The 115,343-nt window shown below is 30.1% G+C and carries 102 protein-coding genes, 4 pseudogenes and 1 CRISPR repeat array (1 of these 107 running past the window's edge); of the genes and pseudogenes, 30 read left to right on the top strand and 76 right to left on the bottom strand.

All coding sequences use genetic code 11. The annotated features are described in order from the left end of the window. Positions 1 to 23: 23 nt before the first annotated feature. Together DMR38_RS09940 and rd are read left to right on the top strand one after the other, a co-directional pair. A complete protein-coding gene (locus DMR38_RS09940) occupies positions 24 to 542 on the top strand; it encodes a ferritin (protein WP_127721145.1) in 519 nt (172 codons plus the stop codon). Between the two features lie 65 nt (positions 543 to 607). Continuing rightward, positions 608 to 1,297: a rubredoxin gene (rd, locus tag DMR38_RS09935; RefSeq protein WP_127721143.1), complete on the top strand. Its 690-nt coding sequence runs from the start codon at positions 608 to 610 to the stop codon at positions 1,295 to 1,297. 316 nt (positions 1,298 to 1,613) lie between these two features. Here rd and DMR38_RS09930 read toward each other — a convergent pair whose 3' ends face one another. From DMR38_RS09930 to DMR38_RS09895, 7 genes are all read right to left on the bottom strand, one after another. After that, on the bottom strand, positions 1,614 to 2,969 hold the full coding sequence (locus DMR38_RS09930) for a hypothetical protein (protein WP_127721141.1): 1,356 nt from the start codon (positions 2,967 to 2,969) through the stop codon (positions 1,614 to 1,616). 264 nt (positions 2,970 to 3,233) lie between these two features. After that, a complete protein-coding gene (locus tag DMR38_RS09920; RefSeq protein WP_243124539.1) occupies positions 3,234 to 4,721 on the bottom strand; it encodes a HAMP domain-containing sensor histidine kinase in 1,488 nt (495 codons plus the stop codon). After that, complete coding sequence (locus tag DMR38_RS09915; RefSeq protein ID WP_127721137.1) at positions 4,672 to 5,373, bottom strand: response regulator transcription factor; 702 nt, start codon at positions 5,371 to 5,373, stop codon at positions 4,672 to 4,674. Before DMR38_RS09915 ends, DMR38_RS09920 begins: the two co-directional genes overlap by 50 nt. A 155-nt stretch (positions 5,374 to 5,528) precedes the next feature. Next, a complete protein-coding gene (locus DMR38_RS09910) occupies positions 5,529 to 6,461 on the bottom strand; it encodes a DUF1848 domain-containing protein (protein ID WP_127721135.1) in 933 nt (310 codons plus the stop codon). Positions 6,462 to 6,483: 22 nt separating this feature from the next. After that, complete coding sequence (locus DMR38_RS09905) at positions 6,484 to 7,266, bottom strand: PhzF family phenazine biosynthesis protein (RefSeq protein WP_127721133.1); 783 nt, start codon at positions 7,264 to 7,266, stop codon at positions 6,484 to 6,486. A 65-nt stretch (positions 7,267 to 7,331) separates the two neighbouring features. After that, positions 7,332 to 7,790 (bottom strand): transcriptional repressor, encoded by a 459-nt coding sequence (locus DMR38_RS09900; protein ID WP_127721131.1) that lies wholly within the window; start codon positions 7,788 to 7,790, stop codon positions 7,332 to 7,334. A 14-nt stretch (positions 7,791 to 7,804) separates the two neighbouring features. Continuing rightward, entirely contained in the window at positions 7,805 to 8,245 is a 441-nt protein-coding gene (locus DMR38_RS09895) for a MarR family transcriptional regulator (protein ID WP_175412976.1), read from the bottom strand. Between the two features lie 711 nt (positions 8,246 to 8,956). Here DMR38_RS09895 and DMR38_RS09890 point away from each other — a divergent pair. Together DMR38_RS09890 and DMR38_RS09885 are read left to right on the top strand one after the other, a co-directional pair. Then, the gene (locus DMR38_RS09890; RefSeq protein ID WP_127721127.1) at positions 8,957 to 9,349 is read left to right on the top strand and encodes a hypothetical protein; all 393 of its coding nucleotides are present in this window, start codon (positions 8,957 to 8,959) and stop codon (positions 9,347 to 9,349) included. Position 9,350: 1 nt separating this feature from the next. Further along, the gene (locus DMR38_RS09885; RefSeq protein ID WP_013238592.1) at positions 9,351 to 9,554 is read left to right on the top strand and encodes a helix-turn-helix transcriptional regulator; all 204 of its coding nucleotides are present in this window, start codon (positions 9,351 to 9,353) and stop codon (positions 9,552 to 9,554) included. Between the two features lie 51 nt (positions 9,555 to 9,605). On the opposite strand, the gene DMR38_RS09880 is transcribed toward DMR38_RS09885, so the two are convergent. From DMR38_RS09880 to DMR38_RS09865, 4 genes are all read right to left on the bottom strand, one after another. Next, complete coding sequence (locus tag DMR38_RS09880; protein ID WP_127721125.1) at positions 9,606 to 10,553, bottom strand: AEC family transporter; 948 nt, start codon at positions 10,551 to 10,553, stop codon at positions 9,606 to 9,608. 150 nt (positions 10,554 to 10,703) lie between these two features. Then, complete coding sequence (locus DMR38_RS09875; RefSeq protein WP_127721123.1) at positions 10,704 to 11,375, bottom strand: hypothetical protein; 672 nt, start codon at positions 11,373 to 11,375, stop codon at positions 10,704 to 10,706. A gap of 1 nt (position 11,376) precedes the next feature. Beyond that, positions 11,377 to 11,949 carry an NAD(P)H-dependent oxidoreductase gene (locus DMR38_RS09870; protein ID WP_127721121.1) on the bottom strand — a complete coding sequence of 191 codons (573 nt, stop codon included), beginning with the start codon at positions 11,947 to 11,949 and terminating at the stop codon, positions 11,377 to 11,379. 128 nt (positions 11,950 to 12,077) lie between these two features. Further along, the gene (locus tag DMR38_RS09865) at positions 12,078 to 13,280 is read right to left on the bottom strand and encodes an HDOD domain-containing protein (protein ID WP_127721119.1); all 1,203 of its coding nucleotides are present in this window, start codon (positions 13,278 to 13,280) and stop codon (positions 12,078 to 12,080) included. A gap of 91 nt (positions 13,281 to 13,371) precedes the next feature. Between DMR38_RS09865 and DMR38_RS09860 the strand changes: the two genes are divergently transcribed. Further along, positions 13,372 to 14,052, top strand: a complete 681-nt coding sequence (locus DMR38_RS09860; protein WP_127721117.1) for a DUF3298 and DUF4163 domain-containing protein — start codon at positions 13,372 to 13,374, stop codon at positions 14,050 to 14,052. Positions 14,053 to 14,166: 114 nt separating this feature from the next. Here the strand turns inward: DMR38_RS09860 and yjeM are convergent, their stop codons facing one another. The 5 genes from yjeM to DMR38_RS09835 all read right to left on the bottom strand — a co-directional run bounded on the left by yjeM (position 14,167) and on the right by DMR38_RS09835 (position 22,058). Then, entirely contained in the window at positions 14,167 to 15,672 is a 1,506-nt protein-coding gene (gene yjeM, locus DMR38_RS09855; protein WP_127721115.1) for a glutamate/gamma-aminobutyrate family transporter YjeM, read from the bottom strand. A 27-nt stretch (positions 15,673 to 15,699) separates the two neighbouring features. After that, positions 15,700 to 16,926, bottom strand: a complete 1,227-nt coding sequence (gene pepT / locus DMR38_RS09850; RefSeq protein ID WP_127721113.1) for a peptidase T — start codon at positions 16,924 to 16,926, stop codon at positions 15,700 to 15,702. Positions 16,927 to 17,131: 205 nt separating this feature from the next. Further along, positions 17,132 to 19,789 carry a LuxR C-terminal-related transcriptional regulator gene (locus DMR38_RS09845; RefSeq protein WP_127721111.1) on the bottom strand — a complete coding sequence of 886 codons (2,658 nt, stop codon included), beginning with the start codon at positions 19,787 to 19,789 and terminating at the stop codon, positions 17,132 to 17,134. A 23-nt stretch (positions 19,790 to 19,812) separates the two neighbouring features. Then, the gene (gene pepT / locus DMR38_RS09840) at positions 19,813 to 21,039 is read right to left on the bottom strand and encodes a peptidase T (protein ID WP_127724006.1); all 1,227 of its coding nucleotides are present in this window, start codon (positions 21,037 to 21,039) and stop codon (positions 19,813 to 19,815) included. A gap of 44 nt (positions 21,040 to 21,083) precedes the next feature. Beyond that, entirely contained in the window at positions 21,084 to 22,058 is a 975-nt protein-coding gene (locus DMR38_RS09835) for a D-2-hydroxyacid dehydrogenase (protein WP_127721109.1), read from the bottom strand. Positions 22,059 to 22,173: 115 nt separating this feature from the next. Between DMR38_RS09835 and DMR38_RS09830 the strand changes: the two genes are divergently transcribed. Further along, on the top strand, positions 22,174 to 22,641 hold the full coding sequence (locus tag DMR38_RS09830; protein WP_127721107.1) for an OsmC family protein: 468 nt from the start codon (positions 22,174 to 22,176) through the stop codon (positions 22,639 to 22,641). A 376-nt stretch (positions 22,642 to 23,017) separates the two neighbouring features. Then, a complete protein-coding gene (locus tag DMR38_RS09825; RefSeq protein WP_127721106.1) occupies positions 23,018 to 23,890 on the top strand; it encodes a LysR family transcriptional regulator in 873 nt (290 codons plus the stop codon). Positions 23,891 to 24,030: 140 nt separating this feature from the next. Here DMR38_RS09825 and DMR38_RS09820 read toward each other — a convergent pair whose 3' ends face one another. From DMR38_RS09820 to DMR38_RS09805, 4 genes are all read right to left on the bottom strand, one after another. Beyond that, on the bottom strand, positions 24,031 to 24,447 hold the full coding sequence (locus tag DMR38_RS09820; protein ID WP_127721104.1) for a TOBE domain-containing protein: 417 nt from the start codon (positions 24,445 to 24,447) through the stop codon (positions 24,031 to 24,033). A gap of 229 nt (positions 24,448 to 24,676) precedes the next feature. Continuing rightward, positions 24,677 to 24,838 carry a DUF1540 domain-containing protein gene (locus DMR38_RS09815; protein WP_127721102.1) on the bottom strand — a complete coding sequence of 54 codons (162 nt, stop codon included), beginning with the start codon at positions 24,836 to 24,838 and terminating at the stop codon, positions 24,677 to 24,679. Between the two features lie 190 nt (positions 24,839 to 25,028). Then, positions 25,029 to 26,297: a cytosine deaminase gene (gene codA, locus DMR38_RS09810; RefSeq protein ID WP_127721101.1), complete on the bottom strand. Its 1,269-nt coding sequence runs from the start codon at positions 26,295 to 26,297 to the stop codon at positions 25,029 to 25,031. A gap of 19 nt (positions 26,298 to 26,316) precedes the next feature. Continuing rightward, a complete protein-coding gene (locus DMR38_RS09805; protein WP_127721099.1) occupies positions 26,317 to 27,702 on the bottom strand; it encodes a cytosine permease in 1,386 nt (461 codons plus the stop codon). A gap of 204 nt (positions 27,703 to 27,906) precedes the next feature. Between DMR38_RS09805 and DMR38_RS09800 the strand changes: the two genes are divergently transcribed. The 4 genes from DMR38_RS09800 to DMR38_RS09790 all read left to right on the top strand — a co-directional run bounded on the left by DMR38_RS09800 (position 27,907) and on the right by DMR38_RS09790 (position 30,842). Next, positions 27,907 to 28,614: a 4Fe-4S double cluster binding domain-containing protein gene (locus DMR38_RS09800; RefSeq protein WP_127721097.1), complete on the top strand. Its 708-nt coding sequence runs from the start codon at positions 27,907 to 27,909 to the stop codon at positions 28,612 to 28,614. Positions 28,615 to 28,789: 175 nt separating this feature from the next. Next, positions 28,790 to 28,960: a hypothetical protein gene (locus DMR38_RS09795; RefSeq protein ID WP_127721095.1), complete on the top strand. Its 171-nt coding sequence runs from the start codon at positions 28,790 to 28,792 to the stop codon at positions 28,958 to 28,960. A 98-nt stretch (positions 28,961 to 29,058) separates the two neighbouring features. Further along, the gene (locus DMR38_RS21825) at positions 29,059 to 29,205 is read left to right on the top strand and encodes a hypothetical protein (protein WP_175412975.1); all 147 of its coding nucleotides are present in this window, start codon (positions 29,059 to 29,061) and stop codon (positions 29,203 to 29,205) included. A gap of 350 nt (positions 29,206 to 29,555) precedes the next feature. Then, positions 29,556 to 30,842 carry an O-acetylhomoserine aminocarboxypropyltransferase/cysteine synthase family protein gene (locus DMR38_RS09790; protein ID WP_127721093.1) on the top strand — a complete coding sequence of 429 codons (1,287 nt, stop codon included), beginning with the start codon at positions 29,556 to 29,558 and terminating at the stop codon, positions 30,840 to 30,842. 60 nt (positions 30,843 to 30,902) lie between these two features. Here DMR38_RS09790 and DMR38_RS09785 read toward each other — a convergent pair whose 3' ends face one another. Then, positions 30,903 to 31,748: a YitT family protein gene (locus DMR38_RS09785; protein WP_127721092.1), complete on the bottom strand. Its 846-nt coding sequence runs from the start codon at positions 31,746 to 31,748 to the stop codon at positions 30,903 to 30,905. Between the two features lie 129 nt (positions 31,749 to 31,877). Here DMR38_RS09785 and DMR38_RS09780 point away from each other — a divergent pair, with 129 nt between their 5' ends. Further along, entirely contained in the window at positions 31,878 to 32,486 is a 609-nt protein-coding gene (locus DMR38_RS09780; protein WP_127721090.1) for a 3'-5' exonuclease, read from the top strand. Positions 32,487 to 32,725: 239 nt separating this feature from the next. Here DMR38_RS09780 and DMR38_RS09775 read toward each other — a convergent pair. The 3 genes and pseudogenes from DMR38_RS09775 to DMR38_RS09765 form a co-directional block, all read right to left on the bottom strand. Further along, positions 32,726 to 34,483: pseudogene (locus DMR38_RS09775) on the bottom strand (helicase-related protein). A 110-nt stretch (positions 34,484 to 34,593) separates the two neighbouring features. Then, positions 34,594 to 36,306 carry a FeoB small GTPase domain-containing protein gene (locus tag DMR38_RS09770; protein WP_127721089.1) on the bottom strand — a complete coding sequence of 571 codons (1,713 nt, stop codon included), beginning with the start codon at positions 36,304 to 36,306 and terminating at the stop codon, positions 34,594 to 34,596. 48 nt (positions 36,307 to 36,354) lie between these two features. Then, positions 36,355 to 36,666, bottom strand: a complete 312-nt coding sequence (locus tag DMR38_RS09765; protein WP_175412974.1) for a FeoA family protein — start codon at positions 36,664 to 36,666, stop codon at positions 36,355 to 36,357. Between the two features lie 342 nt (positions 36,667 to 37,008). Here DMR38_RS09765 and DMR38_RS09760 point away from each other — a divergent pair, with 342 nt between their 5' ends. Both DMR38_RS09760 and DMR38_RS09755 read left to right on the top strand, forming a co-directional pair. Next, a complete protein-coding gene (locus DMR38_RS09760) occupies positions 37,009 to 37,989 on the top strand; it encodes an ISL3 family transposase (RefSeq protein ID WP_243124538.1) in 981 nt (326 codons plus the stop codon). After that, positions 37,986 to 38,798: a transposase gene (locus DMR38_RS09755; protein ID WP_243124537.1), complete on the top strand. Its 813-nt coding sequence runs from the start codon at positions 37,986 to 37,988 to the stop codon at positions 38,796 to 38,798. The genes DMR38_RS09760 and DMR38_RS09755 overlap by 4 nt, the downstream gene beginning before the upstream one ends. Positions 38,799 to 38,906: 108 nt before the next feature. Here the strand turns inward: DMR38_RS09755 and pepF are convergent, their stop codons facing one another. Further along, entirely contained in the window at positions 38,907 to 40,706 is a 1,800-nt protein-coding gene (gene pepF, locus DMR38_RS09750; protein ID WP_127721086.1) for an oligoendopeptidase F, read from the bottom strand. 377 nt (positions 40,707 to 41,083) lie between these two features. On the opposite strand from pepF, the gene DMR38_RS22290 reads away from it, so the two are divergent. Then, on the top strand, positions 41,084 to 41,803 hold the full coding sequence (locus DMR38_RS22290; protein ID WP_243124535.1) for a DUF4153 domain-containing protein: 720 nt from the start codon (positions 41,084 to 41,086) through the stop codon (positions 41,801 to 41,803). A gap of 56 nt (positions 41,804 to 41,859) precedes the next feature. After that, complete coding sequence (locus DMR38_RS22285) at positions 41,860 to 42,390, top strand: DUF4153 domain-containing protein (protein WP_347562543.1); 531 nt, start codon at positions 41,860 to 41,862, stop codon at positions 42,388 to 42,390. A gap of 201 nt (positions 42,391 to 42,591) precedes the next feature. Here the strand turns inward: DMR38_RS22285 and ggt are convergent, their stop codons facing one another. The 13 genes from ggt to DMR38_RS09675 all read right to left on the bottom strand — a co-directional run bounded on the left by ggt (position 42,592) and on the right by DMR38_RS09675 (position 63,759). Further along, positions 42,592 to 44,199 (bottom strand): gamma-glutamyltransferase, encoded by a 1,608-nt coding sequence (ggt, locus tag DMR38_RS09735; RefSeq protein WP_127721082.1) that lies wholly within the window; start codon positions 44,197 to 44,199, stop codon positions 42,592 to 42,594. Between the two features lie 148 nt (positions 44,200 to 44,347). After that, entirely contained in the window at positions 44,348 to 45,967 is a 1,620-nt protein-coding gene (gene abc-f, locus DMR38_RS09730) for a ribosomal protection-like ABC-F family protein (protein ID WP_127721080.1), read from the bottom strand. Between the two features lie 261 nt (positions 45,968 to 46,228). Beyond that, positions 46,229 to 47,536 carry a VanW family protein gene (locus DMR38_RS09725; RefSeq protein ID WP_127721079.1) on the bottom strand — a complete coding sequence of 436 codons (1,308 nt, stop codon included), beginning with the start codon at positions 47,534 to 47,536 and terminating at the stop codon, positions 46,229 to 46,231. A 111-nt stretch (positions 47,537 to 47,647) separates the two neighbouring features. Then, on the bottom strand, positions 47,648 to 49,519 hold the full coding sequence (locus DMR38_RS09720) for a M56 family metallopeptidase (RefSeq protein WP_127721077.1): 1,872 nt from the start codon (positions 49,517 to 49,519) through the stop codon (positions 47,648 to 47,650). 167 nt (positions 49,520 to 49,686) lie between these two features. Further along, entirely contained in the window at positions 49,687 to 50,070 is a 384-nt protein-coding gene (locus DMR38_RS09715) for a BlaI/MecI/CopY family transcriptional regulator (protein ID WP_127721076.1), read from the bottom strand. Positions 50,071 to 50,149: 79 nt separating this feature from the next. Further along, entirely contained in the window at positions 50,150 to 51,931 is a 1,782-nt protein-coding gene (locus tag DMR38_RS09710) for a glycosyltransferase family 2 protein (RefSeq protein WP_127721075.1), read from the bottom strand. A 315-nt stretch (positions 51,932 to 52,246) separates the two neighbouring features. After that, positions 52,247 to 53,035 (bottom strand): DNRLRE domain-containing protein, encoded by a 789-nt coding sequence (locus DMR38_RS09705; RefSeq protein WP_127721074.1) that lies wholly within the window; start codon positions 53,033 to 53,035, stop codon positions 52,247 to 52,249. Positions 53,036 to 53,167: 132 nt separating this feature from the next. Next, positions 53,168 to 53,476, bottom strand: a complete 309-nt coding sequence (locus DMR38_RS09700; RefSeq protein ID WP_175412973.1) for a hypothetical protein — start codon at positions 53,474 to 53,476, stop codon at positions 53,168 to 53,170. A 202-nt stretch (positions 53,477 to 53,678) separates the two neighbouring features. Beyond that, positions 53,679 to 56,687, bottom strand: a complete 3,009-nt coding sequence (locus tag DMR38_RS09695; RefSeq protein WP_127721072.1) for a methyltransferase domain-containing protein — start codon at positions 56,685 to 56,687, stop codon at positions 53,679 to 53,681. A 268-nt stretch (positions 56,688 to 56,955) separates the two neighbouring features. After that, a complete protein-coding gene (locus DMR38_RS09690) occupies positions 56,956 to 58,815 on the bottom strand; it encodes an ABC transporter ATP-binding protein (RefSeq protein WP_127721071.1) in 1,860 nt (619 codons plus the stop codon). Next, on the bottom strand, positions 58,812 to 61,037 hold the full coding sequence (locus DMR38_RS09685) for an ABC transporter ATP-binding protein (protein ID WP_127721070.1): 2,226 nt from the start codon (positions 61,035 to 61,037) through the stop codon (positions 58,812 to 58,814). Before DMR38_RS09685 ends, DMR38_RS09690 begins: the two co-directional genes overlap by 4 nt. A gap of 46 nt (positions 61,038 to 61,083) precedes the next feature. Then, complete coding sequence (locus DMR38_RS09680; RefSeq protein WP_127721069.1) at positions 61,084 to 61,518, bottom strand: MarR family transcriptional regulator; 435 nt, start codon at positions 61,516 to 61,518, stop codon at positions 61,084 to 61,086. A 261-nt stretch (positions 61,519 to 61,779) separates the two neighbouring features. After that, positions 61,780 to 63,759 carry a methyl-accepting chemotaxis protein gene (locus DMR38_RS09675; protein WP_127721068.1) on the bottom strand — a complete coding sequence of 660 codons (1,980 nt, stop codon included), beginning with the start codon at positions 63,757 to 63,759 and terminating at the stop codon, positions 61,780 to 61,782. A gap of 405 nt (positions 63,760 to 64,164) precedes the next feature. On the opposite strand from DMR38_RS09675, the gene DMR38_RS09670 reads away from it, so the two are divergent. After that, positions 64,165 to 64,893, top strand: coding sequence for a LysE family transporter (locus DMR38_RS09670; RefSeq protein ID WP_127721067.1), 729 nt, complete (start codon positions 64,165 to 64,167; stop codon positions 64,891 to 64,893). A gap of 56 nt (positions 64,894 to 64,949) precedes the next feature. On the opposite strand, the gene DMR38_RS09665 is transcribed toward DMR38_RS09670, so the two are convergent. Both DMR38_RS09665 and DMR38_RS09660 read right to left on the bottom strand, forming a co-directional pair. Further along, positions 64,950 to 65,414 (bottom strand): chemotaxis protein CheX, encoded by a 465-nt coding sequence (locus tag DMR38_RS09665; RefSeq protein WP_013238540.1) that lies wholly within the window; start codon positions 65,412 to 65,414, stop codon positions 64,950 to 64,952. Next, positions 65,396 to 66,271, bottom strand: a complete 876-nt coding sequence (locus DMR38_RS09660; protein WP_127721066.1) for a response regulator — start codon at positions 66,269 to 66,271, stop codon at positions 65,396 to 65,398. The genes DMR38_RS09665 and DMR38_RS09660 overlap by 19 nt, the downstream gene beginning before the upstream one ends. Before the next feature lie 421 nt (positions 66,272 to 66,692). Here DMR38_RS09660 and DMR38_RS22535 point away from each other — a divergent pair, with 421 nt between their 5' ends. Further along, the gene (locus DMR38_RS22535; RefSeq protein ID WP_279230811.1) at positions 66,693 to 66,824 is read left to right on the top strand and encodes a hypothetical protein; all 132 of its coding nucleotides are present in this window, start codon (positions 66,693 to 66,695) and stop codon (positions 66,822 to 66,824) included. A gap of 231 nt (positions 66,825 to 67,055) precedes the next feature. On the opposite strand, the gene DMR38_RS09655 is transcribed toward DMR38_RS22535, so the two are convergent. Both DMR38_RS09655 and DMR38_RS09650 read right to left on the bottom strand, forming a co-directional pair. Continuing rightward, on the bottom strand, positions 67,056 to 67,901 hold the full coding sequence (locus DMR38_RS09655; protein ID WP_127721065.1) for a hypothetical protein: 846 nt from the start codon (positions 67,899 to 67,901) through the stop codon (positions 67,056 to 67,058). Positions 67,902 to 68,003: 102 nt separating this feature from the next. Continuing rightward, positions 68,004 to 68,795 carry a CsxC family protein gene (locus DMR38_RS09650; protein ID WP_127721064.1) on the bottom strand — a complete coding sequence of 264 codons (792 nt, stop codon included), beginning with the start codon at positions 68,793 to 68,795 and terminating at the stop codon, positions 68,004 to 68,006. 234 nt (positions 68,796 to 69,029) lie between these two features. On the opposite strand from DMR38_RS09650, the gene DMR38_RS09645 reads away from it, so the two are divergent. Then, positions 69,030 to 69,854 carry a hypothetical protein gene (locus DMR38_RS09645; RefSeq protein ID WP_127721063.1) on the top strand — a complete coding sequence of 275 codons (825 nt, stop codon included), beginning with the start codon at positions 69,030 to 69,032 and terminating at the stop codon, positions 69,852 to 69,854. A gap of 322 nt (positions 69,855 to 70,176) precedes the next feature. On the opposite strand, the gene DMR38_RS09640 is transcribed toward DMR38_RS09645, so the two are convergent. Continuing rightward, positions 70,177 to 71,640, bottom strand: a complete 1,464-nt coding sequence (locus tag DMR38_RS09640) for a hypothetical protein (protein ID WP_127721062.1) — start codon at positions 71,638 to 71,640, stop codon at positions 70,177 to 70,179. A 125-nt stretch (positions 71,641 to 71,765) separates the two neighbouring features. Between DMR38_RS09640 and DMR38_RS09635 the strand changes: the two genes are divergently transcribed. The 3 genes from DMR38_RS09635 to DMR38_RS09625 all read left to right on the top strand — a co-directional run bounded on the left by DMR38_RS09635 (position 71,766) and on the right by DMR38_RS09625 (position 74,618). Then, positions 71,766 to 72,548, top strand: a complete 783-nt coding sequence (locus DMR38_RS09635; protein WP_127721061.1) for a hypothetical protein — start codon at positions 71,766 to 71,768, stop codon at positions 72,546 to 72,548. 175 nt (positions 72,549 to 72,723) lie between these two features. After that, a complete protein-coding gene (locus DMR38_RS09630) occupies positions 72,724 to 73,260 on the top strand; it encodes a DUF4489 domain-containing protein (RefSeq protein ID WP_127721060.1) in 537 nt (178 codons plus the stop codon). A 134-nt stretch (positions 73,261 to 73,394) separates the two neighbouring features. Further along, positions 73,395 to 74,618 (top strand): DNRLRE domain-containing protein, encoded by a 1,224-nt coding sequence (locus DMR38_RS09625; RefSeq protein WP_127721059.1) that lies wholly within the window; start codon positions 73,395 to 73,397, stop codon positions 74,616 to 74,618. Positions 74,619 to 74,846: 228 nt separating this feature from the next. Here DMR38_RS09625 and DMR38_RS09620 read toward each other — a convergent pair whose 3' ends face one another. The 11 genes from DMR38_RS09620 to DMR38_RS22130 all read right to left on the bottom strand — a co-directional run bounded on the left by DMR38_RS09620 (position 74,847) and on the right by DMR38_RS22130 (position 87,348). Then, positions 74,847 to 76,751 (bottom strand): cell wall-binding repeat-containing protein, encoded by a 1,905-nt coding sequence (locus DMR38_RS09620; protein WP_175412972.1) that lies wholly within the window; start codon positions 76,749 to 76,751, stop codon positions 74,847 to 74,849. A 160-nt stretch (positions 76,752 to 76,911) separates the two neighbouring features. Next, complete coding sequence (locus tag DMR38_RS09615) at positions 76,912 to 77,646, bottom strand: MEDS domain-containing protein (protein WP_127721058.1); 735 nt, start codon at positions 77,644 to 77,646, stop codon at positions 76,912 to 76,914. A 370-nt stretch (positions 77,647 to 78,016) separates the two neighbouring features. Then, the gene (locus DMR38_RS09610; RefSeq protein ID WP_127721057.1) at positions 78,017 to 78,661 is read right to left on the bottom strand and encodes a DUF4397 domain-containing protein; all 645 of its coding nucleotides are present in this window, start codon (positions 78,659 to 78,661) and stop codon (positions 78,017 to 78,019) included. A 146-nt stretch (positions 78,662 to 78,807) separates the two neighbouring features. After that, on the bottom strand, positions 78,808 to 80,517 hold the full coding sequence (locus tag DMR38_RS09605; RefSeq protein ID WP_127721056.1) for a methyl-accepting chemotaxis protein: 1,710 nt from the start codon (positions 80,515 to 80,517) through the stop codon (positions 78,808 to 78,810). Positions 80,518 to 80,985: 468 nt separating this feature from the next. After that, complete coding sequence (locus tag DMR38_RS09600; protein WP_127721055.1) at positions 80,986 to 82,110, bottom strand: radical SAM protein; 1,125 nt, start codon at positions 82,108 to 82,110, stop codon at positions 80,986 to 80,988. Positions 82,111 to 82,238: 128 nt separating this feature from the next. Beyond that, on the bottom strand, positions 82,239 to 83,648 hold the full coding sequence (gene ltrA / locus DMR38_RS09595) for a group II intron reverse transcriptase/maturase (protein WP_127720535.1): 1,410 nt from the start codon (positions 83,646 to 83,648) through the stop codon (positions 82,239 to 82,241). Between the two features lie 810 nt (positions 83,649 to 84,458). Further along, positions 84,459 to 85,094 carry a methyl-accepting chemotaxis protein gene (locus tag DMR38_RS09590; protein WP_127721054.1) on the bottom strand — a complete coding sequence of 212 codons (636 nt, stop codon included), beginning with the start codon at positions 85,092 to 85,094 and terminating at the stop codon, positions 84,459 to 84,461. A gap of 30 nt (positions 85,095 to 85,124) precedes the next feature. Then, positions 85,125 to 85,256: an SH3 domain-containing protein gene (locus DMR38_RS22280; protein WP_243124534.1), complete on the bottom strand. Its 132-nt coding sequence runs from the start codon at positions 85,254 to 85,256 to the stop codon at positions 85,125 to 85,127. After that, entirely contained in the window at positions 85,225 to 86,697 is a 1,473-nt protein-coding gene (locus tag DMR38_RS09580) for a cell wall-binding repeat-containing protein (RefSeq protein WP_127721053.1), read from the bottom strand. The genes DMR38_RS22280 and DMR38_RS09580 overlap by 32 nt, the downstream gene beginning before the upstream one ends. A 191-nt stretch (positions 86,698 to 86,888) precedes the next feature. Then, the gene (locus tag DMR38_RS22530) at positions 86,889 to 87,020 is read right to left on the bottom strand and encodes a hypothetical protein (RefSeq protein WP_279230810.1); all 132 of its coding nucleotides are present in this window, start codon (positions 87,018 to 87,020) and stop codon (positions 86,889 to 86,891) included. Between the two features lie 169 nt (positions 87,021 to 87,189). Then, a complete protein-coding gene (locus DMR38_RS22130) occupies positions 87,190 to 87,348 on the bottom strand; it encodes a hypothetical protein (RefSeq protein WP_207670783.1) in 159 nt (52 codons plus the stop codon). 87 nt (positions 87,349 to 87,435) lie between these two features. On the opposite strand from DMR38_RS22130, the pseudogene DMR38_RS09575 reads away from it, so the two are divergent. Both DMR38_RS09575 and DMR38_RS09570 read left to right on the top strand, forming a co-directional pair. Further along, positions 87,436 to 89,478 (top strand): annotated as a pseudogene (locus DMR38_RS09575) (thioredoxin domain-containing protein). 31 nt (positions 89,479 to 89,509) lie between these two features. Next, positions 89,510 to 90,205, top strand: coding sequence for a manganese catalase family protein (locus tag DMR38_RS09570; RefSeq protein WP_127721052.1), 696 nt, complete (start codon positions 89,510 to 89,512; stop codon positions 90,203 to 90,205). A gap of 162 nt (positions 90,206 to 90,367) precedes the next feature. Here DMR38_RS09570 and DMR38_RS09565 read toward each other — a convergent pair whose 3' ends face one another. From DMR38_RS09565 to DMR38_RS09550, 4 genes are all read right to left on the bottom strand, one after another. After that, positions 90,368 to 92,236, bottom strand: a complete 1,869-nt coding sequence (locus DMR38_RS09565; RefSeq protein ID WP_127721051.1) for an EAL domain-containing protein — start codon at positions 92,234 to 92,236, stop codon at positions 90,368 to 90,370. 275 nt (positions 92,237 to 92,511) lie between these two features. Next, on the bottom strand, positions 92,512 to 93,966 hold the full coding sequence (locus DMR38_RS09560) for a cell wall-binding repeat-containing protein (RefSeq protein ID WP_127721050.1): 1,455 nt from the start codon (positions 93,964 to 93,966) through the stop codon (positions 92,512 to 92,514). A gap of 314 nt (positions 93,967 to 94,280) precedes the next feature. Continuing rightward, entirely contained in the window at positions 94,281 to 95,654 is a 1,374-nt protein-coding gene (locus DMR38_RS09555; protein WP_127721049.1) for an ISNCY family transposase, read from the bottom strand. A 454-nt stretch (positions 95,655 to 96,108) separates the two neighbouring features. Beyond that, a complete protein-coding gene (locus DMR38_RS09550; protein WP_243124532.1) occupies positions 96,109 to 96,972 on the bottom strand; it encodes a DMT family transporter in 864 nt (287 codons plus the stop codon). Positions 96,973 to 97,118: 146 nt separating this feature from the next. Here DMR38_RS09550 and DMR38_RS09545 point away from each other — a divergent pair, with 146 nt between their 5' ends. Continuing rightward, complete coding sequence (locus DMR38_RS09545) at positions 97,119 to 98,105, top strand: sulfide/dihydroorotate dehydrogenase-like FAD/NAD-binding protein (RefSeq protein WP_127721048.1); 987 nt, start codon at positions 97,119 to 97,121, stop codon at positions 98,103 to 98,105. A gap of 12 nt (positions 98,106 to 98,117) precedes the next feature. Continuing rightward, positions 98,118 to 98,375: pseudogene (locus DMR38_RS09540) on the top strand (FAD-dependent oxidoreductase); the annotation flags it as partial. 119 nt (positions 98,376 to 98,494) lie between these two features. On the opposite strand, the gene DMR38_RS09535 reads toward DMR38_RS09540, so the two are convergent. From DMR38_RS09535 to DMR38_RS21810, 3 genes are all read right to left on the bottom strand, one after another. Then, complete coding sequence (locus DMR38_RS09535) at positions 98,495 to 99,217, bottom strand: hypothetical protein (protein WP_127721046.1); 723 nt, start codon at positions 99,215 to 99,217, stop codon at positions 98,495 to 98,497. A gap of 16 nt (positions 99,218 to 99,233) precedes the next feature. Further along, positions 99,234 to 99,359, bottom strand: coding sequence for a hypothetical protein (locus DMR38_RS22525; RefSeq protein ID WP_013238508.1), 126 nt, complete (start codon positions 99,357 to 99,359; stop codon positions 99,234 to 99,236). An 81-nt stretch (positions 99,360 to 99,440) separates the two neighbouring features. After that, positions 99,441 to 99,614: a hypothetical protein gene (locus DMR38_RS21810; protein ID WP_175412970.1), complete on the bottom strand. Its 174-nt coding sequence runs from the start codon at positions 99,612 to 99,614 to the stop codon at positions 99,441 to 99,443. A 168-nt stretch (positions 99,615 to 99,782) separates the two neighbouring features. Between DMR38_RS21810 and DMR38_RS09530 the strand changes: the two genes are divergently transcribed. The 3 genes and pseudogenes from DMR38_RS09530 to DMR38_RS09520 all read left to right on the top strand — a co-directional run bounded on the left by DMR38_RS09530 (position 99,783) and on the right by DMR38_RS09520 (position 102,646). Beyond that, positions 99,783 to 101,417 (top strand): recombinase family protein, encoded by a 1,635-nt coding sequence (locus tag DMR38_RS09530; protein WP_127721045.1) that lies wholly within the window; start codon positions 99,783 to 99,785, stop codon positions 101,415 to 101,417. 21 nt (positions 101,418 to 101,438) lie between these two features. Next, positions 101,439 to 102,191, top strand: a pseudogene (locus DMR38_RS09525) (FAD-dependent oxidoreductase); the annotation flags it as partial. 110 nt (positions 102,192 to 102,301) lie between these two features. Further along, positions 102,302 to 102,646 carry a helix-turn-helix transcriptional regulator gene (locus DMR38_RS09520; RefSeq protein WP_175412969.1) on the top strand — a complete coding sequence of 115 codons (345 nt, stop codon included), beginning with the start codon at positions 102,302 to 102,304 and terminating at the stop codon, positions 102,644 to 102,646. Positions 102,647 to 102,664: 18 nt separating this feature from the next. Here DMR38_RS09520 and DMR38_RS21805 read toward each other — a convergent pair whose 3' ends face one another. From DMR38_RS21805 to DMR38_RS21795, 7 genes are all read right to left on the bottom strand, one after another. Then, the gene (locus DMR38_RS21805) at positions 102,665 to 102,811 is read right to left on the bottom strand and encodes a hypothetical protein (protein ID WP_175412968.1); all 147 of its coding nucleotides are present in this window, start codon (positions 102,809 to 102,811) and stop codon (positions 102,665 to 102,667) included. Positions 102,812 to 103,219: 408 nt separating this feature from the next. Then, complete coding sequence (locus DMR38_RS09515) at positions 103,220 to 103,819, bottom strand: hypothetical protein (protein ID WP_127721043.1); 600 nt, start codon at positions 103,817 to 103,819, stop codon at positions 103,220 to 103,222. A gap of 344 nt (positions 103,820 to 104,163) precedes the next feature. Beyond that, positions 104,164 to 105,449: a CRISPR direct-repeat array (repeat unit 30 nt; unit sequence GTTGAACCTCAACATGAGATGTATTTAAAT). A 106-nt stretch (positions 105,450 to 105,555) separates the two neighbouring features. Beyond that, the gene (locus DMR38_RS21800) at positions 105,556 to 105,726 is read right to left on the bottom strand and encodes a hypothetical protein (RefSeq protein ID WP_175412967.1); all 171 of its coding nucleotides are present in this window, start codon (positions 105,724 to 105,726) and stop codon (positions 105,556 to 105,558) included. A gap of 15 nt (positions 105,727 to 105,741) precedes the next feature. After that, complete coding sequence (locus DMR38_RS09510) at positions 105,742 to 106,362, bottom strand: DUF4352 domain-containing protein (protein WP_243124531.1); 621 nt, start codon at positions 106,360 to 106,362, stop codon at positions 105,742 to 105,744. Positions 106,363 to 106,544: 182 nt separating this feature from the next. Continuing rightward, positions 106,545 to 106,907 (bottom strand): hypothetical protein, encoded by a 363-nt coding sequence (locus DMR38_RS09505; protein ID WP_127721042.1) that lies wholly within the window; start codon positions 106,905 to 106,907, stop codon positions 106,545 to 106,547. A gap of 18 nt (positions 106,908 to 106,925) precedes the next feature. Continuing rightward, positions 106,926 to 107,252 carry a hypothetical protein gene (locus tag DMR38_RS09500; protein WP_127721041.1) on the bottom strand — a complete coding sequence of 109 codons (327 nt, stop codon included), beginning with the start codon at positions 107,250 to 107,252 and terminating at the stop codon, positions 106,926 to 106,928. A gap of 178 nt (positions 107,253 to 107,430) precedes the next feature. Beyond that, positions 107,431 to 107,604 carry a hypothetical protein gene (locus tag DMR38_RS21795; protein ID WP_175412966.1) on the bottom strand — a complete coding sequence of 58 codons (174 nt, stop codon included), beginning with the start codon at positions 107,602 to 107,604 and terminating at the stop codon, positions 107,431 to 107,433. A gap of 889 nt (positions 107,605 to 108,493) precedes the next feature. Here DMR38_RS21795 and DMR38_RS09495 point away from each other — a divergent pair. Beyond that, positions 108,494 to 109,183: a hypothetical protein gene (locus DMR38_RS09495; RefSeq protein ID WP_127721040.1), complete on the top strand. Its 690-nt coding sequence runs from the start codon at positions 108,494 to 108,496 to the stop codon at positions 109,181 to 109,183. A 188-nt stretch (positions 109,184 to 109,371) separates the two neighbouring features. On the opposite strand, the gene DMR38_RS09490 is transcribed toward DMR38_RS09495, so the two are convergent. The 8 genes from DMR38_RS09490 to DMR38_RS09455 all read right to left on the bottom strand — a co-directional run. Next, on the bottom strand, positions 109,372 to 110,604 hold the full coding sequence (locus DMR38_RS09490) for an IS256 family transposase (protein ID WP_127721009.1): 1,233 nt from the start codon (positions 110,602 to 110,604) through the stop codon (positions 109,372 to 109,374). 210 nt (positions 110,605 to 110,814) lie between these two features. Continuing rightward, complete coding sequence (locus DMR38_RS09485; RefSeq protein ID WP_175412965.1) at positions 110,815 to 111,381, bottom strand: hypothetical protein; 567 nt, start codon at positions 111,379 to 111,381, stop codon at positions 110,815 to 110,817. 22 nt (positions 111,382 to 111,403) lie between these two features. Next, complete coding sequence (locus tag DMR38_RS09480; protein WP_127721039.1) at positions 111,404 to 112,321, bottom strand: GH25 family lysozyme; 918 nt, start codon at positions 112,319 to 112,321, stop codon at positions 111,404 to 111,406. Between the two features lie 16 nt (positions 112,322 to 112,337). Beyond that, on the bottom strand, positions 112,338 to 112,601 hold the full coding sequence (locus DMR38_RS09475) for a hemolysin XhlA family protein (RefSeq protein ID WP_127721038.1): 264 nt from the start codon (positions 112,599 to 112,601) through the stop codon (positions 112,338 to 112,340). Positions 112,602 to 112,678: 77 nt separating this feature from the next. Beyond that, the gene (locus DMR38_RS09470) at positions 112,679 to 113,434 is read right to left on the bottom strand and encodes a C1 family peptidase (RefSeq protein ID WP_127721037.1); all 756 of its coding nucleotides are present in this window, start codon (positions 113,432 to 113,434) and stop codon (positions 112,679 to 112,681) included. Positions 113,435 to 113,542: 108 nt separating this feature from the next. Beyond that, positions 113,543 to 114,016: a hypothetical protein gene (locus DMR38_RS09465; protein ID WP_127721036.1), complete on the bottom strand. Its 474-nt coding sequence runs from the start codon at positions 114,014 to 114,016 to the stop codon at positions 113,543 to 113,545. After that, positions 113,989 to 114,678: a hypothetical protein gene (locus tag DMR38_RS22275; RefSeq protein ID WP_243124530.1), complete on the bottom strand. Its 690-nt coding sequence runs from the start codon at positions 114,676 to 114,678 to the stop codon at positions 113,989 to 113,991. The genes DMR38_RS09465 and DMR38_RS22275 overlap by 28 nt, the downstream gene beginning before the upstream one ends. A 14-nt stretch (positions 114,679 to 114,692) precedes the next feature. Then, positions 114,693 to 115,343, bottom strand: partial view of a hypothetical protein gene (locus DMR38_RS09455; protein ID WP_127721035.1) — the 3' portion only. 444 nt of this gene lie beyond the right edge of the window; 651 of the gene's 1,095 nt are visible here — the last part of the coding sequence; the start codon falls outside the window, past its right edge; the stop codon is at positions 114,693 to 114,695.

The following is a 115,343-nucleotide window of genomic DNA, read 5'->3' as shown; positions in this document are numbered from 1 at the left end:
ACGGAAGAAAGGAAGCTTATACTATGTTAAGTAATAAACTTATAAAAGCTATAAACGATCAGATAAACTATGAAATGTACTCAGCAAATATTTACTTTTCCATGAAAGCATACTGTGATTCATTGGATCTAGATGGATTTTCAAACTTCTTTAAAGTGCAAATTGAAGAAGAAAACTACCATATATCAAAATTTTATGATTTTCTAAAAAGAACAAATGCCAGAATACTCATTGGATCTATAGATTCACCTGATAACAATTATGATTCAATAAATGATGTTTTCAACAAAGCACTAACACATGAAAAAAAAGTTACTGCAAGAATTTACAATTTGATGGATCTTGCTACCGAAGAAAAAGAACATGCCACAGTAAGTTTACTCAAGTGGTTTATAGATGAGCAAATTGAGGAAGAAGACACTTTTGGTAAGATAGTTAAAAAATTGGATAAAATAAGTGGTAATTCTGCAGCACTTTATATGCTAGATACAGAACTTCAATCAAGAACTTTTGTACCACCAGTAAATGAAAATGCTAACTAATAATTTTAAAAATATATAAGGGAGGGGGATTACTTACATAATATTACATGTAAGTATATAAATTTATGATTGATAATAAAGCTTTTTACAAATTAAGCTATGGATTATACGTTGTAAGCTCTATTTCGGAGGGAAGAAAAAATGCTCAAATTGCAAATACAGTTTTTCAAATAACATCAAACCCTGCTATTCTCGCAGTGAGCATAAACAAAAAGAATCTTACCCATGATTATATACAAAGGAGTAAATTTATAGGTGTATCTGCTCTATCCATAGAAACTCCTATTGAATTCATTGGCAAATTTGGATTTAAATCAGGAAGGGACATTGATAAATTTGAAGGAGTATCATTTAAGACAATGGAAAGTGGTGTCCCTATAATATTAGACAACACATCATCCTATTTTGACTTAAAGGTTGAAAAAGAAATTGATGTTTTAACTCATACAATATTTATCTGCAAAGTACTAAATGCAGAACTACTTAACGATGTAGAACAAATTACCTATAAATATTATCAGGATATGAAACGAGGAATCTCCCCTAAGGTTGAAGCAAACATCCCGCAAAATAAAGATGAAGCTTCGAAAAATACAGGAAAGTATGAATGTACAGTGTGTGGATACATTTACGATCCATCTGTTGGAGATCCTGACTCAGGAATTTCACCTGGTACTCCATTTGAAAACATACCAGATGATTGGACTTGTCCAATATGTGGGGTTACTAAAGATAATTTTAAACAAATTGTATAGATCCACAACCATAACTCAATTTTCGCAGTTTAAAAATATTGCGAAGCAATTTGATTAGTTAAGAATTGAGAGTGGAAAGTGGAGAGTTAATGTGGATTTTTTTCGTTACACTATAAAAAATCTTTGATTAAATTTTTGACAACTCGTTTCGCTAAGGCGAAACATTGCTGGTTCATATAAATTTAAAGATTTTTTGCGATAGCTAAAAATCAACATTCACTCTCAACTCTCAATTCTCAACTCAAAAAGCTTTGCTTCGCAAAGTTTTTATATTAGGCTAAAATTTTATATATGCAAAATTTAATTTATAAAGAGGTTATTTATCAAAAGTAACAACATAACTATTTATGTTGTCTTTATTAAACGGATCTGAAGAACTTCCATAAGTAAATGACAGTGCAGTACTTGTACTATCCCAACAAATGTTTGAAATACAAGGCACTCTTGTAATCTTCTTTTCTTTAATTTTGCCATCTTTATCTTTAATTTTAACTGTAATATAGTTATTTCCCTGATTTTTATCCTTTAAGCTGGCTACTTTTACTATTTCCTTTATATCGCCTGTTTTAATATCTATAACCTTAATGGATATATTAAGATCCTTATTATTCGAACCTAGCTGACGACTAATTTCATTATTGCTCTCAACATAAGCAGCTTTACTTCCGTCAGGTGATAGTATATAGTCAGAAGTAGGTAATCCAGAACTTATTCTACCTTTAGGAAGTTTAATATCTTGAAGTACCTTACCGGATTCGTTCATAACAAGTGCTCCAAAGGTTCTGTTCACATAAACTCCATCAACTGCCCCGCCATTGTTATTGTAGTTGTCCATTATAATTGTCTTTCCCTTTTTATCTGCATGCAAAGAATATTTATTGGCACAAATATTCTTTATCTCTTTAGTCTTCACGTCCATGGAGCATACTTTTACTCCTTCTTTTCCATTCTTACCTTGAGTATAATAAAACTTACCTTCTACACTGCTTCCTAAATCTTTAATATCATCTACACCGGATATCCATGCATCATCATGTTCTCCACCATTATAACTTCCATCAGCATATACTTTCCCAGTTGTATCAATTACTGCCCAATGATTAAAATAATTTGCTAAAATTTTATTCTTACTTACCCATATAAACTGGGCATCACTGTTTAACTTTTCCGTATTTACATCGGTAATTTGACCTGTAGACAAATTTAATAATTTTACATTTTTGTGGAGTAAATCTCCTGAAGCAAGAGCATCTTTCCACTCCTGGCTTTCAATTTTGGGAATATTCCTTGCTTCTGCATAAAGAACATATTTCTTATCTGGCGATACTCCTAAAAATTCATCTATATTTGCATTCTTAAAATCTTTAGAACTTTTTGTATTCAAATTATAAATGCTGCAATATCTTATCATTCTAGTTGAATCAGGATTTTTAAATTCACTTTTTCTACTTAAAGTCAACACTTCATTTTCATTAAGCCATGCAGTACTTTCAATATTTTCATATTTATCAATCTGGTACCCGTTTTCATTGACTTTAGCAGAAGGTTTATATGCTGTTACTTTTATGTCCTGTTTAGATTTAGCAATTACATGATGATTTAATTGAACTGCACTTACACCTCCTATAACTCCTACAGCCAAAATCAGAGATAAAACCTTTTTACTCAACATTGAACTTTCCTCCTTTTTCTTAATAAACAGAGTTCTTGGCATCAGATGGAGTTTTGACTCCACCTGATGCTTAGAAATCGTTATCCAGGGACGTAGCTGCTCTTTACTTCCACTTGGAGAAAAGCAGATATCTCAAATCTTTGATTTGGTGATAGCCGCTTTCACAGAGTGCGTGGGAGTATTAGAGCAGGTAGTCATCGGATAAATTCATGTTATCAAAACTTGTTCACAAAATTATAAATAGATGTCACAATCTTGTAAACTTTATGTTGAAAATTCAACGTAAAAAATAGTACCCTCATTTAATTTAGAATTTACCTTTATGGTTCCTCCTTGTTTTTCAACTAGCTTTTTAACTAAAGCTAGTCCAAGTCCAGCTCCTCCTGTTTCACGACTCCTGTGTTTATCAGCTCTATAAAAAGGTTCAAAAATTTTGGAAAGCACTTCTTCACTCATACCTATACCAGTATCTTCGACACTTATAGTTATCTTGTCTTTATCATTTTTATAACACTCAATATATATACTGCCACCTTGTCTATTATATTTTATAGCATTATCAATTAAATTAATTAGAATATGCTTTAAGCTGTCCTCATCTAAATTAACAACAATATCCCCTGCATCATATTTTAAAATCAAATTATTTTTCTTGACTTTTGCCATCATTGTTTTGCATATTTCATTCAATATTTTCTTTAAATTAACTTCATTTTTTTCAATTTCAAAATCATATTTTTCAAGGGCGGATAAGCTCAATATATTATCTACCATGCCCGAAAGCCTATCACATTCTTTTGATATACTTAAAGTACCTTCTTCAATTAATTTTAAATCATCCGTGTACATTCCAATCACATCTGCATAGGCCTTTATGCTGGTAATTGGAGTTTTGAATTCATGAGTTACATTTCCTATAAACTCTTTTTGTTGCTTGTCCATTTTTTTTAATTTATCCACAGCTGCATTTAAAGAATCCCTTTCAACTTTAAGGTCCTCAATATTTTGTTCTATAGTATTACTCATAAATATAAGACCACTGCTCAATTCTCCCAATTCATCATTTCGATTTACCTTATGTACTTTACTAAATTCACCCTTTTGAATGTTTTCTACTGAATCTTTCATTTCATATATGTCTCTAGTTAGCCTGGAAAAATAAAAGATTCCTACAAATATACCAAGCACCAGAGCCAAAAAACCTATACCATAAAACAATTTTTCTATATCACTATAAAATAATTTATTTTCTCTAATTGAATATTCCAGTTCTAAAATTGCTGCTGTATTGCCCTTATATTTAATGGGTGAATAGAAATATATTACATCATTAATTTCTCTATAAGATACTTTGCCTTTAATTGCATAATCTATCATAATTTTTTTCTCATTATTTTCATTTAGCTTTGCATCTGTCTTAAACCCTGAAAGTAGTTCACCTTTTGTGTTATATATATTTGCCGGTATAGTTCTCAACCATGCTTTATTAAAAATACTACCTCTAGCTAAGCTGTCATCATAATTAGTATTTTTATTCAAACTCATGCGTTCACTAAAGTATTCTTCAAATATATCCTTTTGCTTAAATAAAATCGCCTGCGTTTCTTTATTCTGATAACTTTTTATTCCATTAAGCACCAAAAAACTCAAAAATGATATTACAATTAATAAAAGTGAAGCTGTAAAAGATATGAGCTTGAATTTAATTCCCACCTTCAAATAATTCGTCAACCCCTTTATATCCAATACCATAAACGGTTTGTATTAAATCCTGATAACTATCACCTAACTTTTTCCTTACTCTTTGAATGTGTGTATCTACAGTTCGTGTTCCTCCAACATAATCCATATTCCATATTATATTTAAAAGCTGTTCTCTAGAATATACTATGCCTGGATTTGAAAGGAGCAAATACAGCAGGTCAAATTCCATAGAAGTAAGCTCTATCAAAATATTCTTTATACTTACAGTTCTCTTTTTCTTATTAATAATAAGATCATTTATTTTTATGACACCAATATTCTTTTTTTCATCAATAGTTTTATTAAGTCTCCTTACAAGTGACTTGATTCTTGCAAGAAGTTCCCTTATATCAAAGGGTTTCGTCATATAATCATCTGCTCCAAATTCAAGACCAAGTATCTTGTCCACAATATCTTCTTTTGCTGTAAGCATGATAATCCCAATATTTTTGTTTTCTAACTTTTTACAAACATCGTATCCATTCATTACAGGGAGCATTAAATCCAAAATTACTATGTGCGGATTAAAAATATCTACTTTATGAAGTGCTTCCTTTCCATCATAAGCTCTTTCTACTAAATATCCTTCTCTTTTTAATGCATAAGTCAGTACATCTAAAATGCTCTTTTCATCATCTACTAAAAGTATTTTTTCATTCACTTTTTATTCCTCCGCTCAAATTATCGTCCTCATACAGTGAAATTATACCATAAAATAGATGTTTATTTAGACTACATTACATTTCTCCTCTTCATATGTAAATAAAAATAATTGTATCAACTCACATCAATACAATTACATTATAATCCTATTTTTTATAAAAAAGATAACTGACTATCTCTATATGATTTCATCTTTCTATCTATAATCTTTTCATCTCCACATAGCTCACCAATCAGTAGAGGAGACTTTTTATTATGCTTCAATAAATTCTTTTCAGCAGCATCTCTATTGAAATTTGCATAGCAGTATAAACAACCATGATTACATGTATTATAAGCTCCTATATCAATGCTCTTTACACATCCACAAACTTTCCTCTGATTTGGATCTTTATCTATAGATAGCTTTTCCCCAGCTATCTTAGAAATCAATCTATCATCTATACATTTTCCATGCTTAATATTGAATTTTGATAGATCTATTTCCTCGGAACAAGTTTCAATAGTCATATTATATTTAAAAGCTATTTTTGAAAATTTCTCTGCTAACTCAAACATATCGTCCTTATCTATCTGTAAAATGTTTATTTCTTTTAAATTTCGCTCTGATTTCCTGTATAAATCTAAGAAACTGATAACACACTTATTTGTATATGGACATAATCTTTTCGCAAGATATTTAAACCACTTATAATGGTAATCCCTTGTAAACTTATCCGTTAATATTATAGGATCATACCTCCATATAACTCTATCCTTACCAATTCGTTTTGATAATTCTATAAATGTGTTTATCAAATATTTTTTCTCTGGAACATTTGTCTCTAGTGTCTTATCATATGAATTTAAAGTGAATTGGAAATAATAATTATATTCCTTAATTTCATCCAATCTCTTTATCATTTTTTTAGGATTTTTGGTCCAAAATACTATACAATCTATTATTTTAGGATTTAAAATCACTTTACTCACTTGCTTTGAATTAAACGGATTCTTGACTAACACAAATTCTTCCTTCATTCTATTGAAAAACCAATCACTATAAAAAGCTGGTATATCTGTTCTTCTGCTTACACTTAATATCATAAAACTATCCTTCTAATTTAAACTATATGTTTATATTTCCCACCATATATAGTGAAGCTCTTCCACTTATTTTAACCCTGTCACCACAAAATTCACAATATAATGTTCCGCCGCGTTTTGACAACTGTTTTGCTATCATCTTATCTTTATTCAATCTTTTTGACCAAAAGGGTATTAAATTGCTGTGCGCAGAGCCTGTTACGGGATCTTCATTTACACCAAATTTGGGATAGAAACAGCGGGATACAAAATCAACATCACTGCCCTTCGCAGTTACGATAACCCCTGAGCCATCTTCTAATTCTATCATTTTAGAAAAATTAGGAACTAAATTTTTAACCTGCTCTTCTGTTTCAACTACTACAAATAAATCCCTTGATAAATATGTTTCTATAGGTTTCACCCCAATGATATCCGAAATTGTTTCTGGTATTTGAACTTTTTTAGGCTCTCTTGTAGGGAAATCCATTTCATATAAATCACTTTTACGATTGACTTCAAGTATTCCACTTACAGTATGGAATATCATTTTATCTGTTCCAACATCTACATAATTGGAAACAACATAGGAAGTCCCCAGTGTAGCGTGTCCACATAAATCTATTTCTGCCTTTGGCGTAAACCACCTTAGTTCATATTCATTTTTATTTTCACCTTTAACTACAAAAGCTGTTTCTGACAAATTGTTTTCTGCTGCAATTTTTTGCATTATATCATCCTGCAGCCATTTATCTAATACACATACCCCTGCCGGATTTCCCTTAAACACTTCATCCGTAAAAGCATCAGCCACATAATATTTCATATACTTAGCCCCCTCTTTGAATAATATTATATTACTATATTAACTATTTCTTGTAAACCAAACTATCATGAACCTTTACATGCTTCACAAATTCCATAATAAATATTACTCTGGCTGTTAATTTTAAAGTCATATATATTTTCAATAAACTTTTTCTGTTTGTCCAATTCTTTTAAAATTTCACTATCAAAGGCTCCAATTATTTTTCCACATTTTACACAAACTAAATGTGGATGCTCAAATTCTTCATCTGGAATTACCAATTCATATCTTCCATACTTCTCATTAGTTTCAATTTTTCTCAGCACACCAATTTTTTCAAAATAAAGTATACACCTATATACAGTGGCAATTCCAATCTTACTACAATAACTTTTTGAAAAATAATGAACCTCTTCAACAGTCATATGTTCATAATTTTTCTCAAAAAAAGCCTTCAATACTGCACTCCTTTGACTTGTTAATTTGCATCCCTTTTTCTGAATTATAGACCTTATTTTTTCTTGAATTTCCTGTGGTATCATATCTAAAATTTTCCTTAAAGATTCCTAAACAAATGCTTAAGATTGTCATCTGACTCATGATAATATTTATGAAATCCATGATGTCTATGATGATCATGAAGTCTACATTGTAAATCACCTGAGTCACCTTCATTAAGGGATTTAGATAATTTTTCAGTAATCATAAGCATTTGTTTTACTTCTTCATCGGAAAGGCTTTGAAATAGGGACCCAACTAACTGTTGAGTAGAAATTCTTGATTCCTCCTCGGCTTTTCTTCCACTATCTGTAATATAAATATGCATAACTCTTTGATCTTTAGCATCTTGCTTACGCTCAATAAGTCCAAATAATTCCATCTTGCCTATCATCACAGTCATTGATGCAGGTCTCACATCCATGATTTCAGCAAGCTGTCGTTGAGTAATACCTTCATTTTCTGCAACAATAGTAAGCATTCTTGATTGTCCTCCCATAAAGTGATTTCCTCCATGAGAAATTTTATGTGAAAAACGGTGCATTTGTCTTCCTAAACGGTGTAATTCTATAAATAATTTCATTGCTTCTTCGCGTTCCATTCAACATCCCTCCAATACATTTAGTTAGTTAACTAACTTATTTTTATAATATCATTGACTTTCCATATTGTCAATAACAATTTAGTTACCTAACTAATAATTGTCAGGAATAAAAATATTATCAGATATATCCTCTATTACTTCATTAATCTACCATATATTATCTACTTGCAATGATAACTTAAATATGTTATTATAATCTCACAAAAGGAAAACGACTACATTTCTAGTTAATGATTTTTCTTTTTATTATGAATTTTATAGTGTACAACTTCTGAAATACACGTTAAGCTTTTATTTTGAACCTACATTTAAACATCGGGAGTTCAAATTTAGATGAGGATATGTACTTTTTTATGAGTCCTTTTAACGCATTAAAAGCGATAGATACATCTGTGAGAACACCCACCTATCGAGAGATAGGTGTCAAAATTAAAGCACCGATATTTTGGATATAAATATAAAATTCAAAGCCAATGCTTAATCAAGCATTGGCTTTTTAATATTTAATAAAGTTACAAATAATTCACTTTTTACTTGATTTTAAAAAAAATATGTGATATATTTATAACACAAGTTATAAATATATCACATAAAGGAGACTATATTATGAAAGATAAAAAAATTAGTTTAAGAATTTGGATTAGTGCTAAAATAATCCCGGCTTTATTATTTCTCATGTATTATTGGATGAGTGTAAGTCTCACTTTCAAACCCATTCATACACTAATAGAATATTTATTGCTGGGACTCACACTTGTATTTTTGGCACTACTCAAAGGGAATTCAGAGATTTTTGATGAATTTGCAAAAGAAACCCTTAATAAAACAGATTCTATTTGTCTAAAACTTTCTTATTTATTTATGGCCGGCATTTTACTTCCATCAGCATTTATAACCCCAAGCGGCATAATGACAGGCTACTTGATTGCTGCAGGTATCGTAGCATTAACTATCCTGCGGGCAATTATTTTCTGTGTAATTGATATGCGAGGTATATAATATGCCAACTCTAAAAACAAAAGTAAAAGAATATAGAGAAAAAATGAATATGAAACAAAGTGAATTAGCAGAATTAATAGGGGTAAGAAGAGAAACCATTGTTCACCTTGAAAATGGTAGATATAATCCATCACTTAAACTGGCAATGGACATCGCAAAAGTATTCAATACTTCTGTGGAAGAATTATTTAAATTTGAAGATTAGATTATTAATTTGGCGGAGGTTATGTCCTCCACCAATCCATTTAAAAACAAATTATAGAATAAATTTAAAGCTCTTTAATAGAAAAATCCAAAAAGTTAGAGTAAACGCTGATAATAAAGTAGTTGCTACAACGATGCTTGAAGTCAAAACACCATCATTGTTCATATTCTTTGCCATTATATAACAGCTTACTGTAGTTGGAGAACCAAGCATGATAATTAAAGCAACAAGTTCTTGATTTCTAAATCCCAAATATACTGCTAGTGGCAAAAATACAGCAGCTTGAGCTACCAGTTTTATAAAGGAAGCTGCTAAAGTTGGTTTTATCTTTGCAAGGGCTTTTGTTCCTTCAAAGCCAGCCCCAATAGTTACAAGTGCCAAAGGAGATGCCATAACTGCAAAATTTTTGAGTGTTTTGTCTATTATTTTAGGAAAATGAATATTTAATAGTGATACTATCATTCCTAGCAAAATTCCAATGATAATGGGATTTTTTATAATATTGATACATGCCTTTTTTATACTATCTTTTCCTCCTCTGTTGTCTTCACTTTCAAAAGTAAGTACAATAACAGAATATATATTGTAAAGTGGAACAGCTCCTATAATCATCATAGGAGCCATTCCCGCATTTCCATAAATATTTTGAATAAAGGCAATTCCCAGTATAGATGCACTTCCACGAAAAGATGCTTGTACAAAAGCTCCCGTCATAGAAGAATCTTTCATAAATTTTTTAGTAAAAAACCAAATTGACCAGAAACAAATAGATGTGACTACTGCACAAAACAATATGTACTTTCCATCAAAATTTTTAATTATATTAGTTGATCCAATGTCAGTTAATAATAATATCGGTAAAGTAACTTTAAAGTTAAATTTATTAGCTATTTCTATGAAATTATCATTCAACATTCCTATTTGTTTTAACACATATCCTACCACAATAACTAAAAACACCGGTACTGTAGCATTTAAACTGTATATTAAGTTCTCCATTTTGTAATTTTCACCTTTCTAAAGCATATAGCTAAATTTAAGTACATATATTACATTATAGTAGAACCTGTCTAATATACAAATTTTATTACGAAAAATGAGATATCTCAAAATAGAAAATACTTTCTAAGCGAGATATCTCATTCATTTTTAATATGCCTTTTTTAAAAGATCTTCTTTTGTCACATTATTTTCTTTGACCATTTCTACCCATCCGTTATTTCCATTAAGTATGAATTGTGATCTAGGCACTTTAGGGCTTACGAATACTCCTTTTTCATCGTCCTCTCTGCCACTTTCTATGCTATCTTTAAGTTTGCAAAGTGCTAGATATATGTCTCTTTTTATATCACTTTCAATTGGTATTATATCCCTTGTACCTTTTACAAACTCTCCTCCGCCTATACCTATTGCAAACTTGAAGTCAAAGCCTGTCTTTTTCGAAAAGTTATAAATTATATTTACAGCATTTTTATTTTGAATGCCTTCTACAAATCCACAATTTATAATAGCATATAAGCATGGAAGTTCATTTTTATCAATCTCATTTTCTTTTATATAATTTTCAATTTTCCATAAAAAATCAATAAAATTAGATGGTATGCTGTCAACATAAAGTGGGAAAACAAATATTACGCTGTCTGAGCTTATAATTTTTTCAAAACTTTGAGCTATCTTACCTGATTTTAAATCTTTAATTGCATAAACACACTGAGTTTCTATATCATTATCTTTAATTAATTTTTGTATTTCTCCTATAAAATAAGCTGAAGTGCTTCCACTTTCTCTAGGACTTCCATTTACAAAACATACTTTTTTCACTTTACCTAACCTCTCTTTCTTCTAAATAGATTTCAAAATTATTTATATATTCATCTATATCAACATCGTTTTTGCACACATAAGCTTTTGCTCCACTTTTTTGAAGATTTATCCCATTAGCTGTAACAAGAGAACTAAAAGTTTCTTCTTCTTCACTAGAAACATCTTCACCATATCCTAAAGCAACTAGTTCTGGATACTTGTCATAACGTGGTGAATGATGCATTTCTCCATTCACTTCTTCAAAAAACGGAAGTATATTAGGTATTTGCCTATCCAGTGATCTTTTTATAACAGAACTGTAACATCCATATTTTATTGGGCCTACATACAATACAACATCACTTTTTATAAAATCCTCGCATATATTTCTTCCCAGGTCATCAAATACACAAATGCCCGGCGTTTTAATCCAACAGTTAAAGCAACCAATACAATGGTGTAAATCCTCTAGATTTAAATTGTAATCTTTAAATTCAATTTTTTGACTTTTAAGCATTTTCACAGTTCTCTCTCTTATTTTCTTTCCAAGCTTATCTTCATTTTGACTGTCATTTATAACTAATATTTTCATAGATTTAAATACCTCCTTATTATGTTTACAGTGTCAACTTTTAAATATATAATACATCTCTAAGTTTACATTGTCAACATGATTTTAGGAAAGTGGAAGTCTAGTTTTCCACTCAACTCCCCATTATGTCATATTATATTAGCCCAATTCAATGCAAAAATGTATTCTTTCACAACTGTACTTATATCTATATTTAACTTCTTTGAAAATTCTGTACATTCATCCCATCTAGCCCTTTCGTAGGAAATTATTAAATTAAGAACTTCCTTATATTTGTTATTTTTTCCAATTAAAGCTTCTCTTACATCCTTCTCTAAAAACAGTTCACCTGATAGACTTTCCATATTCCTTTCAAGTATTACATCAAGCATAGAAAGCATACCTACTATAAAGAAATTATACTGCTTTTCCAAATCATCAGGGTATAACCTTGATCCAATTCTTTCACAAAATTTAGCCCTTACAAGAGATGCCCTTACTATCTCACTTGACCTATATGATCCCATACTTCCTAAAACTATAACATAAAGCCATTTGCAAGATTCTACTTCACCAAGATAGGTTATTGCTTGATGAGGTGAAACAATTTTACTTTTAAGCCCATACATACATGAATTTATAATTTTTAAAAATTTATATACTATAGATAAATCTTTTATTACAAGTGATTTTAACTTTACAATATCTACATTTTTTTTACTTAATTCAGAAAGTATTTCTACATATATTAACTTTTCCTTTGGAATATCTTTAGTTGATACTACAGTTGGCTCACTAAAAAAATATCCCTGAAAAAGGTCATATCCTAAATTTTTTGCTTTATTATAGTCTTCTTGCGTTTCAACTTTTTCAGCTAAGAATTTAATATTATTGTTTTTAGTATTATTTAATATAAACTTCTTTTCATATCTTGCCATCTTAAAATCCACTTTAACTATATCTGTCAAATCCAATAATTCTATGTACTTTTTATCAAATATAAAATCATCAAGTGCAAGTGTATAGCCACACTCTTTCAAATATCTACACGCATTCACTACTCTTGGAGTCGGCTCAACGGTTTCAAGTATTTCAATTACTACATTCTTAGGTAACATTGGAATAATATCATCCGTTATAAGATTTTTAGGGAAATTAATAAACGCCTTTTTACCCCATGTAATTTTATCTACTCCAGCGAGAGAAAAAACGTTTGCTATGACATTACAAGTAGCTTTATCTTCATCACTTCCATTATAGTAATTTTCAAAACTATCCCTATAAAGTAATTCATAAGCTACAACCCTTTCCTTTTTATTAAATATCGGCTGTCTAGCTATAAATGCATCCAAATTATCACTTCCTTAAAACATACTTAAGAAGAACACTTTTACCACTTAATAAATAAATTATACTATAAAAACTATTATTGAGAGGGTACAAATGCCACATAATTATAATATTTCAAAAAATATCTGTCCATTTGCTAAATGTTTTTTCAGAAATGAGTCCAGCAGCGGGGTTATATTAAATACAGCAAAGATATCACCTGAAAAATTTAGCATAAGCTATCCATTCATACCAAATCCAAATAAGGATCAAATAATAAATAGGATAAATACTTCTATTATAAATGAAGTAAGTAAACTTTTTACATCTCAAGTCTTATTCCCAGAAAAAATAGATTTTAATGAAATTTTAGGTACTTATGACGTAATGTTAAATAAAAACGGTCTTTTAAGTATACTATTTAATATGTATACTTATGTAAATAAAGCTGCTCACGGATTTACAGCTTATTCTTCCATAACATTAAACGTTAATACAGGACAAATATACACCTTCAGCGATTTATTTAACCCTAAAATCTATTATGTAGGTTTCTTAAATGAACTTGCTAATCAATATATTAAGGACAATAACATTACACTGATAAATGAGTACAAAGGTATAACTCCAAATCAAGAGTATTACCTTACTCCTAATTCGCTAGTACTTTATTACCAAGTTTACGAATACACGCCTTACTACTATGGAATTTTTGAAATTGAATTGCCTTATAGTAAAATAAAAAATCTTTTAAGTCCAACAAGTCCAATAAATATGCTTAGGCATTTGAAATAAAAAATAGGCTAGCATACTGACTTGCTATTTCTTTGAAAATGCCTTAATAGTAAAAACCAGGGTCGTGCACCCTGGTTAACTATTTACCCCTATGAAATTTTGAAAATTAAAATATTATTGCAATTCTTTTTTACTTTTTCTTTCATATGACCCATATATCAATAAAGCAATTATAGTAAAAAATACTGGACCTATAATCATCCATATTGTATCTTTTAAATTTCCATGTACTGCTGGTTCTATTATTGTAAAGAAATTAGCAAACCCTATTGTAAAAGTAACTACTACTGTAGCAATACATGTCCATCTATAACTTTTAAAAACTTCAAAAGGTTTTTTGATTTCTGTTTTCTTTTTAAAAGCAATAAATGCAGCTGATAAAAACATATATGGGACAGTCATTGCTACATTAGTCATCTTTATTAATATATTAAAAAATTTAGATGCTGCATCTCCTCCAAAAGATACTAGTGCTATAAATGCCACTACAAATATGCATTGAACCCACATAGCATTTTTAGGCATTCCATCTTTAATTTCAGCCATTTTTCCTGGCCATAATTTCTTTGGTGTACCTTCCACTAATTGTTTTAGTGGTGAATAACATAATGTAAAGAATGCTCCTGACAATGCTAAAAACATGGATAACCCTGCATACCTAGCTGTCCAAGCTCCTATTGTCAATGAAGTTGCTTGACTACATCCAAGACTTTGTCCTATTTGATATCCTAAGTTTTGCATTACTACATAAGCAACATTGCCCATGTGCACACCTTTTAGTGCTAACACTTCTTTCCAATTAGTAAATATGCCGCACAAAAATATACCTACAGCATATCCTATGGCAATAATTATTGCTGCTACAGTAACACCTTTTGGAAATGTTACTTCTGCTTTTTCAGTTTGGTCTACCAATCCTCCTACTGCTTCTATTCCACCATAAGCAAATAACGCAAATACTAAAAATGCCAATACACTAATACCACTTTGATAGTCAGGATTTGGTGATTGTGTAAAAGCAGCTGATGATACAATTGGCTGAGCTAAATGTCCACCATTTCCTATTAATACAATTACTGCTCCAATTAATAATACAATATTAAGTAGTGCTACTGCAGTACCGCCTACTGATGTTACTTTTGTTATTTTTTCCAATCCCTTAGATGCTGTTAATGTTACAACTAAGATCCAGCATATACCCAATATTCCTAAGACCTGAGTGGAATTTAATCCTAATAGTGACCAGGTTGGCGTTTTGTCACTTCCAAATATCGCATTTGAAAACGGTACCCATATTGTTGAAGATATATTAACCATCCAAATTACATAAGAAGCATACCACATGAATGTTCCTATAAAGGCATATTTAGCTCCAACGGACTTTTCCATCCACGAGTAGATTCCCCCTCTTTCATTTTTAAATGCTGCTCCATATTCTGCCATCATAAATGCATAAGGAATAAAAAAAGTTATTGCAGATAAAATATACCAGGGAATTGCACCATAACCCATTAAATAAAATGCTCTGGGTATATTAGTGAATCCAAATACTGATGTAAAGATCATTAATACTAGTGCTATTAACGTCATCTTTTTTTGTTTTTTCTCAGTTGACTCCATTTTTCTCCCCCTTTATTAATTTATTGATTACATTTTCCCGTATAACTGGACTATTTTAAGTATTACTTCTACAGCTTTTTCCATAGAATACACGGGTATGTACTCAAACTTACCATGGAAATTGTGTCCTCCAGTGAATATATTTGGTGTAGGAAGTCCTTTAAAAGATAAGCTAGCTCCATCTGTACCACCTCTTATAGGTTGAACTTTTGGAACCACATCCACCGATTTCATCGCTTCAAAAGCAATATCAACTATATGTTTTACAGGCTCAATTTTTTCCTTCATATTTTTATACTGGTCTTTTATTTCAATTTTAACTATACTTTTGCCATATTTCTTGTTTAAACTTTCCGCAGCACCAGTTATAAATTGTTTTCTTTTTTCAAAATTTTTCTCATCAAAGTCTCTTATTATATATTCAAGCTTTGTTTGCTCTACTCCACCGTTAAGTGAAACTATATGATAAAAGCCTTCATAACCTTCTGTGGTTGATGGAGTTTCATTTTGTGGAAGCATACTCATAAATTCTCCAGCAATAAGCATCGAATTTATCATTATTCCTTTTGCACTTCCTGGATGAACATTTATTCCACTAATAATTACTTCTGCACTTGCAGCATTGAAATTTTCATATTCCAATTCTCCAAGAGATCCTCCATCTACCGTATAAGCTGCATTTGCATTGAATTTTTCAACATCAAAATGATCTGGTCCTCTTCCAATTTCTTCATCTGGTGTAAACGCAACTTTAACGTTTCCATGCTTAATTTCTGGATTTTCTATTAAAGTTTCTAAAGCAGTAATAATCTCAGCAATCCCTGCTTTATCATCAGCACCTAAAAGAGTAGTCCCATCTGTAGTAATAAGTGTTTTCCCAACATAATCTTTTAATTCTGGAAAATTCTCTGGAGAAAGAACAATATTTTTTTCTCCATTTAAAACTATATCCTTACCATCATAGTTTTCAATAAATTTAGGATTTACATTCATTCCTGAAACTTCTGGACTTGTGTCCATATGTGCAATAAATCCTATAGTAGGAACTTCTTTATTAATATTAGATGGTAACGATGCCATTACGTATCCATTTTTATCTACTGAAACCTCTCTCATTCCTATTTTCTTTAACTCTTTTGACAATTCTTTTGCCAGCACCATCTGTCCTTGCGTAGTAGGGACCGTATTCATTTCTTCATTTGAACTAGTATCAAATTTTATATATTTAGTAAATTTTTCTAAAACCTTAGACATGTTAATCCTCCTTATAATATCTCCAATTTGTCAAAACTATATATACATATATACTGTATCACTTTTTCAAAGTATAATAATCATCCTAAAGTATTACTAGGTAGGATGAATTTTATCATTTAGCTAATCATACTTTAGGATGATTATATATTTAAAAAGGTTATTTAAAAAGTTTCTTATATAAAACTTTTCAAATAACCTTCTCTTAAATAATCCCTATCTCTTTTGCCTTAGCTACAGCTTCAATTCTATTTCGCACACTCAGTTTGCTAAATATGTTTAATATATGACTTTTAGCAGTACTTTCTGTAATAAATAGTCTCTTTGCTATTTCTGAATTTTTGGCTCCTTTTTCTATTAACATTAACACTTCTCTTTCTCTTTTACTTATTATTTGGCTATCTTCCTTAGTCGAATACAAACTTAGTATTTTATTTAAATACTCTCCCATTTCATAATAATCCTTGTTAAATTTCATAGATTTAATAGTTTTTATCAAGATTTTTCTTGACTTTGTCTGATTTATTAAAAATAACCTGACAAAACCATTCTTATATCCAATTATTAAAGCTTGTCTTAAATCCTTTGTGGCATTTTCGTATTGATCCTTTTGTGAAAGAATTTCTGATCTAAAAATATAGGCTCTTATAATTAAATTCTTGTTATCTTTTTCTTTATTAGAAGCTAAAATCTTATTTAATAACATTAATGCATCTTCATTTTTTCCTTTACACATGAGTATTTTAGAAAACACAACAAGTTCTTCTGAAATTTTAAAATTCCTTTTTGCAATATACTTTTCTACACATTTAATTCTGCCATACTCTATAAGCCTCTCCATTTCCAATACTTTGAATTTATCTTTTAATTTATAAAAATAGTATTTATCAGCTAACTTATTGTTCTTATATTTTTTAGATAATTGTTGTACTTTTTCATAAATCTTATTTAATTCACTCTTTTGGTTCTTCTTATTCTTTTTAAGGACTACTCCAGAATGCACATAATACCCTATAAATGCCGTATAAAAATCCCATTCTTCAACAAGTTCTAATCCCTTAAATACGTACTCCTCTGCTTTTATAATATAATTTTTTTCATAATAAACTAGTGCTAATACTACATAAAAAATTGACATCAGTGAAGATTTTTCTAAATCATTACTTATAGTGCTATTTAAGCAAGTATTACATATACTTTCGCATTCGGTTAATTCCCCTTTAAGTAACTTTTCAAAAATAATTATTCTATTAGTCATTAAATATAAAGTATTATCCTTATAGGATTGACTTAAAATTATTGATTCATGAAAAAACTTTTCTTCTAAAACAAAATCCTTTAGATAAAAATATACTATACCTGATTTTAGATTTATTATTGTATGCCAAAACATGTCTTTTTCTAAATACTTCAACGCACTTTCATAATATTCTATACTTTTTTTATAATCTGATTCGATATAACTTTTATCCCCTCTAATAATGTACAATATACCTAAGCATTCTTTCTTGTAATCTTCATCAATACAGTTTTGCAGCGCTTTTTTTGTAAACTCTAAATATTTCTTATACCTAGCATCGTCATATATGTATGTATACACATATATGATACAAAATCTAGCATTTTTTACAATAATATCTTGTGGTATATTTTTTAACCAATTTTCTACATAAAAATATTTATTTGTAAACGTTTCTTTAATACATTTGTCCTCAATTAGTTCTATTGCCTGCTCATAGTTTTCTGTGCTTATAAACTGATTTACTGCATTATTTATGCGTCCCTTATTTTCATACCACTTAGCGGCCTTATTGCTAGCTTCACGCATTTCTTCCCTATTTATAACATTTGCTTTACTCATTAAAAATTTCTTAAAAAGTACATCATATTTAAATAATTTTCCATCGTAATCTAATCTGTTAATAAATAAATTTTTATCATATATTTTTTCTAAAATTTGCTGACTATTTTTCATACACCTGACAGCATTGCATAACTCAATATTTAATTCATCTAAAATACACGTTTTTAATAAAAAATCTTTAATTTCTTCTGATTGCCTATTAAAAATCTCTTCACAGAAATAATCCTGAATATACTTATTACTTCCAATAAATTTTTCATTCATTTCCGTTACATTTTTTCTTTCTTTTATAGACAATACAACCATTTGAATTCCTGCTATCCAGCCTTCTGTATACTTATTTAATATTTGCACACTTTCCTTTGGCATTGTAATTTCCATATTGGCTTTTATAAACTCATCCGTCTCTTCTAATGAAAAACTAAGGTCTTCTTTATTTATCTCCGTTACTTCTCCATCCAACCTTAGTTTAGAAATATTTATGTTTAGCTTTGTCCTACTAGTTATTATAATATGAATATTATCAGAAATACCCTCAATAAAGTGTTTTATTTCCACAAGTATGTCTTCATTCTTCACAAAATGTAAATCATCTATTACAAGTATTAAGTCCTTATTTACAGATGAAATGCTAGCTAATACCATGTTTACTGCTGATTCACTTGATATGTCTTGGTCTTGAATAAAGTCTTCTTCTTTACAATTTGTATCATTGTTCTTAAACTTTTCAATAGCTGTACTAATTGATCTCCAAAAAATATCTAAATTGTCGTCCCTTTCATCTAAAGAAATCCATACTGTATTATTATCTAATTTTCTTGAGCATATCCATGAAATAACAGAAGTAGTTTTTCCACTCCCTGCTGCTGCAGATATAATTGTAAGCTTAGTTTTCAAAACTTCATCTAGCTTACTTAAAACCTTTTCTCTGTCTATAATCTTACATTTCTTTTTTGGAATTAAAAATTTAGTATTATTGTACTTATAATTTAATAACATTTTTCTCTGCTCCCAAACGCTTTTTATGTTTCTGTAAATAATTGAATTATTTTTAATATCACTTCTACAGATTTTTCCATAGAATAAGTTGAGATATATTCATATTTGCTGTGGATATTATGAACACCATTAAATATATCTGGTGTGGGAAGTCCCATATAAGATAACTTAGCTCCATCTGTTCCTCCCCTTAGTGGTGTTACATCTGGAAATACATTTACTTCTTTCATAGCTTGAATAGCTATATCCACAATATATTTTTCCGGTTCAATTTTTTCTTTCATATTTCTATACTGCTCAGTTATTTCAAGCATTACTGTGTCTTTACCATATTTTTTATTTATAGTTTGTACTACATTAGAAATAAAATTTTTTCTTTTTTCAAAATTTTTATTATCAAAATCTCTTATCAAATAATGGATTTCTGTCTTTTCTACCTTTCCGTTAATAAATGAAGGATGATAAAAACCTTCAACTCCCTCTGTATTTTCAGGAGTCTCTTTTTCCGGAAACATACTCATAAGCTCTGCTGCAATTCTCAATGAATTCATCATTCTCCCTTTAGCTTCTCCGGTATAGGTATTTTTGCCATTTATGGTTATTTTCGCACTTGCTGCATTAAAATTTTCATATTTTAAACTTCCAATAGATTCTCCATCTATCGTATAGGCTAAATCAGCCTTGAATTTTTCTACATTAAAATATTCTCCTATTTTTCCTACCTCTTCATCTGTAGTAAATGCTATTCTTATAGGTCCATGCTTAATCTTAGGATTTTGTATTAAAAACTCTACAGCAGTAATAATTTCTGCTATACCCGCTTTATCATCTGCCCCAAGAAGAGTAGTTCCATCTGATGTAATTAAGGTTTGTCCTATATAATTTTTTAGTTCTGAAAATTTTTTAGAAGAAAGTACTATATTTTTTCCCTCATTTAAAATTATGTCTTCTCCATTATAGGCTTCTATAAATTTAGGTTTTACATTAGCACCTGAAACTTGAGGATGGGTATCTATGTGAGCAATAAACCCTACTACTGGTACATCTTTAGTAATGTTCGCAGGAAGTGTTGCCATTATGTATCCATACTCATCCAAGCAGATATCTTCCATACCAATATTCTTTAATTCCTTTGATAATTCCCTAGCTAACTCTAATTGCCCCCGCGTAGTGGGAACTGTTGTGGAATTTTCATCAGATCTAGTATCATACTTTACATACTTTACAAATCTTTCTACAACTTTAGACACCATCAATTTCTCCTTAACATAATATTATTATAAATGCAATCCACCTAAAGTATGATTACATTTATAGGATTTCCTTCTAAAAATTTTTTTAAGTTTTCCACAGCAATATTTAGAAGTCTCTCTCTTGTTTCCTTTGCTGCCCAGGAAATATGTGGAGTAATTATACAATTCTCTGCTTTTAGAAGAGGACTTTCTTTTTCTATAGGCTCCCTAGAAGTTACATCCAGTGCAGCACCATATACTTTCCCATTATTTAATGCATGAGCTAAATCTTCTTCTACAATTAAAGGACCTCTAGCATTATTTACTATTATCACTCCATCTTTCATACGTTCTATAGATTTACTATTAATTATACCCTTAGTTTCTTTAGTTAATGGACAGTGGAGGAAAATTACATCTGATTTTTCAAATACATCATTTAACTCTGCATACTTTACGTTTTCACTCTCCAGTACCTTATTTTTATGTCTATTATATGCAAGTACTTTCATTCCCATAGCCTGAACTATCTTACTAGTTGCTTGCCCTATCTTTCCATATCCTATTATACCTGCAGTTTTACTGCCTAATTCCATAAGTGGCTTTTTCCAGAAACACCATTCTCCAATTTTATTCCACTGTCCTTCCTTTACAGCCTTATTGTGAATTGATACATGATTTGTGAGTTCAAGTAAAAGTGATACTGCCATTTGTGCTACAGCATCCGTGCTGTAACTTGGAATATTTGTCACTACGACACCAAATTTTTTTGAAGCCTTTATATCTACAACGTTATACCCTGTTGCAAGTACTCCAAGATATTTTAATTTAGGACAATTTTTGAATACATTTTCAGATATTGGGGTTTTATTGGTAAATACTATTTCTGCATCCTTAATCCTATCAATTATAAGATCATCATTACTATTATCAAATATAGTTTTGTCATACACCGTTAAATCTCCAAGCTTCTCTAAAGATGACCAGCTTAAGTCACCTGGGTTTAGTACATATCCATCTAATATTACAATTTTCAAATATACCACTTCCTATATGTAAATTATACTTTTTAGTATAATACTTCTTCAAATTATAATCATTATAATAATTAAATTTTATTTTGAAATACTATATTTGAAAGGAGTGATTTTAATGCCACTTACAACTGTAAAAGCTGTAGTTGAAAAAAAAGATGGAATAGCAGTAGAAGCACATTCTGGTGGATTTAAAGTATTGTTGGATAAAACTAAACAATCAGGTGGCACCAATAAAGGTATGAACCCTGCCCAACTTTTATTATGCACTTTAGGAGGATGTCAGGCAATGTCTATAGCATCCTATGCGAATAAATATGGAGTAAATATAAAATACTTATCAATAGAAGTTGAAGGTGAGATTGATTCAACTTCATCTCCAGATTCTTCTACCTCAAGATCTGGATATCAGGATATAAGATTTAACGTTAACATAAGAACTGATTCCCAGGAAAATAAAGTAAGAGAACTTGTTGAATTTGTTGAAAAAACATGCCCTATGGGGGACAGTATAAGAAATAGCGTACCAATAGAACCAGCTAAAATTTCAATAGAAAAGCAACTGCACTATATGGATAGTTTATAATTTATACGCTTAATAACTAGACTTTCACAGTTTGAAAAAATTACGAAGCAAAGCTTTTTGAGTTGAGAGTTAAAAATTGAGAATTGAGAGTGAAGGTTGATTTTTAGCTATAGCAAAATTTAATTAAAGATTTTTTGTAGTGTAACGGAAAAAAATCCACATTAACTCTCCACTTTCCACTCTCAATTTTCAACTAAATAAATTGCTTCGCAATATTTTAATATTCTTCCTATTATTGATACATCACCAGTATCAGAAATGCTGTTTTTGTATTTTTATGTTAATATAAGTATATAAAATAATACTACCATACAAATGTCTACATGAAATAATCTAAAAAACTTTACACAATTTTTGTGAAATAGGAGTAATTAGTATGACGATACGCCATTTAAAAATATTTATAACTGTATGTGAGGAAGGAAATATGACTTCTGCTGCAAATAAATTGTTTATGACTCAACCTTCCATAAGCCAAGCCATTAAAGAACTTGAAAATTATTATGAAGTTATTCTTTTTGAACGTTTATCTCGTAAATTATATATTACTTCATCTGGGGAAAAATTATATCAATATGCTAAGCATATTATCAAGCTTTTTGATGAAGCCGGCGATGACCTTAGGCAAAATTCTCTTCAAAAAAAACTTATAATAGGAGCCAACTATACAGCTGGTGTTGTTTTAATACATAAATATATTAAAAAGTTTAATAAGTTATATCCAAATTCAGAAATTATGGTAAATGTAAACAAGTCCTCTATTCTCACAGAAATGCTTAGGAAAAATGAACTAGATCTTGCCCTTATTGAAGAAATTAAAAGTAAATCCGATTTTGTAGAAGAAGTTTTTTATAATGATCACATTGTGGTAGTTGCCCATCCTAAGCATCATCTATTTTCAAAAAAGGAAGTAACTGCATATGATATAGTCAACGAACGACTCCTATTAAGAGAAAAGGGCTCAGGTGTCAGGAATCTATTTGAACTAAGGATGAATGAAATTGGATTATTTTTTAAGCCCTATTGGGAAAGTACAAGCACCACAGCCCTAATTAATGCAGCCAAAAACAATATTGGAATTGCAGTATTACCTTTTCAGCTAATCAAAGATCATATTGTCTCAGGTGCTCTAAAAGAACTGAAAGTAAAAGATATGGATTTTAATAGAAAACTAACTATTGTATATCACAAGAATAAGTTATTGACAAGTGCTATGAAAGATTTTATAAAGATATGTCATGAACTCTAAAATATAATGTTCTTGAGAATTTCTAATACACATTCTGTATCTCTGAAATTCTCAAGAACTCTGTTTATGTAGCTTGTAAAAATTTTATCTGATGGCTACCTACTGTAACACTCCCACTAAGTAAAATTCATTGATATAATTTACACAGCCATCATAACAGATGTAGCTTTAATAACAGCTTTTGCCTTGACTCCAGGTGCAAGTCCAAGATCTTTTACTGCAGCCATTGAAATGGTAGAAGTAATTGTGTTTCCGTCATCAGTCTTTAAAGTAACAACTGCGTTTACTGCACCTTCCTTAACAGATTCAATTTTACCTGCTATTTGATTTCTTGCACTGAGTTTCATATCTCCTATTCCAATCATTACTTCTGTAGCCTTAATTACAGCAGTTGCCTCTTTTCCTGGAACAAATCCAAGATCTTTTACAGCTGACATTGAAATAGTAGAAGTAATAGCAACACCTCCATCTGTTTTTAAAGTAACAATTGCATTTACTGCACCTTCCTTAACAGATTCAATTTTGCCTGCTATTTGATTTCTTGCACTAATAATCATTTTTTCCCCCTATCTTGCCACCATAAGTGACATAAAACATTAATATTTGATATGTTTCCATAATATCACATAATTTATCATAAGTATAATTGTATAATATTATATTTATGATAACTAAATACCTATATATAATTGACTTTACAGCATTCTTTATCTCTCCATATTAATAGGTAAACTTCTAAAGAAATAACTCCGGTTTAAACCTAAACCGGAGTTATTTCTAAAATTCTCACTTAGATGGCTTGAATGTTGTGCAACAAGTATCATCACTAGTATCGGGGTCCTTACCTTGCATTGGGTTAACTTCCAAAGATTTAGCATTACAACAGTCATTTTTCCAATAATAACAACAGTCAACGCCGCATTTAACTTCCATTTTTGGTGTATTCACAATTAAATCCCCCTTTCAATATATAAGTTACATAATGTAGTATGACCTAAAACATAAATACTATCCAAGCAATCCGTTAAATAAATCAAGTAACTAAGGAAATTTTTTCTTATCAATAACACCTTCACATTTTTAAAATCCATATAAAATTTTAACTTAATATGTTGAGTTCTTAACTTAAAAATGTCCGCTACTTATTTATGTCAAAGGTAATTCTCTCTTTTCCATCCACATAAATATCTGTCTTTTTAGGTTCTGTTTTTGAGAGTATTTTACCTTTTCTTATAGAATACAGTACCTCTGATTGTTTTCTTATAACATCATATTCATCTTTTCCATTCAGTATAATGAGATTAGCAGTATTTCCTTTCTTTATTCCATAATCGTCTTCAATGTGCATTGTCTTTGCACTATTTTTCGTTATGAGATCAATAGAATTTACAATCTGATCATATCCCATGAGCTGACATACGTGTATACCCATTTGAAGTACCTGAAGCATATTACCTGTTCCCATTGGATACCATGGATCACATATATCATCGTGTCCAAAACATACATTAATGTCTGCATCTATCATCTCTTTAACTCTTGTAATCCCCCTTCTCTTAGGATAAGTATCAAATCTTCCTTGAAGATGTGTATTTACTATAGGATTAGATATGAAATTTATATTTGACATTTTTAAAAGTCTAAAGAGCTTATAGGCATATGCATTATTATAAGAATGCATAGCAGTAGTGTGACTTGCCGTAACCTTTTCTCCTATTCCGTACTTATATGCCTCTGCTGCAACTACTTCCACAAATCTAGACTGCTCATCATCAATTTCATCACAGTGGACATCAACCAGCTTATCATACTTTACTGCAAGCTCCAGTGCTTTTTTTACAGAATCCACTCCATATTCTCTTGTAAATTCAAAATGTGGAATAGCCCCTACTACATCTGCACCAAGATTTAATGCTTCTTCTAAAAGTTTTAATCCGCAGGGAAAAGAATTTATTCCTTCCTGTGGGAAAGCAACTATCTGTATATCTACAAATTCTTTCATTGCTTCTCTCACTTTAATTAAAGCTTTTAATGCTGTAAGATCTGGATCTGTAACATCTACATGAGTTCTTACATACTGTATTCCATTTGCTATCTGCCATTTAAGTGCAGTTGTAGCCCTTTTTATGACATCTTCTTCCGTAAGCATTTTCTTTCTAAGTGCCCAAGTTTCTATTCCTTCAAAAAGAGTTCCACTTATATTCCATTTTGGCTCTCCTGCAGTTAGAGTAGTATCAAGGTGAACATGAGGTTCAACAAAGGGTGGAAGTGCTAAATTTCCATTCCCCTCAATTATGTTTTTGTCTTCTTTTCCTATATTTTTAGAAATTTCCTTTATAACTCCGTCTTCAATTAAAATATCATATATTCCATCTTTACTTCTAAGTCTTACATTTTTAATTAACATGCTGCGCTTCCTTCCTATATTATTTGTTCTTTAAAAATATTTTACTACTTATAAAATACAAAACTGCCGAAATTATAATTATAGGATAAATGGCTCCTATGGTTTTGGTAAACATAGGTAAATTCTTCATAAATAAAAATATAATGACAGAAATTATCCATACACTAATGGTAACAATGTTAAATCCAGATTTATACCAATACTTACCTTTTTCATCATCAAATTGTTCTGCAGCATACTGTTTTTTTCTAACCAAATAGTAATCTGTTATCATAATTCCAAAAATAGGTCCAAATACCATGCCTATATAATCAAGAAACATTTCAAAGGAATCTAAAAAGCTAGAAGCATAAATTGGAACGATAGTTAACAGAGCTGCAAGTATCGTTACTCCAAAAAGAGCTGTTTGTGATTTTATTTTTTTATTTAAATTTGTAACAGAAATTCCTGCTCCCATAAGATTTATTGCATTTGCTGTAGTACTCGTCAATATAATAACTAAAAGTGCTATAACTCCAAGTCCAAGCTTGCTTACAATAGTGCTTGGGTCAGAATTGTTAGGATCATATACTCCTGTTGTAACTGCTGTACCAATTGCTCCAATTATACCTACAAAAGCAAACCAAAATAACCCAACATTTGCTCCAATTATAGGAGCTACTGTAGATGCTTTTTTACTTTTACTATATCTTGTAAAATCTGCAATAGCAGGAACCCATCCTAAACTAAAAGCAGCCATAGCATCAAAAGCAGAACCAATGTCCATAACTTTTCCAGAAGGAGGTCTCCAAGCTATAATTTCGCTTAAAGGAACCTGTTTTAAAACAACTACTGTTTCCCATACTCCTAAAATTAATATAAATATAACTCCTATTTTTTCTACCATTTTCACAGACTTATGTCCTGTAGCAATGGATATAAGATGAAGTATGCTCATTACAGCAATTCCTATAAGCATTGTCTTTTCACTTCCATTTGAACCATAAGCAGGAAGCCCAAATATATCTTTTAGTATAAAACTTATAGAAATTGCAGCTATAAAAGTATTTACAGCCGTCCATCCTATAAATTGAGTTATGTTAAGAACAGATGGTAGAAAACTCCCTCTAACACCAAAAGATGGTCTTGTAAGTGCCATAGTAGATGTTCCAACTTTGTAGCCTATAAATCCTATTAAAGCCATTATTATATAGGCAATTGGATTTGAAACTAAAGTTACTAGCACAGCTCCACCAAAAGTAGCCCCTGCTACAACTCCTCCAACATACCAGGTTCCGTTGTTTGCATTGGCACCAATCCAGGTTGTTAGCATGTCCAAAAAACTTATTGTTCTTTCACTCTGTGGTACAGTTTCAAGGGCAGCATATTCCTTATGTACTTTTTCATTTGTTTCCTTATTATCCATCAATTACCTCCTAAATTAATAATTTTTTCTTCATATTATACCACGCTTTTCTAAAAAATACATATATTTTTTGATAATTTAGCAAAATAGTTTTGCATTTATAAATTTAATTTTATGAATTTTACATTCTACCATAAAAATTATGATATTATTAAGAGATAAATAATAGGCTAAAAATACCATATTATAAAGGGGGACATACTTATGTTGGAATATAATATACAAAAAATATTGAATAATTTTATGATAGATTATTATGGAGTTGCAGATATAAGTAAATATGAAAATGAACTTGTAAAATATGGGGGATCTCTTGTAAAAGGTTATCCAAGAGCTATTTCATTAGGTATTGTGTTTCCATCTACTATTGTAGATCATTTAAATGATGACTCCAACGATATTGCAAAATTAGAATATGAAAATTGTTATAAAACTATAAATGCTAGGTTAGATAATATAGCCTCTATAATAAGTTCTTATATAATAAGAAAGGGTTATAATGCTTTGCCTATATCTGCAGCAGAAAGAGTAAATAGTGATTATATAAATGCAGCCTTTTCACATAAACTTGCAGCAAGACTAGCAGGACTTGGATGGATAGGTAAAAGTTGTTTACTGATTACTCCAAAACATGGACCGAGAGTAAGATGGGTAAGTATATTAACTGATTTACCATTAAACCCTACAGGTAAAGAAATAGAACAAAAGTGCGGTGAATGTATGGCCTGCGTGAAAATATGTCCGCAGAAAGCATTCTATGGTAAAAATTATATAGAAGGTGAAGATCGTGAAAAAAGATTTGATGCAAAAAAGTGTGACAGCTATTTTAATGAAATGGAACATACTGGTCAAGTACCTGTCTGCGGCATGTGTGTATATATATGCCCTTATGGAAGACAAAGTGATAAATAAACTCAACTTTCAACTAAATTGATTCGCAATGTTCTTACGCTGCAAAATTTGAGTAAATAATATATACATTTAAAATTTTGATAGTAATAAAATACTTAACTTTGTCAAATACTATAAAAAAAGCAATAACCTTTTTCTATATATTTAATATTATCATTTTACAGGAGGAACTTGTATGGATAACAATAAGAATAGAATGAAAGATAGGCCTAAGTCTAATGCAGAAATGAGAAAAATGTACTCTGAAGAAGGAGCTGAAATAGGTATTGAACACAGCAAAAAGATAGGTTCTCATTCAAATGGTAAAAAATATACAAAAAGATCAAAGTTATCTCATAACAAATAGCACAGACACTTTCTTATCTATACTAAAATGTAAAAATAAACAAGTTTATGACAATCATTTAGTTGACCACAAACTTATTATACGATGGAGGTGATATTATGAGTAAGAAAGATTCTTCTAGTAAAAATCACAGTAATACACAATCTCCTACATCTAAAAATTATGATAAAAATGTAAAAAATAAAGCCATTAAAAACAGTCCTTATGGAAAAGATGAACCTTCTACCCATACAGAGTACAAATAGCATTAACTTATACCGACTATAGTAATTCTAATTAAAATTTGAACTTACACATGAAATATAATGACAAAATTGAAATCACATTTAAAAACTTTTCTAAATAAGTCTTGGTTTGGCATTTTAGAAAACCTTATGGGCTTAGATATGTCTGAGGTACAAGTTTATCTAAGTCCCTTTAGGTTTTCAAAATACTAAACTTTAGACTTATTAAAAATTTTTATTGTGATGAAATTTGCCATTATATGATATTCCATACTTACTTTCGAAAATTCTTATACCAATTTTCACTTGAAGTGATAGAATATTAAATTTATAATATTTATATTATTATCTTCAAGAAAGGATGTAATAAAATGACTAATTATAGAATGAATACAAAATGTGTACAGGCAGGCTACAGGCCAGGCAACGGAGAACCTCGTCAGGTTCCTATTATACAAAGTACAACTTTTAAATATGATACCAGTGAAGATATGGGAAAGTTGTTTGACCTGGAAGCCACTGGCTATTTTTATAGCAGACTTCAAAATCCAACAAATGACCATGTAGCTGCCAAAATTGCAGATATGGAAGGCGGTACTGCTGCAATACTAACTTCCTCAGGTCAAGCTGCAAATTTCTTTGCTTTGTTTAACATTTGTACTTGCGGAGACCATATTGTTGCTTCTTCCAGCATCTATGGAGGTACCTTTAATCTGATTTCCACAACTATGGCCAAAATGGGTATCACTGCTACATTTGTCTCTCCTGATTGTACAGAAGAAGAACTAAATACTGCTTTTCAACATAATACAAAAGCAGTTTTTGGTGAAACAATTGCCAATCCTGCTCTTACCGTACTAGACATCGAAAAATTTGCAAATGCTGCTCATTCACATGGTGTCCCACTTATTGTAGATAATACTTTTGCAACACCTATTAATTGTCGTCCTTTTGAATGGGGTGCTGACATTATTACACATTCCACTACAAAATACATGGATGGTCATGGTGCTGCCTTAGGTGGGGCTATTGTAGACTCTGGAAATTTTGATTGGATGGCTCATGCTGATAAATTTCCAGGGCTTTGCACACCAGATGATAGTTACCATGGTATTACCTATGCCAAAAAATTTGGCAAAGAAGGAGCTTTCATTACTAAATGTACTTCCCAATTAATGCGTGACCTTGGTTCTATTCAGTCACCACAAAATGCATACATCTTAAATCTAGGACTAGAAAGCCTTCACGTTCGCGTGCCGCGTCATTGCGAAAACGGTCAAGCTGTTGCAGAATTCCTTCAAAATCACCCAAAGGTTGCCTATGTTAACTACTGTGGCCTGCCAGGTGATAAATACTATGAAGTTGCAAAAAAATATCTACCAAATGGTTCCTGTGGTGTTGTTTCCTTTGGTTTAAAAGGTGGTCGTGAAGCAGCAGGGATATTTATGAAAAATCTCAAGCTTGCAGCCATTGAGACCCATGTGGCAGATGCTCGTACCTGCTGTCTAAATCCTGCAACAAGTACACATCGTCAGATGAATGACGAACAATTAAAGGAGGCTGGTGTTCCAGCAGAATTAATCCGTATAAGCTGTGGCATTGAAGACAAGGAAGATTTAATTTCTGATATTTCACAAGCACTAAATTGTATAAAATAATTTTAATTACAAAAAGGGATCGGTCAAATGTATTAACCAATCCCTTTAACATTCATAAATTTATTTTTGAAAATTCTTGCCTGAAACCTCCACACTTTGCATTACTATAAGAGCATCATTATCTATGTCATTTACTACGGACTTCAATCGTGATATCTCAAGTCGTGACACTATTACAAAAATTACATTAGTAGGAAGATTAGAATAGCCTCCTTCTCCTTTTATAAGAGTTATTCCACGTCCTGACTCTTTTAAAATCCTATCTGTTATCTCTTCATGCTGGTCTGAAATTATCATAACTGACCTTGACTCGTCAATTCCTTGAGAAGTTACATCTATAGCTTTAGATGCTATAAAATAAGCTACTAATGAGTACATTGCCCTGTCCCATCCAAATGCAAAACCTGCACTTCCAAGTATGAATACATTAAAACACATCACTATTTCACCAACAGAAAATCCACTTTTTTTATCTAAAAATATAGCTACAATCTCCGTTCCATCCGATGAACCTCCACTTCTTATCATAAGTCCTACACCTATTCCAAGTATTATGCCACCAAATATAGCTGCAAGAAGTGGGTCATTTGTTACCCCTACTTTGGGATTAAACACTGCTGTCATAACTGAAAGTGAGATTACTGAAAAAAATGTAGCAATTGTAAAATCCTTGCCAATATTTTTGTATCCCATAATAATAAATGGAATATTAAATAATAATATAAATACTCCAAGTGGTATTGATGTAAAGTGACTTACCATAATGGATATACCACTTATTCCCCCATCAATAACATCATTTGGTATCAAAAAAAACTTTAATCCTACTGCGTCCAGACACGCTCCCACTAACATTAACAATATTCTTATTGCAATGGAAACTCTTCTATTGTGCTTTTTTTTCATAGTACCCCTCCAATTGTATTATCTTCTTTTGCCCTATAATAATTTTACCATTAATTTTATTAATTGCGCAAACCTAACTCCCCTATAATGTTATAATAGATATAGCTTAATTTAGGAGGACGTCTTTGAATGAACATGATATTTTTTGACACAGAAACAACTGGCTTAAAGCCTGGAAGCATATGTCAACTAAGCTATATTCTTGTTGACACCAGTGCAAAGCCAACCAAAACCATAGGTAAAAATATTTTCTTTGCTGTGGATTATGTAGAGCCTAGTGCAGAAAAAGTACACGGTTTTTCCGTGGAAACCTTGTACAAGCTAAGCAGCGGTATGAACTTTAAAGATCGTTTAGATGAATTTTTAAATGACTTTCAAAATGCAGATATTCTAATAGGCCATAATGTAAACTTTGATATTAAATTTCTATCTTCCGAATTTAAAAACTGCAATGAAAATTTAAATATCAAACATACCTTTTGCACTATGAATTACTATAAAAATATATGTAACCTTAAAAACAGATATAATAAATGCAAGGCTCCAAGACTTGAAGAGGTTGTAAGATTTCTTCATATAGAAGATCCATACATAACTGCTGTAAGTAAAAAATACTTTAACGGTACTGGAAATTTTCATGATGCCAGATTTGATACTACAGCCACCTACTTGCTTGTAACAGAAGGAATTAAAAAAGGATATATTCCTAAAAGATATTTTTCTCACATAATACAATAAAATTGTATTATAACTCAACTTTCACACATATAAAACTTTTTTAGTTGAAAGTTGAAAATTGAGAGTTGAGAGTGAAGGTTGATTTTTAGCTATCGCAAAAATCTTTAAATTTATATTAACTGAGAATGTTTCACAGCCCGAAAAGTTACCAAAATTAATCAAAGATTTTTTGTAGTGTAACGAAAAAAATCCACATTAACTCTCAACTTTCCACTCTCAATTCTCAACTAAGCAAAAGTTTATATTCTAACTAATATTTCATTTATTTCCTCACTTACTTTTATTCTTTCACTATAAACCCAGTCAACGTCAAATTCTAAATTAAATATTTTAGAAAATGAATAATACATATTTATCTTTTGATAATATATTTCCAAATCATCCAAATTACCAACAAAACATTGGGGTTTAAATAAACTATCTTGTTTATTTACAAATAATTCATCTACGTATTCCAAAAACTCATTCATTAAATCTTCTCTTGAAACATCAAAGGGAACCTTCAATAAATCCCACTGATCTTCTTCTTTTAGCTTATATTTTTTTATTTTATCTAAAATCAATATATATTCACTGATGTCCATCTTTGTATAATAATATAATTTTTCTTCTCTAGTCCCCCACAAAGCCAACTTTTCATTTAAAGGTAAACTTTTAATCTTTAATATTGCATCTGATGGACCAATAACTGCTCTTTTTATTTTTTCATCTTCAGCTTCTAATTTGGATTTAATAAAATCTTGAGTATCTCCAGCACTAGCTACATAACCTAAATCATAAATACCTATTCGTCCCGCACGTCCACTTACCTGTTTTACTTCCTGTGATGTAAGTTCCCGTACTTCTTCGCCATCAAACTTTTTTATATTTATAAAAATAATTCTTCTAATAGGCAAATTGACTCCCATCCCTATTGCATCAGTGGTAACTAACACTTTTGTCTCCTTATTTGTAAATTGCTCATACTGCATTTTTCTAACTTCTGGAGGCAAATCTCCATATATTATGCTGGCTTTAATGCCCTTACTTGAATATTTCTGTGCTATCTCAAGTACTCTTTTTTTAGAAAAAACTACAACAGCGTCGCCTTACTTGATGTCATCATAATTAAATTTCTTATTTTCAACTTCTAAAGGAATACTTCTTTTATATTCTTTTATCTCATACTCATCTTCACAATCATTTATAATTGTTTCTATTATGTCTTTAGCACTAAGAGCTCCACATATATGAATTTCATCACATTTTAACCCTAATAAGGCCCTGCTCCATGCCATTCCCCTTTGTTTATCACTAATCATTTGAATTTCATCAATGACAGCTATATCATAGTGTTCCCTTAAATTAAGCTTTTCTATTGTACAGGAAGTATGGGTTGAACCTATCTTTAATACTTCTTCTTCACCAGTTAGTAAATCACAAATTATGCCTTCTTTATTTAACTTTTCGAAATTCTCCAAAGCAAGAATTCTAAGTGGTGATAAATATATCCCTTTCTTCGCCGTTTTGAGGCGTTCTACAGCATTATAAGTTTTACCTGTATTCGTATCCCCTAAATGAATATAGAACTTTCTCTTCATATGTCTAGTCTCAATATATTCATCCTTAGGATTATCAGGAAATGTTTTTTCAAACTCTTCAGCAATTAATTTAGGTATATGATTCTTAGTAAGCACTGTCATTATGCCTGAATTTAAAAAAGCATTGTAACTTTCTTTTATAATTTCATAAAAATCAAAGTGTGTATTGTTCTTCTTATTGTAACTATCAAGTATTCTCTTTGATACATTTTCCAGTAATTCTTCATAGCTTTCATATACATCTTCAAAATCTTTTAACCCTTCATTTTTCATCTCTTTAAGTTTAACAAGCTTTTTTCTTATGGAACTTTCATGTTCTATAAGTGCCCCTGGTTTTGAATAATATACGATCTCTTCAATATGATTAATTTGACTTTTTAATTTTTTAAATTCTTTTTGTGATGAATTCTTCTTCATATGTTTTCCTCCGCCTGGTCTATTTAATTATTCAAACACTATATTCTCCTATCTTATTGAGTTTATCCGATGACTATCTGCTGGACACACATTAAATAATGCTAAAATCTTTATAAAATTAGTGTAAATAAAAGATGTAGTAAAGTGGTTATTATAATTGAAATCATAAGAATAAGTCCCACTATTTTTAAAGTGGTTTTTGTACTAAGTTCTTTAATCATTGTAAAGAATGATGCTAAACATGGTGTTGAAAGCGTCAAAAAAATGCAGGCACAAATAAACTGCGGTGCAGTAAGATTGAGTGGAACAAGAAGTGCAACAGAGGCATCTTTGCGTAGAAAATTTAGAAGCATAATTGGAGCAATTTCCGCAGGCAGTCCAAATAAAATTTTTGTTGGCCATTTTACAATTTCTATAATAAAACTCAGTACATGAAGCACACTTAACACATTCATTACCAGAACACCTATTGCAATCATTGGAAGAACTTCAGCAAAATATTCGGAAATGCGAATCCACAACTTTCCAGCCATTAGCTTTATTGATGGAATCCTACATGCCGGAAATTCAGTAAAAAATTCAATTGAATCCTCATTTTTATAAAATTTGTTCATAAGTACATTCATGCCTATTGCAAGAAAGATTAAAATGGCATAAATCGTAATTACAGTTAAAACTCCGTAATTCATACCAAGTGATACAATCATGGCACTTTGAGAAAGGCACGGCGCACTCATAAAAATTAGTGTAATGGTTAGAATTTTTTCACGTCTATTTGTCAGACTCCTCGTTGCCATAAATGCAGGTACCTTACAGCCAAGACCCAACATAACTGGAATTGAAGAATAACCATGCAGCCCAAGATGATGAAAAAATTTATCAAAAACAACTGAAAGTCTTGGTAGATACCCAAAATCCTCTAAAAAGCCAAAAACAAGGTAGAACGAAAAAAAGTATGGAAATACAGATACAAGTGCAATATAGACACCACTTGTGAGTATACCAAAAGATTGTAGTGGATCTGAATAAGCTGTATTTCCAACAAGTATCTCCCTTAAACCCAAAATTGGAATACGCTTTACCATAGATTGCAATAGAGGATTATACAGATGTGAATAAAATGGCTCAAATACTCCATTTATCAAACCTTCTCCCAAAAATCGAACAATAATAAGTGTAAATACAAGTACAAAAATTGCTGTTATGATACCACCAACTGGATGAAGTGTAAAATCGCTGATACGTTCAAGCAGCGTATGGTGCCGGTGTGACAATTTCTGTACTGATTTAATAATACTGCCAATTAAATTCCAGCGCTCTGCTTCATTCAATTCTATATTACATATTTTTGCATGGGCTAAGGAATCAAGAAGTTTGGAAATCCCCTCAGAGCGAAGAGCACTCACTGGTATTACTGGAACACCAAGCAGTTTTTCTAATGCTTGTACATCAATTGTAATACCTTTGTGTACTGTGTCGTCCCAAAAATTCAAACAAACCACAGTAGGTTTTTTCTTTTGAAGAAGTTGAAGAGTTAGATTGAGATTGCGTTCAAGATTTGTGGAATCAATAATGTCTATTATAATGTCTGCCTCGTCAATCAATTGAAGTGCTATTTCATCCGTTTTTGAAAATTTTTCAAGCGAATAAATACCTGGGCCGTCAATAATTTCATATTCATTGCTTTTATACCTGCATTTTCCAGTTTTCATTTCAACCGTGGTTCCAGCATAATTGGCAGTAGCTATTCTAATTCGTGTCATTCGTGAGAAAATAAGACTTTTTCCTACATTCGGATTGCCTGCAAGTATAACTTTTTTCATATATTCCCCCTAATTTCAAATACTGCTTTAAAATTAAACGTTCTTTTGCTATATTGGATCAACAATGATATTTCTAGCCATCTCATATCCTACCGCAAATTGCATGGGACCTTTTTCAATGACAATTGGCCCTTCAGATAGTATTGCACTCTTCTTTATAATAATTGCATCAGGAATTATTCCCATAGATTTCAACATTTTCATAAGGATATTATTTCCATGAAGTTCTCGTATTTTTGCAGATTTCCCAACTTCAATTTCCGTAAGATTTACTCCAAATTTATGTACAAGCAATCTGTTTTCTGATTCTGACATATTTTTAGATTTTCTTAACTTATTCATTGATAAATTTGCAAACATAGTATTCATCTCCTAAATAATTTTTTATAACCAAAACTGCCTAAACTTATTTTGATAGGAAATCACGATAAATCCACAGAAATTTCTTATTTTAATATTAACTATCTTCTAATTGATAATTATAATCAATTTCATCAAAAAAGTCAATAGCTTTATTTAATACAATTATGCTTAAATTGTACTATAGCAAAGTAAAAAGAGTTTACAGCTAAATTTAGGTTCTTTCTGAGTTTTGGGTATTTACATTAAATCAAGTATCATAAGATACTTGATTTTTTTGCTATTGTTATTATTATATTTGGGTATTTTGATAAAATAATGGTATGGAAGAAGGTGCTGAAAATGAAATACAAAACTATTGGTGATTTTTCTTTTTTGCTGGATGACAATCATTTTGTCTATAATTATACAGAAGATGAAAACACCTTAGATATTTACGTCAAATCAAAACCAAACAGTTGCTGTTGCCCTGAATGTGGTTCAGAAAGCAGACAGTTACATGCTACTTATGAAAGGACTCTACAGGATACTCCAATTCATTGCAAACAGACATTTCTTCATGCAAATGTTTACAAGTATGAATGTCTGAATCCTGCTTGCAACCGCAGAATATTTATGGAAAAACTACCTTTTGCAAAGTTATCACAGGTAAGAACTGATGCACTGAATTCTTTGATTCTTGGTGTGTCAATGTTTTTAAGCAACGAAGGTGCAAGCAAGGTTCTTGCACTACTTGGAGTAAAAATCAGTAATGATACTATACAACGACTGTATGACAGTATAGAATTCGTAGATGATCCAGATGTGGAAGCAATAGGTGTGGATGATGTTGCTATACGAAAAGGTCAAACTTATGCGACTGCTATTTATGATCTAAAAGGCCATCATCTAATTGCTCTCTTAGAAGGTAGAGATGGACAACCTTTGAGAGAGTGGCTAAAACAGCATAAGAAAGTAAAATTGGTCGCAAGAGACCGTGCCAGTGCCTATGCATCTGCCATTAGCGAGATACTTCCGGAATGCATTCAGGTGGCAGACCGGTTTCATCTGCTTCAAAATCTCCTTGATCGGATGAAAGATATTTTTAAAGAAGATATGCCGGCAAAAATATTTATACGTAATGATGAAATATTGGATAAAGCCCCAGAAAAAGTTTTAAAGAAAAAAATGCCGAATGAGAAAATGATAGAGTCGTTTGACTATGATAATTCTGTTCCACGAACCCCTAACGGAACAGAAATTAAGTTCGATAATAAAAAACATGATCTGAATTCACCACAATATCGGGCACATGCTGAAAGCAGGAAAAAAAACAGCGATTGATCTGTCAGATCCAGGAATACTGGAGAAATCTCAAAAATAAAAGAATCAAACTTGTTTCAGAAGAATTTCAAATATCCAAATTAACAGCAAAAAAATATATCAACATGACTGAGGAGGAAATCCAAAAACTTAACAATCCAGCTAATTATAAGAAAAGAACAACGATAATGGATGAATATATCAATATCATCTTCAAGATGCAGCGTGACGGAATCAATGATGACCTGATTTATTTTTATATTTTGAAACATGGATATAGTGGAAATCAAAAATCATTATGGAACTATATCTATTGCATTGAAAAAAACAACTTTCCAGATAGAACTCCAATGAACCCCAAGTGCCTTATAGAATGGAGTTATCCTGATGATGTCATTATTATAAAAAGAAATAGTCTGTTAAAATATCTGCTTATAAAGAATCCAAAAACAAAAAAAGATGAGACTATAGGAAAATATATTAATGAACTAAAAGTAAAGTATTCAGTTGTTGAAAAAGTGGACGAAATATTTGGCACCTTCCATTCAATCATTATGGGAAGTAATCCTGACAAAATAGATGATTTTATTGAAAAATACAGAGATTCATCAATAGCTTCTTTTTGCAATGGTATAGAAAGAGATATTGCCCCGATCAAGAATGCAATATCTCTAAAAGTAAGTTCAGGATTTGTTGAAGGAAACAACAACAAATTCAAACTTATCAAACGTATTGTATACGGAAAATCTGGATTAGTCAATCTGGCAAAAAAATGTTTTTTGGCATTTCTCTCTAAAAGGCCATCGTTTAATCTTGTTGACTTAATCTAAAAAGAATGGCTATTCGCATCCGAATAGCCATTCTTTTTAAGTGATTGATGTACCCAAAACTCAGAAAGAACCTAAATTTACTGCAAACTCTTTTTTATTATAGAGAGTTCATTTTATTTTCAATACAGTTTCTAACATATCTAATAATTCATCAAATCTTTTTATAGTATCCTCTAAAGGCTTAGGTGAAGTCATATCCACCCCTGCCTTTTTCAATACATTTATTGGATAATCACTGGATCCACTCTTCAAAAATCCCTTATACGCTTCCACAGCCTTTTCTCCACTTTCTAGTATTGCATTAGCAAAAGAATGTGCTGCTGCATAGCCTGTAGCATACTGATATACATAAAAATCCCAATAAAAATGAGGAATTCTTGACCACTCCATATCTATTTCTTCATCTACAACCATATTCTTTCCAAAATATTTTACATTTAATTCTCTCCAAATTTTACATAAATCTTCTCCTGTAAGTGGTGTTCCATTTTCTATACTTTCATGAGTTACTTTTTCAAATTCAGCAAACATAACCTGTCTGAATACAGTAGTTCTAATTTGCTCTAATTCTTGATTTATGAGATAAAGTTTTCTTTTCTTATCCTTTTCGTTATCAATTAAATAATGCATTAATAAGCTTTCATTTGTAGTTGAAGCCACTTCTGCACAGAAAAGAGAATAATCTGAATATATATAAGGTTGATTTTTTCTCGAATAATAGGAATGTATGGAATGACCCATTTCATGTGCTAAAGTAGAAACATCTGTAAGCTTATAGTCATAATTTAAAAGTACATAAGGCATAGTATCATAATCCCCTGTGGAATAAGCTCCTCCTCTTTTGCCTTTGTTTGGATATACATCTACCCATCCGTCCTTTATTCCTTTATCAAATATATCTAAATACTCTTCTCCTAAAGGCTTTAATCCTTCTTTTACTATTTTTACTGCTTCATCAAATTCTATATGTTCTTCTACAGTGTCTATTAGTGGGACATACAAATCGTACATATGCATTTCATGAAGTCCTAAAAGTTTCTTTTTAATGCTTACATATCTGTGCAGGGACTTTAAATTATTATTTACAGTATCAACCGTATTATTGTAGACGTCTAAAGGAATATCATTAGGTTTTAGTGAACATTCCATTGAACTTTTATACTTTCTAGTTTTTGATATAAAAACAAAATTTTTAATATTTGAGGTAAGTGATGCTGCTAAAGTATTTTTATATCTTTTATAAGTATTGAATAGGGTTTTAAAGGCTTCTTTTCTAACAGATCTCTTTTTAGACCTTATAAAACCGGAATAATTTACATCAGTAAGCTCGACTCTTTTTCCCCTCTCATCCTTTATTTTTGGAAAAGTCATATCTGCATTAGATAACATACTATACACTTTCTCTGGGGCATTTAAGCAGTCTGATACCGAAGCCATAAGTTCCTCCTGCTCAACGCTTAAAGTATGAGACTTCTTTTTCAAAATTCTTTCTAATAAGAACTTATACACGTTTAATTCGGGAACAGCTTTCATAAATTTATCTGTAGTTCCCTCTGGCAAACTCAATATTTCAGGAATAAAAAATGCTTCCATACTTTTTATTTCAGCACCATATGCATATATTTTATCTCTTAAAACTTGAAAAGTAGGATTAGCAGTATCTTCATCATTTTTCATATGTGCAAAAATAGCTAGTTTTCCTGCCAATCTTGAAACTTCTTCATCCAGCTTAAAATATTCTAAAAGCTTCTTGCCTTCAGATAATTTACCAGCGTATTCACTTAATTTTGGTGCCATGGATTTTAACTTTTCAAAATCCTTTTTCCAGCTTTCTATATCCTTATATATTCTCTCTACCTGCCATTTATCTTCTTTTAATATTTCATCTCTTCTTTTTGTCTGTACCATATAAATTTCTACTCCTTTTCTATAAAAATAATATTTAGGAAATTTCAAAATTAGTTTTCCTACATTTTACTTTAATTATAAAGATTTTCACTCCATATTACTACATTATTGCTTCTACAATATTATTGAATAAAATTATAAATTATACGATAAAATAATAATTATATTAAATGTACTATCAATGAATCTTACTTAGTGGGAGAAACATAAAACTTAAATCTTTGATTTAAAGTGAATCGCTTTCTCTTTAGAGTTTTGTTTCTCCCACTAAGTTTAGATGAATTATCTAGGGGCGTAGCTACTGTTATCTCCCACTTTGATAGATGTGGGAGTGTTACAGTAGGTAGCCATCAGACAAAATAATAGGAGAGGATATTATGAAATTTACGGCATATATTAAATCTATTTTAAGTGGCCTGTATTTAAGCCTCAAAAGATTCCCTTTAACTATAATGTTCTCAGTTTCTGTTTTCTTAACACTTATAGTAATATCTGAAGCTAATCCTAAAGAAAATACCTTAGCTAGAGTTGCTATGATACTAGCACTAGGAATTCCTATTTCACTTTGTATAAAACTTTTCTTTGAGAAAATAAACAAAAAAAGCATATTTAAGCTTTTATCAGCTCAGTTATGTGGAATTTTATTCTTGATTGTTTATTACTTTTTATTTTTAAATACCATGGACATGGTTTCTATTACAAGATATGCTGCTGTAAGCACTACATTATATTTAGCTTTTCTATTCATTCCCTATTTTCTAAAAAAAGAACAATTTGAAATGTACGTTATAACTATATTTACAGGATTTTTTATCACTATAATATACTCAATTGTACTATACTTAGGACTTTCTGCCATCTTATTTACAATAGATAAACTACTTGGAATAAAAATCTTAGGAAAAATTTATTATTATACATGGTTATTTGTAGTCTTCATATTTTCACTATTATATTTTCTTTCAGGAATACCAATTAGTCATGAGGAAATATCAATAAAATTTTATCCAAAACTTTTAAGAATACTGCTTCTATATATTGTAATGCCTCTTTTAACTGCATACACAATAATATTATATATATTTTTGAGAAAATAGTAATAACAAAACAATGGCCTGTTGGCTTAGTTTCACACTTGGTTTTATGGTATTCAGTGATTGTTACAATAGTGCTGTTCTTTATTACTCCTATAAAAAATAACAACTCATGGCAAAATAACTTTTCTAAAATTTTTCCAAAAATAATTTTACCACTTATTATAATGATGTTTGTTTCCATAAGCATACGTATAAATGCTTATGGAATAACAGAGAAAAGATACTTTACACTTATCTTAGGTATTTGGTTATTTTTTATTATGAAAAGCCTGCAAAATGGTGCAAATACTTTAATTTCACCTTTAAGTGCTTCTTATAACTATGAAACATTTATTATAAAAGTAATTTATAAAGGCAATCAAATTTACACTAAAAATTTGAATTTTTTTGTAAAAAATCTCATTGATAAATATGGTATGCTTTCAAAAGAAAATGCATTATCACCTGAAGAAATGACTCTAACTGAAGAAAATGAAAAAGTAAAAGTTAAATTTATATTTTTAAATATATCTGGTAATAAAAGCGATACAAATAGAGGAATTAATCCCAAAGAAATCAATTTTTATATGCTTGTTAAAATCAAATAAAAATGCCCTCCTTTCCAGTAACAGATTTCTAATTTTTTAATCCACCTGACTCAAGGAGAGCATGTCAATTTTAAATAATACTGTGTTCTTCAAAATTGTCCGTTTTTTAGTTTAGTCAATTTAATTCTATGAAAAATCCCCCTATATATCGATTAGTATAGAATATTCACGCTTTTAGATCTTGTCCTAATTAATCCAATTTTACCATGAATATATAGTTCCATCAGTCCTCCAATCAGTTCCTCCTGATAAAACTCCATTTTCATCTCTCCAAATTATCTGACCCCTTCCAAAATCGGTCTCATCAATGGCATAACTTATTTTGTGTCCTTTATCATACAAAGCTTTTGCCAGATACTGAGGGAAAGCATGCTCAATACTAATATTTTTTTCCTCATTCCACATCCATCTTGGAGCATCCAGTGCTGCTTGTGGATTTAAATTAAAATCAATACAGTTCATCAATACTTGTACATGGGCTTGAGGCTGCATAAAGGCTCCCATAATTCCAAAAGGTCCTACACCTTTGCCATTTTTCATTAAAAATCCAGGAATTATTGTGTGATATGGCTTTTTTTCAGGTTCCAGTGCATTTGCATGATTCGGATCAAAGGAGAAATTTTTCCCTCTGTTATGCAGAGCAATACCTGTTCCAGGTACCACTAGACCTGAACCAAAGTCCATATAATTACTCTGTATGTATGACACCATATTCCCATATCCATCAGCAGTAGCAAGATAAACTGTTCCACCTTTGGAGTTTTTACTAAATTCAGGCATAAAAGCAGTTTCTTTTATTCTCTTTCTTTTTTCATCAGCGTAAGCATCGGACAGCAAGTCCTCTATTTTAATTGTCATTTTATTTCTGTCTGTTACATACCTTAAAGTATCTTCAAAAGCCAATTTCACTGCTTCCATTTGCTTGTGATAAGTATCTACAGAATTTTTTTCATTGAATTCAAAACCCTTTAATATATTAAGAGCTATAAGTGCGGTAATACCCTGTCCATTTGGAGGAATCTCACATACATCATAACCTCTGTAATTAATACTTATAGGTTTTACCCATTCAGCATGGTATTTTTCTAAATCTTCTTTTCTTATATATCCACCAGTTTTCCTTGAAAAATAATCTATTTTTTCAGCCAGTTCTCCTCTATAAAATGCTTCACTTTTAGTCTCAGCTATAATTTTTAATGTTTTTGCATGATCCTTTAAAGTGAACATCTCCCCTATTCTTGGAGCCCTTCCCTCTGGTGCAAAAGTATCAAACCAATATTTAAATTTTTCATCAGTTAATTTTCTTTTGTATAGCTCATATGCTCTTCCCCAAAATTTCCCTACTGTCGGAGTTACAGGGAAACCTTCCTCTGCATACCTTATAGCAGGTTCTAGTAGCTTTTCAAAAGACAATTTCCCAAATTTTTCTGAAAGCGATGCCCATGCTGCAGGAATTCCTGGAACATTAACAGGTTCCCATCCAAACTGTGGTATTTCATTATATCCTGATTTTTTCAAAATAGGTATAGAAATTCCCTTTGGCGATGGTCCACTTGAATTTAATCCATGCAATTTACCATTAAACCATACTGTAGCAAAAGCATCACCACCAATTCCATTTGATGTTGGCTCACATACAGTCAAGCAAGCAGCTGTTGAAATAGCAGCATCTACTGCATTGCCACCCTTTTTTAGAATCTCAAAACCGGCTTCTGCTGCAAAAGGCTGAGATGCAGCCACCATTCCTCTTTTCCCATAGGCTGTGCTTCTTGCTGAACTAAAAGGATTGTATAAAGCATTGAAATTCATAATATCCACCCCCTATAATACTAATATGAAATAAAAGTAACATATCACATATATTACTAAAGTCATGATACAGCAGCATAAAACTTATGTCAATATATTCCTCTATTCTTTATCCGATGACTACCCGTTCTAATACTCCCCACTGACCTTACATCTTATTCAATTGTTTGGCAATACATTGGTATTCTTTATCCAATGCTTCTCTGTCACAATCTTTCAAGGACATTCTAGAAACAATTTCAGTAAGCTTCATCTGTAAAATTGATTTTTCTATATACATATTTTCCTGATTTTTTGATACCTTTTTATTTTTCTCAAATTCTTTCAAATTTCCTTCGAATTCCGTTATTTTTTCATTCTCCAGTATAAGCAATCTATCCGCTATAGAATTTATAAAAGCTCTATCATGAGATACAAAGAGTACAGTTCCTTCATAACTTCTTAAAAAATCTTCTAGTGCCTCAATAGACTGCATATCAAGATAGTTTGTAGGTTCATCTAGAAGCAGTACATTGGCTTTTGATGCAAAAAGTTTTGCAAAAGAAACCTTTATCTTTTCTCCACCACTTAAAATTCCAACCTTTTTATGCACTGCATCACCAAAAATCAATAATCTTGCTAAAATTGTTCTAACACAGCTTTCACCTTGAATACTGCTAACCATAACATTTTGGAGTACAGTTTTATCAAAATCAAGATCTTCAAAGTTCTGATGGAAATATCCAATAACCGCTTTTGGCACAGTATAAATTTGCTTATCCTGCATATTTATAAGATTTAATAGTGTAGTTTTTCCAGATCCATTATCTCCTACAACTGCTGTCTTCATTCCATTATAAACCTTAAATTTAGCATTATGAAAAATCTCATTTCTATTATATTTAAAATAAAAATTAGAACTAGACATAATAATTTTATTTTGTGGAGGATTTGTTAAAGAAAAATCAATTTTTACCTTTAAAATTTTATCGGGTTTTTCCTTAACTTGCAGCTTTTCAATACGAGATTTTATGCCCTTTACTGCAGCATCTAATTTTTTCTTCTTTTCATTGACTGCACGTTTGTGAAGCCTTGCTTCAGAATTTCCCATTCTCTTTGGAGTTTTTTTCATGGATTTTGATTTACTCTGTACATCTCTTGTTGCTTTTTCAAGCCTTATTTTCTCCTCTATATATTCTTCATATTCCATCTTCTGCCTTTTTATTCTTAAATCTTTTTGCTTTTTATAAAAAGAATAGTTTCCTTCGTAAAAGAAAAGTTTGCCATTTCTTATTTCAATAATTTTATTACATAGAGTATCCATAAAATCTCTATCATGGCTTATCAACACAATGGTTTCTATCTTACTCAACTTTTCCTTTAGTACTTTTATACTTTTATAATCTAAATTGGATGTAGGTTCATCTGCCAGAAGCAAAGAACTGTTTTTACTTAATTCAGCTGCAATACTAAGCTTAGCACGTTCACCTCCACTTGCCTTCTGACAATCAAATTTATAATTCACTCCAAATTCTTTAAAAAGCTTACCTTGCATATTCACATTTTCGTCTGAAAATTGTTTTATATACGCTGCAGAACAATACCTTTTAATAACACCTGTATCTGCATCTGTCTCTCCTGATAAGATATTCAAAAGTGTAGTTTTACCTGCACCGTTTTCTCCTACAATACCAATTTTATCTCCTCTTCGTATTTTTAAATCATTGGTAGATATGATTAATCTATCTCCATAATATTTTTTCAAATTCACAGCTTCTAAAATAAGCATAAAAAAAATCTCTCCTTTGCAAACGCCGGAAAGATAAATGAATCCATAAGTATATAGCTATGCCAAAAAAGCATAAACATCTATAGTAATTATTATTTCATTTAAACTAACCCAGCAAAAATAGAGGCACAAAAGCCTTAAAAATAAATCTCAATTGATTTTAAGAACGCTGAATTAGTTAATCTTCATTAATTACATACCTTGCCCTTTCTATAATATATTTTATATATTACTATATTTAAAATAATATATCAACCTGTCTCATTTTACATAACAATCACTGTTTATCTCATCTCTTGAAACCTCTTTTCCATCTTCATAAGTAACTTTATACGCTTTTGCCTCACATACCGCCTTGCCAGATCTATTTACTGTTTTTACACTATTTACAAGCTTATAAGTCTTTTTAGTCAATTTAGAATTTGAATAAATATTAAATGTAAGTTTCTTATCATCAGTAGTACATTCTATAAATATAGGATACCCTAGTGTATTTTTAAATTTATAATCTATGTTTCCGTAATCCACAGTAGCATCCATTCCAATACCTACATAACTCACAGGCATATTGTGGTGATCTCTTTCTGTAGGCACTATACCTGCTCCTACTACAGCATTATGAAGGGTACTTGATACCTGACATACTCCTCCTCCTAGCCCAGATTCTACTTTATCACCTACAATAACATGTGCAGCTTCATATCCTCTTTCTGCTGTTCTCTCTCCTACTATTTTGTTAAAACTAAAGGTTTCATTTGGCATAACAACAGTTCCATTCAGTGCTTTAGAAGCTACCTGTATGTTATTAGCTCTGTTTGCTGTAGAAGAAGAAAAATCCGTAGCAAAGCTGGATATTTTCGTATCTATTTTCTGCAAATCCGATTTCTTTATAGCAGACTCAACTTTTTTCATTTTAACATCAACTATAATATCCTTAATATCCCTATTTCCTATTTCCCTATCAATGTCTTTAAAAAGCTTGTACTTATCAACTTCATATCCTACTTTTTCTTTAGTAATTTGAAATTTATCGTTTTTGTCTTTAGTCATACTTGCATTTACTGGTTTTTTATCACATTCACCTTGAATTTTTGATATAGTTTTTTCAATTTCTTTTTTATCATAACTGTATTCTAGAGAAAAATTTTTTTCTTTGCCACTGCTTATGATCTTATATTTGTAAGATATATCTCCACTTTTACCATAGTCAAAAGCATTTTTTATTGTATCTTCTAGGTTATAACTTATGTTCAACTTTGAATAATTTATTGTATACATCTTATTGTCAATTTTAATTACTATATTTTTCTTTAGTATCTCATTTATGTACTTATTTCTTAAAGTGTTTACCGCTTCTTCTTGTGTTTTTCCGCTTAATTTTATACCTTCAACTTTAACTCCTGGATATATGATCTTATTATATCTATTAACCAAAAAATGTACCCATATTACGTGTAAAACATATATAAATAAAACTAATATACAAAGAGACCTTACTGCTTTCTTTTTATTAATTTTTAATTTTTGTTTTTTTATTACTCTTTCTTCTCTGTCTATACTTTCTACCATTTACTACTATGAATCCTCCTAAAGCTCAAACTTACTTTTAATAAAAGTTAATATATACCCGAAAATGTACCCTCTCTATTTCCGAGTATATATCAACTTTTCACTTAGTATCTATTTAGAAGCTTTTTCTTTAAGTATGTTAAATTCTTCTTTTGACGGATAACCTGTAGCCACATTCGAACCTTCTTCTATTGATTTCAATGCTGATTTTTTATCTCCTGCTTTTATTTGTGAATCTGCTAAATAGTACCAGTAAAATCCTGCCTTTGGCATTTCTTTCACTTTTTGCTCGTAGTAAGGTACTACTTTCTGTTTAAAGTAATCAGGGCAAAGGTCATCTGCTGATTCAAAAGTTTTTCCATTCAACTTTAATACATTAATCATATACGCATTTCCTGTATCATGGTTCCATACAGCTATAGCTTTCATATCCTTTCCTGGAATATCTACTATATCTACTTTAGAATAATCTATCTCTCCAACCGGCATTTTATCTAAAACATCACTATTCCACTGAATTGGCATTTTATCTAAAGTATTATTGTTCCACTTATAAATAGAAAGTTGTCCTAGAGTTCCCCCAACTCTTCTACCTAAAAGTACTTCATCTTTTCCATCGCCATCTATATCTGCTGTCAATGCTATATCTGCCTTAAAGCCTTCCACAGGTTCGTCCAAAGCTTTAATCCAATTGTTTCCTATTCTTTTCAGAACTATTATATTTATTTTTTCACTTTGACCTATTGATTTATAAGCACTTACAATTTCAATTCTGCCATCATTGTTCAAATCCTTTAATAAAACATTTTCTCCCTCTTTCGTATTACTTGAAGTTACAATCTGTGCATTTTTAGGCAAAAACTTTTTAACTATATTTACATAGGTTGCCTTACTTTGTACAGTTTCAACCAATTTATTTTGAGTTTTCAACCCTATAGCTTTAGTTGGCAAATTAGTTATGCCAACCATACATATAGCTGCCAAAATAGATACTGGTACCCCTATCCATTTAAATGTATTCTTCTTAAACTTTTTTATCATGATTATCCTCCTCTTTACATTTGACTTTCTCTTTATCATCCCGCTAGTTCCGGGAATCAATTTGATACCTGAAACAAATTTTGCAAGTTCGATAATAGTTTCCCCATATTCTTTCTGTTCCTTCTTGTTTAAATAAGATAAGACATAAGCGTCACAAGCTAATTCCGAATCTTCCTTCATTCTACTAAATGCAAACCATATTATGGGATTAAACCAATGGATAATTTCCAGAAATAATATTACCCAATTTATAAAAATATCTTTTCTCTTAAAATGAGAAAGTTCATGTAAAAAAATATGCCTTTTTTCTTCAAAAGAAAGCTTTCCTATTAAATCAGGATCAACTAAAATCTTAGGATTTATAACTCCCAAAAGCGAAGGTGTATTTATATACCCATCATAAACAACTGGTATAAATTTTGAGATATTCATAATAGACTTAGACTCTTTGAGTATCTCATTCATTTCTTTATCTTGACAAAATGAAAGCTTTCTTATTTTTAAGTAAAACATTCCATATGAAAATAACATAACAGCTAAAATAAGAGTTGCTCCTATCATCCATACTATACTTGCTATATTGACATAATAATTAAAGTCTTTTACTTTTGTTTCTCCAAAGTTGTTCTTTTTTTCTAAATTAGGTTTTAAAATTTTGTTATTACCTTCAACCACATTTTTTATATTACTGCTATTTCCAGCTATATTTTGAGATGTTTGAATTCTCTGAGTAGTATTTGCAAATACATTAAACTTACTTAGCGGGGTATCAAACCCAGTAGGTATAATCAATCTAATGATAAGCAAAAACCATATAAAATATTGCCAAGAAGCATTAAGTTTATTTTTTAATAAGCTTTTTAAAGCAAAAATTATAACTGCAACTATACTGCCTGCGGCTGACGATAACACAATCATTTTAAATATAAAAGAAAGCTGCATGAAAACTGTCCCCCCTACTTCTTTTTAGGGATTTGAAAGAAACTAACAAGTCAAAGATGCGACGGATATTTTTTATCAGACAAGGAGGTAGGTTCCGCAGATAGTGAATCCTATCTAAGGGTTCTACCGACGCAGTATGATAAAAAATAGGCTAGCATACTGACTGGTTATTTCTTTGAAAATCCCTTATCATCTAATATTTGTTTTAATTCTTCTATTTCTTTCTCGGACAATTTTTCGTCTTTTATAAAATTGGAAATCAGCAAATTTATTGAGCCGTCATAAACCTTTTTAATAAAAGATTTTGTCTCCACCTTTTTACATTCTTTCTCGGATATATTAGGGGAATATAAATAAAAAGGTTCATCTTTTTTTACATTGATAGCATCTTTAGTTACCAGTCTGCTAATAAGAGTATGAATAGTTTTGGGATTCCAAGAACTATGCTCCTTTAAAATCTCAATAATTTCGCTGGAAGTAAGGGGTGATTTTTTCCATAAAACTTTCATCACTTCCCATTCTGAATCTGATATTTTAGGTATTTTATTCAATTTTTTCGCCTCCTTTCGTACTACAAGTGTAGTCTTTAATATCATACTACACTTGTAGTCTCCATTTGTCAAGCAAATTTTATTCTTTTAATATGTCAAGGCCTTCGTTATCATATATACTAAATTCTTTTATAGACCTTAATACTTCTTTTCTAGCAAGATCAACAAAATCATATTTATTATATAATTTTCCAAGGTAAAGAAACGCATATTTATTATCTATCAAATTGAATAAATTTACAGCTATCTTTAATTCATCAAATTTCATATTTATAAGCAATATTTCACATACTTCTAAAATCATTTCATATTCTATTTGGCTTTCATTTTCAGATATAATTTCTGTTGGTTCATCTTTAAATAGTTTTACTAGTTCAGAATATATTTTCAATAATTTTTTATCATTATCTGATAAAGTATTTTTCTCAAAACTACTCAATATAGATGATGCATAATCAATTTTATTACTTAATATACAGCTTAAAACCCTATACATGGAAAAATGTGTATAAAAAGGTGACTCAACTTTTATAGAATTCATATTAACACATTCATCAAAAGCACCAGTTCTTATAAGGCATTTCGCTTTTAGCATATTAATAGACTCTGTAACTATTTTTGCTTCTTCACATTTTTGAATATATTCTAATGCTATTTTATAAAGTCCTTCTTTATAAAATATATCAGCAATAACAGGATAACCTTTCGTAGAACCAGAAAAAAATTTTTCTATGATACTTTTAAATTTAGCGTGACTAATATTTTTTTCTTTTAATATGTGTGCAATACAATATAGTGGATCAATAAAATCCAGTTTTGATTTAAGTGATTTAATATAATAATCATATGCAGTATCATAATCTTTAAAATGCATATAAACATTACCTAATTCAAAGTATGATTTAAAGCTCTCACTTCCATAAAAAAACTTTAGTTGTGAAGGAGGCTCTCCAATTTCAACACATTTGTTCAACGCCTTTATCTGTAGTGTAATTTTACCTAAATTTTTATAAACAAGAGATTTAAAGAAATATAAATCAGTAAATTTAGGATAATACTTAGTTGCAGTATCAATAAAATCCAGTGCTTTAGTATATTCTCGTATATTATAATTACAAACAATTATTCGTAAAACCAACGCCGGGCTAAAGCCTGTATCAGGATTAAAATCTTCATAAGCTTTATAATAATACTCTAGTGCTTTTTTAGGATTATCTAAAGCTACATATTCATTACCTAGATTAAAATAATTAAATTTATTATTAGGTTCTTTTTCGATCAGTTTGTTTAAAATTGATATATTTCTTTTTCTCTTATTTTTAGACACTATATTTTTATTCAGATATCCATAATGATATATTTTTACATCATTACAAATTGCACCACGTTCATTATTTGGACATATTAACTGATTATGAATCTCTCCTTCATAATGAAATCCACGACCATTTTTAAAGATTCGTGGATTTAGATTTATAGTAATACAATTATCATCAGGTTTGTCCCCATAATAGTTTAATGTTTCAAAGAAATAAACTAGATTGTCGTCTAATTTGCTATTTAGTAACAATTTAAAATTTTCTTTATATTTACCCCGCAATTCATCATCTGCATCCATTATTAATATCCAATCCTTAGTGGCATATTTTAACGAAACATTTCTGGCTTCACTAAAATTATTATTCCATTTGAAATAATACACCTTAGCACCATAGTTTCGTGCAATCTCTACTGTTTTATCTGTAGAACCTGTATCAACAACAATTATCTCGTCAACAACATCTTTAACACTTTCAAGACATGTCGGCAAACATTTTTCTTCATTTTTTACAATCATACATAAACTTATTTCATTGTTCATCTTTATTCCTCCTGATGTACAATATTGTACTATATTTTGCGTTATTAATTAACGTATTTAAGAGTTATATATAAAATATACAATGTATTGATTTTAATATAGGTATGTAAAAGGAAATTTAATGAATATAAGCATTTATTGGCAGGAAATTATTTGAATTTTACAATAATCTTATATTTTGAAAAGGATACAGGTAATAAAACAAATTGTTGTTGTTTGTATAAAATAATACTAATCATAAATTATTCATTTGTTAATTATAGTAATTAAATTGACAACATATAAGTTAATTTAATATGCTCATATTCTTTGGTTTTATGTCTTTTTGTCTTCCTTATATGAACCATAAAGATTCACCTTTTCAGTATCACCTTTTCTTTCTTTTGGAATAATAACAACTTTGTAATTTTTATCTATCTTAAGGGGAGTAACTCCCGATGAGTTATCATACTCATCAGCAATATAATAATTTCCCACCTTATTGCTTTTATGCCTTTTTACTTCAACATTTAAGATTGACATATATTTTGATTCAGGCGCAACCGTTCCCGTAACATTGACTTCTCTTATGGTAGCTTCTCCATCACAACAGCTTATGCAATACACCTTATATTTAATATCAATAAAAGGAATAATATAACTATCGCTGCTTATTGAAGAACCAAATGATGAAAGACTACAATTTGAATCTCCAGCCAGCATTAATCCTGTACAAATAGATTTTGATTTAATCCACAACAAGACAAATTTTGTAACATCTACTGTTACAGAAATTTTTGAAGTAAATGGGCTAAAGTTTTCTTTAATATCCTTGTTAACTTTAGGACGATTATTATAGGTTGTATAACTGCTAAAATAATCATCTAACTGATAAATAACTAGTTCTTTATTATCTTTATAAAAATTATTTGTTTTAAATAATACAAGTTTTGCACTCAAAATTTTGGCATTGGGAGGAATACTGGAAATATCAAAAAACAGATAGCTAATATATTTAAATTTCTGATGATAACCTACCTTTATATGGTTAGAATTTATATTTTCCTTTGGTGATTTATTGGTTACAGTAAGGCTTTTACTGGCAGGAATTATTATATTGGACAATTTATTTTCCTCCTTTTTTATTATTAAATGGAGCCAAAATAAAATGGCTCCACAAAACTTTAAATTTTAGCAATGATTAATTGAACTTATAGCTTTAAGATAGTTCAATTAATTCTGCTCAAATCAAAGACATTATCTTACAACCCAGTCAATAGTTACTTGATCTTCTCTAATTGAATCTGTAGTACGAATCTTTGGTACAATAGCTATACTAACGTTGGCTGAAGCTGATACTCTTTCTACAGAGCTTGTATTATTAAAAACATATACGCTAGAATATGCGCTATTGGCTCTGTTAACAGTACCGCTAGTGTTAGTAACCTGCACCGTAACATAAGCATATGCCTGAGACTCTGCAGGAATAGTTCCTGTTACATTTATAGACCTAACACTACCAGATTGAGGTGTATCAAAACTTGCTGAAAGTGCCAATTTAAACATCTCCTTTTAAAGGTTTTGGGGATTTTCATTTCCCACTACACATACTATGCTGCAATTATTTAATGTGTTATAAAAAATTAGAACTTTATAGGTCATCAATTTCAGTCCATACACCTATCCAGAATATATTCTCTAAAAGAGAAAAACACAATAAATAAACGACCATTTTAATAAACGGTCGTTTATTTATTGTGAAGTTGTATTATTTTTCGCATACAGCCATCATATTGTATGCAGATAAATTCATCCCTTTAGTTAATCTATTGTTTACTATAGAGTAATATTGTACGTTAGAAAAATATTTATATAATAACTCATCAAATTCTAAAAAATTATATTCCTTAACATGGAATGGATTTCTAACATTTTCTCTCACAGCTTTATTTGGAGTAGATATAATCATTTTACCCTTATTTTTTAAGACCCTAACAGCCTCAGAAAAATATCTTTCTACTAAGTTTAATGGCAAATGTTCTAATGTCTCAAATGAAATATATACATCGAAATAATTATTAGCATAAGGTAATTTTGTTACATCTCCTACAACCCAATTAATATTTTCAAAACTATACATTTTTTTACCAAATAAAATATTCTCTTTAGCTAGGTCTAATGCTTCTACTTGTTTACATTCCTTTGAAATATATGCTGCACCATATCCAAATCCACTAGCAGCTTCCAAAACAATATACGATTTTTTTATAAAATTAAATGCTAATTTGTACCTTTCAATAACATTTATATAGCCGACTAATGGCATAAATTGAGTAGCTGGTATTCCTCTTTCCCAATTATATGCTAATTGGTTTTCTTTTATATCATCAACTATTTTCTTATCATTAATAAAACCTGCTATACCTCTATTGTTGTATTCCATATCGCTATTAATCACCCTATTAATTATTTCAATCAGTTTATTTCTATTACTTGAAAAATTTAAATAGTTAGGCAGGATTATTTCTTTTCCTTCATTATCATAAATAACTCCTGTAACTATTAATTGTGCTTCATTATTAGCTAAAATAAATTCTATTAAAGCATATCTGCTATTAATTTTTTCTTTTTTACCAATAATAGCTTTGGAATTATCAAAATCATACTTATCAACAAAATCTGTATCATAGCCACTGAACAAATTAATTTTTTCATAGACTTCTTTTATAGTATATTTAGATAAAATTAAATTATTAACATTTTGTTGTATACGTATCAATTCATTGTTATTATAAAGCTCCTTATTATTTTCAATATTTTGCAAAGCAGACTTAATATTATCACTTATATTACTTTTTTCCCATATATCGTCAATGTCAATATTAACATTAATCCTATTTTGCTTCTTTTTTATAATCAGCAACTTTTCAGACAATCCATATTTATAATTGGATAAACATAATTTATCAACATAATACAAATATTCTAATACAATTTTCTTATTTTCTCCTTTTATATTACAATAATTTTGATTAAGAAATACTTGTATTAAATTAAAAATATTAATGGCTTCCAATGATTCAGTTTGTGATCTATTAATATCGAATGGGCTACTAGCAAAAAAATACATAGGAATACATGTTTCTATTTCCATACCATTTTCACTAAGTACTTTTCTAATATATTCAACACTCCTAATCCTTACGTGTGGTGACGTACTTTTTACTTCATTTTTACTTATAGCATCATAAATAATCATATAGCCATTATCATTTAATACATTTTTCATATTTTTCAATGCAAGTTTAAATTTATTTTCATCAGTTAAATGTAAAAGTACATCTGCACTGAAAACTAAATCATATTTACTATTTTTAGGATAATTTTTACCTTCACTTATGTCACCTTGTATAAAATTAAAATTATTATATTTTGATGATAATACTTCCACTGATTTTTTTGATATATCAATAGCATAATAATTACTTATTCCATTTTGTTTAAAATAATTTGTAAATACTCCTATACCTGGACCTATTTCAAATACTGTTGTTAGTTTAGATTTTTTAAATAATTTTTTAATTATTTTATCTAACGTATAAAGCCTTGCTTTATATAGATATTCATTATATTCTCTTCCTAATCCTATATAACCAACACCCTCTATATCAAATTTATTATCCAATCTATCATTCCAATATTGTTTATAATCAAACTTTTGTTGTCCTATTTTACTGCTAATTTCTATATTCTTAATTATTTGTTTTATCTTATCTATTTGTAATTCATTTCTGTAATTATCTTGAATAAAATTTCTATATTCTCTAGAATCATATTTTTCTTCTGTTATCATTTTTATTGCTTCATCTATAGAGCAAAACAAAAATTTTTTATCCCATATTTCATCTGCAAATACAAAATTATGAATTATAGGTTTTATCCCACTTGCCATAGCTTCTGCAATACCATATCCAAAGCTTTCATGTATACTTGTTGATAAAACATAATTCTTATCTTCTAACCAACTCTCTACATTGTTTTGCCATCCCTGAAAAATTACACTTTCTTCAAGCTTCATTTTCTTTATCTGGTCAAACCAATATAACTTAATTAAACCATCCTGAAACTGGCCAGCAACATATAATTTATATCTTTTATCTTTTTGAGTAAGTGCTTTCATTATTTGAAGTACTAAAACAGGATTTTTTCTAGAGTGGATATATCCTATATAAGCAATATTAAAACCTTTTTTTCTTTCTTTAAATTTATATTTGCTTAAATTCACTCCATTGTTTACAATTACAATATCAACTTTTGAATTTATATCTGGAATTTGAGCTTTTAAAAATATTTTTAAATGTTTTGTTACAATTATAAGTTTATCTACATTATCCCAGTTAACTTGTTTAGGATAATTGGTAAAGACTTCATATCTATGCAGCCTACATATTACTTTCTTCTCTCTAGCAATCGCTAATTTGCTTCCATACCCTATAAGTTCGTCACACCATTCAAACCAACATATATCAGCCCACTGCATACCTTCATCAATTTGTTTGAAATCACTAACTACAATTTTTCTATTTATATACTCATTAGATAATCCATTTATAATATCATCTAAAAAACTATCCATTCCTTGTTTTACAAAAAATACAAGTTTAAGTTTTGGACTACTAATTGGTTGTGTATGTTCGCCATCTATCTTATTAGCTGCACTATTTATTTGTTCATCATCCTTTAATTGATCTTTTACTAAGTTATCCTTACTATCCACTATTTAATTATCCTCCTTCAGAAATTTTACATTTTATAACTTGTTACTAATTTATATTTTTAAATCTTACAAGTAATAATTTTGAACTTAATATACATCACACTAAATTATATTTTGATACTATAAAATTTATGTTAAATAATTTTTATAGATTTGCATCAAATACGTCTACCTTAAATAATTAAAAAAATAGCACATCAAAAATATTCTTTTTCAAGATATTATTGACATGCTATCACTTAGTTATTTTTTTGTAACAAATTGCAATTTATTCAGCAGCCAGAGAATCTTCAAATTGGCTATTATAAAGATTATAGTAAAATCCTTTATTTTTCAAAAGTTCTTCATGATTTCCCTGTTCTACAATATCACCATTATTCATTACAAGAATTAAATCTGCATCGCGCACTGTAGACAATCTGTGTGCAATAATAAAACTAGTACGATCTTTCATAAGATTATCCATTGCCTTTTTTATCCTAACTTCTGTACGGGTATCTACAGAACTGGTTGCTTCATCAAGAATAAGAACTTTAGGATCTGCAAGTATAGCCCTTGCAATTGTTAAAAGCTGCTTTTGACCTTGGGATACATTAGAGGCTTCTTCATTTAAAATCATATTGTATCCATCTGGTAGAGTGCGCACAAAACTATCCACATGAGCTGCCTTCGCTGCAATTTTAACCTCTTCATCGGAAGCATTAAGCCTCCCATACCTTATATTCTCTATTATACTTCCATTATAAAGCCATGTATCCTGGAGCACCATACCGAATATAGATCTCAGATCATTTCGCCTAAAATCTCTTATGTCATGTCCGTCTACTAAAATAGACCCGCTATTTATATCATAAAATCGCATTAAAAGTTTTACCATAGTAGTTTTTCCTGCACCTGTTGGTCCTACAATCGCAACTTTTTCACCTGGTTTTACCTTAGCTGAAAAATCATTTATAACAACTTTGTCAGAATTATATCCAAAATGAACATTTCTAAATTCTACATACCCTTCAACCTTTTCAAGTTTTACAGGATTGCAAGTCTCAGGTACTGCTTCTTCCTCTTCTAAGAATTCAAATACACGCTCTGCTGAAGCAGCAGTTTGTTGAAGTATATTTGATATATTTGCTATTTGAGTAATTGGCTGGGTAAAAAACCTTACGTACTGTATGAAAGCTTGAATATCTCCAACTTCAATAGTCTTTTTTATGGCAAGCCACCCTCCAAGCACACACACACCTACATAACCAAGATTGCTGACAAAGTTCATAATTGGCATTATCATGCCTGACAAAAACTGTGATTTCCACGCAGATTTATACAGTGTATTATTTAGTCCATCAAACTTTTCAATGCTATCTTCTTCACCATTAAAAGCTCTCATAACTATATGACCACCATACATTTCCTCTACGTGCCCATTTACGTGTCCCAAATAATCCTGCTGCTCTTTAAAATATTTCTGGGATTGTTTGATTATGAACATCATAATTACCATAGATAGTGGAATTATGCAAAGTGCTACTAAAGTCATAGTAAAGCTTATGCTCAGCATCATCACAAGTACCCCTACTACAGTAGTAATGGAAGTAATTATCTGAGTCAAGCTCTGATTTAAAGTCTGACTCACCGTATCCACATCATTGGTAACACGAGATAGTACTTCCCCTTGATTTGTTCCATCAAAATATTTAAGAGGTAATCTGTTTATTTTCTTTGAAATTTCCTTTCGCATCTTGTAGCTTACTTTCATGGAAACACCAGACATAAGCCATCCCTGAATATAACTAAAAAGTGTACTTAACGCATATAGTCCTGCAAGTATTATTAATATCCTAGCTATATAATCAAAATCTATTCCAGAGCCTGAGCCTGAAATTTTACCCATAATTCCCTCAAAGAGCTTAGTTGTAGCCTTACCCAATATCTTAGGTCCCACTATGGAAAACACAGCACTTGCAGCTGCAAATATAAATACTATGATAACAGCTAATTTATATTCATTCATATATGACATGAGCTTTTTCATAGTACCTTTAAAGTCATTTGCCTTTTCGCCGCCCTGTATCATACCACCAGGTCCATGCTGATGTGACTTTTGTCTTTTTATCTTATATTTATCACTCATGCCAATTCCTCCTTTGAAAGCTGTGAAAGAGCAATTTCCCTATAAGTTTCACAATTTTTCATAAGCTCCTCATGAGTACCTATTCCTACTACATTACCATCATCAAGAACTATTATTTGATCTGCATCCATAATTGTAGAAATACGCTGTGCCACAATAAGGAATGTACTTGAAGTAGTCTCTTTTCTAAGTGCCTTTCTAAGGGCAGCATCCGTTTTAAAATCGAGAGCAGAAAAACTATCATCAAATACATAAATTTCAGGTTTCTTCACAAGAGCACGGGCAATAGAAAGTCTCTGTTTCTGACCTCCAGATACATTTGAGCCTCCCTCGGAAATTTCACTTTTAATTCCCTTAGTTTTTTCATTTATAAATCCTTCTGACTGAGAAACTTCTACAGCATGATTTATACCATCATAACCTACATTTTTATCTCCATATTTAAGGTTGGATTCAATTGTGCCGCTAAATAAGTATCCTTTCTGTGGTACATATCCAATTTTATCCCGAAGTTCATGCTGAGTTATTTTCTTTACATTCACTCCATCTACAAGCACTTCACCTGCTGTTACATCATAAAAACGCATAATCAAATTTACAAGGGTTGTCTTTCCAGAACCTGTAGAGCCTATAAATGCCGTTGTTTTTCCAGAAAGAGCTTTAAAACTTACATTTTTTAAGACATCTTCACCTGCTCCAGGATATCTGAAAGATACATTGTTAAATTCAACAATTCCCTGTATATTGTCTTCAAAATGTGCCCTATCTTCTGGATCTACAATTGAAATATCTGTTTCTAAAACTTCTTCAATACGGCCTGCAGAAACAGATGCTCTTGGTATTAAAATAAACATCATAGCAAGCATTAAAAATGCCATAATTATCTGCATTGCATACTGCATAAATGCCATCATATCTCCTACCTGCATATTTGAATTTGCAACTTCATGAGCGCCAACCCATATTATAAGCAGTGTAATTCCATTCATTACAAACATCATTACAGGCATCATGGACACCATCACACGATTTACAAACAAATTTGTCTTTGTCACATCTTTATTTGCCTTGTCAAAACGCTCTTCTTCAAACTTTTGTGTATTAAAAGCCCTTATTACCATCATTCCAGAAAGATTTTCACGAGTTACAAGGTTTAGTTTATCTATAAGCTTTTGTATAATTTTAAACTTTGGAAAAGCTACTGCAAATACTACAAGTATCAACCCTAAAAGCACTATAACTGCAAGTGCAATAATCCATGACATGGATTTACTTTTTCCCATAGCTCTTATTACACCACCAACTCCCATAATTGGTGCATAAAATACCATTCTTATCATAATAACCATAAGCATTTGTATTTGAGTAATGTCATTTGTACTCCTTGTTATGAGAGATGCCGTTGAAAACTTATCAAATTCCGCATTTGAAAAGTTTTCAACTTTTTCAAATACATTTTTACGCAAATTTCTGGCAAGCCCTGCTGCAGTTCTTGCTGCTAAAAACCCAACTGCAACGGTACACATACCCCCAAGAAGTGATATAAAAAGCATAGTTATTCCAACATTTATTATATATTTACTCTGGATTTTATCCGTATTCATTCCAAGTGCCTTGTATTCTGCTTTAATTTTAGAGGCAGTCAATTGGACAACCATATTATCATCCAAACTAGATGTTTTTTTGTTTATATCTTCAATTATTTTTAAACGCTGCTTATCTGGCATTTTAGAAATCATATCAAATAAATCTGCACTAGCCGGTATTTTCATGCCATTAAATGAAATCACTCCATTTTTCGCACTGGACTTAATCTGTTCAACACCTGAAGCATCTATTATGGATCTTCCCATTATAGAACTTAATTTGTTCATTTGATTTTTATCAACATCCTTAAGTACAAAAATAGGTTCATTTTTGAGATTTGGATACTTCTTTAAATACCTAGTATAGTCTGCATTTGATTTATCAACAGGAACATAACTTTTAGAAACTTCCTCTAAATCACTCTTATTCATAAATATTTTTATTTTTTCCATTTGGCTTTCTCTTATTGCCTGAGGTACAGAACTTACAATACCACCTTGCTGTATACCTTTATTTACAATATTAGATGTGTAATCTGGAAGCGCAAGATCACACATGGCCTGTACGAACAAAAGCATTACAGCTGCAATAATCAATCCTGCAAAAGGTTTTAAATATTTTATTAATTTAATCATATTGTTTAATATTCTCCTTATATGAATACTATAATTTCATTTTAAATTACTTCTTCTTATTAACTAAATTTTTTAATAGATGAAGTCCATTAAGTATACTATCAATTTCCTCCGGGGAAGCTTTACTCATCATATTCTCAAATTCTTGTTCAATTTTTTTAAAATTCCCCTGGAATACATTTTTAAACTTATCAGTTACATCTACATAAATTACTCTTCTATCCTCGTCACTTCTAGTCCTTTTTACTAGTCCTTGTTTTTCTAATCTATCTATAATTCCAGACACAGTGCTATTTGATAATCCCATCCTTTTACTCAAATCACTTATTTTCATATCACCATATCTACGCAATATTTCAATAAGCATTCCTTGAGGTGCAGTAAGATTAAAACTATTAAAACTACTTTTCATTTTCTTTTTAAAAGAATATAATATTGTTTTCATTTCCCTCATTATTACAATGCTTTTATTATCATCCATTTACTCACCTCTTTTACATTTTTAATTAAGTATTCCATAATATTTTGTATCGAAATCTTTCGTATGCGAATCTTTGTGTGTAAAATATTTTACTACTAATGATTTTTTTTATCAATATCTTTTTTATTACATTATTGTTAACAAAATTGTTAACAAAAAATAAAGACATAACCCCTCTAATATCTCCCCTTTAAAAAAGTAGAGCTATTAGAAGGGCTAGTCCTAAAATTAGCTTGTTTTACTTACTGCCATTTTAAAAATTTAAATCTTAAATTTCTTAATTGTACTGTTTAAGGTCTCAGCTAATTCTGCCTGGCTTTCCATACTTTTAGCAATTTGAGCCATTTTCTCTGCTGCGTCATTTATATCATTCCGAATTTCATTGGTACTTTCCGAAGATTTTTGCACAACTTCAGACATGCCGCCAACAGCCTTTGTAATCTCATTTACCGTAGCTGCTATTTCTTCAGTCATAGAAGCTACTTGTTCTACAGCATTAGCTGTAAACTTAGAGTTTTCATAATATTGTTGTCCTGTACTCAAATAGTTATCCAATTGCATATTTACACTTTTATCAATAAATTGCAGCAAATTATGACTAGTTTTTGAAAGATTCTCAAAAACTTGCTGAACCTTTAATACCGTACTCTTAATTGTAGAAACTGTTTCAGAAGACTGTTCTGCAAGGCTTCTCACTTCTTCAGCAACTACAGCAAATCCTTTTCCCTGCTCACCAGCCCTCTGCGCTTCAATAGCTGCATTTAATGCTAATAAGTTAGTTTGATCTGCAACACTCTCTATTACATTCGCCATTTCTTTTATTTGTAAAACTACTTTTCCATCATCTATAGCTTTTAATATCTTTTTCTCCTCATCCTTATAGACATTTTTACATTCCTTTATGGCACTTTCAGCATTTTGTTGAACAGAGAGAGCATTTTGTTGAGATTTACTTGCAGTTTTATTTTCATCTTCAGTCTTATTTGCAAGCTGTACTGTACTGGAATCTATCTCTTCTATGGATGCAGTAATTTCTTCCACAGAAGCGGTTGTTTCCTGAGATCCATCTGCTATACGATTTATTGAATTATTTATATTTTCAAATTTTGATGTCATTTCCTGAACCGTTGCAGAAAGCTGCTGACTTGAAGCATTAATATTTTTAAAATTTGCAACTATTACTTTAACTAGTGACTTTACATTTTCTTGAGCTTTATTTAATGAATTAGCTGTATCTGCAAATTCATCATGTCTGTCTATTTTTATAGGAGTAGTAAAATCACATACAGATAACCTTTTAGCAAATACCTGTATTTTAAAAAGAGGTTTGCAAATGTATTTTGCAATGAATATTCCACAAATTACTGCAGCTGCTAACATAATTATAAGAACTACAATACTTATAAATTCGCTCTTATTTAAATCCTGTGCATAATCACTTTGTGGAAGAATGGTCACAACTATCCATCCTGTTGCTTTGGATTGGCTAAATCCAATTACTTGAGCTTTTTTACCTAAGCCATACTTAAAATTACCGTTTTTCTCATCTATAATTTTCTGTCCATTCCCAACTTCATTTTTTATATTGTGCATTATACTGCTATTATTTGAATCTGCAATTATTGTACCATCATCTAAAGCAAGTATTGCATATCCAGTTTTACCAACCTTAGTTGTAGTTAATTTCTTTTGCAGAGCAGATAAGTCAACATCTGCAGCCACAGCACCCTGTTTTCCACTACTAAAAGTTACTTTCTTTGCTATAGTTATAATAATTTTACCTGTAACTGCATCTTTATAGGGCTTAGTTACAAATACTTGTCCATCTGCAGCCATAGTGTCTTTATACCACTGTCTACTAGTTGGATCATAACCTTCCGGCAGCTTAACACTTTCAGGATATATTAACATCTGTTTTGTTTCATCTGCTGCATAGCACTGCATTATATCTTTATTACTCTCATTTATGCTCCTAAGGGCATTCATTACGTCATCTTTGTTTTCACTTATTATATTATTATTAATTGATAAAGACTGTATATTCTGTTTTAATGAATTGTTATGCAAATCAATAAATGAAGCTTTTTCCCTTGCTATTTGACTAGTTAATTGATAGGCCTTGTTACTTACAAGTTTTGTTTCCATGTAAAAAGATAAAAATGATATTACTAATAATGGTACTATAACAAAAAGTATCAATATTCCCACCAATTTACGCTGTAATGAAACTTTTCTCACCATAAATGTCACTCTCCTTTATTTGTAGTCATAATCATTAGCGATAATGTATATACTATACATTATTGTTGATATTATTACTAATATTATTGTTAATAATAGCATTATTCGTAAAAAAAATCTATAAGTATTTTAATTCGTGAAAGTTCTTATCGTACATTGATTCATTTATACTTAACAACCATATTTTGAATCACTTCATTGTTATGTCATTTATTATCTATATTATTTAAATTTCATGCTAATTTTTATCGTATTTTGCGGTACAATAAATTTATACTATAAAATTTATAGAAATGAAACATATTATGTTGAATATGCATCTATTTAAGGATAAAATAATAAGGTATGAATAAAATATTTTCATTAGACTAAATTTTAAATACTATATTGAAAGTGAGAAACTATATGTTACTAAGTTTATTTAAAGGAATACTTATAGGATTGATAACAGGTATGCCCTTAGGCCCAATTGGTGCAATGTGCCTTAAAAATACTATCACGTTTGGGCGTAAATGTGGTTTAATATCCGGCCTCGGTTCAGCACTTACAGACACTATCTATGCAACAATTGCAGCATTAGGTTTTATATTAATAGAAAAATTCATTCTCATTCATAAATTATATTTTCATGTAATAGGTGGAATTATATTGATTTGTTTTGGTGTCTATTCTTTTATTAAAAAAAGTCCGGGCAAAGATATAGATAAAACAGGAAATATGAAATCTTATTCACCTAGCGGTTCTATGTTTAAAGCTTTTATATCAACATTTTTTATTGCGCTAGCAAACCCAGCAACAATTTTTTCTTTTATAGCTGTATTTACAGGACTGCGCTTGGCACATATCGGACAAGAACCAGATCATAAATTACTTTTAATACTAGGAGTATTTATAGGAAGCATGTTGTGGTGGATTCTGTTAGTATTTACCATGAGTAAATTTAATAATAAGCTTAATGTAAAAAATGTAAAATTTATAGATAAAATTTTAAGTTCGATAATAGTTTTTTCAGGAGTTGTAATAATTTTAGCAGGCTTCAAATATTTTGGTCCAATGAAACCTCATTTTATATTACATTCCAAAATATTTAAAATATTTTTAAATATTAAATATAATATGTCAATACATCATTAAAAGTGGAGAATATACTTATTCTCCACTTTTAATATATCTAAATAATAAACAATTCTTTATTTACATTTCTCTATTGCAACATTTACTCGAAATGAAAGTCCATCTATAATCATTTCCACACATATCGTCTTATCTGCATTTGATGAAGCTTTAAAATTTCCATACATCAATGTAGGGGTTGATATATCTATTCTAATGCCTTCATTTGAAAATGATGTGGATGCATTGGCAGTAAGCATATTTGTAAGCTCTTCAATTGCACTTTGAGCCATTTCATCTAATTCTTTGACTGGAGCTCCCATCATCATCTTAGAGGCTATAGCTTTTGCATTCTCTATAGTAGTCTCATATATGATGTTACCTTTCAAATCGCCTACAATTCCAATGATAATTAAAACTCCCATACTTTCTATAGTTTTTCCCCTAAGACTAATCTTGCCTCTTTTTATATCATTTATTCCAAGCTCAGGCATGACATTTAAAAACGCATCAAAAAATGGATTTATATATTTGACATCCATTCTCCAGACCTCCTTTGAAATCCTACATTTACATATATCTCACCAAATTGAGTATTAGCTACAGAAGATGTAGTTGTATCTAATTCCGCTTTAGATATATTTATGGAATTTCCATAAAATATACTTGGAGGTGCTACACGCAGTCCTAATAATTTATTTTTTCTATTGAGTACAGAAGATGCATTTCCTGCCACCATGTTACAAATTTCTCCCATAATGTTTAACATTTCCTCTGCATTTTTAGGCTTTCTCCTTAATGCAAATTCAGAAAGTTTCTCTGCAGTATCATAAGACATATCTAGTAACATTCTTCCTGAATACTTACCTATAATTCCCATAACAACTGATATTCCCCTGGATACTAACTCTACATCTGAGTTACTTTCTTTACCAAACTCTGGTACTGTTTTCATTAATTTATTAAAAACATCCATAAAGGATTCTTTATAAACCTTGTAATAAACTTCATCAAGGTCCTTAAATAATTCATCATCTGCCATTATTCTATTTATCAATAAAGTAAGTTCTTCAGGGTCAACAGGTTTTTGAATATATCCACAAGCATGATTTTTTTTAGCTTTTTTCACTATTTCATCATCCATCATGGAACTTACTATTATAACATTTATGTTTGGATCTATGGAATGAATTGCTTTAGTACATTCAATGCCATCTGTACCTGGTATAGTCATATCCATAGTTACAATATTTGGTCTTAATTTACCTACCACTTCAATGGTCTCCTGAAGGGAAGTAGCTTCACCAACAACATCAAATCCATTATCAGTAAGCATATCCCTGAGTAATGCAATTGAAAAAGGTGAATCATCCACAACTACTACTTTAATATCTTTCATAATTCCACCATCTTTCTTAATTTAAATGTTATTCCTTTATTTTCTACACTTTAGATAATCGACTTACTTATAATTATATTAACATATTTTTTATAGTGTTTCCAAAAAATTTTTCATATATGTTCAATTTGCTCATAGTAATTTATTAACATTTAATATTATATGAAATTTCATAAAAATTCATATAAATAAATTTTAAACAACACTTTTTTTGCAAACTTATTTATATTTTTCAATATAAAAATAGAGCTTTTATTCTAATTATCCTTAAGATGTAGTAGCTTGTACAATTAAAGTGAAAATTTATTAAATTCTGAATTTTAATTTTATATTATAAAAATCTTTTAATTTTAACTATAATTTCAATTGACATTTTCTTTTTATGAGTATATAATAGTAAAAACGAAAGGGGTTGGTAACTTTGAATAAACTAAAAGATAAAAAATCAATATTAATAACTTCTGATGTTATTGAAGAATGTCTATCTGAATCTCTAGATATTATTGAAAAAGAAGCTGCATCACATAGTAAAAGTAAAAAACAAGTAAAATAACTTTGTATACCCTATTCTATTTTTATTTTAAAAATAGAATAGACTATACAAGGTTTATCCTTACTACATATAATTACCAATTAATATTTTTATATAATGAATTTTCAATTCAACTTTAACCTTTCTTTTCTCATTTATTTCTCCTGAAAATAATTAATGTAAACTCTCATCCTATCTCCTATTATGTTATCTGATAGGATAGTTTTAACATATATAAAGAATATATACTTCTTAATTATTAATACGACTTGCTACATAAACATTTTGATTTTGAGTTAGTCTTATAATTAATGTCATAACCATTTTTTGGTTAATTATTTCAAAAAACGTTTTTCCGTTAAATTTATTGTAAGTACTTTGAATATCTTTTATGTTTATTTCTTCAAAACTAGCATGAATGAGATCACATGATATTTTAGACGGCTCATTATAACTTTCATAAAAAATTTGCTCACAATTTTGAGCATTAGCTAATGTGGATTTATTTTTATAATTTTTTTCACACATCAATGGGTTGACAATATATTTAATTTTAGTAACACAATGAAATGGAACTTTTATTACAATATTTCTAATTTGTCCATTTGATAAATTAGTATTATCTGCCACTAATTCTGAATACTCAATACTTTTTTTTACAATTCCACTTAAGAAAAGCTTTCTCACATTAGTGATTAAACTACATTGAGTAATGAAAACTGTTCTCCTAATAGACTTTATATAAGCAACTGGTTTTGAAAAACTTACAGTATTTTCAATATTAATTCTAACAGAAGGTTGTGATATTATAACAGGTAATCTTACAGGAAAAAGTCCATTATTGACAAAAGGTTTTACCATATTACTATTACATTCTACAATCATCTTGGAATTGCACATATTTGATTTTATTTCATCAGTTTTCATTTTAACATTAACTTTTAATGTCTCCTTATGAAGTTCACTATTTTTACTAACCTTGCTTTTATTTTCAGAAGTATCCTCCTGTTTTGTTTTAACACAGTATTTATTATGTTGATTTTTTACTACATTTGAAGAAGTTAAATATTTTTTGTTTTTGAATTTACTTTTTCGCATATTCTTGCTCCAATTTTGCTTTCCATTTATAATATGCATTTTAATATATTTTGTTGACTTAAAGGACTGGTTATAAATAACCAGTCCCTTTATAAATAATTACTATTTTCTTTGAATAAAATCATTAATTGAAAAATTCCAATTAGATTTTAATGGCATATCATCATTTCTAATTGATTTTTTTATATTATTTCTAGCACCACACTTGCCAGTCTTATCATCTAAAGACCAAACTTGCTGTTTTTGCAATAATTTTAAGCATAGATATACCACTGATTTATCAGTAAACTCTTGAAATTCTTCTTCATTCTTAAATCCATCAATTGGGATTCCCCTATCGTCGATATCTGCATCAAAAATTGCAGACCATTCGAGTTCACAAAAAACAGGCTCATTAAAAATTTCAATATTTCCCCTGTCTGCTTCTCTTATATTTTTTCCTTTTCTTTTTGCATCAAAATATCTAGCTACTACCGGAGGAAGATTTGGAAGAACTCTTGGTAAATTAGTGAAATTTACTTGAGTGTATGCTTTAATTGGAATATGAACGGTAGTATCCTTAATAACTCCACTTATTCCAGAACGAGTTGTGCATTCTTTTGTAGCATATTCTATATTTTTTCTTATATATCCCTGAATAAAAACTTTATCTGTTGGAGCGATATATCTGCATTCAGTTAAAAATATTTGTTTTTCTATTCTTTTTATTTCATAAGCAGGCTCATTGAGTCTGATTTTTGATTCTGAATCCAATTGAACTACAAATTCTGCAAGAACCTTTGGAACCTTGTATGCTCCTCTTGGTAAAGGATAATTATTAGCACCTGATAGTGTATCTGCGCTTATAACTCTAGCACTACAAGTAGGTTCAGGACAAAAACTAGAATTATCCATTTTAATATCTCCTTTTTAAAACTTTAGGATATTATTACAATAATTTATATCCTGATATATACTATTCTAAAGTTTCTAAAAGTTCCACTTATTAAATAAAAATATGAAATTTTCTGCTGCAAATATATGTCATGAAATTTTCTTAACTATAGTATACTATAAAAAATCACAACTATAATTTTCAAGCATAATATATAATGTAAATATTGTATACTTTTTAAAAGGAGGAAGGTTATGTCAATAAGCTTTAATAAATTCGTACCACGTCCCGGACGTGTAAATAAGCAAGGATGCCTACCAGATCCATCAGAATTAGTCTGCGTCGAGGTACCTAAGGTTTTTGACCAATGTTTGATTAAAAAATGTCTATCCTACTGCGAAGGACCTGATACAAATACTACAGATTGTGAATTGAGAAGTAATCCTTTAGAAAATCCTAAAATATTTTTAGGATGTAGAGATTTCAAAATTTCACTAAAATCTGTAGAAAAAATACCTATACCAAGAAAGAAGAATTATAAAAAACTAGTAATATGTTATGTAATATCATTTTATGCTGATTATATTGATTGCAATGCAGTAAACAGAAGTGAATTTTTTGAAATTAACAGGGAAGATGTAATTTGGAATTTTTATTGCCCTGATTCTGTTGCTAAAATGTCAAGCAGTAGAATGCATTCTAAAGGATTAGAAGATTGTGATACAAGTATGATAAAACTTGAAATGGTAGCAGATGCACTTCATGGAGAGATAACTAAATGTGATGATAACAAATTTTTAGATATCACTTTAGGTTATTATATAGTAGTTAAATGCCAAATAATAGTTCAACTTTTAATACCTGCTTACGATTATTGCGCAATACCTAAAGAACCTTGTCAGCCTGAACCAGAAGAAAATATCTGTAATAGATTTAATAAATCTCCTGTACCTAAATTTTATCCAAATCAAAACTTAGAGCCTCTATTCCCAGAATCCGATGAAGATGAAGATGAAGACGAAGCAAATGAAGATGAAATGAATGGATGTGATTATGAAGGAAATGACCCTATGGAGTGATTGAAAATCTAGTGCACAAGTAAATTTATGGATAAAAGCTTATTTCAAAATAACACTAAATTTTAACTTTACTTATTATAATATTCATAATAGAGTAAAAACAATCATTATGGATCATGTGTAAATTATTTTCAAAATCAAACTTACCATGTAATTCTCCAACAGAGCATTTTTTATCCTTATGATTAGATACACTCAAACTAATATAAAAAATGGTATTAATCACCACAATGTTAAATGGCATTCAAATAAAGATGGGATTACAGATATTATGCATTACTAAAAAATCCACCTAGGACTTTAAACTCTAGGTGGATTTATTTTATTCTTTCTTCTTAAATAATTTATCTACAATAGATTTATTTTTTTCAAGTTTCAATTCCTGTTTAACTTTTAAATTTTCATTCATTAAATAAGTAATTTCTTGTTTCAATCTATTATTGTTCTTTTCCTTCTTATCCAAACTATTTTGTAATTTATTAATGAACAGTTTATAATTTTCCAATTGTTCTTTTGTATTTTCAAGTTCTTTTTGTATATTTTTCTTCACCTGTATAAAAAAATCGTAATTTTCTTTCAATATCTTTTTTTCTCCCCCAATTTTTATAAGCCTATTTTCATATTCATTTATACTAAGCTTTTTTTCTTTTATTTCCTTATTTAAAAAATCTATTTTTTCTTTAAGAATATTATTTTCATAATATATGTTTTTTGATTTTTGTTTTAGTTTCTCAACATATTCATCATAATTAGACATATCAGATTTTTCTTTGCTTAATGCTTTAACTGTATTTTTTGAAATTTCTTTAAAAGAGATAATTTTTAAACTGGTATTTTCTATTCCATATACTATATAAGCATCATTTAACTTTTTGTTGTTCAAAAAAACATATGCATTAATTGGTTCTTTTAAATCTTTATTAATTTCAATAGGCGTTTCCCACTTATCTAGATTATATTTTGAACAAAATACATTATTTTCTTTAAGCCAAGAAGTAAATAAAATACCATCTACCGAAAATATAATTGGTTCAACAGGCTCCTCTTTTCCTTCATAGATTTTATAACTTTTCATATTCATAGTATCTTCTTCGATACATACATGCTCCAATGAATATGTAAAATTCTCTTTCATCTTGTTGATTATATTTATAGTATAGTGAGTTTTTAGAACTTTAAATGTTACATTGCTGCCGTGAATCCCATAAAGTCTCTTTGAATCTGTCCATAATCCATCCTTATATTCAGAATAACCAAGAGAAAGCTCATCTTTATTATTTGAAGCGAAAAAAATTTTGATTAAATTTTTTTCTTCAGCATAAACTTGATAATATGTCTTAATTCTGTCTGACAAAACAATATATTGTATATTATACTGCTTTACTTTTTTTCCATCCCATATACAATGTCTTAAAATTCCACGCTTACTACCACCCTTTGATTTAAGCAAATAAAATAAATGCATTTTATCCTGTGAAATCAAAGCTTTTAAAGTTTGTATTTCAAAATTATTTTTTTGTATATCACAAATTTTTTCTCCAAACCACTTTTCATCTTTTCTAGTACAATATCTCAATTCATATTTTTTATTTGCATATACTATATGGATAGTTTGGTCTTGTACGCATATAGAAAACTCAACTACATTAGTATCAATAAGTTTTTCCTCTGTCCATTTGCCATTCTCATATATTATTTTATACATCAATTCACTTGAACTATTTAAATAAACTTTCCACATATTATTATCACTGCTAATAAAAACCCACGGATAATTATTTTCCATATTATTTCACCTCTTTTATTTCCATAAAAAAATTTATTAAATCACAATTATATCAATAAAACATAATATATAAGTGATAATTATATATTTTTCTATTATATTAATATTTAAAAGGAGGATAATTTATGTCCATTAATTTTAATAAATTTGAGCCACGACCTGGTCTTGTAAACAAACAAGGACAATTACCTGATCCTTCCGAACTTGTTTGTATTGAAGTTCCAAAAATATTTGATCAATGCTTAATCAAAAAATGTCTTGTATACAGTGAAGGACCAGATACAGATAAAACAGATTGTGAATTAAGGAGCAACGTCATTGTCGATCCAAAAAGATATATAGACTCCAGAGATTTTAATATAAAATTAATTTCTATAGATAAAATTCCTCTAAAAAAGAAAGAAGGTTTTAAAAAAATAATTCTTTCTTATATAATTTCATTTTACGCCGATTATGTAGATATTAATGGTGTAAATAAGAGTGAATTTTATGAAATTAATAGAACAGATTGTATAGAAAGTTTATATTGTCCTGATCCGGTGTCCGAAGCTTATAGCAATATCAAATCCAAAGATCAGGATTCCAATATTATTAATTTGGAAATGGTTGCAAATGCATTAGACGGTAAACTTATTAAAGATAGCGATGGTAATTACGTACTTGATATAACTTTAGGATATTATATTGTTGTAAAAAGCGAATTTGTTGTGCAGCTTCTTATACCAGCTTACAGTTACAGCGTCATTCCAAAAGAAGCTTCTGGAGAAAATGCTAAAGAAAATCCACGTGAAATATTCGAAAAATCTCCTATTCCAAAATTCTATCCTGATCAAAATTTAGAGCCGCTATTTTCCTATTGTAACAAAGAAAATTTAAATGATGATTTCGACAAAAATCACATGGAATAATAAAAATGATAGAACAGCACTATCATAAAACAAATAAATTGCAAAAACTATCATCACCATTTTTTAATGAAATCATATATTATAGTAGAAGATAATAGCAAGATTGCCAATATGTTTTGATGTTATTTTTAATCAACTTATTTCATTTTTTAATATAAAAAGGAGGATTTTATCCATGAATTCTATGTCAAGATATTATTATAAAGACGATTGTGATCCTTGCTCCAAGGAAAATTATGATCCTTGTAAAAGCCAAAAAATAGCTGCCACCATTATAAAATGCGGGTGCCCTAATTCAATTACAATACCTGTTATAGCTGCAACTACTACAGCAAGAGATTTTACCCTTGCTTCCTTAACATTAGATACCCGTCGTTTAAAAAATCCATGCATAAAACTTGAATTTGCAAGCAATCCTGTTGCAGCAGCTGCTTTTACAGGTTCTTTAAGTTTTCAAGTATTTAAACAATGCGGCAACCAGATTACGCCTACTCCAATTGGACCTGCATGGGCTTTTTCAGAAGCCGCTCTAATTTTTAGTCAAACTTTTTCTTTCTTCGTTTGTGACTGCGACTGCAGCTGCTTCAATGGCTGCTGCACTTATACAGTAGTTGCAACTGTTACCAGTGCAGCTACAACTGGAACTCTTGCAATCAATAATGCACTACTTGGAGCAATAGTTACATCTTCAAATTCATGTTGCCAAAATTAATATATTTATCAAATAAACAACTCAAGGGAAACCTTGAGTTGTTTTGTAAACAACTCTTGTGTGCATACATATGCTATATTAGGCCTTAAAAAGTTCTAATTTAAGACAAAAGAAAATAAAAAGGAGATGTGATTATGACTGTCATACAAGTTTCACCTAGTGATAATGCTTATATATATTCTCTAAATTCAGGCACAAATTTTGGAAGTTCTGCTCTTTTATTTACCGGAACTGAAGATGAACTTTCATATAAATATAGAACTTTGTTCAAATTTAATTTATCAGGTTTAATTCCTCCGGGCAATACAGTAACAAGCGCCTCTTTGGAATTATTTGTATATAGAAAAGACAAACCCGATTCGCTGCTGTCACCACAAAATGTAACTGTATCAACTAATTCATCTGATTTTTCTCAAGACACCGTTACCTGGAACAACGCACCTAATATAGCAGCAACTCCTTACTCTATAAATGTAACAGATGCAGATGTTAGCAACTATATCAGCATAGATATAACTAATGTAGTTATTAATTGGATAAATACTCCATCTTTAAATTATGGGATAACATTAAAAGGAGTGGAAAATATTACAAATTCCGTAATTGGATATTTCTCTACCAATTGGTCATTTCCAAATCAAAAACCATTTTTAAAGATAGAATACACCAAAACTTCAACACTTTTACCTGACCATGCCTATATATTCAATACGGGAACACAAAGTATTGGAGTTGAAGCAGATATTCCTTTTAATACAAATGGATCATTATCGGGAATTACCCATAGTATAAATTCAAAAAATATAAATATAAAAAATTCCGGATTTTATGCTGTATTATTCAGAGTTACAGGAAATCTTTCAAATCAATTTGCAGTATTTAAAAACAATAACCTTGTTCCAGGTACAATATATGGCATAACAGTTCCAACTCCAGCTCCATCTGCTTCATGTTATGGAGATAATACAGGTATAGCTGTATTATCTGGTAACGCCGGTGATATATTAACACTAAGAAATCATACAAGTGCTTCCAGTATAAATCTTGTCAATAATGCAGGTGGTACAGCAACCAACGGCGTAAGTGCCTCAATCTTAATCATAAGGATTGGTGAAAATAATCTGATAAATCCAGCTTTAAGCGATGTCAATACAGCATCAGCTACAACTGGAATGGAAGCAGCTATCACAAATCCCGACCTTGGATTAGACCTCACTGTATTTAATGGATTGATTCCTGCAAATCAAACAATTGTACTGCAAGGCATGATTGACGATCGCCCTGTATCAGGTTACCCTACAGTTCAAAGTGTACAAGAATCTTTAAATTATGAAATTAGTAAACTACCACCTCAGTAAACTAATAACAGTAGATTATATTTGTAAAATCAAACTTTATTGGAGGAAACGTTCAGCCTCGCTAACATTTCCTCTTTAATATAAACCAGTATAGATATTAGTAATAGCAGACCTGTTTATTTATAAAAGACAGGTCTAACTATATGTTAAAGTGTTCATTTTATTTGCCTTTCTCATAGCATTTATTCCCAAAAAATAGTTCATTGTTTTAACAAATAGAAAATTTACTTAGTATCTGTTAAATTTATTACTAATAGTTTCCCAGTAATCAGAATTCTCCAATCCTAATCTCCATATAGAAACTCCACCCAAATCATAATTATTTACAATATCAAGTTTATATGAGATGCTTGTACTATTTTCAAAATATACAGTGTGATATATGCCTGAACTATCAGTATAATTGAAGTATGGACTTTTAGCTGCAGAATCCCATTTAACCTGTGCACCATTTTGTGAAGCCGTATTATATGCTTGACTTATGCCATAAGATTTTGCTTTTGCTCCATTTGATGGCCAATCATAAGCATAGGCTGCTAATCCCAATAGTATTTTATCTCTAGGAATAACTGTTATTGCATAATTTATTACATTTTGAACCCATCCTATAGATGCTATGGCACCAGGTTCTCCGCCAGACCAATGTTCATCATAAGTCATCAATACAATCTTATCTGAAACCTTTGCAATCTCAGCATAATCATAAGCTCCAATCCAGCTCTGCCACATACTATCACTTGTTTTAGCAGGAAGCGCTATTGTGACTTCAAATCCCTGTGGATTCAGTGTATTATATAGTTCGCTCATAAATGTGGTAAAATAACTTCTATCATAATAGTAAACATTCTCTATGTCAATATTTACACCTTTATAATTGTTTGCTTTTAAATTTTGTAATATATTATCTATAAGTTTTTGCCTATTTGTTGAATTTTCCAGTACACCTTTTGCTGTATCTGCATTAAAACTATTTGTTATCATGGCATATGTCTTAATTTTGTTATCATTTGCATAGCTTACCTGATTATGTGGTACTAAACCTTTTATATTACCTGTACTATCCATAATATAAGTATCTGTAGCAATTGAATCTATTGCCTGTGAATGATTTACTAAAGAATTATAGGAAGAACTATCTCCTACATAATAATAAGTAGTATACCCTAATACAGTTTTATTTGGATACAAAATAGACTGTACTAAAGCATCTGGCATAGCAAATGTACCACCTAATATCTTTAATGAAGATATTGAATCTATCTTTGATCTAATTAAAAACTGTGCCCTTGTGTAACTTTTGCTAACTAAAACAATAGGGGCAAAGTCCTTTGCTGCTGCAGCTGAACCACATAAAGCATCCGGGAAATCTCCTCCATATGCTAAATATAGATTGTTAAAATTAAAATCTCCCAAAAATTCATTTATTACATTTGAATTTGTTTCATATCTATCTATTCCACTAAGCCTTTTCATATTAGGTAAATCTTTAACAACATTAGCATTTATTACATTAATACCACCAACTACATAACTTTTAGAAATACTATTATTACTTATATAATCTTTAACACTATCAGGTAATATTTTAGCTGGTGTAAGAAGTATTGGCATTTGTTTTGCCGCTGCTATAGAAGCTATAGATAAAGCATCTGGAAAATTTTCTCCTGAAGCTATCACTATTCCATTACCTGTGCCTATACTTTCTGCCACCTTAGTGCTCGTTTCATATCTGTCTTGTCCACTTATACGAGTAACCTGGATATTAAGGGCAGTTAATTGTTCTTCAATAGTTTTAGAGACTGCTCCTATACCACCTACTATAAAAACATTTTTAGCTCCTAATCTTTTAATTTCTTCATCTACATTAGAATTTAAATTAGTACCTTCTGTTATTAAAATAGGTGCATTATACTTTTTTGCAAGAGGTGCTGCAGAAATAGCATCTGGAAAATTTTCTCCTGAAACTAAAACTACATACTCTGATTTTTGAAAATTATTTTGTGAAACATTTACTGAAGTTTCATATCTGCTTATTCCACCAAATCTGATATTGGATGGAGCTGCTGCTGCATCTTGCACTGCCATAAAAAACATTATAAATAGAAAACAAAATAAAATATGTATTTTTTTCAATTTATATCCCCCCAATATCAATTAAATATCAATTAAGTTATCGAACACAATATGTATAATTTGAAGAAGTATGTTCATTCCTGTACACCATATTAATGGAATTTTATACTGTGTATACCAACTTAATAAATGGGGGTATCATAGATTATTATTTTTTTCCCTAACCTATCTCCTCTAAAAATGAATTTTTTAAAATATAAGAATGGGTAAGTAAAGATTTTTCTATTACTGTTTTATTTATAAACTCTCCTTTATTCATATAATCATAAGCATCATATATGCAAAGTATGGATGCTTTAGTATTGTATACACCTTCAGTTAGATTTGTTTCAAAAGCTAAAAAGTCATTTTGAGAAGTGATTTTAATAGCATAAGAGGGTTGTCCAATCCATCTTATGCCACTATATTTTTTAACTTCATTACTTAAAAGTGCTTTATTAATTTGATGTTTTAATTCAATTAAGCCACCATATCTATTACCTTTAATTAGTTTTTCTACACTATTAAACTTAATATGTTCAACAGAAACCTTATTAACTTTCAAAAAAGCCAATAATTTATTGTAAAGACTTTTTTCCATAGAAACATATATAAGTTCATTATTGTTGATACCTGCAGTTATATAAAAATACAGACTAGTAAAAAGATGCTGGTATCCATAATAATAAAAAGTTGAATGCATTCCAAATACGTTTTTTAAATTTAGTTTAGAAATATATTCTAAACTTTTATTGCAAAATACACATCTATAAACTAATTCGTCCAAATATTTACTTAAATTAATAATTTCTTCATCAAGCAATTTATACTCTTTTTTAGCTATTAAGTTATTCAACATAATTCTATGTTTTTCTATATCATTACGTAAACTACATGTACTGCATAAAGTTTCCACAACATCACCTCTATTACAATTTTTATTAAATAATATAAAATTATACCACAATTTTCATATTTTTGCATAGAATTGCGAATATTTTTATGCTTAATTTCTACATGAAATGAATTGGATATTTTTATTTTCTCCTGCAAAATCATATGTAATAATATCTTATTTATGTAATTATCACATAATTTACATATCTCTTTTTTGAAATGATCAATCTTTTACTGGAAATCCTGCAAATCGAAATTTAATCGTAATTTATGGAGCTTCTACAAAGAGTATACCAGCTCAAACAATACCTTATATAGTTGTTGTTATTTGTCAAATTTAACATTTAATCAAAAATACTGCAGTTACTTAAAACTACAGTATTTTTGACTTAGTATCTTGGTTCTGGCACTAACATAACTTCTAAAACTGGAGATTTTCCAACCAGACCAACTGCATACAAGGTATAGTAATTATTAGGATCCAATTTAACATTTGGAACAGTTAATACTACATTGTCCCTGCCAGCAAGGCTAACTGTGAAAGTATACGTTCCTGTAGGAACACAGGCATAATCTGTAATATCTTTATAACCAACATCAGTAAATACCTTTGTGCCATCAGACAACTTTATATCAACAGCTGGTGCATTTGGAGAAAGATGAACAAATCTTATACAAGGCCTTCCAAAGTTTTGAGCAGTAGTTGGTTCTTGTATAGGATATAAACTAATATCAGGAAGAGTTCCTATTACAGCTACATTAAATACAGTATTTGCAGGAATATTTAAATCCGTATTTATAACAGGGTTTGTCATTTGTCCTGAAGGATAAACCATAATATTGTAGCTGCCGGGAGCAACCGAAATATATTGTGAGAGTTCCGTATAGGAAATATTTTTTACAATAAGTTTTCCATTGGCATAAACATCTACAGCTGGTGCATTTGGTGCAGCATGAAATACCCTAATAGAAGAATTCATTTGATTAGCCCTATAATAATTATTTATTCTACGAGCATATGGACAATAAAACATACACATTCTCCTTATATTTTTAACCACTATTATAATACGAAATAAATATCAAAATGTTCACTTAATATTTATTTCATATTATAATTCTATTTTACACAAATATATGGACGTTCTCGCAAAATAAACATGTGCAGCCACAACTCTAATTATATCTCAAATTTCATCACCAGTTCATTTAGTTTCTGTGCAAGTTCTGCCTGACTTTGTGCAGTTAAAGCTACCTGCTCTATTGCTTTTGTGGTTTCATCTATACTTCCTACTATTGTTTCTGTATGTTCTGAAGATTTTTGTGCAGTTATTGTCATACTTTGAACTGCCTGACTTACCTGGTCAATTGTAGCAGTAAGTTCTTCTGACATAGATGCTATTTCTTCTGACATTTGGGTCACAAAATCAGAATCATCATAATATTGCTTTCCTACATTTTCAAATTGCTCAAATTGAGGGTCTACATTTTCATTAATAAATTTCAATACATCACTGCCATTTCCAGCCAGATTTTTAAATGCATTCTGAACCTTTATAATGGTATCCTGTATACCAGTAACTGCTTCGGATGATTGCTCTGCAAGTTTTTTCACTTCTTCTGCCACTACTGCAAATCCTTTGCCCTGTTCTCCTGCTCTTGCTGCTTCAATGGCTGCATTAAGTGCAAGTAAATTTGTTTGCTCTGCTATGCTTGCAATAGTATCTGCCATAACCTTAATGTTTTCTACTACTTTGCCTTCCTCTATTGCTTTTAGCATATTATTTTTCTTTTCTTCATATAGATTTTTTACTTCCTTTATAGCATCTTTACCTTGCTTTTCTACATTAGTAGCTCTATCTTTGGATTTGTTTGCATTATCGCTTCCTTCCACAGCTTTTGCAGACAATTCATTGATACTCGAATCTACTTCTTCTACAGAAGCTGTTATTTCCTCAGAAGACGAACTTGTTTCTTCAATTCCAGATTGTATTTTTATTACTACACTGTCTATATTTTCAACTTTTGATGATAATTCTTCTACTACAGAAGAAAGCTCTTCACTTGAAACATCTATATGTTTTGAACTTGTAATTATTTCAGATATTAAATTTTTTGTGTTAGTAGTAGCCCTATTTAAAGCTTTGATTACTTTACCAATTTCATCTTCAGTATCTATATCAATTGTTGAGGTGAAATCTCCTTCTCCCATAGCTTCTGCAAAAATTAAAACTTTTTTTAAAGGATTTGATATTGACAAAGATATTATTAATCCCAATACAATTGCAATTATCAATCCTAACACACATACAGTAAACATGATTTCAGAGGATTTTAAATACAATGCCTCACTTTGCATTCTTGCATTACTTGCATCCTTTTGGGAACTTTTAATCAGTTCATTCAAAGAATTAGATACTTTATCTCTTGCATCACCTATTGAATGACTTAAATTAGATGCTTCACCATATTTTCCATTGCTCACAAGACTTATAGATTCACTATCCAAGTCTTCGTATTGTTTTAAATAATTAGTCAATGAATTAAATGAATCTCGTTGAGAATTGTTTAAATAGTTATTTTTATATTCTGACAACAATTTACTATTATCTATGATTCGTTGAGCTACATCTTTTGCATCAGTAGTTCCAGTTACATTTTTGTCTTCAACTATTCTCATAACTGAAACACGCATAGTTAAAGTATTTACATATAGCTGCTGAAGATTTTTTATGCCTATAAAATCATTATTGTATGTTGTATTATAATTAGAATTTATCTTTCTCATGTTTACTATACCAACTGCGCCAACTATACCTATAAAAAGAGCTACTATAATAAAACCAGTTATGAGTTTTTGAATTACCTTTAAATTATTAAACCATTTCATTACAATCCCCCCTTGTTCATATTTTTACATGATTAATCATAATTCACCTATTATTCTTTGCTGTACCAATTTCTGATAACTGATGTACTTTGTTCACTAGGATAATAGCTTTTTTCCCCTCTTGGCTACCTATTGCAAATACAGAGAATCCTAGAACCCACGGTTCATTCTCAAACTCTATCTTGTTAAGCCTCAAAACACCTAGCTTGCTTACTGTTATTTACATATTTAATAATTTTCATTTTCTCTCCTTAACCTCCTTTAAATATAAATACTCTGCAATTCCATGATAAACATCCCCATTTATATATTTTTTATATCTAAGAAAATTATAACATATTTTTACATACTAATAACTAAATTAAAAGACATATTTAAACATAAAAAAAGCTCTCAAGTGCATCACTAACACTTAAAAACTCTCCCTATCTATATTTTCTTTTCTAAAAAAGTGCATATAAAAACTTTCTAAAAAATCATCTCTCCTGGTTTATAGCCCTCAGGCAATTCTTCTTCACTTAGAAATTTGAAATTGTCATCACGCAGTATTGGTAAAAATATTTCGTATGGTATCCTAGAAAACTCACAGGAATAGTCGCTAGCTCCAAACCACTTACCCTCTTTGCTGCTCAAGTTCAAGCCTCTGGCAAACTTTGTATGATTTGAGCAATCATGAACTGCTAAATCCCAGTTTTCTTCATCAGCTGCTTTCATAAATTTCAAAGTTAATTTCCTACTCCAAATTGGAGATATATATCCTTGCCTTGTAATATACATATTCTCCCCATAATAATTGTTTATATTATTCTCATTTAAATGTAATTCTGCACAATTTATAAAATCAAGTTTTGTATCTAAGATTACTTGCTTTTTCTCAAAAAAAGCTTTGAAAAACTCAGGAGTCATTGGAGTTTCGATACCTACATTTTTAATATATTTTTTTGCTATTGCAATATTTTCAATAACTTTATCTGAACAATTAGTGGCACCCAAGTTGAAACGTATCTCATCAAGACCAGCTTCACCTAATGCTTTCAATGTCTTTTCCGAGGCTAAAGTACCATTTGTATATAGATGTTGATAAACCCCTGCATCTCTAAATTTCATTATTATAGAATAGTATTTTTCAATTTCCATAAACGGCTCTAAATAAACATATGAAATACCAGTAGGTTTCTGATGAATAGAAAGGAGTAAATCAATATCCTTCTCATAAAATTTTGTACCCCCAATCTCCCACATACCTTCACCAATTGGAGGCATATCTTCTATCTCTCCATAATCATAACAAAACTTACACTCCAAATTACATTTGTTCGTTTTCCTAATTGCACTCAAACCAGTTCCAAGCAAGCAAGAGCGACATCCTTTAGGAAATTTACTTTCATTCCCTACAAAAAAAGTTCTATTCTTTAAGGTTTTCAAACCTGTAATTTCCGACATTAACATATCATTTCTATAATCAATTGCTGCTTCAATTTGTGCAAAGGTAGCGTAAATGATTTCCTGTTGTTTTGTCATAACTTCCTCATCCTCTGGTAATATCGAAAAAAATTCAAACCATTTTAATGCATCTTTCTTTGAAATCTTCATAATGTATCCTCCTCTAATTAATCTTCCTGCTGTGCTTTTTCAATCGAGTAGGAGCTGAATAATTATTTTATTCAGCGACCTCTCACACCACCGAGCATACTGTTCAGTACACGGCGGTTCAATAGGAATTAACGCACTAATGAATAAATTTCAGAAATAGAGATTAATCCTTTTCCTTTTAGATAACTATTGGTTAAAGTTTTAGCTAATATTGGGCTGTTGGATGTTCTCCAATAGCTTTTTCTTGTGTTAGCAAATTCCCATGCTTTATTATTTTGTGTTCCTAATTTTACAAGATTATCGTGTTTTGTTTTAATCTTTTTCCATTGTTTCCAAAAACACATTCTTACCCTTCGCCTTAACCATTCATCAAGCTTCTTAAGAATACTTTTCATATCCGCGATAGCAAAATAGTTTACCCATCCAACTATTGCTTGTTTTAATTTTAAAAACCTATATTCCATATTCATTGCATTACTTCTTGAAGTTAATTTCTTAAGTTTCGCTTTAAATTTGTTCAAAGGTTTCTCATGAATTCTTATTCTATACTCACCTTTACCCCTATAAAAGGAAAATCCTAAAAACTTAAGTTTCCAAGGTCTATCTACTGTGCTTTTCTCTCTATTTACTTTGAGTTTTAACTCTTCTTCAATAAACTTTGTAATGCTCTCCATTACTCTATTTGCTGCTTTCTTGCTTTTTAAGTATATATTACAGTCATCAGCATATCTGCAAAAACAAAGCTTTCGCTTTGTTAGTTCTACATCAAGTTCATGTAACATTATGTTGCTTAATAGTGGAGATAGTGGTCCACCTTGCGGTGCACCTTCTTCTGTATTCATAACTACTCCATTTATCATTACACCACTTTGCAGGTATTTTCGTATTAGAGAAATTACTCTACCATCTTCTATATCTTTAGATAGTAGTCTTATTAGTTTATCGTGATTTATCGTATCAAAGTATTTAGCAAGGTCTATATCTACAGTCCATGTATGACCTGCATTTATATATTGTCTGCATTTCTCAACAGCTTGCTTCGCACTTCTTTGCGGTCTAAAACCATAACTATTTTCTGAAAACTTCTTTTCATATATTGGTATTAGCACTTGAGCAATAGCTTGTTGAATAACTCTGTCTACTACAGTAGGTATTCCTAATAATCTCTTCCCTCCGTCAGGCTTTGGAATTTCCACCCTCCTGACAGGTTGTGGTTTATATTTTCCTTCATGTAGTGATTGCCTTAATTCCTGCCCATGTTCTTTTAAGTATTGTAAAAGTTCGTCTAATGTCATGCCATCAATACCATGACTTCCTTTATTGGCTTTTACTCTTTTATAAGCAATATTCAAGTTATCTCTTGATAATATTCGCTCCAGTAAATCACTACTGTATTCATTGACGTTGTTTCTTCCTTTATTGGACATAGAAGAATTACTATGCACTTCTACATTGCTTTTGAGTTCCACTCTCTTTCCATGTAGATAGCCTTTCTTATGAAGTTGTCTGCTTTTATCATAATTCTTCGTATCTTTCAAAATTCTAAAACCTCCTATTGTTCAGTCCTTCCCACGCCGACGCATACTGCGTGGTACTATGACCTCTGCTGACTTCTGATAGTTCAACTACACATCACTGCGTAGGTTATTATTTCTAATTTCATATCCATAACATGCCTATCAGACCTCCCCAGGTAAGAACCCAATCTTTCACTCCATCTATCTGCTACATTTACACCGTCTGTCTTGAATAGCTTAGGGCTTCAGTTTGTGTTGCAACCTCACCCACAGACATATGCCTTATATGTAATTTCTGTCCGTCAGACCGGAGTTTTGCCGCCGACTTCCTTCAGATTCCACGTCACCATGGACACCCTTGTCTTAAGCTATGCACTTGGTACTATCAACCCGTGCTAGGGACTTTCACCCTTTAGATTGCATTCATGCTGGGCGCACCACAGCAAGGCCCTCGAATGTGTGTACATTCAAGGGCGTCAAGCCATTCATATTACTAACTTTTGTCTATAATATGTTTTTATACAATAAAAAAATCTATTGATTTTTTCAAACTCTTTGCTCAAGATTTCTTTCTATATCTTCTTCACTTTTTTATTTCGGTTTCTTCCTACTTTTATCCGATGACTATTTGATAATACATGATTTCACCCATTATTTCAAGTTTTTCCCTTATTTTGGATATAGCCACAAAAGGTATCAATATTATACTTTACATATGTCTAATCGCTATAATTTTGATACAATTTAGCGCCCTTTTTATTGAAAGTGGTAATTTTAATATGGCTAAATTGTATAGTATTTCTGCTAATAGGTACTAATATAGAAGACAAATTATCTCTTTTCCATTAATTCTTGAAGTTTTAAACTAGAACTATTAATATGATGTATTAATCCATACATATTTTCAATACCTGCATTTTGTTCTTCTGTGGTTGCCAGCATTTCTTCAGCTGCTGCTGAATGTTCTTCAGAAATGCTTGCGATACTCTCTGTTTGTTCTCGAATTTGTGTAAAAATTGAACCTATGTTTTCAATCATCTTTAATTCATTTGATATATATTCATTAATATTATTAAAAGATAATTTAATTTTTTCAAAACCTTCATTAACCTGAGCTGTAGCCTCTTTTCCTTCATTAGCCGCTATACTTCCGCCAGATACCTTTTCAAACACTAATTTGGTCTTTCCTTTTATTTCATTAATAATTGTGTCAATTTGCTTAACTGTTTCAGTACTTTGTTCCGCAAGTTTTCTTACCTCATCTGCTACAACTGCAAAACCTTTTCCCGATTCACCTGCCCTAGCTGCTTCAATAGCTGCATTCAATGCTAATAAATTAGTTTGTTCAGCAATTTGATTTATACCGGAGAGGAAAATATTTACAGAATCCATACTAGTATTTAATTCTTCAACCGTTATAAGTGATTCTGTTACAGTATTATTTATAATATCTATCTGCTTGAACATGTGCTTTATACTTTCAGAACCATCAAAAACTCATTCAGTTGTTTGTCCCATTTCAAGCTGTCTTATTACTTTATAATTAGTTCCTACACCACTTCTTACATTAAGTACACTTGCTTGTTCTCTTGTAATCCTAGTTCTGGTTATCTCTATACCTAAAATCATTCCAATCAAAATAGCTAGTTACATCATCTACTACCCAACGTCCATTTTCATAAATCAAAATAAAATTATAGTGATAAGAATCATTATTTTCAGGATCATCCTCATAGTAAACACCTAAAGTTACATTTATTTTATTACCATCTACAGTTTTATTTTCCACTTTAGATTGTAAAAATACAGGCCTTAATCCAGGATTACAACCAAGAATATAAAAAGTATTATTTGACTTTATAAATAAATCTGTATTTATAAAGTAATTTGATTTTTTTTCTGAAAAATATTTATTATAATAATTAAATAGCTTATCATAGGTATTTACATTATCGTTTAGTTTATAATAAGTTTCTCCTTCACGTTCAGTAGGTATACTGTCATTCTCATCATATGATGCAAGTGAATGAATTTGAATACATGCTTGATCTGCATTATATATTAAATTTTTTATTTCATCATCACTTATACTTGGTATAAAAACCCCACTGACAATGCTATTTATTACTGTATCTGAAACTACTCCTGTACCTCCTAAAGCTACTACATTATTATATTTTTCGTGTTGAGCTTTTATTGAAGATTCTACTGAAGGATCAACGTAAGATCCTACTAAAATTAGAGGCGAGTTACTTGAAGTTGCTAATACACTGCCAGATAATGCATCTGGATAATTTTCTCCTGACGCAATATAAACTTTATCATAACTAAAATCATTAGCAAAATGATCTAATATAGCTGAATTTGTGTCATATCTACTATTTCCTCCAAGTCTTGTAACATTATTCAACTGTGAGGATACTTTGTCACTTACAACTCCAGTTCCACCAACTATATAACTTTCATTATAATAACTATTATGCAAAAACTCCCTAATTGGTGTTGATAAATCATCCTTATCAGTAAGTAATATTGGCATTTCCTGTTTTGCTGCTATAGGTGCTATAGATAAAGCATCTGCAAATCCAAATCCATTTGTTACCACCACACCATTAATGTTTCCTAAAGCCTTAGCTACCGATAATGATGTCTCAAATCTGTTTTGTCCATATATTCTAGTAGTTTCAATATTCATATTTGTTATTTCAGATTTTACATTATCAGATACGGATGCTGTTCCACCAACAATAAATACTTTTTTTACTTTAAGTCTTGTTAATTGTTCTTTAGCCTCTGAACTTAAAGCATCCCTGCTAGTTAAAAGTATAGGTGCTTTATTTTTCTCAGCTAAAGGTGCCGCACATAGTGCATCTGCAAAGCCTTCTCCACTTGCTATTACAGCACATTCTGATGATGTCCATCCTGAGTCTACAATTTTAGAATTAGTTTCATATCTATTATTACCGCATAATCTATCTTGTAGTGTTGCTGCACTTACAACATTTGATGTAAAAAACACCCCACAAAATATAGCTGCAGTAAAAATAATTCCTGATAATCTTTTTTTCATGTTGATTCCCCCTACTATAACCAGTATAACCATTTTATATCAATAATACCACTTATCTTATGTTGTAAAATTTAAGTAAATTAAATCATTTTATTAAGTATTGGCTTGAATCGTATAATAAGAAAATTGCGAATTAACTCAATTCAATATAATACTTATTTTTTATATGTATCATAAATTAATTTTCCATTTCAATCTATTTCATAGTATGTTCCATTTTTACTCGATTTTATTTTTTCTACAATATCATTATAGATTTTGTCTCCATCTTTATCAGCCATAGATATAGAATTTACTTTGTATTCATTTATTCCTGTCTTCAAAGTATTTGCTGGATTTTTTATGCTGCCTGAATAAACAACATATGTAGTGTAACATGTATATTATTATCAACTTCAAATTATTTTAGTGATTTCCAGCCACCTATATGATAATCACCTTTTCCTCCACCAAACTTATTACTTTTATCTTCTCAACAATTTACGTAAAAAGCTATCTATCAAAATCGTTTCCCTTATTAAGCCAAGTAGAAAATAAATCTTCATAAGCTATAAAATATCCTAATTCCTTTTGAATATAATCTACTGTTTCTTTATCAGCTCTAATTTCAATATTTTTCATAAACTGCTTTACCTTATCTTTAAATATCACATCCCACTAAAAACCTATTTTTATTTGAATAATTTTCTCCCCAAAAGATAAATCTATAATAAGAATAAATTATTAGGAGGTGATTTTATGAACCTAACAAGTACACCCAATAGATTAATAAATGAGAAATCCCCTTATCTATTACAACACGCACACAATCCAGTAAACTGGTATCCCTGGGGAGAAGAAGCATTTACAAAGGCAAAATCAGAATATAAGCCTGTATTCCTATCTATTGGGTACAGCTAGGCTCGTCTCTGTACGTGCCATTGGTGTCATGTTATGGAAAAAGAAAGTTTTGAAGACACAGAAGTAGCTAAAACGCTAAACGACAGCTTCATATCCATAAAAGTAGACAGAGAAGAGAGACCTGATATAGACAGTATATATATGGATGTATGTCAGTCCATCACAGGAAGCGGCGGATGGCCCCTTACAATTATCATGACACCTGAGCAAAAGCCCTTTTTTGCAGGTACCTATTTTCCCAAAAATAGTAGAGATGCACTCATGGGGTTAATGTCTATTTTAGACTACATTAAAAAGGCATGGAAAAATAATAGAGATGAACTTTTAAATGCTAGCACACAAATATTAGATTTCCTAAAAAATTCAAAGGAACCCTCTAATGAAACCATTAATGAAGATATCTTTCAAAAAACTTTCCTAAATTTCAAATATGATTTTGACCCTACATATGGAGGCTTTGGAGACTTTCCCAAATTTCCTTCAGCACATAACCTACTTTTTCTACTCAGATATTTTTACAAAACCAAAGATTCCTCTGCTTTAGAAATGGTGGAAAAAACACTGGATTGCATGAAAAAAGGTGGAATATATGACCATATAGGTTTTGGCTTCAGCCGCTATTCTGTAGATAGGAAATGGCTTGTTCCACATTTTGAAAAAATGCTCTATGACAATGCTCTCTTAATTATAGCCTATATTGAAACCTTTCAAGCTACAGGTAATAAAAAATATTGTAAAACAGCAGAAGAAATACTAAGTTATGTATTAAGAGACATGACCTCAAAAGAAGGCGGATTTTACTCTGCAGAAGATGCTGATTCTGAAGGTGAAGAAGGTAAATTTTATGTTTGGTCAGAAGAAGAAATAAAAAATATACTTCAAGAAGAAGATGGCAGCAAGTTTTGTTCTTATTTTAATATAACAAAAGGTGGAAACTTCGAAGGCAAAAATATTTTGAACCTAATAAATAGTTCTATTCCAGAAGATGATATGCAATTTATAGAAAACTGCAGGGAAAAATTATTTGCTGAAAGAGAAAAAAGAATACATCCTTATAAAGATGATAAAATTTTAACATCCTGGAACGGCCTAATGATTGCTGCTATGTCAATAGCTGGCAGAGTCTTAAACAACTCCAAATACACTAAAGCTGCCAAAAAAGCTGTAGACTTTATTTATAAGAACTTAGTGAGATCAGATGGTCGTCTCCTTGCAAGATATCGTGATGGAGAAGCTTCTTTTTTAGGCTATCTAGATGATTACTCTTTTTTAATATGGGGACTTATAGAACTATATGAAACAACCTACAGCACAGATTATCTAAAAAAAGCACTGGAGCTCAATGAAGATTTATTAAAACTTTTCTGGGATAAAGAAAATGGAGGCTTCTTCCTATATGGAAATGATGGTGAGAAGTTAATTACAAGGCCAAAGGAAATATACGATAGTGCCATTCCCTCTGGTAATTCCACAGCCGCATTAAATTTGCTGCGATTGTCCCATCTAACAAGCAGTTATGATTTTGAAGATAAAGCTAAACAGCTATTCGAAACTTTTTCAAAAGAATTAAATAGTTTCCCAAGAGCATGCTCATTTTCTCTTATAGCACTTCTATTTTCAAAATCACCTATAAGGCAAATTATTGTATCTGCAGGCAGTAACATTGAAGAAGGTAAGCAAGTAGTTCATATGATAAATGAGAAATTTAATCCTTTTACAATTTCAATTTTGTACTGCAATTTAAATAAGGATTTAAGCACTATTTCCCCTATTATAGAAAACTATATAGACATCAACAATAAAACTACCACCTACATTTGTGAAAACTTTACCTGTAAAAAACCTATAACAGACATTAATTTATTAAATAAAATATTATAAATTACAAAATGAAGGAGAGGTTGATATACTAATGTTTAAACATGAAAAAGCACTTTTAAAAGAAGTTAAAGTAGAAAAACCCAATCCACAGTATGCAGTACTAATGCAAGAGCAACTAGGTGGTGGATGCGGTGAAACTACAGCTGCCATGCAGTACTTATCCCAGAGTTTTAGAGTAAATGATCCTGCAATAAAAGATTTATTTTTGGATATTGGTTCAGAAGAACTCAGCCATATGGAAATGGTTGCACAGACTGTAAATTTGTTAAACGGTCATTCAGTTGATTTCAATTCAGTAGGTAGTGGGGAAATTGAAACTCACGTATTAGGTGGGTTAACGCCAGTATTAATGAACTCTTCTGGCGAGCCATGGACTGCAAATTATGTAACCGTTACAGGAGATATTGTGGCAGACTTGCTTTCAAATATAGCATCCGAACAAAGGGCAAAAGTAGTATATGAATACCTATATCGTCAAATCAACGATAAGTATGTACGTGAGACAATAAATTTCTTACTAGAACGTGAAGAAGCTCACAATGCACTATTTAGAGAGGCACTAAATAAAGTTAAAGATACAGGTTCAAATAAGGATTTTGGTGTAACTCAAGATTCCAAATTGTATTTTGACCTTTCAACACCAGGTAGATACTATGGAGACCCTAATCCTACAGAACCTAGCTTTGCAAATCCTAAAAAAGATCAGGAGTTGGCAGGGAAACATTAACAAATTTATTAAGAAAAGGGCTGTTGCACTAAGTAATTTACATACAACATATCGTTTTATAATTCACTTGCTAATACAATATGTTGTAGAATTTATTTTCAGTGTGACAACCCCTTATTTTTGTATAACAACATAATATATTTAAATACAATCATATTAAACTTATGCCAACATGTGATTAAACTTACCTACTGAATAAACCACAGTTTCAATATTTTCTACAGGCACAGGCTTACCAAACAGGTACCCTTCAACTTTATTACAGTTCATAGATCGAAGTATTTCAAATTGTTTTATAAACTCCACTCCTTCAGCAACTACACTTATATTCATCTTGTGAGATAGATTTATTATGCCGTCCACTACAGAACAATCTTTGGAATTAATATGAATTCGATTAATGAAAAATTTATCGATTTTAAGAGTATTTATAGGAAGTAATCTCAAATAATTTAATGAAGAATAACCTGTTCCAAAATCGTCTAGAGCAATGCTTATTCCAAGTCTTCTCAACTTTTCTAAGACAGCTATATTAGATTGTAAAGATTGCATAACTTCACTTTCCGTAATTTGAATTTCCAAAAGTTCTGGTGGAAGATTACTTTCATGTAAAACTGCTTTTACCATTTTAAAAAAACTTGGATGCTGCAATTGGACTTTTGAGACACTTACTGACATAATGCCAAAATCATATCCTTTATCTAACCATTGTTTATGCTGCTTACAAGCAGTTTCTAGTACCCACTTACCAATAGGAACTATTAATGATGTGTCTTTAGCTACGGGAATAAATTCAACTGGAGAAACGAATTCATTTTTCATAATTTTCCACCTTAATAAGGCTTCCATAGCTTTGATTTCCCCAGTTTTACAGTCAATTTCAGGTTGGTAATATAACTGAAATTGATTATTTTCTAAAGCAGTTCTAAGCCCCTCTTCTAGTTCTGCTTTTCTCGAAACCTCATAAGACATCCTTCTATTATAAAATTTATATGTTCCTTTACATAAATCTTTTGCTTTATACATAGCTATATCTGAATTTTTTAGTAAAGAATCAGCTGTAGTCCCATCCTGAGGATACATGGAGATGCCTATACTAGTACTAATTGGAATTAACTTTTCGTTTATTTCAAATGGTGCTTTAAATGCGAACATTATTTTATTACAAACTTTTACAACATCATTCTTATCCTTTATATCATGTCGTATTATCAAAAATTCATCTCCACCTAATCTAAATACAGTATTATCTTCTGTTATAATATTTTTTAGCTTATTTGCCACATATTGAAGAAGCTTGTCCCCACATTGATGACCTAAAGTATCATTTACCCTTTTAAAATTATCTAAATCTATAAAAAGTAATGCTCCTTTTTTATCATTTTCACTAGAGTCTTTCAATACCTTATCTAGCTTATCTTGAAACGTTTTTCTATTAGGAAGATCTGTTAAACTATCATAATAGCCTAGATATTTATTTTTATCCTGTATAAGTTTTTGTTCTGTAATATCAGTAACATATCCTGCTATTTTTAAAGCTTTTCCTTTTGCATTTCTAAGTGCCTTTGCTCTAATAAAAATCCATTTTTTCTTTCCACATTTAGTTGCTAATTTAAACTCACATTCATAAAAAGGAGCTATCCCTGCTAGATGATTCTCCAAATAATTTAACATTATATTTTTATTTTCATCTGGCAACAATTTTTCTAATATGATCTTAAGATTATCATTTTTACTAACCTTGTACCCAGTAATTTCTTCCCACTTATCTGAAGCAAAAAAATCATTTTTCTCTATGTCATACTCCCAAATAGCAATGTTAGAACTTTCTACAGCTAGTTTATATCTTTGCTCCATTAAATTTCTTTTTTTAATATTTATAAAAAATGCAATTATAAATGACAATAGCACTGCAACTATGATTACTGTAATAAAAAATGCTGTTTTATATCTACTATAAAAAGAAACATATCCTGTCATTCTCAAATTGTGAATTATGAGAAATAGCTCTTTTTCTAAAGTACTCACCATAAATATAGCACCTTCCGTCTCAAACTGCCTATATTGGCTATTATAGTATTCTCTATATCAAAAATCAATACAGACACTATAGTATAAATATAACAGTTTTAGTATAGCTTATTATACCTAATCTTCAATACGGTATTGAATAAAATATAAAAGTAGAATAGCATAAAGTCAACATATTTTTCATCTTATTCAAGAGATTATTTTGCCTAAAGTTTGTAATAAAAAGAAGATTATAAATTTTAAAAATTCATAGTCTTCTTTTATTGCAAGGTAAATTACTCTACTCCCCAGTTATCAAACTTATCTATAAGCCACCTATTTCCATCGTAAACTAAAGTGGCATTGGCATAGGATAACTCTCCAAAATAATAACCCTTTAACATAATATCTGCTTTATTACCATTATATTTCTTAGAAATTACTTCAGAATCTTTAACAATAAGTCTAGGTTCAGGATTTCCATATCTCATATAAATTTTACCATCAATATCTTTAAACATAAAATTTATTAGAGTATTTACAAAATCCTTCGTATAATAATTGTTCAAACCATAGTTTTCATTTAAATCTTTACTTACGGAATTGTATTCTCCTATATTATCTGTTACGGGAGCATAGCTTACACCTGATACATCCATATAAGAGTTTCCATCCACATTAATTTTTAATATTTTCTTAAAAGCATCGTCACCCTGAAGCAGTAATTTTTTAGCATCCTCATTTGAAATAACAATTTTGCCCTCTAAAGCATTCTGTACATCTTCACTTACAGCTCCAGTGCCACCTATTAAAATAACCTTTTCACAGTTGCATCCATCCAAGTATTGTTTCTGATCTGATATATTAGTTCCATCTGTCAATATTATAGGTGCATTGTTTTTTGCAGCCAGTGCACTGGCAGATAACGCATCAGGAAAATTCTTACCACTTGCAATAACAGCTTCATTTGAAGTTTGATTAAAGTATTTACATACATTTAAGGATGTATCATATCTATTCATGCCCCCTATTCTTATTATGCTATTACTATTGAGTGATGGGACAATTTCTTTTAACTGACTTACTATATTACCTGCTACTGATGATTCTCCCCCAATAATAAATACTTTAGATGGCTCTATATTTTTCAGTGTTTCTTTTGTTTCATCAGCTAAGTTAAATGAATTAGTCATGATAATAGGATATCCTTTTGACGCAGCAATACTTGAAACACTTAAAGCATCTGCAAATCCATAAGCATTTACTATAACCGCTGGAGTACCTTTTTCTGTCATTAAATATCTGTCAATTGTAAAATTTGTATCAAATCTATTTTTTCCACCTAATCTTTTAACGCTGCTGTATCCTAATGAATTAAAATAGCTCTCAAAATTTTCACTTACAGATGATTTCCCTCCTAATATGTAGATAGTTCCTTCTCTATCTAACTTATTTTTTATAAAGTTAATAGAATCTCCACTGGAACTTACATCTTTTCCTACTAACAATATAGGAGCATTTTCTTTTTTTGAAAGCACAGAGCCTGCTAAGGCATCTGGAAAATTATTTCCACTTGCAATAATTACATTTTCCAATTTGTCGCTGCTAAAACTATTTGCTATATTTACAGATGTTTCATATCTATTTGACCCGCTTATTCTACTTACACCATAAGCAGTTTTAGCATATACAAATTCTCCTCCACATGTTGATATAACTATCGAAATTATGAAAGCTATGATTTTCTTCACTAATATCCCCCCTATTTTTAATATATTACTATTTATAGTATTTACATATTAAAAAAATTACATGAGAATATTTAATTATTAGTTATAATCATAGTCATATTTTAGCATATATAACTATATACTATATATTGTTCCAATAAAAAATCTGTATTTCAAATAATTAAGTGTCAACTAATTTTGAAAATGTCCCAAAAAGTTTTAATTATTAGCACCAGCAATAGCTGGTGCTTTGTTACGCTTATAACATTATTTTTAGGTATAGCAAACACATCCATCAACTTAAAGTTTTTTAAGTAAAAGGGCTTTTTAGTTCTTTAAGCTATGTTTTCTTTTTGTCTATGAGCCTGCTTATTGCAATAATGTTCAAATGAAGCCTGCTTCCATGGGTGACTCATCGGCGGTATATAGTGTTTCTTTGGAGTTTTTGAGGTCTTCGCAAGATCAAAATTTTTTGATGAAGGAACATGATCCGGAAGCAATTCAAGTGCATAAACTTTTTCGTTTGCACAAAAATATAGATCATTGTTAAATGCCTTTATTACTATACCGCAGGTACCTTTATGGTAATATACTGGGTGACCATTAGCATCTACTGGAAGATAATATCTTTTATTGTATTTTACACAACTCCCATTGTCTACTTTCCTACTATCAAGTACACCAAGAATTAAATTGATTTTCTCAATATCAGGTTGCGTTTCGAATACAGATTTGATATTATCAACAGGTAAAGCAAATCGAGCATTGAATTTTTTTATGTAGGAGTTTAAAAATTCATTTGCCTGCTCAATCGTGCTTATACCAGCTAAACGCAATTCGATAGGAAGTCGTGATTGCAGTGTTTGAAACATTCGTTCCACACGCCCCTTGGCTTGTGGAATGCTGCTGGTTTTAATCTCAATTCCTAACTGCTTGCAGGCATAACCGAATTGGGTAAAAGTGTCCTCTTCGATAGAAGGGGATTTCTTTTGTTTATACTCAAAAACTGTACGCCTATCGGTGTAAAACATATAAGGAATACCATAGGTTTTCAATATTTGCTCAAGTACATGGTAATATCCATTTAGCGTTTCTTGAACATCGAAATAAGCACCTACAATAGCACCTGTGGCATCATCTACAGCTATATGAAGCTGACTTTTTTCTCCACCAAACCAAGGATGAAGAGAAGCATCCATCTGAAGCATTTCTCCAAAGTAGGCACATCTCGGACGCCTAGGATGAGCATCTTCGATAGCAAGAATAGAACTTTGAATAACACTAGCCTGCTTTTTTGACTTTGTAGATTTTTGCATATCTTTAAGTTTAGTGTATAGAGCCTTCTTAGAAGAACGTTTTGCCTTAGGAGACAGGATGAATTCCTGCAAAAGGATGGAACGTATAGTGTTTGATGAAACTTTGATTCCTTCAAATTCTTTTAAGAGTTCTGAAAAATGAGTTAAATTGGTGCCTTCATATTTTGTTCGATATAAGTCAACAATAGTCTGTTTTGTAGAATTATCTAAAGCATGGACAGGTTTTTTACCACGATTTCCATGTATAAAAAAGGCTTTTCCCTGCTCTTTATACCCTTTAATCATTCTGTTAATGTGCCTAACAGTACAGTTAATCTGTACAGCAGCTCTTTGCTTGTTACCATTGCTCTCTACTAATTTCTTGATTATGTTATATTTTGCATTCTCATTCATTGTTAAAACTACCTTTCTGATTTTGTCCACCTCACTTCTTAGTCATGAGGTTTTATTATACTATAAACTTATTTATTTGGGACATAATCAAATGCGGTATACTAAGACATTATCACAATTCAATCATAAAAAAATCTGTATTTCAAATAATTAAGTTGACATATTCCGTTTAATAGAATATAATTAAATTTAATGAATAGAAGGAGGCGATAATTTGAAAAAAGAAAATATATTAATAACACCTGATGTTATTGAAGAATGTCTAAGTGAATCTCTAGATACTATCGAAAATAAAGCTTGTTCTTACAGAAAAAAACAAAAATCTTTAAAATAATTTTCATATCTAAATATTCTCTTCCATTAATATACTTTGTCTATTAATGTATGAATCTCAATTTTCAGTCTGAAATAGTTATCATAGTCACCTAATATGACTGTGATAACTAAATAAAAATCAATCCATTTTTTTTATACTATAAACGGCATAAATGACAAGTGCTGCTCCAAAAACTTGAAGTAGTGTTAAATGTTCCTTTAAAATAAAAAAGGAAAGAAACATAGCTGTAGGTATTTCTAGATTTCCTATTATTGAAACTTTTAAAGCCCCAATATGTTTAATTGCTGCGTAAAGCAAAGTTAAAGGTATTATCTCACAAAACACTCCTAATATTACAATGCAAGCAATTAATTTTCCGTTCAAATCCTGTCTAAACACATCCACTGGAAATTTAAAAATTATTAAAGATAAAAATGAAAAAATAATAGAGTAAAAGTTAACTGCAAGTGGGTTTAATTTATCCATTTTTTTCTCCGTATATACATTCATAAAAGCATAAAATACTGCCGCTAGAATTCCGTACATAAAACCCTTGGTTGAAAAGGTCTTTATCCCTTGGTTAAGACCCAAAGCTAAAAAACAACCTATAAAAGTTACAATAAGAGCAAAAATCTTATTAGAACTTACCTGCATTTTTTGAAATACTACTGAATAAATAAAAACCATAGCAGGATATGTATAAAGCAGTATGGTAACCATTGAAACATCAAGATAATTAAAAGCCATATAATAGAAAATCGTCATAAAAGTATTACCTACTATACCAAGAACTGCTGTGTGATATAAATCCTTTTTCCCTATTTTTAAAGCCTTACTATCTATTATAAGTATGCCTAAAAACATAATTGGAATTGACATCATATATTGAAGTGTCAATATATTTATAGAATTTGCCCCTTCCGAGAAAGCAATTTTTATTATGATTCCGCAAGTTCCAAATAATATGGCAGACAATACAGAATATATGTATCCTTTTTTCAACAAAACACCCCTATCTAAGTAATTAAATTTAGCAGTCAATGTTTTTATTCTAACATAGTTTTTCATTTTAAAGTAACAAAAATGATTCTGAAAAATAATCTAATATTGTACATAGTTTTATAATAATATCAACGGAGGTTATTTACATGTATTGTATTGATGCAGGAAGTGAATATTGTCCATGCCACCTAGCAGAAACCAATGACTGTATACTATGCTCTCAACTTTCCGGTGAAGAGTTTTGCCAATGCAAAGACTGGTGTGGAGTTTGTATATATGAACAATATATTTCTAATGGTAAAAAAGCAAAAAATTTAAGAAAAACTTATGATTGTCCTATATTAGACAAAAAAGTAGCTAAAGATTCTCTTTGCATGTTTACTTTAGAAGCACCAGAAAACTTAGTAAGAGAATTATCAAATCCTGGAAGCTTTGTATTTTTAAGAAATAAGGAAAGTGTAAATTATTATGACGTACCAATTTCCATTATAAATGCAGATAATACAAACAATACTCTCGATGTTGCAATAAAATCAAGCGGCACAAAAACTAAAGTTCTTTTTAAATTAAATAAAGGCGATAAAATACTTCTTAGAGGACCGTTTTCAAATGGAATAATGGGACTTTCAAATATTTCTAATGCCAAAGATGGCATATCATTAATTATAGCCCGAGGCATAGGAATTGCTCCTTCCATTCCAGTTATGAAAAAATTATATTCAAATAAGAACAAGCTTATCTCTATTATTGACACACAATTCAAAGAAAATTTTTATGAGGATTATTTTAAGGGATGCAAATCAAAAGTGTTAGATTGCACTATATTGGATGATGGAAATCTATCTGAGAAATTTAAATTAATGCTTAAAAAAATTCTCCGGGAAAATTCCATAAATTTAGTACACTGTGGAGGCCCGGATATAATGAGTTATAAAATTATAGATTTTATAGATAAAATAAACAGTTCACAAAACAAATTCATAAACTTTTCCTGCTGCAATAATTCCAAAATGAGCTGCGGTGAAGGAATATGCGCAAGCTGCACCAAACACTATGATGGTGACATAGTTAGAAGGCTGTGCAAGGTGCAAATGGATCCAAGAGATTTATTTAAAGGTAGAAGATTATTATAGGAGGTATTTTTTATGAAAATAATAGTAATTGGATCAGGATGGTCTGGATGTGCTGCAGCTTTATCTGCCAAAAAAGCAGGTGCTGATGTAGTTATATATGAAAAAACCGACATGGTACTTGGCCTAGGAAATGTAGGAGGAATAATGAGAAACAACGGTAGATATACTGCTGCAGAAGAAATCAATGCACTTGGAGCAGGAGATCTAATAAACATCACAGACAGCCTTACTAGACACAAGAATTTGGATTTTCCCGGTCATAAGCATGCTCCACTTACAGTATTGCGAACTTATTAAAATTCAAATAAAAGTAACATGCCAAAACGTCATATTTCCAAGATGTTTCGACATGTTTACAATAAGTATTCATCTGATTTCAAGAACCCTGTTTATTTGACCTTACTTAAAATTCGGGCACCTTTTATATTTACCTGACAATTCATACACAACATTTTCCCAAATTTTTTATTGCTATAATCTGCTACTTTTTCCGATATGATGTTTCCACATTTTTCACAGTGAAGTTCATTTTTATTTATTACCTCTTTATTATCCATAATAGCTATTTTACTCTGATCACCCGCAGCCTTTCCTAAAGAATATCTCAATCTATAATAATTATCTTGAATTTCCAACTGATTGATTTCCCTATTCTTATTGTATCCTATTGACTTAACTTGAAAATGAACCCTTTGTGACAAAGTAACTTTACCATCCTTTTCAGCAAATTCTCCCTGTTGTAAACTGATCCATATAAAAGGAGCTGTATAAAGTTCTCTTCCTATTCCAATATTAAATCCTGCCCTTTTAAAACTGTCACTAGCTTGACCCTTTTCTTTTTCCGTATAACTTTCTACTCCCACATCTTGCTTTCTAATCCACTGTTTTTTTTCATCATCCCAAATATCTATATTACAAAATAATCTTCCATTTATAAATTCATGGGTTCTTTTCCACCCTGTCATTCCAAACGTTTCATCAAGTATTTTCATATCAACTCTTGCATCCTTATATAAGAGCAAAACACATCCTACACCATTTGGAGTCTTCTTTAAGCTCTGTACCCTTATTTCAATTTCATCTGCTTTTAAAAGTCGTACCTCCTTATTCATATTGCTGTACCTCCTTTTAAATATATATCCATACTATTAAAGGATTTTTCTTATCTATAATATACTTTATAGTTCTAAACTCTTTTAACTGTTTATCTCTCTGCTCTATATTTTCAAATCTCATTTTAGTTTTGTTTTCCATATTATACCTCCTTCGAAGGTACACTCATTTTTTTATATTTTTAATTTTAGTTTGAATGGTTTTCAATATGTCTATACTTATTTATTTCTTCCATGTTTGTCTTTCTTTTAGTGTTTTTATGAGTTCATCTATTTGTTCAACACATAATTTGCTTATAAGTGCTCTTGCAAAAGCTCTCGCCTTTCTTGTTTCCAGTTCATCCATTATTTTAGGGTCTTTTGAATAATGCATTCTTACTTTTATTGGCTTGGCCATAAAACAATATCTCCCAGCTATTTTTTAAGCATATTTACCTACGATATTATATGCATCTCAACTTATTGTGTGATGAAAATTTTTAATTTAAAAAGGAATAAAAAGTTAATTAAAGCCATGTAATTTAATATAGGACTATATTAATTTTTGAGGATGTGATTTTAAAAAATGATAGCAGCTGTATACAGCAGGAAATCCACGTTTACGTGCAAAGGTGAGTCTATAGAAAATCAGGTGCAAATATGCAAAGAATATGCCAATAACAATTTGAAAATAAGCAGTTTTATAATATATGAAGATGAGGGTTTTTCTGGCGGCAATACAAATAGGCCTAGATTTCAAGAACTTTTAACGGATGCTAGGAAAGAAAAATTTAATTTTTTAATATGTTACAGGTTAGACAGAATTAGTAGAAACGTTGCTGATTTTTCTAATACATTAGAATTATTACAGAAACACAATATATCTTTTGTAAGTGTAAAAGAGCAGTTTGATACAAGCACCCCTATGGGTAAAGCCATGGTATATATAGCTTCTGTTTTTGCACAGTTAGAGCGAGAAACTATTGCAGAACGTGTTCGAGACAATATGTTAGAACTTTCAAAATCCGGCCGCTGGCTTGGAGGTCAAACTCCCCTTGGTTTCAATTCTAAGAAAGTAACTTATTATAACTCTGAAATGAAACAAAAATTTATGCATAAACTTTCTCCTATAAAAAAAGAATTGGATAAGGTCAAATTGATATATAGTAAATACATGGAATTTTGTTCTATATCCTTAGTTCTTAAATATCTACTTACTAATAACATAAAAGGGAAAAATGATGGAGACTTTTCATCTATGTCAATAAATGATATTCTTAGAAATCCCGTTTATGTCAAATCAGATAATTCGGTTTTTAAATATTTAAAAGGCTTAGGTATAACTACCTGCGGCATACCTAATGGCAATGGAATTATTACATATAATAAACGCAATTCAAAATATATGACTAGAAATACAAGTGAGTGGATTGCTGCAGTTGCCAAACATAAAGGAATTATTGAAAGTACTACCTGGTTAGAAGTACAATTTCAATTAGATAAAAATAAAAGGAAATCCAATCCAAGACAGGGAACATCTAAAAAATCTTTATTATCTGGAATATTAAAATGTGCTTTGTGTGGTGCACCCATGCGTGTCTCTTATGGAAGGCCTAAAAAAAATGGGAATGAAAGAATTTACTATTATGTGTGTACAATGAAAGCCCATTCTGGAAAAAGCAGATGTGCTAACCCTAATGCCAACGGTCCAAAAATTGAAAAAGCTATTGCTGAAAATATTAAAGGACTAAGCATAAATAAGCTTTTAAAAGAACTACAATGTCATAAAAATGAATCAACTTCCTCTATTAAAAATAATTTTATTGAAATACTAAAAAGAGAAATTCAAGATAAAAATAACCAAATGAATACATTATTACAACAATTATCAAATATAAATGTAGATGACTCCCCTGCTTCTAAATTTATCCTAAATAAAATAGAAAACTTAGCAAAAACAATAAAGGATTTAAATTTGAAATTAGACAAATCTAAAAATATTGAAGAAGAAAATGTAGATAAAAATATAGCCCTCGATATAATAGAGAAAAACTTAGAAGATTTTAATTCATACTTTTCCATAATAAAGGATGTATCAATTAAAAGACATATTTTAGAAAACATAATTGACAAAATCTACTGGAATGGTACTACAGGTGATATTGATGTTTACCTATGGGGAAGTGAAAAAACACACAAGATTCATCATAGTATTTTCTAAACCTGCTGCAATACTATAAACCATGTTCATGCTTGGCTCTATGATGTAAATAAAATCGAACCAGCTGTTAGAAAATATATTTTAAGTAAAGGCATAAAGTTAAAACTAATATCAAGAGTAGTGGACGTAAAAATGGAAGGAACTAAAATAAAAGGCATATATACCTCAAATGGAGATTATGAAGAAGCAGATGCCTTTGTTGAAACTACAGGTTCCACAGGTCCTATGGGAAACTGTATAAAATATGGTAATGGCTGTTCCATGTGCATACTTAGATGCCCTTCCTTCGGCCCTAGGATAAGCATAAGCAAATGTGCTGGAGTAGAAGATCTTCACGGCGAGAGATTAGATGGAACTTATGGAGCTTTCAGCGGTTCCTGTAAACTTGCTAAAGATACTATAGATAAAAATCTCTTACATGAAATTGAAGAAAAAGGTGCAGTAGTACTTAAAGTTCCAGAAGAAGATGTAAATATGGATAAATTAAAGGCTAAAGTATGCCAGCAGTATGCTTTAAAAGAGTTTGCACAAAATGTAATACTTCTAGATACAGGGCACGTAAAGTTAATGACATCCTATTATCCTTTAGAAAAGTTACGTAAAATACAAGGACTAGAAAATGTCAAATTTATAGATCCATATTCCGGGGGCAAAGGAAATTCTATAAGATATCTTTCCATAGCACCCGTTTCTGTGGACTTAAAAGTAAATGGCATAGATAATTTATTTTGCGGCGGAGAAAAAAGTGGTCTCTTTGTAGGTCACACAGAAGCTCGTTGTACCAAAGTGCAATCACTGTACAACAGGTTATAATCAACCTTTATGGGGAATTATATAAAAACTTTGATGAGAAAACAATTGGCAATCGCATAGAAAAAAGTAGATTGATTAAAAACTTATCACAAAGTCAATTAGGGAAACTAATAAGTGTTAATCACTCAACCATACAAGACTATGAATCCGGAATGTGTTTTCCTTCTACTAATATATTAACAAAAATATCTAAAGTTTTAAATATGCCTATAGAATATTACTATGATAATTACTATAAATTTATATTTTCTGATTATAGTAATATGATAAAAAACTGGAGAATTAAGAACAATCTATCCTATTGGCAAGCTGGAAAGCTTACAGGAATTGATTATAGATCATTTAAAAATTGGGAAAATGGCGGTGCTATTGATAGATTTCATTATGAAAAGTTAAAACCGTATTTAAATACTTAAATGATTAGAAGCAACTCTTTAAATTAAAAGGGTTGCTTCTGAAGTAAATGCCTTAATATTATCCTCTAATGTATTAATTTTATTAGTACATTCATCTAATTCAACTTTCTTCATATCTTTTGAATCTTCCTCCATTATTTCTAAAAAAGCTTTTTCTAACTTCAAATCCATCCCCTCCTAAGACTTTGTAAAAAATAGTAATAAAGTAAATTTTGCAAATTATATTTTATTTTCATTAGCAATACCATGCAATCAAAATATTATCTATAGACAAATAGGTTCTCTCACCTCTTTTTATAATTGTCATCTCACTTTTCATGTTTCTATGTTATCACTCTTTTTAACGTAAAAATTCCACATTTATTCCTTCTTTCTTCCATAATTTTTTCATGTATTTTTTTGTGTATTTTAACAATATCTAAAAGAATCTAAAAATAGTACTAAATTTATGTTTCTACTATGTAGAATTGCATATAATATTTTCTATTACTAATACCTGTAAGCTATACCTATCAAGCATACCGTCCTAATCGGTACAATAGGTATATTCTAAATAGGCTTTATTGCTTATATTTATGGTTCCAATAGCGACCGGAGGGAGCGAAGTAACTTATCGGAACTGTTAAACTTCCAATTAACTAAAACTAATTTACTCTTCATCCCTACGTTTTCTACTGAAACTTCTTCTATAGTTTGTCTAACTATTAAAAATACATATTTTCTGTTATGTTTACCCTCCAAATGATTAATTATATTAATAATCTTCTTATCATTGGTATAGTGAGTATAATCTACTTCTATGAGAATAGGATAGTCATTGCCTATAACAATAGTTGCATCAACTATATAACTTATAAATTGATTAATTTGTATCTTATTTTGAAGTATAATTTCATTTGTAGTTGTGTTAAATTGCTGCAGAGCTACAATAACATCCAATATCTTAAGGTCATGAACTTTAAGCCTCTTGTCCATAAAATATACAGTCTCACTTTTAGGATCTTTCCTATATCTTTTTATTGCCCCCTCTCGATTAAGGTATCTTAACCTCTTTCTTGCCAAATCATAACTCATCTTACTTGTAGAAAAAAATAATTTACTACACTGATCTATAGTTATACTGTTAAAATTTTCAATCCATTTCAAAATTCTTTTGTCTCTCTCAGTTATCATTTTTACCACCTCATATTTATTATGTGGTAATTTACATGGCAACTAATCTATATTACGCACAATACATTAAAAATTAACAAAATTCACATCTAGTCCACAAATTATGGTGTGTGATTATAATTGATCTACCCTTTTTAACGGCTTCTTTTGTATTTATGGTATAATATTTTTCCAACCTCATTGATATCTAAATGTAGCTTAAGTCCTTACTATATAACAACTTAGGGTACTTTTTTTATTATAATTTTAGAAATTAGAAAACGGTTGGAAAAATTTTAGATAAACTCTTTATTATCAATACTTTTAGGATTATAATAGAAACAAGAAATGGCTATTTTACACAGGTTGAACCTCAACATGAGATGTATTTAAATCCACCGTGGTAAAAGGGGCGTACATGGAAAGTATGGGTTGAACCTCAACATGAGATGTATTTAAATTATCTTTGCCCTACTTTCTTAAACCTTTTTCTTACCGGTTGAACCTCAACATGAGATGTATTTAAATTAAAATTCCTCCTTCCCTATTGACAATTTGAATAAAGTTGAACCTCAACATGAGATGTATTTAAATCAATCTTCAAAATTAATGAAGCAATCTTCAAATGAAGTTGAACCTCAACATGAGATGTATTTAAATATGAAAAATTTACTATAAAGTTTAATAATCCAAGTAGTTGAACCTCAACATGAGATGTATTTAAATTGGATAGATAGGAGTTGATTACATGGAAGAACACCGTTGAACCTCAACATGAGATGTATTTAAATCAATTAGCTAGAAAATATCGCATAAACCGAGATGCACGTTGAACCTCAACATGAGATGTATTTAAATGCATATTAAATGTAAAGAGCGAAGAAGAACAAAGAAGTTGAACCTCAACATGAGATGTATTTAAATCATTGTTGGCAACAAATGAAATATTAGATGAAATGAGTTGAACCTCAACATGAGATGTATTTAAATTCTGCATATTCTTCCATTTGTTCATAATTTTTAAATGTTGAACCTCAACATGAGATGTATTTAAATCCACTTCCACAAGCATCGTAATTACTGCTATTTTCGTTGAACCTCAACATGAGATGTATTTAAATTTACCAATTAAATATTTAGGTTTATCCTTTAATAATGTTGAACCTCAACATGAGATGTATTTAAATTTATAAACCCCCTATAAATTATTATCTTTAAATATTGTTGAACCTCAACATGAGATGTATTTAAATTTGTATATATTGTGGATGCCCTATTGATAAATGGAAGCGTTGAACCTCAACATGAGATGTATTTAAATTTTACCCATTTTGTTGGTTTTTCTACTCCTATATCAGTTGAACCTCAACATGAGATGTATTTAAATCTGCTTTTCTTTGGGACTGGTTTAAAGATGCATCTTGTTGAACCTCAACATGAGATGTATTTAAATTAGATGTAAGCGTCCAACTACAATCCCCCTTTATATCGTTGAACCTCAACATGAGATGTATTTAAATGATAGTTTCTGGACGTATGCTAGTTGCAGAAGGCCAAGTTGAACCTCAACATGAGATGTATTTAAATTAATAAGTTCCACAATCTATGCAAACTTTATCTCGTTGAACCTTAACATGTGACGTAAATAAAATGAAGCCTAGTAGTCTTAATTTTCCTACTAGGCTCCATCTTTTATTGAGCTACTGCTTGATCTAGAAAAAGAAGTAATAAAAATGCTCCTTTTTCTATTAATATATTTATTTCAATAAAGAATTCATTTTTTTATCTGATAATATAAATCCTATTCCAGACACTAAAGCCGCCAAAGCTCCAACTATAGCAGCTATGCCAATATCGCCAAACATATTAATTCCCATAATGATTCCAATAACTCCAATTACAATAAGTATTATGCCTATAGCTTTCATTTTGCTATTTCCTCCTTATTTTATATTGTATCCAACAGCCTTTCCGTCATTGTCTCCGTGTATTAATATACCATTTTCCATATTAAAATCTTTAGGCACTTCAAACACTACATAAGTTTGCTTAGGTGTATTAGGATTTACATCTTCATTTATTCCTACAAACTCACTATTTTTATTGTATATAGTTTCTTTTTGATTGGCTGTTTCTCCAGCTTCCATACTAGACTTATATTGTGCCTTTGTTTTAGTATCATCTAATATGAATTCTTCATTAGAATATTGAGCTGCTGCTTGAGATTTATTATTAAGTTGAAGTTTAACCATAATAAATTTTTGTTGTGTAGTTCTATTGTCTGAGCTATCCCCTCCTTGTATTGTGGTAAGTTCCTGTACATCTAAAACCTTTATGCCCCAGTTGCCTGAAGTACCTTCTTCACCCAATTTATATATCTTTTGTTTTTGTTCTTCTTTAGGCTTAGTAGGCTTAGAAGATGTTGATGTATCAGACGTCTCACTGGATACCTTTGAATCAACAGTTTTATTCATTCTATTTATAGCTACTGTATCTCCTGCAAAATAACCAACAATAAAAATTAAAATAGCTCCTATAATTTCTATAATTACTCTCTTTTTCATTATTCTCCTCCTTATGTACTTTTTATTACATTGTAACAAAATATTCACATATTGTCTATTTTGGATCAAAAACATAAATCTAGCAATAATTAACCTGCTAGACTTTAAATTACCTTTTATAATATTTTTTTCTAGATCACTTTATTATAATTTTTTCCATTTATATTGAAATTTTTTTATTTCTATCTTGCTACACGTGCCGTTACGAATATGGTTTCATCTGCCCCTTGTAAAATCAAAAGATTTTCATTAGTGCCTGCTAGACAATCCCAGCTAGATTGACTATGAAGCCATATAGCTTTAGCAACATTTCTAGCCATGGTAGTACTATTAATTATTCCTTTATTAACTAGCTGATCTGTAAAATAATCTATCCAATTAAAGTCACTTTTAGGCGGATTATAATAACTGTCTCTTAATTCTGATACCTCTTGAGGAGTTAATATTACATAAATAGAATAAGATTGATTCGGATAACAATCATCAATAACATTATATTTTCCATCATCAGTACTTAAAACTTTCATGTCGCCAGCAAAAGTCATTTCTGGAAATGATATAACTCACTTTTTATATGACAAATCTAATAAACTAAAAGAAAGATTATTTGCAATTGTTTTATTAACACCGCCATTTATTAAAATATTTCTTATACCATCTGCTGTAGACGAGTCGCCATTTTTATAGATATAATCTTCTATTTTTACCTTTATATCATCAGAAACAGTAGTATAATATGAATATTTTTGGCTTGGTATTATAGCCTTTATTGAGATTCCATTATTGCCATTTATTTTTGCTGGTGCAGCTTGTACACTTGTTAACGCTATCCCTGAGCTTAACGCTAACCCACAAATTACAGACGACAAAATTTTTAATTTTTTGTTCATAACGTATTACTCCTTTACTGTTTGAAAATATTTATAGTTTTATATAAATATTATGTATTTTACTCCTTTATTATTAATTTTTACATTTTTAATACTAATTTATAAAATATATAGTAATATTACAATAATGCTCTGCAAAATATTGTTATTATAGTATTTTATGAATTGTAAATTGCTATTAAACTGTATTAGTGTTTTGAATAAGGTTTAATATATTATGTTTAATAGTAGCATTACCTGGTTTTCTACTAATCTCTTTCACATCAGCAACATATTTGCTTTCATCAAAAGTAAAGGCTAAAATTTTACTGGCTGTAACCTCGCTATTTATCTTTCTACAAACAATTTCCATGAAGTAACCCAGTTTCTCCTTAGATAATTTCTAGCATCTTTCTAACTAACGGTTTATAATTTTTCCTTTTATACACATACTTTCTATTATATTGTATCAAAATATTTGCACATTACCTATTGTGGTATAAAAATAAAGCCTAGCAAGAATTTAGCTCACTAGGTTTTAAATTACCTTCTATAATATTTTTTTCTAAAATTACTTTGCTCTAATTTTCTTCTCAATTTATATTAAAATATTTTCATCTGCATTGACCAAGTCATCCCAATGCTTGTTACTATCAAAAGGCCTATTTTATTTTTATTTTTTCTATAGAATTGTATATATCAATTTTTAATATTATTATTTTATTCAAATTTAAAATAAATATATATTTAAAGATTTTAATGGATATTATGTTTCAATTTGTAAAAAATATTACAAATTACTGATTAAATTGAAAAAAATATATGTATAATATTATTTTTCCAAATTGTATTAATTTTGACAAATAGTAAATCATTATATATAATTAAAACGAACATAAAAAGATATGATAAATACAAGTTTAAGTAATCTTTATTAGATTAACGTTCTTGTATCAGTATTTTTATTATACAATTAAAATGTACAAGCCATGTCAGTGACAAATTATTTCAAGTTTAATATTTAACTAAATCATTCTTTCTATATATACCTTTAAATTTCAGTATACATTCAAATAAAATATAAAATTTTTACAAATTCATATTGTAAAGTTATGTAGTTATGTTAAAGATTATTACATGGTTACGTACCATACAAAACATTGTATAAAATAATAATTGACTTTTACAAAGACGTTAGTGCAATAAAGTACAAACAGTTTATCTTATCTTAAACTAAAACAACATAAAAAGGAGATCTTAATATGAATAAAAAAGTGAAATTTTTGTCATCTACACTAGCAGCATTATTACTTACATCAGGTGTCGTATTAACCAATGTACAGGCTCAAGGCATCCAAAATACAGTAAAACCAACTTTGAACGTTAAAGCCACACAAAGTTATGATTTTACAACATATTGCAGTTTAACCCATGATCAAGTTCAGGAAGTATATACTTATCTTCACTCAACAAATGGCTCCAATTTTATAGATTTTTTAGTTGATAATAATATAGTATCATCTAGAAGTGTTGCTAATAAGATAGGGAGGTCTCTATTTATATTTGGAGTTGGTAACATATTAATACGATCAGATGAAGGAAATGGTGTACTATTCTTAAGATCATCTCAAGATCCTGATAAATTTACAGTAGTACCAAATAGCCCAAGATTCTACAATTACAATTACAATATTTATTATGAACTTTCATCTTCCAATCTCAGTAAAATACTTAATTATATAAATACAAGTCATCCAACAAATAGCAATCAAGTAGCAAATTTTATAGAATCAAATGACATAATTCCTAAATCATCATATTCAAATAATGTTGCTGCTGCAATATTGGCTTCTCCAAAAGCAGCTGGATCTGATGATATGGGGGATGGAATACTAATTTTAGAACCAACTACAAATTATGGCACAAGACATGTTGCTACTCCTGCATTTTAAGAGAATATAGATGGATTTGTGTAAAATAGATTTGATTTAGTTTTATATAACTGGAAATTTTGATTTTCAGTTATATTTTTTTATATTTGAGTAATACTAATACTGATTAATATTACATTCTTATTGTTTGTATAATATACTTAATTATGCAATAAAATAAGAAAAAATATAAAAATTTTAGCTAAATCTTAGAGTATCTCTTCGCCTAGTTTATCATTAAACACAATAGTTAATTGTGCCAATGTCATTCCCCAATTTTGGGATGGAGAAGTCCATTTTTCCATGACTTTCTCAGTAGCTAGGTAAAGAGATTTTCTAAGTGCTTCATCATTTGGAAATACTGTTCTTATCTTCGTAAACTTTCTAAGCTGTCGGTTGAAACCCTCTAATGCGTTTGTAGTATAAATAATTTTCCTGATTTCCGGTGAGTAATTAAAATATGTTGATAACTTATCCCAGTTATTATACCAGGATTCAATTACTATACTATACTTCTGATCCCATTTTTTCTTTAGATTATCCAGGCCGTTAATTGCAGAATCTTCAGTAGGTGCTTTATATACGCATTTTAAATCTTTCATAAATTCCTTTTTATCTTTGGAAGCTATATACTTAATAGAATTTCTTATTTGGTGTATTATACAATTTTGAATACTAACATCCGGAAATACGGATTTTATTGCATCTGGAAGCCCTTTTAGTCCATCCATACAGGCAATCAGTATTTCTTTTACTCCTCTATTTCTTAAATCATTGCAAACTGACAGCCAGAATTTTGCTCCTTCGGCTTCACCAATCCATATGCCCAAAATATCTTTATATCCTTTCATATCAAGGGCCATACATATATAGGCAGCTTTTGTGACTATTTTATTTTCTTCCCTAACCTTAAAATGTATTGCATCCATATAAACAATAGGATACACGTCATCCAGTGCCCTATTCTGCCATTGTGCAGCTGAATCCATAACTTTATCAGTTATTTTTGATATCATTGTTGGCGATACATCGATGCCATATAATTCTTCCAGTTCTGACTGAATGTCTCTTGTAGACATACCTCTTGCGTATAATCCTATAATTTTCTTATCCAGTTCATTGCATACAGTTTCATATTTTTTTACAACTTTAGGTTCAAAGTCAGCTTTTCTATCTCTTGGTATATCAAGATTTACATCACCAACACTGCTCCTAATACTTTTCTTTGAGTATCCATTTCTATAATTTTTATTTTCTGAATCCTCACTTCTTTGATATTTTTCTCTGCCAAGCAGTTCTTCCATTTCTGCCTCAAGCATATTTTGTATAACATCCTTTAAAAGTCTCTGCAGCAAACCATTTCTGCCAACTACGTCCTCCATAGTTTTGCATTTTTTAACTTCTTCCTTATAATCGATATCTGGTACTTCAATTTCTTTCATTTGAAACTCCTCCTAATTTATTTAAGAATATTGTTCCAAATCTTCCATTCCATTATACAAAAATAATGGGTATAGATTTGGTTTTTACACAAATCCATACCCATTCCCCATTTTAATATAAAAAGTTAGATTATAAAAAATTATTTCTACAAAATTTTGTAGAAATAATTTTTTTATTTAGAAATATTATTCAAATTGCTGAACTACATTTTATAAATTACCTTCATCCGTATTTATATTTTGTACAGGCGTTATAGTTGACGTATTCTGTGTAGAAGCTACTGTATTTTGTATAGCTTCAAGTTTTTGCTTTAAATCTGCATTTTCCTGAGTTAACTTGATAATCTGTTCTTGCTTCTGTGCCTCTGTTGTAGGTTCATGTCCAAAATCATTCACTGCATTTTTTATTGCTGCATCAATAAGAGCTTTCTTATTTTCATCAACTGGAATTTTGGCTTCCTGACATACATTAAGCACTACATTCTCGGCAACCTGAGACCTTGCATCTTTTGAAATGACACCTGCATGAGAAAGCTGTTGAGAGTTACCTGCGGCAATCTTAGCCCACTTATCTATTAAGTCTAATACATTTATAACTGGGTTAGCTGGAAGAAGTACCTCTTTTCCTACCGAAATTATTGCTTCTGCTTCATTTGCAACTTTGTCTATAACACCATCAACATCTATACCTTTTTTCTTTAAATTAGGAAATAAAAGAAGCGTAGCTCCTAAAACTACAACTCCACCAATTGCTATTAAAATATTTATACTATTCATCTATACATTCCTCCATTTTATATTAATTATTTAAAAATATTTCCCATGTTCTATTTGAAACTAAAATTTTGCCACTTGTTTCTCTCTGCCAATTCTTCTGCATATTCGTGACCGCTTGGAAAGTAGGCTCATCATATAACATATCAATATAAGAACCTTTCTTTAAGTATCCATACCCTTCTAATTTTTGTTGAATCCATTGTACAAGATGGCTTTTATGCCCCTTGGTAATAATTTTACCTACAGCTTCTAAATTAGGATCTAACTCATGGTGACGTATCAATCCATCATCTAAGATATGTGCATTATAATCTACGTTTAGCCAATACTCCAAGGCTTGTATCTGTTCTTTTAAAACAGGAGTCCTTGGCACAATTGTAGTATCTAACAAAATACCATCATTAAAAATATTCAGATCTACATTTCCACTTATACCTGGTACCCTTCCAGTTTCCGAATATTGAAACCCTGCATATGGTTTTACATTAGGCTCAGATACTCCATAATGTGCAACCCATAAAGGCAAGTCGCCTATAATATTTTTATTTAGACATTCCTCATAGAAACTATCATAAGTATATAATCCTGCAGCCTTCCCCCGACTTTTTAAATGATCAGCAAATTGTCTAACTCTTTGGTTAGCTGAACTATTTCTAATACTATCATCCTCTGTATCTATTGCATAAACACAATCTACTGGCATATTAGAAACTACACTTAAAAAATGCTGTGCTTCTATCACTGGATCATTTCCTCTTAAGTAATGATAGAATCCAACCTTTAACCCTAAAGCCTTTGCTTGCTTATAGAAATCATAAAATGTTTTATCTGTATACGTCCTACCCTCTGTTGCTTTAATATAAACTACTTCTACACCTGAACTTTTAATTTGTTGAAAGCTCTGTATATTGTTTCCACTAAAAATATCAATGCCTTTCATAACATCATTTCCCTTCTTATTTTAAATGTAATTCTAGTAAATAAATAAAGAGCCCCAAGAATGAAGCTCCTAATATGCCCATACCCCATTTTAAGGTACTTATTAAATTATTAAGTCTGTCACACAAATCTCCTAACTTTTCATCTACCCGCTCTCCCCTTCCTTCTAACTTTTTAAGCCTATCAGCATGATCATTTAATCTTCTCTCATGCAGATCAAAAGTCTCGTCCACTTGTTTATGCTTTTCTGTGCATAATTTAGCATCATAACATTCACTCATATACTCCCTCCTTAAAAATTTGTATTAAAAAAGAGCTTTGGATTTCTCCAAAACTCTTAGATTATTTCAATAAAAAATTACTTTCCTGTCCACATATCTGTAACATAATTATTAGGATCAGTAAAGTACTGATAAGGAAGATAGAAATATCCTTTATCTCCCCAATCTTCTCCCCAAGAATTACGCATAATAACTTGATGATTATTATCATTATATCCTACTACTAATACTGCGTGTCCACCTAATAACTGTTCTTTAGTTATATCTGGCATTGGAACTATTCCGGTATTTGCAACATCATCTGATTCAAAACTTGAATATACTTTTATTCCTATAACTACTGGTAATCCTTCAGTTAAAGCAATTTTTAAAGTGTTTAAATCTTTTACACGGTTATATTCCTTAATTGTATATGACACTCCATTTAATACAGCCCTCGGATTCGGTTCATCTGTAAATCTACTAACATCATAAGGATAATCAGTTTCAAAAGAACACCCAAGCTGTTTAAGCACTTTCATTCCATCCCTAATATAAGCTCCACTATCCTCATTTACAGTATTCTCTATAAACCTTTCCCACCAATATAAATATAAACGACTAAGTCGTTTATATGGCTGATTCGATACATTTTCAAGATACTCACGTAATCCTGAAACAATAGCATTAGCTGTACAACTTCCCAGCTCTCCTTGGTCCACTATTGGTGACATATATTTTCTAAGGTCTATGACTTTAGGAAGATGTGAAACTTTCTCTATAGTAGAAGCATAGTAAATTCTATCTCTCATATCTTGTTTATCCGGCTTTAGTTTATAACTTCTTTTTATCATCTTATATACCTCTGTTTTTCATACTGACGAACTAATTAATGTTCATCTTTACATAATATGAAACAACATTAAATAAGTGTACAAAAATAAAAAAGCTATTTTTAATCTTTAATTACCTGTAAATAAATCCTTATAATTTTTTAATAAACCTGCTGGCTTCTTTTCTTCAAATAACTTATATCTTAAATAATCATCAACATATATAGCAAACGGTACTAGAAAAAACCACAGCACAGCATAAGGCAAACATATCTGTCCATATAAGTTAAAAGGCTCATTAGAATAGTCCCATATGTCTAAATCTAGCCACACATTTAAAATCATGCCACTTGTAAATTCTAATATTAAAGCTATGATAGTACCTATCAAACACTCCTGCCACATTTTCTTATCATAAAATTGGGGATGTTCATTCAATCTCCCTATAAAAAAAGCACTCAAACCACCAACTACTAACATGGATATATGTGTCCATCCACGCCATAAACCTTCTAGTACCATATATATAGCTCCCATTGTAACTATTAAAATCAAGTCTTTATATATTTGATTTTTTAAGTTGTTGGAATTACTGTATCCCATGTTACTTTCTGCACCTCCTCTACACTTGTAAGATTATTAACATATACTTGTAGTTGCTTATTTTTTATTAATTGTTGCTCCTTAAAACTTTTAAAATCTCTCGCTAATTGCAAGCACTCACTTGCTGTCCATTCTGCAAAATCTTCTCCATGATCATGGTAATAAAATTTATCCTTCTGGCACTCTTGTACTCCTGCCACTTTTGATACGGCACTAAGGGCGTTTCCTGTTATATTTGACTGGTCTTCTAAAGTACTATCATAGACTTTACTTATATTTTGATAAGCCGTAGAAGTAAATCCTCCTACTATTTTATTCTGGCAATCTTGGCTTAATTCATTTATTTTAGCCTGTTTAACTTCCTGAAGTGAAGCCTCAAGAGTTATAAAGGTAAAAATAATAGCACTTGCATCTATAGGATTCTTATCTATATCTATACTATATCCTGTGCACGTGCTAAATTTATCATTTAATTGCCCATATTCCAATTGCATTACTCCTACACTATCCTTATTTCTCTGCGATAAAACTTTATATGACTGAAAATCTTCATTTATTGTAGTTTCTCTTAAAGCACCATCAGATCCTTGCATTTCTCCTGTATCCAGTAATACATTTCCTGTATTTTTATCATAATATATTTTTCTTCCTATCTGCTGCATTTATATAAAGCCTCCTAACCTATAATTCCATATTTTATATCATACCAATTCATAGATCCATTATATCTACTATTCTGTATAGGCATAATAATTTGAGAGTCAGAAATGCTTCCTCCCATAGTAGCAAAATTATTAGAACTAGTAAGAGTACCACTATTGGCAAGATTTGAATCTAATTCATATTGCGCACTAATCCAATTATTTCCTGAAACTAAAACAATATTATCTGCATCATATATAGCAAAATTATAAATTTTATATGTTGATATGGACCTTCCTGAAATAAGAATTATTTTTGGCTTAAAAGATACCCCAGGCAGATAAATTTGTGCACGATGAGAACCTGTATCTTGAGAAGAAATATTTCCACTTGTCCATTGTCTGCCTCCCAAGCTTTCTATATCTAATGAACCAATAATGCCACCTATATCTACATTTTTTTTTACGTTACTAGCAATTAAATTAGCAAATTTAGCTATAATGCTTCCACCTTTTGTATAACCTTCTGGGATACTTATAGATTGTCCTTGATTTGTAATAGTTCCACTTACGACTCCATTATTAGGCATAGATCCATGTCTTAACTTCCCATCTGAATTACTAAAATCTGCTCCACTTAATACCTGACTTTCTACTGCATTTCCTTGTCCTCTTGCTATAGAATT

It is taken from the genome of Clostridium sp. AWRP (assembly GCF_004006395.2).
In the GTDB taxonomy this organism is placed as follows: Bacteria; Bacillota; Clostridia; order Clostridiales; family Clostridiaceae; genus Clostridium_B.
The sequence above is the reverse complement of the archived record's forward strand: the minus strand, read 5'-3'. Positions and strand labels throughout refer to the sequence as shown.

Coding starts and splice junctions, on each gene's coding strand:
- DMR38_RS09485 (WP_175412965.1), bottom strand. CDS start 111,381: ATGAATAGTATAAATATTTTAATAGCAATTGGTGGAGTTGTAGTTTTA.
- DMR38_RS09830 (WP_127721107.1), top strand. CDS start 22,174: ATGCCACTTACAACTGTAAAAGCTGTAGTTGAAAAAAAAGATGGAATA.
- DMR38_RS09680 (WP_127721069.1), bottom strand. CDS start 61,518: ATGGATGATAATAAAAGCATTGTAATAATGAGGGAAATGAAAACAATA.
- DMR38_RS09645 (WP_127721063.1), top strand. CDS start 69,030: ATGTCAATAAGCTTTAATAAATTCGTACCACGTCCCGGACGTGTAAAT.
- DMR38_RS09610 (WP_127721057.1), bottom strand. CDS start 78,661: ATGTTTTATTGTCCATATGCTCGTAGAATAAATAATTATTATAGGGCT.
- DMR38_RS09930 (WP_127721141.1), bottom strand. CDS start 2,969: ATGTTGAGTAAAAAGGTTTTATCTCTGATTTTGGCTGTAGGAGTTATA.
- DMR38_RS09625 (WP_127721059.1), top strand. CDS start 73,395: ATGACTGTCATACAAGTTTCACCTAGTGATAATGCTTATATATATTCT.
- DMR38_RS09475 (WP_127721038.1), bottom strand. CDS start 112,601: ATGAGTGAATGTTATGATGCTAAATTATGCACAGAAAAGCATAAACAA.
- DMR38_RS21810 (WP_175412970.1), bottom strand. CDS start 99,614: ATGGCCAAGCCAATAAAAGTAAGAATGCATTATTCAAAAGACCCTAAA.
- DMR38_RS09890 (WP_127721127.1), top strand. CDS start 8,957: ATGAAAGATAAAAAAATTAGTTTAAGAATTTGGATTAGTGCTAAAATA.
- DMR38_RS09940 (WP_127721145.1), top strand. CDS start 24: ATGTTAAGTAATAAACTTATAAAAGCTATAAACGATCAGATAAACTAT.
- abc-f (WP_127721080.1), bottom strand. CDS start 45,967: ATGCTTATTTTAGAAGCTGTGAATTTGAAAAAATATTATGGAGATAGA.
- DMR38_RS09770 (WP_127721089.1), bottom strand. CDS start 36,306: ATGAAAAAAGTTATACTTGCAGGCAATCCGAATGTAGGAAAAAGTCTT.
- DMR38_RS22280 (WP_243124534.1), bottom strand. CDS start 85,256: ATGATTTTAGGTATAGAGATAACCAGAACTAGGATTACAAGAGAACAA.
- DMR38_RS09880 (WP_127721125.1), bottom strand. CDS start 10,553: ATGGAGAACTTAATATACAGTTTAAATGCTACAGTACCGGTGTTTTTA.
- DMR38_RS09910 (WP_127721135.1), bottom strand. CDS start 6,461: ATGATATTAAGTGTAAGCAGAAGAACAGATATACCAGCTTTTTATAGT.
- DMR38_RS09675 (WP_127721068.1), bottom strand. CDS start 63,759: ATGGTGAGAAAAGTTTCATTACAGCGTAAATTGGTGGGAATATTGATA.
- DMR38_RS09690 (WP_127721071.1), bottom strand. CDS start 58,815: ATGAGTGATAAATATAAGATAAAAAGACAAAAGTCACATCAGCATGGA.
- DMR38_RS09885 (WP_013238592.1), top strand. CDS start 9,351: ATGCCAACTCTAAAAACAAAAGTAAAAGAATATAGAGAAAAAATGAAT.
- codA (WP_127721101.1), bottom strand. CDS start 26,297: ATGTTAATTAAAAATGTAAGACTTAGAAGTAAAGATGGAATATATGAT.
- DMR38_RS09605 (WP_127721056.1), bottom strand. CDS start 80,517: ATGAAATGGTTTAATAATTTAAAGGTAATTCAAAAACTCATAACTGGT.
- DMR38_RS09590 (WP_127721054.1), bottom strand. CDS start 85,094: ATGTTCAAGCAGATAGATATTATAAATAATACTGTAACAGAATCACTT.
- DMR38_RS09465 (WP_127721036.1), bottom strand. CDS start 114,016: ATGGGATACAGTAATTCCAACAACTTAAAAAATCAAATATATAAAGAC.
- yjeM (WP_127721115.1), bottom strand. CDS start 15,672: ATGGAGTCAACTGAGAAAAAACAAAAAAAGATGACGTTAATAGCACTA.
- DMR38_RS09795 (WP_127721095.1), top strand. CDS start 28,790: ATGGATAACAATAAGAATAGAATGAAAGATAGGCCTAAGTCTAATGCA.
- DMR38_RS09845 (WP_127721111.1), bottom strand. CDS start 19,789: ATGTTATTAAATTATAAGTACAATAATACTAAATTTTTAATTCCAAAA.
- DMR38_RS09570 (WP_127721052.1), top strand. CDS start 89,510: ATGTTTAAACATGAAAAAGCACTTTTAAAAGAAGTTAAAGTAGAAAAA.
- DMR38_RS09510 (WP_243124531.1), bottom strand. CDS start 106,362: ATGAAAAAGAGAGTAATTATAGAAATTATAGGAGCTATTTTAATTTTT.
- DMR38_RS09555 (WP_127721049.1), bottom strand. CDS start 95,654: ATGAATGAGAATGCAAAATATAACATAATCAAGAAATTAGTAGAGAGC.
- DMR38_RS09655 (WP_127721065.1), bottom strand. CDS start 67,901: ATGCGAAAAAGTAAATTCAAAAACAAAAAATATTTAACTTCTTCAAAT.
- DMR38_RS22525 (WP_013238508.1), bottom strand. CDS start 99,359: ATGGAAAACAAAACTAAAATGAGATTTGAAAATATAGAGCAGAGAGAT.
- DMR38_RS09495 (WP_127721040.1), top strand. CDS start 108,494: ATGAATAAAAAAGTGAAATTTTTGTCATCTACACTAGCAGCATTATTA.
- DMR38_RS09515 (WP_127721043.1), bottom strand. CDS start 103,819: ATGATAACTGAGAGAGACAAAAGAATTTTGAAATGGATTGAAAATTTT.
- pepT (WP_127721113.1), bottom strand. CDS start 16,926: ATGTCTAAGGTTTTAGAAAAATTTACTAAATATATAAAATTTGATACT.
- DMR38_RS09820 (WP_127721104.1), bottom strand. CDS start 24,447: ATGATTATTAGTGCAAGAAATCAAATAGCAGGCAAAATTGAATCTGTT.
- DMR38_RS21825 (WP_175412975.1), top strand. CDS start 29,059: ATGAGTAAGAAAGATTCTTCTAGTAAAAATCACAGTAATACACAATCT.
- DMR38_RS22275 (WP_243124530.1), bottom strand. CDS start 114,678: ATGCAGCAGATAGGAAGAAAAATATATTATGATAAAAATACAGGAAAT.
- DMR38_RS09785 (WP_127721092.1), bottom strand. CDS start 31,748: ATGAAAAAAAAGCACAATAGAAGAGTTTCCATTGCAATAAGAATATTG.
- DMR38_RS09765 (WP_175412974.1), bottom strand. CDS start 36,666: ATGTTTGCAAATTTATCAATGAATAAGTTAAGAAAATCTAAAAATATG.
- DMR38_RS09535 (WP_127721046.1), bottom strand. CDS start 99,217: ATGAATAAGGAGGTACGACTTTTAAAAGCAGATGAAATTGAAATAAGG.
- DMR38_RS21800 (WP_175412967.1), bottom strand. CDS start 105,726: ATGAAAGCTATAGGCATAATACTTATTGTAATTGGAGTTATTGGAATC.
- DMR38_RS09905 (WP_127721133.1), bottom strand. CDS start 7,266: ATGAAATATTATGTGGCTGATGCTTTTACGGATGAAGTGTTTAAGGGA.
- DMR38_RS09640 (WP_127721062.1), bottom strand. CDS start 71,640: ATGGAAAATAATTATCCGTGGGTTTTTATTAGCAGTGATAATAATATG.
- DMR38_RS09660 (WP_127721066.1), bottom strand. CDS start 66,271: ATGAAAGATATTAAAGTAGTAGTTGTGGATGATTCACCTTTTTCAATT.
- DMR38_RS09545 (WP_127721048.1), top strand. CDS start 97,119: ATGTATTGTATTGATGCAGGAAGTGAATATTGTCCATGCCACCTAGCA.
- DMR38_RS09805 (WP_127721099.1), bottom strand. CDS start 27,702: ATGGATAATAAGGAAACAAATGAAAAAGTACATAAGGAATATGCTGCC.
- DMR38_RS21795 (WP_175412966.1), bottom strand. CDS start 107,604: ATGGAAATTGTTTGTAGAAAGATAAATAGCGAGGTTACAGCCAGTAAA.
- DMR38_RS09565 (WP_127721051.1), bottom strand. CDS start 92,236: ATGGTGAGTACTTTAGAAAAAGAGCTATTTCTCATAATTCACAATTTG.
- DMR38_RS09480 (WP_127721039.1), bottom strand. CDS start 112,321: ATGAAAGGCATTGATATTTTTAGTGGAAACAATATACAGAGCTTTCAA.
- DMR38_RS09470 (WP_127721037.1), bottom strand. CDS start 113,434: ATGATAAAAAGAAGTTATAAACTAAAGCCGGATAAACAAGATATGAGA.
- DMR38_RS09600 (WP_127721055.1), bottom strand. CDS start 82,110: ATGAAGATTTCAAAGAAAGATGCATTAAAATGGTTTGAATTTTTTTCG.
- DMR38_RS09580 (WP_127721053.1), bottom strand. CDS start 86,697: ATGAAAAAAAGATTATCAGGAATTATTTTTACTGCAGCTATATTTTGT.
- DMR38_RS09720 (WP_127721077.1), bottom strand. CDS start 49,519: ATGCAGCTTTCTTTTATATTTAAAATGATTGTGTTATCGTCAGCCGCA.
- DMR38_RS22290 (WP_243124535.1), top strand. CDS start 41,084: ATGAAATTTACGGCATATATTAAATCTATTTTAAGTGGCCTGTATTTA.
- DMR38_RS09490 (WP_127721009.1), bottom strand. CDS start 110,604: ATGAAAGAAATTGAAGTACCAGATATCGATTATAAGGAAGAAGTTAAA.
- DMR38_RS09530 (WP_127721045.1), top strand. CDS start 99,783: ATGATAGCAGCTGTATACAGCAGGAAATCCACGTTTACGTGCAAAGGT.
- DMR38_RS09725 (WP_127721079.1), bottom strand. CDS start 47,536: ATGGTAGAAAGTATAGACAGAGAAGAAAGAGTAATAAAAAAACAAAAA.
- DMR38_RS09635 (WP_127721061.1), top strand. CDS start 71,766: ATGTCCATTAATTTTAATAAATTTGAGCCACGACCTGGTCTTGTAAAC.
- DMR38_RS09700 (WP_175412973.1), bottom strand. CDS start 53,476: ATGTTTAAATTGGCACTTTCAGCAAGTTTTGATACACCTCAATCTGGT.
- DMR38_RS09665 (WP_013238540.1), bottom strand. CDS start 65,414: ATGGATGTCAAATATATAAATCCATTTTTTGATGCGTTTTTAAATGTC.
- DMR38_RS09860 (WP_127721117.1), top strand. CDS start 13,372: ATGCCACATAATTATAATATTTCAAAAAATATCTGTCCATTTGCTAAA.
- DMR38_RS09710 (WP_127721075.1), bottom strand. CDS start 51,931: ATGAACAATGAAATAAGTTTATGTATGATTGTAAAAAATGAAGAAAAA.
- DMR38_RS09685 (WP_127721070.1), bottom strand. CDS start 61,037: ATGATTAAATTAATAAAATATTTAAAACCTTTTGCAGGATTGATTATT.
- DMR38_RS09505 (WP_127721042.1), bottom strand. CDS start 106,907: ATGACTTTTGCTGGCGACATGAAAGTTTTAAGTACTGATGATGGAAAA.
- DMR38_RS09670 (WP_127721067.1), top strand. CDS start 64,165: ATGTTACTAAGTTTATTTAAAGGAATACTTATAGGATTGATAACAGGT.
- DMR38_RS09500 (WP_127721041.1), bottom strand. CDS start 107,252: ATGAACAAAAAATTAAAAATTTTGTCGTCTGTAATTTGTGGGTTAGCG.
- pepF (WP_127721086.1), bottom strand. CDS start 40,706: ATGGTACAGACAAAAAGAAGAGATGAAATATTAAAAGAAGATAAATGG.
- rd (WP_127721143.1), top strand. CDS start 608: ATGATTGATAATAAAGCTTTTTACAAATTAAGCTATGGATTATACGTT.
- DMR38_RS09630 (WP_127721060.1), top strand. CDS start 72,724: ATGAATTCTATGTCAAGATATTATTATAAAGACGATTGTGATCCTTGC.
- DMR38_RS09650 (WP_127721064.1), bottom strand. CDS start 68,795: ATGGATAATTCTAGTTTTTGTCCTGAACCTACTTGTAGTGCTAGAGTT.
- DMR38_RS09825 (WP_127721106.1), top strand. CDS start 23,018: ATGACGATACGCCATTTAAAAATATTTATAACTGTATGTGAGGAAGGA.
- DMR38_RS09760 (WP_243124538.1), top strand. CDS start 37,009: ATGAAATACAAAACTATTGGTGATTTTTCTTTTTTGCTGGATGACAAT.
- DMR38_RS09800 (WP_127721097.1), top strand. CDS start 27,907: ATGTTGGAATATAATATACAAAAAATATTGAATAATTTTATGATAGAT.
- DMR38_RS09900 (WP_127721131.1), bottom strand. CDS start 7,790: ATGATACCACAGGAAATTCAAGAAAAAATAAGGTCTATAATTCAGAAA.
- DMR38_RS09895 (WP_175412976.1), bottom strand. CDS start 8,245: ATGGGAGGACAATCAAGAATGCTTACTATTGTTGCAGAAAATGAAGGT.
- ggt (WP_127721082.1), bottom strand. CDS start 44,199: ATGAATTTCAATGCTTTATACAATCCTTTTAGTTCAGCAAGAAGCACA.
- DMR38_RS09790 (WP_127721093.1), top strand. CDS start 29,556: ATGACTAATTATAGAATGAATACAAAATGTGTACAGGCAGGCTACAGG.
- DMR38_RS09870 (WP_127721121.1), bottom strand. CDS start 11,949: ATGAAAATATTAGTTATAAATGACAGTCAAAATGAAGATAAGCTTGGA.
- DMR38_RS09780 (WP_127721090.1), top strand. CDS start 31,878: ATGAACATGATATTTTTTGACACAGAAACAACTGGCTTAAAGCCTGGA.
- DMR38_RS09920 (WP_243124539.1), bottom strand. CDS start 4,721: ATGGTATTGGATATAAAGGGGTTGACGAATTATTTGAAGGTGGGAATT.